Genomic DNA, 115,343 nt, shown 5'->3' with positions numbered 1-115,343 from the left:
CTATACTAATAATCCATGCTCCATAAACATCAACTCCTTCAACTCTAAAAATATCAAAGGAAAGTTCATCATTTTTTAATTGTCCTTCTGTAATTTCAAGTTTTGGCTTTACAGATTTGTTGTGTAAGGTTCCCCAAAGTCCCCCGTGAAATACTTGATTGGTATATAAGGTTAATCCTAAAATTAAAAATGAGCCTATGATTACCACTTTAGAAAAGACATGGTCTTTAATAGGGATTAAACCAGATCCTAGCAAAGCAAACCATTTCTTTTGGGTAAAAGCGAAGTTTTTCTTCATTAAATAATTATCTAAGGATAATCGACCACTTCCTGTTAAGAACAAAAGAAATCCTGTTGCAATACCAAGTACTCCAATTTGCCATTCGTCTAGGCAGGTGGTACCAATCCAACCAGAACCTAAAAGGATTCCCATGGCTAGACTAAAAACCCCAATACTCATAAGTCGGGTAAATAGTCCGAAAATAATAAATAAGCCAACAATACCTTCAATAATAGTGAAAGCGACCATGTTATACCATAGTATATCTGGATTTTCAACCAAATATTGAATAATAGGTTTTATACCTAAAGCGTTGGGGAGGAAGTGATTAAATTTTACTCCAATATATCCTGCAAGTTCAGGATCTAATTTATCGGCTAAAATAGTGCGTCTAAAAAAAGCAGAAAAATAAGTCCAACCAATGACCATTCTGACTGCAAGGGCTAAGAAACCCGAATCGTTTTTAATATGTAAATTCATTTTTTTTGTATCTATAATTGTATTAATAATTTTCTACTAGCTGAGATTGCTAGATTTAAGTCTGAAGAAAATTAATTATAGATAAGCTTTGTTATTTTGAAAGAGAATATAGTAAGGGGCTAAAGGCGGAATTTCAGCTCTAGCATTATAATACTTTGCTATTGGTCTGTCTGAAAGCGCAATAGTTGTTGTGTTAAATTGAGAGGTGTTAATCCCTAAATCTTGCGAAAGTTGTAAGCTGTAATTTGCTTTTGAAATTACAGAATTAACGTCTGAATACACATTACAAGTCCCATTTTTTAAAGCAGACCTGCTTTTGTTTGAAACCTCTGTTTTGGTAACATCAAAAACCTCTTGAATAGAATTGCGAACTTTGCAAGGTGAAAAAACTAATAGCACAACTAAGCCTGTTACGGATAGGAGAGCGGTAAGTTGTTTTATTTGACTTTGAAATTTCATCTTACAAATATGATGTATAGAAATTTAAAATTTTTAAAAGATCTGTTAATTTTTGTTATGCTGTTATAGAAGGTTAATTGCGCAGCGTTAAAATAATGATGCCTCAATTAATTTTGGGGTAAATAAGCTTCAGGTATAGGGTTTTCTTCAGATTCTTGTTTCCAGTATAAGTTTATAATCCACCAACGTTTACCATCATTAAACAATTGAATACTGTTAATGCCGCGCATTAATGGTTTTTCGTCTTCTTTGCTCTTGTAAGATTCGTATGTGCTAAAAATATGAGCAAAGTCTCCAAAAACTTGAGTTTCACGTTTTATTTCTAGGTCATAAAAACCGTTATTTACAAGCCATTTTCCAGAGGTTTTAATATAATCTTCAGGAGACATGTAACGTACAGTCGTTTTTTTGTCCTTTTTGCCTATAGGAATGAGCTTAGCGTCTTTTCTAAATAAGTGTTTAAATAGCTCCCAATTACGTGCTTCACCTTTGTCACCAGAAATTACGGAATATAAAGTGGTAATTGTACTGTCTATAGTAGTGACTTTACTTGAGTAGTCTTTCTTCTCTTGGGCTGAAAGATTTAAAGTTAACAGAACTATAATAGCTATAACTTGTTTTTTCATCACTGTTGATTTTGGTTTTCTGTAAATTATTTATTCTATTCGTTTATAAAAATAAGAATAATTACCACTAACAGATGTTACTATACGGCCTTCTTTTTCATTTCCAATATAACTTGCAGATATATACGTTTTTGTGGTATCAATGGTATAATTCCAAGCGCGTTTGTCTTTATAAACTAAAGTTGTAAGTCCCGAAAAGGAATCTATAAAGTCGCTAAATTTTAAGGTTTCTTTTGAAACGATATGTTTTTCAGAAATAGCATCTTTATAGAAAATGATGTGTTTTTTGGTGATTTCAATATATTTTTTTGTTTGTTCTTCTGCTTTAGATATGATACAGTCTTGACAAACTACTTTTACAAATTCCCATTTACCTTCAAGCTGTGATAGGAGCTCAATCTGCTTGTCTATTTTTATTGAATCGAGTTTCTGTTTTATTTTAAACGTTTTAGAATTGAGATAATCAAATTCAGAAAGTAAGGCTGATGTTAGTGAGTCTTTTGTATGCGTAAATTCTAGATCATCAATATTCTGACTAAAAATTGTAAAACAAACAATAAAAGCTATACCAGCTAGAACCTTTTTTCTCATCTTACTATCATTAAAAGAATTTTAAGCCAAATACAATAGCATCACTCTGGAATCCACTTTGATAGGAACGTAAATAATCTACGCGTAACAACCTCCATTTTCCCCAACCAATATTATCTATACCAACAGAATACTCTTGATAAGGTTTAAAATCAGGTATTGCTAATACATGTGCTCCTACAACTAAATTAAAATTAAGCTTATTAAGTAAAGGTACTTTTCCTAGTAAAAAGCCATTAAAATCGTGTTCTATATGGCCTTCAAAATAAGCGTCGTTTGTGCTTGCAGAATAATAGTCTAAGTTGTTAAAAACGTTGGTATAATTACCGTCTAAGTTTACGTGTGTTTGGTTACCATTAAAGTGTTGGTAATCTATAAACGCAATATCGTCGGCATTAAAAAACGTTCCTGCTTTTAAGTTATACATTAGTCTGCCTTTATCTTTTATAGAGAAGGACTGCGTAAGACTTGCTTTAATTTGATCAAAATTGTAATCACTATTTGTTGCACCAAAGCCTTTTTCGTAGCCTAAATATAAGGTAGGATAATCGTCATTACTGACATTGTATTTGGCATCAGGATAGCTTAAATATTCTTGACCAAAATTAATGCGTGCCGTAATGCTTCCTTTTATAATATGGTGCGTTTCAAAAGGAGCAACACCAAAAGCAGTTTCGTCTAACGGATTGTTGCTGGTATACGCATCATTTTTGTCGTTGAAAAACGTTTGATCTGTGGTGTTAAAAAGTGCTTTTCGTCTTTCGTAGCTTAAGCCTGAATACAATCTAAAGCCATTAAATAGTTCTTCGGAATAATTAAGAGAGAGATGACTCTTGTCGTACAATTTCATGTAATTATCTTCAAAGAACAATGTGCTTACCGAATTAATTAATGGAGAAATAGGGTTTGAAGGATTAAATTGTTTTACTGTAACTCCTCCAGATACTGTTAAAAACGCATTACTAATGCTGTTGAACTTATACGTTAATGCGCCTGTGGCACGTAGACGCTCGTCTGAAAATCCGTATTGAATATTTCCACTAGCTCTAAAAAAGCGGTTATAATCGTCGTAATTTTTAGTGTAAAACACATTGGCATTAGCCGTGTAACCTTGAACAGTATTAAACTGTACACTACCTAAAATAGGAACATTATAACCTAAGCGGTAATCTTTATGCGAATTTTGATATGTGTAGCCTAAAATATTGCTCAATTTAAATTTGTTGTTGGCACGATCTAAAGAATCTAAATACGGTTTAGACTCATGAAGCGTTTGTATGCTGTCTTTTTTAATGTAATCTGTACGTTCTTCGAGTGTTAGTGGTACAGGTCTAATGGTATTCCAAAAGATAGAGTCTTTTTTGTTGGCTTCTTTTTCAAAAGCGACAATTTCTCTGCTAAAATCTTTTCTAGTTAGTCCTGTATTAAATTCGTAATTACTATAGACAGCTGTAAAGCGTCCATCCCCTTTAATACCAAACATACCAAATCTAAAATCGATACTTTGTGAAATAATGGCCCAAATATCTTCTTTTTCAGAATAAGAAAAACTCTGTTTTAATGTTATTAAATCTGCCACAGGAATTCGTGCTTGCACACCTGTAACACTCAATTCAGTAGCATAAATAGACCATTGGTCTTCAACAATATAAATTGCTCCAGAAAATACGGGATCGTTTTTACGTTTTGGAATTACGTTGATTTTATTGATAAGCTGACCTCTATCATCGTAAAACACGCCTTCTAATTTATAACGGTAATAACTAAAAGCATTATTTGCAATAGGTGAAATAATTTTGTTACCCAATTCAATGGTGTTATTATAGAAATTAAAATCGACATCTAAAGCGCTATTAAAACTAAACCCATTATCATCTCCACTAACTTTTGATGCCGTGATTTTTTCTTTCAATTTATCAGGATTTAAAAACTGAATTTTAGAAATAGTTTCAGATAAGTAGATTATACCACTACGTGTAGAGTCTAATGCGCCACCTAAATCTCCAACATCTTGGCCTAATATTTTTTCGGGAGCGTCTTTAATTTTAATTAAACCACGAGAGTAAAAATCTGCTTTAAATGAGTTTATTTTTTTTAAGTTTTCCTCTCGCTTTGCAATCGCTTGTCGCATGATTTCATTTGCAGGGTTGTCTTCTGCGCTAATTACAACTTCGGTAAGCGAAACGGACTCTTCTTCTAGAGTAACATCTATTTTATACGGGAATTGGTCTATAGTAACGTCTTTTTTTACGGTTTTATACCCCAAATAGCTATAGACTATAGTATACTTTTTTGGTGTTGAGATATTGAGCTCGTAATAGCCATCGTCATTACTTGTAGTGCCTTTATAGGTGTTTTCAATAAGAATGTTTACAAATGGAAGAGGCGCGTTGTTTTGATCTGTAATATGTCCTGTGATTTGAGCAGAAATAAAAGTACTAAAAGCAATAAGGAAAATACTGAGTAGTTTTTTTATCATAGTGTTTTAATTGATGACGTTTGGTTAAGACACGAGTTTTTATTACAAAATGTATGCCTTTATATTCTTGTAGACGTAATTTTATAATAAAAGGTTGCCTAAGTGGTTTCAAACTTAGAATAAAAAGGCTAATAAAAGTTATAGGAATCTTAAAAAATTATCGGAAATCTTTTTTAATTCGATCTAAATTGCGCTTGTTATCACGATCTTTAATCGTTTCGCGTTTGTCGTAGAGTTTTTTACCTTTTGCAATAGCAATGACTAATTTTGCTAATCCTTTTTCGTTAGTAAATAGACGTAATGGAATAATAGCAATGCCTTTAACATCCATTTCTTTTTTTAGCTTTTTTAACTCTTTTTTGTTGAGTAGCAGTTTACGTTCTGCTTTAGGCCTGTGGTTGTAGTGGTTACCGTAAGCATATTCTTCAACAGTCATGTTTATTACAAATAGCTCGCCTCTATCATTAAACTCACAGAAACTTTCAGCAATAGATGCCTTGCCAGACCTAATAGATTTAATCTCGGTTCCAGTAAGTACAATTCCAGCGGTATATTTATCTAATATTTCGTACTGAAATTTTGCTTTCTTATTTAATATGTTAACTGTTTTTTGCATGGTTGACAAAGATAGTTTTTTAGTTATTAGTTGGAAAGTTTCAAAGCGGTAAAAGTTTTGTGAAAATATAAGAAGTTTAATTGTAATCTTATCTTTGGTTTTGCGACTCTATATATTTAAAAACGATGCTCTAATGAAAAATTATCTCATAGTCCTATTTGTGTTTATGCTTTTTAGCTGTAAAAACGAAACTTCAAATGATATTAAACCTCAAATTGAAACGGTTAAAACGGTATTAACAGCTGATGATATTATTGATAAATCGATTGAAATTTCTGGAGGTGAAAATTTTGAAAAGTCGAGTCTTAAATTTGAGTTTCGTGATATTTATTATCAAGCCTTACGTAAAAATCATGAATTTCTTCTAGTCCGAATTACAGTAAAAGATAACGATTCTATTTTTGACATGTTAAGCAATGTTGGTTTTGAGCGTTATAATAATAAAGCCTTTGTAAAGCTTGAAGATTCAATAGCTCAAAACTATGAGGCTTCAGTTAATTCTGTACATTATTTTTCGGTTTTACCTTATGGTTTAAATGCTAAAGCAGTGAATAAAACACTCTTAAAAAATGAACAGATTAAAGGTAAAGACTATTATAAAATTAAAGTAACATTTAATAAAGAAGGTGGTGGTGAAGATTATGAGGATGTTTTTGTTTATTGGATTGGGGTAGAGGATTTTAAGGTAGATTACCTAGCGTATTCATATAATGAAGATAAAGGCATTGGAATGCGTTTTAGAGAAGCTTATAATGAGCGTTATGTCAATAGTTTACGATTTGTAGATTATAACAATTACAAACCTGAAGACACCTCTATTCCTTTAGAGAATTTAGGAAACGCTTTTGAGAATAATCAACTAAAATTATTGTCTAAAATTGAACTTAAAAATGTGGAGGTTAAGTTAATTAACGACTGATAATTCGGAAGTTTTTTCTTCTTTTTTTATTGTTACTTTGTATAAATTGGCATTGTTGTCATCAGCAATATCTGCGTATTTTTGTTTACTTAATAAGCTGTTTGCAAGCTTTGGGATGGTGTTACTGTGACCAACAATAAGTACCGTTTTTCCTTTAGTCTTATCTAAGAATTCTTCAGTCATAAGATTAGAGGGATTATAAAATTGAATATCAATATTATTCAATTTTGCAGTTGGTATAGCGGTTTGTGTAGTTCTATTATACTCTGTAGAATAAACAGCATCAAACTTCACATTTTTGAGATGTTTTGCCCAATTTTCTGCTCGTTGTAAGCCTTTTTTTGTTAAATCTGGGTTTTTATTGGTTTTATCTGAGCGATCTTTTTCTGCATGTCTAATTAAATAATAAGTTGTAACAATGTCTTCGTTTGTCTCTACTTTTTCTTTACAAGAAGAAAATACAACTAAAGAAACTAGTAATATTGTAATTAGTTTTTTCATGATAAGTGGAATGTTTATAGATTTTAATTAGCTACAAGTTACTAGAAAATAATTTAGGCCAATTCTAAAGCAACTTCAATCATACTTTTAAAAGTTGTTTCGCGATCTTTGCTCGTTGTTTGTTCTCCTGTAACTAGTGAATCTGAAATGGTTAAGATAGCCAATGCGTTAGCGTTATGTTTTGCAGCAACGGTATATAATCCTGCGGCTTCCATTTCTACACAAAGCACTCCAAATTTAGACCATTTTTTAAAGGCTTCTTTGTCGTCTTCGTAAAATTCATCTGAAGATAAAACATTACCAGCTTTAATTGGAATATTTTTAGCACGAGCAGCTTCTACAGCTTTCATAAATAATCCAAAATCTGCTGTGGGAGCATAATCTGCACCACCAAATCGTAGTTCGTTAACTCCAGAAGTAGATGAAGCAGCCATGGCTAAAACGACATCTCTAATTTTTACATTTTCTTGGTAAGAACCTGCGCTACCAACTCTAATAAGATTTTTTACGCCGTATTCTGTGATAAGTTCATTGGCATAAATAGAAATACTTGGAACTCCCATACCTGTTCCCATTGTAGATATACGCTTACCTTTGTAGGTTCCTGTATAACCCAACATACCTCTAACTTTGTTAAAGCATGTTGGGTTTTCAAAAAATGTTTCGGCTATCCATTTTGCTCTTAAGGGATCACCCGGAAGTAGTATAGTTTCTGCTATCTCTCCTTTTTTTGCTTCGATATGTACACTCATATCGCAAAGTTAAGAAAAGTGTTTCAATTAATATGAAGCATTTGAGGGTATATTATTCATCATGGCTACACCTGAAGAAGTGCCAATTCTATCGACACCAACTTCAATATATTTAAGGGCTGTTTCTGTGTCTCTAATACCACCTGAAGCTTTAATTTTAAGCTTATCTTTAACCGTTTTTCTCATTATTTTAACGGCAGTAAGTGTAGCTCCACTTTTAGAAAATCCGGTTGAAGTTTTTACGAAATCGGCTTTAGCATCTACGCATATTTCACAAGCTTTTACAATCTCATTTTTAGAAAGTTCACTTATTTCAAGAATAACTTTTAAAGGAGTTAAGCCTATAGCGCGTTTTAAATTGGCAATATCTTTTAAAACGGCAACATAGTTTTTACTTCTAAGACGGCCAATATTCATTACCATATCTATTTCAGTAGCACCTTGCTCTATAGCATTCTTGGCTTCAAATATTTTGGCTTCAGTAGACATGGCTCCAAGAGGAAAGCCTACAACAGTACACACTTTTACTTCAGATCTGCCAAGTGCTTGTTTGGCAATAGCTACATAACAGCTATTTACGCAAACAGAATAAAAGTTATATTTTAAAGCTTCTTCGCAAAGTCTAAGGATGTCTGATTCTGTTGCAGAAGCACTTAATAAGGTGTGGTCTATGTATCGATTTAATTCCATTGTATAAGGTTAGGGGTTTAGGCAATAATTAACTATAGTAATTCTCTAACAATTAGAGAGTTTACTAACAAGATTAATAATGTCTTAAGTCGTGTTGGAATTTAATAGCTCGACAAAACTAATGATTTATCCGTTAAAATGACTATTGAAAAATGAAATTTTATTATGCATTTCATCGAATAATTGTTAATAACTATAAAAGTTATTCATTTTTAGAATGATATAAGTTTCATTTTTGTGAAGAATAACTGTATTTTTTACTAAAAAATAAAATTTATCTAGTTTTTAGAATAGATTTATGCCTTAAAAAAGGAAGAACAACACTCCTTCCAAGCGCTTGGAATTTGTGTTGTTCTTAACCAACCAATCAATATATAGACTATTTCTGTCCAAAAATGTTACGGTTAATTTCAAAATTTATTTGAATTGTATTTTACAATTCTTCCGTAACTAAGTCTCCCTGATTTCTAAAGACGAGTTGTCCATCGAATTCATCAAGTAAAATGATACTATCTGTAGTTACTTTTCCTGCTAATATTTCTTTACTTAGCTGGTTTAAAACATCTTTTTGTATCACTCGTTTTACAGGTCTTGCTCCGTATTCTGGATTATACCCTTTTTCAGCTAAATAGTTTACTGCTTCAGGTGTTGCATCAAACGTAATACCTTGTTTGGCTATCATTTTAGTGATACCTTTAAGCTGTAAGCCTACAATGTCAACAATGTTTTCTTTAGATAAAGGAGTAAACATTATGGTGTCATCAATTCGGTTTAAAAACTCAGGTCTTACCGTTTGTTTTAATAAGGCTAAAACATCAATTTTAGCAGCTTCCATAGCCGAAGGGATATCTTTAGTTGCTTCAAAACGTTCTTGTATAATATGACTTCCCATATTAGAGGTCATAATTATTATCGTGTTTTTAAAATCTGCAACACGTCCTTTGTTATCCGTTAAACGACCTTCATCTAAGACTTGTAATAAGATATTAAACGTATCAGGATGTGCTTTTTCAATTTCATCTAGCAATACTACAGAATAGGGTTTTCTTCGTACAGCTTCTGTTAACTGACCACCTTCATCGTATCCAACGTATCCTGGAGGTGCACCTACCAAACGACTAACAGCATGGCGTTCTTGATATTCACTCATATCTATACGTGTCATTGCATTTTCGTCATCAAAGAGATACTCTGCTAAAGCTTTAGCTAATTCCGTCTTACCAACACCTGTTGTTCCTAAAAACAAGAAGGTTCCTATTGGTTTTTGAGGATTTTGAAGTCCAGCTCTAGAACGACGTACTGCATCACTAACCGCTTCAATTGCTTCTTCTTGTCCGATAACACGTTTGTGTAATTCGTTTTCAAGTTTAAGTAATTTTTCACGATCACTTTGAAGCATTTTAGTTACAGGTATGCCTGTCCATTTTGCAACGACATCTGCAATATCTTCATAGGTTACTTCTTCTTTAATTAAAGATGTTTCGTTCTGTTCAGCCAATTCTTTTTGGAATTTTTCTAACTGTTCAGTAGCATCTTTAATTTTTCCGTATCTAATTTCGGCTACTTTACCATAATCGCCATCACGTTCGGCACGTTCGGCTTCTAGTTTAAAGTTTTCAATCTCTTCCTTTATATTCTGAACGTTTTCTACCACTTCTTTTTCAGATATCCATTTGGCATTCAGCTCATTTCGTTCCTCTTTGAGATTAGCTAAATCAGCTTTTAGACTTTTTAATTTAGTTTCATCTTTTTCACGTTTAATGGCTTCATGTTCAATTTCAAGCTGCATGATTTTACGGTCTAAAACATCTAATTCTTCTGGTTTAGAATTAATCTCCATTCGTAATTTTGAAGCAGCTTCATCCATTAAGTCAATCGCTTTGTCCGGAAGGAAACGATTAGTAATATAACGTTGTGACAATTCTACAGCACCAATAATGGCTTCATCTTTAATTCTTACTTTGTGATGTGTTTCGTATTTTTCTTTAATTCCACGAAGAATAGAGATTGCACTTTCTGTATCTGGCTCATCTACCTTTACCATTTGAAAACGACGCTCTAAAGCTTTGTCTTGTTCAAAGTATTTTTGATACTCATCTAAAGTCGTTGCTCCAATAGCTCTCAATTCGCCACGTGCTAAAGCAGGTTTTAAAATGTTAGCGGCATCCATAGCACCTTGTCCACCACCAGCACCTACAAGTGTATGAATCTCGTCAATAAATAATACGATATCACCATCGCTTTCGGTTACTTCTTTTATTACGGCTTTAAGTCGCTCTTCAAATTCACCTTTAAATTTTGCACCTGCAATTAAAGACCCCATATCTAAAGCAAAAATTTGCTTGTCTTTTAAGTTCTCAGGAATATCACCATCTATAATTCTATGAGCTAAACCTTCGGCAATAGCGGTTTTACCTGTTCCTGGTTCACCAACTAAAATGGGGTTGTTTTTTGTTCTACGCGATAAAATTTGTAGAATTCTTCTAATTTCTTCATCACGACCAATTACAGGGTCTAATTTACCATCTCGTGCTAATTGATTTAAGTTTTTAGCGTATTTACTAAGTGAATTATACGTTTCTTCTTGACTTTGAGATGTTACTCTGTCTCCTTTTCTTAGTTCTTCAATAGCTGCATTTAAGCCTTTTTCAGTAACGCCTTGGTCTTTTAAAATTTGGGCAATTTTACTTTTAGATTTAAAAATAGCTAAAACTAAATGTTCAATAGACACATAATCATCATTCATCTTTTTAGCAATGATAGATGCTTCGTTTAAAGCTTTGCTTGCTTCACGAGAGAGCATAATATCTCCTCCTGAAACTTTCGGGAAACTTTCGAGGTCTTTGTCTAGTATTTGTTGAAGCATTGGAATATTAACATTTAACTTTTTAAGTAAAAATGGTAATACGTTTTCATCAACATTAAAGAGCGCTTTAAAAATGTGCTCATTTTCTATTTGCTGATGACCAAAACCTTGGGCAAGTTGCTGCGCTTGTTGAATGGCTTCTTGCGATTTAATGGTATAGTTATTAAAATTCATCTTTTATTGTTTTATAGTTAATTTGAAATCTTTACAGTTTTCAAATCCACCTTGTTTTATTGTTGTGTTATTGTGTTTGACTATCTTTAGACAATTATCTTACCATTTTAGAAATGTAAGAAATAAACGACAAAATGTCTGTTTTTGTGTTTTTTAATGGTGACGTTTTGTCGCTATGTAAGATTACGAATTAGTTTCGACTTAAGTAATGACTTTGGTCAGTTTAGGGTTTTATTTCAACTTTATCCAAATCACTAAAACTGTTGGTAGACAATTTAAAAAAATAATATGTTTAAAAAATTATTCGGTTCCTCAGAGCCAAAAGAAAAGAAGGTGTTGCCATGGCAACCGCTAAGCGATGTGTCTCAATTAAGTACTATTGCTAGTAAATCCAATACTAAAACGCAGTTTATATTTAAACACTCTACACGTTGTGGCATTAGCAGTATGGTAATGAAACAGTTTGTGTCTGCTTATGATTTAGAGATGAATGCCGATTTGTATTATTTGGATTTGTTGAGTTATAGAGATGTGTCTAATGAAGTGGGATATAAGTTTCAAGTTATGCATCAATCTCCTCAGCTTTTAGTTATTAAGAATGGAGTAGCGGTGGCACATGCTAGTCATGGTGGTATTAACGAGCTAGATTTGGAAAGGTTTCTGTAAATCTAGGCAGTTCTATGTGTTGAATTTCTACTTATCATCACTTAAAAGCGGAGTCTTACTATTGTTCTTGTCTTTAAATGAGAATAACAGAATGCGAAAATGTTTGAAGTGTAGGTTTGTTTTTAGAACGTTACCATAATTATTAACGAATAAATTTAATATAAAAAAACCTCTCAATAGGAGAGGTTTTTTTATATGTAAGAGTACCTATTATTCTTTTAGAATCTTCACGATTTTTTCTCCATTATCACTCATTATTTTTAAAAAATAAACACCATTAGAAAATTCACTTAAATCAATTTTAGTAGCTAAGGCGTCCACAGATTTTGATAAGATTTGTTTGCCTAAGATTGAACTAATTTCAATAGTAGTAATCATAGAGGTATTACTAATTTGAAGTATATCTTTTACTGGGTTAGGATAAACCGTTAAATTGTTATACTCAGATTCTTCAACTCCTAAAGACTCAACGAATTCTGTTTCCCAAGTGTTGGTTATTATAGCAGGATTAAAATCGAAATAAATTTCTGCTGTATTTGGTATTATATCACCAATGGCATAATCTGGAAACGGTTTTATTTTAAACGTTATAAAACCATGACCAATTGGTGAATCTTCAACATCTTCAGAAGGAGGTAAGTCTATAGCAAAGAAATTCCATTCTAAATTTTTACCAACACGCTCTAAGGAGTAGGTATGGCTAGCATCTACCATTTTCAATGTAGATTCGTCTAATTTTTCATCTAAAATGTCTTCAACTCTTATGTTAATAGCATTTGCCGTTCCTGTATTTTCAAAACGAATGGTATAGGTTAAATAGTCATCTGTTGTAAATGTAGAATGTACAATGTCTTCACCATGTTTTTCTGTAACATCATTAGGATCGTAAGAACCTACAATAGTTTGTGTTAAGCTAGAGGTGTTGTTTAGAGGTAGAACATCTCCAGCGAGTAATTCAATATCTACTGTATTTATTACTAATTGTCCTAGGCTTACTGTTGGTAATGTTGGTACTTGCATTTTTACCCATAAGTGTTTGGTTTGGTAAGGTTCTAAGTTGTTAAAAACGTAAGTGAAGCCTGTAGCTGTAGTTGCAAATGAAGCGATATTATTTCCTGCGTTCCAATATTGTGGTGCTTCGTATACATTAAGTAAATTTAAGGTATCATCCATAGTAAAGTCTATAGTACCAGAAGTTACAGTTTCGTTAGAATTGTTGGTGTAACTGATGTAATTCCAATATGTAAAACCAGGCATTGGTGGTCTCCAAGACGCTGAAACATTAGCAGACAAATCATCATAGGTTGTTACTGAAATTGGGAAATCGTAAGTTGTGATACCTGAACCTACAGGAACTGTGACGTTAGAGTAAGTTGTTGCTGTTGTATTATTAGTAGCGTAATTAGGATCTACTGTATATGAGAGTTCATAAGTTGTTGTTGGGTTAGATTCATATAAATAATGAGGAGATACATATAGGTTGTTGATGACTCCATCATTATTTATTTCATAATTAAACTGACCTAAAGGAAAGTTAACTTCTCCTGTTTCTTGAGTGCCGTTACCGTTAGTATCTACAAAGGCATTTAGTTTTATGCCATCGGATTGTTGTAAACTAAACATTTGGTTTTGGTCATACAAATATGTTTGATGTTCAATTCCGTAGTAAGTACCATAAAAATAAGCTCCTTCTAAATCACCTGCGTAATATCCAAAATTAATATCATTTTGTGTTATAATATATAAGGCTGTAAAGGTTGTACTATCTGTTAATCCTGCATCTAAGGAGGCTAATGGTCCACCTACGATGTCTAAATCTTGAAATTGCACTTCGGCATCAATATCTGTAATTGGAGCATTTCCATTATTGGTTACAGTAAATTCATATTCAACCGTGTCACCGACACTTATAAAACCATCACCATTAAAATCAACATACTGAGCTATGTATGTTACTTCTAAAGGAGATTCTACTCTAACGATGATGTTTGCAGTATCACAATTGCTTGGATTTACAGAGTCGCATATTTCATAATCCATAGAGTAATATCCCATTGGTACATTAGCAGGAATTGTTAAAACACCTGAGGCACTAAGTGTAATGCCTAATGAATTCGTATCGAGTAAAGAGACATTTAAGTTTTCTGGAACAACAGGTAAACCTTCAAATGTATCGTTATCTAAGACTTGAAAAGTTGTGCCAACTTCGAGTATAGAAGTTATTTCGTCGTGTTGAGCATTTAGATGGTAATTGTCTAAGATAAAACCTTCTAAAGTATAATTAGAATTATAGGTGTTTCCTGAAGTGACAAGGGCGTTGATAAAAATATTTTCATCGTCTTCATCCAGTTGATCTAAAATGGTTGGGTAACTGTAGGTTTCGTTATAATTATAATATTGACCAGCAGGAATAGTAACGAGTATAGTAGCGGTTGTATAATCAGAACTATCGGCAGTTCCATTGGTTGTTGTGATTTCAATCTCTGTATCAACAGCGCTAGGATAAGTTAATCGAGGTGTAAATTTAAGATCAAAACCTTCTTCGGCTACTAAGTTATCTCCTGATTGATTGCCTGGTTCATTATCATTATATACAGCTTGTAGGCTAAAATCGGGTAAGCCATCGTTATCTATAATATTAAAAGTTCCTGTTTCGGAAGTATTTGTTGTGTTGCCAGAAATTACTGTTGCAGTATAATTTACAGATTCTACAGGTTCGTCTAGTGTGTCGTCAGTTGTATAAACAAGGAAGCTTGTACCGTAATTTCCAGCTTCAATAGTTTTGGTTTGTGATAAGTTTGTATAATCAGAATTATCAGCAGTTCCATTAGACGTTGTAACTTGTATTTCTATATCTGAGTTAAAAGCTCTATCTAAATTAGCATATATATACGCTGTATTACCTTCATTGGTGTTATATGAACTTAGGTTTAATGTAGGCTCAGTGTCGTCGTCTATTATTGTAACCAACATGTCAATACTACTATTTGTAGTGTTTCCAGAAGTGATTGTTGCTGTAATATTGTAGGTTTCATCTGGTTCTGCAATGGCATCTTGTTGTGTGCTAATTACAAAGGAGCTAAAGCGTTGGCCTACATCAATAGTAACTGTTCCTGTTGTAGGATTGTAGTCTGAAGCATCTGCTGTTCCGGCTATAGTAGCAAAATCTATGGTTACGCTTGAATGAAAATAATTACTCAGACTAATATTATAATTTGCTGTTTGACCTTCAATTTTTCTTGGAGTTGTATGTGCAATTACAGTTGGGATTATATCATTATCCCAAATGCGTATGGTTCTGGATACATTAGAATTAGCTGTATTTCCTGAGGTGACTGAAGCTTGAAGAGTAAAATATTCATCACCTTCAATATCAAAATCATTTGTTGTTGGAATAATTAATGTGTTGCTGCTTAATTGTCCTGCAGGTATAGTTACTGTTGTAGACAGAGCAACAAAATCAGTACCATCAGCAGAGTTGTTGATGGTGCTAACATCTACAATGACATCAGTAGTAGCGGCACTATACATGCTTACTGTAAATGTGTATACATTACCTTCAATTACAGAATAATTAAATTGACCATTATTGGTAACGTACACTGTTGGGTCTTGTGAAAAACAAAACATAGAATAAAAAGTGAGCAAAATAAGAAGTGTAATTTTTTTCATAGTAGATAGGTTTTGTTTTTACAAGATGTAGATTTTTACAACGGTTGCGTTACGTTAAGATCTTTATCTCAATTTATTGGTAAAATTGATTCTATTACTAAAACAGTTATAAAGAAAAAACTCCTACCTAAGTAAGAGTTTTTATAATTATAAATGCTATGGCTTTAACTTCTTCTAATGTGATATGAGCCTATTATCTCTTTTAGTTTAAGTTTTAAATCTTCACCCGAATCAAAAACCATTTGTTCATCACTTGGAAAATGAAGTTGTCTTTGGTTTAAAAGATTTAGGTCGTCTTTAACTAAAGCTCTTTTGTCTCCTTTATATATTCCAAAAATATTTTCAAATATAAATCCGCTATCTATAGAAAAGGTATCAATTGTTTGATTTTGTTTTAAATCTGTATAAACAACATCGGCAATTACTTGTGTAGATTTAGTTTGTAAAACTTCAGTAAACCTAGCTTTTACAGTTATGATTTTATCAATCTTAATGTCATTACCAAGACTATCTTTTTTTACATTTCCGTTTCTGTCTAATTGGTATTCCCAACCATCAACGATTTGTTTTTGTCTTAATATTTGACGCTCACTAATACGCTCTGGTGAAACATTAATTTGCTTTAATTGTAATTGCATCGCAAAATCATAATCTATAGAATTATTAGCATTTGCGTGATAAGTTGTCCAAAATTGATTCAGTCCATATGTGTTAAAATCAAGTAATTCGGCTTCTAATTGTTGTGGAATTATTTGATGTGTTTGATTTTGGATAGACACATGTACATAATCCATTCCTTTTAAGTGTGCTTCATTAATTAGATTTCTTGTGTCTTCAAAATTTGGATTTATTTCTTCTATATAACTAAATATACTATATGCTTTTCTCGCATTAAACTTATCGCCAGAATCCAGTAACGTAATTCCTTGACTTAATAAATAATCCGAAGTTTTATATCTGTAATCTACAATTTCAGAACTGTAGTCGTTAAAATCTAAGTCTAATGTTTTGCCGTTTATTTTTAAAGGTAATACACGTTTAATCGCATTTTGTCTTTCCTCTAAATCTAAATAGATATTGTAGATGATTTTAAATTGTTCTGGATTACCGTCTTTCTTTAAGTGAGCCAAGTCATTTAAATCTTCATCTAAAACTTTATAGTAGGCCTCTTCAAGCATTACAATATAGTCTTGCTTACGGTTTTTATCTTTGTTGTTTTCAAGTTTTCTTAAAGCTTCAGAGATTGCTTCGTCGTAATTTCCGTTGCTAATTGCGCTTTCAATTTGTTTTTTGGCACTACAAGATGCTAGTACCGAAACAAGGACTGTTAAAAGTAAAAATCGTTTCATAATCTTGTATTTTATTGGTTATAAAATCCAATTATGATGCCAAACTTTTTTTTTGTATGTTGACTACTTATATTTTCGTTTCTTTGTAAATTAATTGAAAGTCTTATGTTTTATACGGAAAACGGTTGTTTTCATCCTCTAAAATCATATTCGGAAATATTGCCAAAACAGTTTACTTTTCCGTTTTATTATACACCACATGTTCTTTCTATTAAAGCTGCAGATGAGGTAAAAACGTATTTGTCTTCTCAGTCAGATTTTGAACATAACTTTGGATTAGATGAGACGAAAAAAGGTCTAAAAATTGGAAAAATGTTTGGTGTAATGATTGTTGAAACTAAAGACGGACAATTAGGTTACATCACGGCATTTTCAGGAAAATTAGCAGAAAGCAATTATTTGAAAGGATTTGTACCTCCAATTTATGATACATTAAATAAAGACGGATTTTATAAACAAAATGAAGCTTATTTGAATCTTTTAACGGCTAAGATTGAAGCATTACAACAAAATCCGGAATTAGAAAAAGCCGAAAAAAACTTAAAACAAACTAAGCTAAAAAATATCCAAAAGCTTGAAGACTTTAAAAGGAATGCTAAAGCTGAAAAACAAAAACGCAAACAGCTTAGAGTAGAAGCAGAGCAAACTCTTAATGACTTAGAGAAAAGTGTATTTTTAGAACGCTTAAAGCAGCAAAGTATTCAAAGTAATATTGATTTAAAATATATAAAGTTAAATCTTGAAGCTGAACTTAAAAAAGCTGAAGATTTATTGGCAGAATTAATTCAACCTATTGAACGTTTAAAACTTGAAAGAAAAACATTATCAGCAAGTTTGCAAAAGCAAATCCATGAGCACTATCAATTTTTAAATGCCAATGGAGAAACCCAAAACTTAATTGATATTTTTAAAAAAACAGATTTAGGAAAACCGCCAGCTGCAGCAGGAGAATGTGCAGCTCCTAAATTATTTCAGTATGCTTATCAGAATGATTTGAAACCAATAGCTATGGCCGAATTTTATTGGGGAATATCTCCAACAGCAGAGGTTCGGAAACATGGTCAGTTTTATCCCTCTTGTCGTGGGAGGTGTGAGCCTATTTTAGGTCATATGATGCAAGGTTTAGATGTAGAACCCAATCCTATAGCTTTAGCTGGTGTTTTTAAAGGGGAATTAGAAATTATTTATGAGGATGATTTTCTTTTAGTCCTTAACAAACCTCACGAGTTTTTATCAGTGCCAGGAAAAACGATTAAAGATTCTGTTTTAACTAGAATGCAAACATATTTACCAAAAGCAACAGGACCATTATTATTACATCGTTTAGATATGTCAACGTCCGGATTGTTATTGGTGGCAAAAAATGAAAGAACTCACAAAAAACTTCAAAAGCAATTTATTGAGCGTAAAGTAAAAAAACGTTATGTTGCTTTATTAGATGGAGTTCTAGAAGCAACTAAAGGTACTATTAATATACCTCTTCGTGTAGATTTGAATAATAGACCAAGGCAATTGGTTTGCTATGAACATGGAAAAAAAGCAATTACAAATTATGAGGTTATTGCTATTGAGGGAAATAAAACTAGAATTCACTTTTATCCAATCTCAGGAAGAACGCATCAATTAAGAGTACATGCAGCACATCATAAAGGCTTAAATACGCCAATTGTTGGCGATGATTTATATGGCACTATTTCAGACCGTCTACACCTTCATGCAGAAACGTTAAGTTTTGAGCATCCTGTAAAGAAAGCGTGGGTTAGTTTTACTTGTAAAGCTCCTTTTTAGTCTTGAGAAGAGGTTTAATTGTGTTGTTTTAGTCTTTAACTTTAAAACAAAAAAAAGACCAAAGTAATTAACTTTAGTCTTCTTTTTCTATTTATGAGCGTTTCGTTTATTTCTTTTTCTTAGGATTAAATACAGGTAATAATTGTGTTTTTACTTGTCCAAAACCAATACGGATGTCATCATTTTCACAATAACCTCTCATTATAACAGTATCGTTATCATTAATAAATTTACGTTCAGTGCCATCTTTCATTTTTAATGGTTTTTCACCTCTCCAAGTAAGCTCTAACATAGAACCGTAAGAATCTGGTGTTGGACCAGAAATGGTTCCACTTCCCATCATATCGCCAGAATTTACAGGACAGCCATTAACAGTATGATGTGCTAATTGTTGTACCATATTCCAATACATATATTTAAAATTAGATTTACAAACTGTAGTTTCCTTAGAGCCTTTAGGCTGAATTGACATTTCTAAATTAATATCGTAACTCTTTTTACCTTTATATTGTAAATAAGGTAATTGTGGTTTTACAGGTTTTGGGCTTTCTACTCTAAAAGGTTCCAAAGCATCCAATGTTACAATCCAAGGTGAAATAGAGGAAGCAAAGTTTTTAGCTAAAAATGGGCCTAAAGGTACATATTCCCATTTTTGAATATCACGAGCAGACCAATCATTCAATAAAACCAATCCAAAAATATATTCTTCAGCTTCATCAATAGGAATAGGTTCTCCTAAATCGTTTGCATCTGTAGTAATAAAGGCCATTTCTAATTCAAAATCTACCAATTTACTCGGTCCAAAAACAGGAGTGTCAGAGCCAGCAGGTAGTGTTTGTCCTTGCGGACGGTGAATAGGAATTCCTGATGGAATAATAGAAGAACTTCTACCGTGATAACCTACAGGTAAGTGTAGCCAATTAGGCATTAAAGCATTTTCTTCGCCTCTAAACATTGTGCCTACATTAGTAGCGTGTTCTTTACTAGCATAAAAATCTGTAAAATCACCTACTTGTATAGGTAGTTGCATTTCAATTTCATCTAAACGAAATAAAATAGTTTCTTTATGAGGTACGTTGTTTTTTAAAGTATCATTTTCAGCATCAAAAATCTCAGCGATTCTATTTCTAACCAAACGCCAAGTTTTTCTACCATCTGCTATAAAGTCATTTAATGTATCTTGAAGAAAAATATCATCGGTTAATGGAATGCCTTCAAAATAACCTAGTTGATGTAAAGCGCCAAGATCAATAGCTGTATCTCCAATACGTGTTCCTATAGTTATAATGTCGTCTCTAGTTAAGAAAACACCAAAAGGAATATTCTGAATTGGAAAATCTGAGTTTTTACCGACATGTAACCATGAGGTGCGATCTGGATTATTGGCTGATAATGGCATAGTATAATTGTTGATTAAATGTTCATTAATTTCATTCAAACCTACATAATTTTTGATATTTAAACTAATGTATTCACTATTTTTGTATCGATTTAACAAACTCATTATATATGCAACGCGACGAACAAATTTTTGAACTCATTAAAGCCGAAAAAGAACGCCAACTCGATGGTATTGAATTAATAGCATCAGAGAATTTTGTCAGTGACCAAGTAATGGAAGCTGCTGGTTCTGTGTTAACTAATAAATATGCTGAAGGTTATCCTGGTAAACGCTATTATGGTGGTTGCGAGGTGGTTGATGAGGTTGAAACTATAGCAATAGACAGAGCAAAAACATTGTTTGGTGCTGCTTATGCTAATGTACAGCCGCATTCTGGAAGTCAGGCAAACACAGCTGTTTTTCATGCTTGTTTAAAACCAGGTGATACAATTTTAGGTTTTGATTTATCTCATGGAGGCCATTTAACACATGGTTCGCCTGTGAACTTTTCAGGAAAATTATACCGCCCTACATTTTATGGTGTAAAGAAAGATACAGGTCGTATAGATTATGATATGTTGGCAGACCAGGCCCAAAAAGAACAGCCAAAATTAATCATAGCTGGTGCTTCTGCGTATTCTCGTGATATTGACTTTGCGAAGTTTAGAGAAGTTGCCGATAGTGTTGGTGCTGTTTTATTAGCCGATATTTCACATCCTGCAGGTTTGATTGCTAAAGGTATTCTTAACGACCCAATGCCGCATTGTCACGTGGTAACAACTACAACACATAAAACACTGAGAGGCCCAAGAGGGGGAATGATTATGATGGGTGAAAATATTGATAACCCATTTGGTATTACCTTAAAGAGTGGTAAACTTCGTAAAATGTCAGGCTTATTAGATTCTGGTGTGTTTCCAGGAAACCAAGGTGGACCATTAGAGCACATTATAGCAGCTAAAGCAATTGCTTTTGGTGAAGCATTAACTGATGAGTTTATGCATTATATGTTACAAGTTAAACATAATGCCGATGCTATGGCTAAAGCATTTGTTGCTAAAGATTACAATTTAATTTCAGGAGGAACAGATAACCACATGATGTTAATAGATCTTAGAAATAAAAATATTACGGGTAAAGATGCTGAAAATGCTTTAGTAAAAGCAGATATTACAGTGAATAAAAACATGGTGCCTTTTGATACAGAATCTCCTTTTGTTACCTCTGGTATTAGAGTAGGAACACCAGCAATTACAACACGAGGATTAAAAGAAACGGATATGGCTTATGTTGTTGATTTAATTGATGAAGTGTTAACTAATCACGATAATGAAACGGTTTTAGCAGGTGTTGCTGAAAAAGTAAATGCATTAATGGGCGGACGTGCGTTATTTAATGCTTAAAAATTAAAAACCGTTCAGGTTGAAATTTATATTTAAAAAGCCTTTCAATTTAGTTTGAAAGGCTTTTTTGTTAAATTGAGTAAAATGTAAAACTTATAGCATTGCAAATAAATCATCTAATGCTTTAAAATCTCGTCGCTTATAATTTGTTCCATCTCTATCGTTCAGATAATTTATTAAATCCTTTTTTGGGCCTGAAGTCCAGAAGTTCCAAGTATCAGTTATACTGTTATTTTCTTTAACATAAACTTTTCCAACTAAAGAATTCTCTTGCGGATTATCAGAAGAGTCATAGACACTGATGTTAGAATCTTTTTGATGAACTAATCTATATAGTCTATTGTCTTCACTTATATTTTGAAATTTTGTTTCTTTAGTTATTTGATTTTCATCGTGACGTAAATTTACGTCTTTAATTATTTCGTTGTCAATTGGTTCATACTGATCATTATTATTGAAAATCGTAATTAATCTATTTTGATAATATTGATTAACGCTTATTTTTCCTACCAAAACAGTACTATCCTTTAAGGTGATTTTACCTTCAAAGAAAGGGTGATTAATATCTAGGGTATGTATGCAGTCACAGTTACAATTGCTATTAACACTATTCAATAACTGAAGACTTGTATTGATAAGTTCTAAATTTTGAGCTTTTAAATTAGGTGAACTAATTACTAAAAGGAAAAGAATTAAAAGGGAGTGTAATTTTTTTGAAATCATGACTTTTGAGATTTAATATTTTACGTATTAAATGCATCAAAAATGATTCCAAAGCTAACTTTTTTAAACTAAAAACTAATTGTTTTTAAAGTAACAGAAATAAGTTAAAAACGATAATACAGTTTACAATAAAAATTGTACGCACCATTATTGTTTATAGCCCCAAAGTCCCCTCAAGGAGGTTTTAAGGTTTCAATAATTTATTAGACTTCAATAAAATCAATAGTGATTTAATCTTCAAAAGTTGAAAAATTATAAGCACCAGCATCTATTGCTCCAGATCTTGGTGATCCAAGAATATCATTTGATACAGAAAAATCAGAACTACCAATTCCTTTAGCTTTTGAATCTGAACCAATTTGCATCCTGTTTTCAAAAGGATCTTTAAAATCAGGATCTTGGTTAAAGACATTGTCTACATAAAATAAAGTGTTATTAAAGTTGTAATTTCCTGTGCCTTCAAGATTATCGTTGTCAAACCTTAGTAAACAGTTTGTGAATTTGTAATTAAATACGCTGCCCTCATTTTCTAATAAAAATTCAGGATTATCATTTCCGTAGATAATACAGTTGTTAAAGTTAGCTTCTGTTAAATCGTTAGTAAATAAGGTATTGTTTTCATCTACAATAAAATCATTTAAAAGTAGCGCTGGAAATTCTCTGTAACTGGTATCCCAATAATTAGCAATAGTGCAATGTGTAAAGTTATATTTTCCGCCATAGGTACCAGCAAAAGCGGATTGTCCGCTATTATTAATCACTAGGTTTTCTGCAGTTATAGACGTTGCTGTTCCTCTAATTCCAAAACTGCTAACATTATATATTTGTGAATTAGTAATGGTTAATTTATCGTTTGGTGCGTCTTGGTTACCATCGGCTATAATCCCAATAGTTGCGTTTTTAATGGTTGCGTAGTTAATGGTATTATTTTTACTGCCGTTGTACAACCAAATAGTTCCCCATTGTCCGGGAATATCTTCGTAAAGTGGTTCTAAACGATCACCTTCTAAAATTACTTCGTTTTCTAAAAGATCTTGATCTGTGCTAAGTGCTCCATTTATATTTAAAGTGCCTTCGTTGGTGATAATAATTCCAGAATCGGCATGAAAGTGAACGCGTGCACCAGCTTCCATAGTTAAGGTTTTACCAGCGCCAACACCTGCATAGCCATAAACAACGTAAGGTTTTTCATTAGTAAAGGTGAGCTCGCTATCTTCTAAAAAGCGACCTTGTAGTGTGGTTTCGTCTGGTGTGCCATCTCCATCGACATCAAAGGTTAGGGTTTCAATAATATAATTGTCATCATCATCAATTGGTGTTCTATTAGGATAAATAAAAACGGCATCTTTAACTAAAGTAACAACATCTATATCTTGTTGATTACTACCAGAATCAAATAGAATACGGTCTGTGTATAAAAATTGGTTTTCTAAAGCTCCCAGGTCTGGATTTGCAATATCTATAGTTGTTTCAATAAAAATATATAAACTATCGTTGGCTAATAATTCAACATTTTCAAAGAATTTACCAATTTGTGTATCATTTTGTAAGCCCGTAGAACCATCGACATTCATTCTGTATAATGAATTTTCGCCATTCTCAAGTTGTATCGTTGGAATTACGATATCTTCATCACTACGATTATATACTTTTAAATTATAAGTGCTAGAACCTATATTTGTAAAAACAGTATCTAAATAAATGGTGTCTTTTGCAAACTCTAGTTGTCCTTTGCTTGGAGTAAATTCAAAATCGTTACGACAAGAACTCCAAAAAATTAAAATTCCGAAACAGAGAAAAAATGATAGCAATCGCTTCATAAGTAATAAATATAATTAAGGCTTAAAAATATAACTTTTGAAGTTAGGATTTATTATGAAATTGTAGAATTATAATTGTTTCATTTAATCTTTAGTTAGATTCTCTTGTCCATACTGTTCTAATAATATTAAAAAAAGCTGACTATTTAAAACCAATTCTTCTAATAATTGCATCTTATTTTCTTCTTTTAGTAATTCGGAACTGATATATTTTGCTTCACAAAAATCATAAAATAGATAAACTTTGTCTTCAGGAATTTTTAAATTTTCTGTTATTAAATGCTTATTGAAGAATGAACTTTTTTCAAATAAAGAGTCCATTTGCGTATATGTAATAGGTTGGTAAGTAGGATCTTTTCCTTTGCTTTTTTTGAAGAGTTTTGCTACTGTTTTAATGAGATAAACAAAATCTACACCATAATTTGCTCCTGAAGGGGCGTAAAGATGAGGATTGTTTTTAATGTCTTCTTTAATGATGTTTTGAAGGTCTGTATTGTAGGTTTCTTCTTTAAAAACGGGTTGCTCAGGTTCTGCTTTAATCTCTACTTCGTCCAGTTCAGTTAGTATTTCTTTGAGCTCAAAAACAGCAATGTCTTCAAAGTGAATGTCTTTAAGTATAACAACTTTTGGATGGTAGAATAGAGATTCAAACAAAATGGTATCATTTACTTTGGCGTTAATAGTAAAATCTCCATTTTTATCTGTTGCTGTTAAACGGTTTTGGGTGTCGTTAAAGACTTTAATGTTTTCAATTGTGTTTTTACTGTTATAGACTTTTCCTCTTAAAACTTGAGCTTTTAGAGCTAATGGTAAGCATAGCAATAGGATTAAAATACTAAGATGACGCATGGTTGAGTTGATTGATGCGTTAAAGAAAAGTGATTAAGTTGAAAGAAATCTGTGTTTTAAAAAAACTTTAACCTAAATATTAATCAAAAAGCTCGGCAATTTCTTGTGTTAAACGTGTAGGACGTTGTGTTTTAGAATCCATTAAACACCATTTTGCTTTGGATTTTACAATGAGTTTTTTGGTGTTAATATTGATAATTTCTACATGTCTTATGGTGCTAACACCTGCGACTTCTGAAACATATGTTTTTAGTAAAAGTTGATCTCCTAATAGTGCCGGACTTTTATACTCTATATAATGATTAACTAAAAACCAAGAATACGCTTCTAGTATATCTTTTGTAGCATAGGCAAGCCAATGTTCTTTAGCAATATCTTGAACCCATTGTACATAACGCACGTTATTTACGTGGTTAAGATCGTCGATATCTTCTTCTGAAACGGTTATGGTTTTTTCAAATATTTGCATCTTCAATTTTTGATGCTTAAAGATATTATTTCTTAATAAATAACCTTTTAATTCCGTAAAATAATTTACCTACAGCAGTTCTTTTTTGTTCACCATTTTTTATGGCTTCTTGCTTAGCTAGACGTTTTAGTTTTCTCTTTTGTCTTTTACACTTAGTATTGCTTTTATAATTATAAGAGACATAACCAGCTATTACATAATTTTTATTACACTCATCGTCTTTCAATGCTATTGTAATGTTATTTTTAGTACTTAAAATAAGGTTTTGAGTAAACATACCAAAATACTTAAATTCAAGTGTGTCGCCTGGCTTTGCCTTCAATGAAAAAATGCCGTCAAAATTGGTATAAACTTGATGTTTCGTTCTTTTTAGAATTACAGTGGCACCAGGAAGCGGCAAACCGTCTATAGCTGTTGTAACCGAACCCGTATATATATGCTCATTTAAAATAGAAGTTGCTACTTTTCCTTTTACGATGGGTTTTAGTATGCTATCTGTTTGAATGGTTTTTGAAGCAATTTGAGTGTAAATCTCTTGAGTTCCAAATGCAAAAAAAGCAAATAGGCCAGAGGCAAACCAAGATCTATAATTGTTTTTGTCTTTTCGAGCTATAACAAGGTCTCTATTGATTTGTTGAGTTTTAAAGCGACCACAAAGATGGCCATGAGATTCTAAAGTTTTAATAATTTGTTCGTCGGTTTGTTTTGTGAAATCTATAACTGTTTTTTGGCAAGCAGAGCAATGACGCCCTTGGTGTGTTGGAGTCATTTTATTCCAATCTTTATGGCAAGGTTTTGGAATGTTGATGGTTATAACTTTTCTCATGGTTAGTTTGATTGTTATATCAAAGAACCAAAAGTTATAGGTTTAATAAAAAGATGAATGAGTGACTTACACTTTTCAGTGAGTAAAGTTTATTGTTTTTTTATTTTAACCTCAAAAAGTTTGTCCCAATTTTTCCCTGTTACAAAAATGGTTTCACGTTCTGGGTGGTAAGCAATACCGTTTAGAACGTCTAATTCAGGATGTTGAGTTACGAGTTTTCTTAAAGGTTTAAAATCTATAACTCCTTCAACACCTCCTGTGTTAGGATTGATAATTACCACACCATTACGTTGGTAAATATTTGCATATATTTTGCCATTAATCCATTCAAGTTCGTTTAAACTTGGAATTTTTCCTTTTTCGGTATAAACTTCAAGATGACCTTCCTCAGTTAAGTTATCAGGATTTAAAAAGTAAATTTTCTCTGTACCATCAGATTTAAATAATGTTTTTCCATCGTTACAAATTCCCCAACCTTCTTTACTCGTTCCGTAATTAAAAGTTTTTAATTTTTCAAAGGTATTTACATCGTAAACAAAGCCTCTTTTGGCTTGCCAAGTAAGCTGATAGATTTTATCGTTAAGAATGGTTAAACCTTCTCCAAAATATTGATCTTCTAAATTGATGTTTTTTAGAACTTCACCAGTTTCAAAATTTACTTTTCTAAGTTTAGATTTTCTTTTCTGACCTGTGCTTTCATACAATTCGCCATTGTAAAACTCTAAACCTTGAGTATAAGATGTTATATCGTGAGGGTAGGTGTTTACAATTTCATAAGTATAAATAGTTGGAATAATATTATTAAAGACTTTAATAGATTTTTTAAGAGTTTCAGTCTTTTCACCAACAGTTATTGTTGCAGTTATAATTTTTTCGCCGAGCGTAATTTTATTTAAAACCGAATTATTATCAACAGCCTTTCCGTTAATTTTATAGCTAATATTGCTGATTTCTAATTGTTTTGGATTATTTATGGATAATTTTAACGTATCGCCAAGCATTAAAGATTTTACGGTCGTATTAATAGATAAGCTAGATTGTTTTGCTGTGTTTGTGTTACCACAATTAGTTACTATTAGACTTAAATATAAGAGAATGAAATATTTATAAAGTTGCATAAGGTCTGTTTAATTTTTTAGCAAGTTATTAAATAAAATTCAGTTTAAAAATCATTGCGAAAGTAATTAAAGATTGTATCTTTGCACCTGGCAAGTCCTACACAACCAGCTCCTGTTGAACCCTCCAGGGCGGGAACGCAGCAAAGGTAAATGGTCGTAGCGGTGTGATGTAGGTAGCTTGCCTTTTTTTGTACCCTAAACTCAAATCTTGAACGCCTTGGCGAATCGAGATTTTTTCAGTTTATAGAGGTTCTAATCGAGGTTAGTGTCTTATTAAAAGCGCTACTAATTTCATAATTTGTATTTTCGATATTATAATATATAAAACAGTATGTCTAAAGTTGTATTAATAACAGGTGGTTCTTCTGGAATAGGAAAATCTGTTGGTGAATTTCTTCAAGCCAAAGGGTTTAAAGTTTATGGTACAAGTAGGAATCCTAATAGGTATCCTAATAGTAAATTTCCAATTGTAGCTTTAGATGTTACTAAAGCCGAAACAATTTCTAAATGTATTACTGAGGTTTTAAAGCAAGAATCTAAAATAGATGTGCTTTTAAATAATGCAGGAGCGGGAATTACAGGACCTATTGAAGAAATTCCTGATGCAGAAATTAAGCGCAATTTTGAAACCAATTTATTTGGTCCAATTAATGTCATTAAAGCGGTTTTACCTACCATGCGCCAGCATAATTCTGGTTTAATAATTAATGTAACATCTATTGCTGGTTATATGGGTTTACCATATAGAGGTGTATATAGTGCAAGCAAAGGGGCTCTCGAATTAATTACTGAAGCTTTTAGAATGGAATTAAAAGGTTTTAATATTAATATGACTAATGTGGCGCCTGGAGATTTTGCAACTAATATAGCTGCAGGTCGTTATCATGCTCCTGTTTTAGAAAATTCACCTTATAAAGCCACGTATGGAGATACGTTGCGTATGATGGATGACCATGTAGATAGTGGAAGTGACCCTAAGCAAATGGCAGAAGCTATTTATAAAATCATTGAAACTAAACATCCAAAAATCCATTATAAGGTTGGTGCTTTTATGCAGAAATTTTCTATTGTTTTAAAACGAATACTTCCAGATAAAGTTTATGAAAAGTTATTGATGAATCATTATAAATTGTAGACCGTAGTTGGTAATGGCTATTGTTAATATATTCTATAAAATCATTTCTTTAAATGAGGCTTAAAGTCGTAAATTCGCGACAATCAAAAACACAACAATTCAAAACAAGTTTTTATGAAATTTTTTATTGATACAGCAAACTTAGAGCAGATTAAAGAAGCTCAAGATATGGGAATTTTAGATGGTGTTACCACAAACCCATCACTAATGGCTAAAGAAGGCATTACAGGGACAAACAATATTTTAAAACATTATGTTGACATCTGTAATATTGTAGATGGAGATGTTTCTGCAGAAGTTATTTCTACAGATTTTGATGGTATGGTTAGAGAAGGTGAAGCTTTAGCAGAATTACACGATCAGATTGTTATTAAGTTACCAATGATTAAAGATGGTATTAAGGCTTGTAAATATTTTTCTGATAGAGGAATTAAAACTAATGTTACTTTGGTATTTTCACCAGGTCAGGCATTATTGGCAGCAAAAGCAGGAGCAACTTATGTGTCTCCGTTTATTGGCCGTTTAGATGATATTTCTACAGATGGTTTAAATCTTATTGCTGAAATTCGTCATATCTACGATAACTACAGTTTTGAAACGCAAATATTAGCTGCTTCTGTACGTCATACAATGCATGTGATAGATTGTGCTAAATTAGGTGCAGATGTTATGACAGGACCTTTAAGTTCTATTACTGGATTATTAAAACACCCTTTAACAGACATCGGTTTAGAAAAGTTCTTAGCAGATTATAAGAAAGGAAATTAAAATTAATTTTACCCCATATTAAAGAGCATCTTGTTTAACAATAAGATGCTTTTTTTGTAATAATTCTTCAAGTGTTTCTTTAAAATCAGAGCTAAAAATATTGGCATTTGGATGTAAAATCATGGCGTTCTCATCTACAATGATAGCCTTATTTAAGTAGTTTACAGCTAGAGTTTTACGTGCTAGTTTAGAATTTTTAAACTTAAACTCATTTATTGTAGGGAAGCTATAGTTATTAATGATTTTTTTCCAGAATTTATCGTCATTATCATTGACATTAATAGAAATAAAATCCATTTGTGGAAAATTAGATTTTAACTTATCTACCATAAAATGACTATTTCTATATTGTGATTTAGAGTTAGAAGTCCAAAAATAAATAATGGTTGGTTTGTTTATTATAGAAGTAATTAAATGTTCTGTATCGTTATAATTAACAAGTGCTATATTTGGTAGAGGATTACCTTGACGTAAGCGCTTTAATGATGATACCAAGTCTTTCATGTAACGTTGATCTTCATCATTAGTACTTTTTGTTAAATAATAATCTAAAAATTTATTCGCTTCAATTTCAGTATGATTATGACTGATATAATCTATAGCTTTATACTTTAAAAGATTGTTCTTAATCGTTTCATTAGTAATAATACTATCAATTAAATCGAGTTTAGACATATTATAGTCCATAGTATGCCTATTAAATTTGCTGTGAAAAGCATTGTGTTTGTAATAGGTATGTGTAGCTAAATTTTCTATATGTGAAGATAAAAAACGGTTATAGGCAAAGAAACGGCTTAAGTGGCTAGCGTTATAATCGATATGGTTTCTGTGTTCAAAAAAGTCTTTAGGTAAGTCTTTAATATGAATTAACTTATTATTACCAAAGTATGCAAAAGGGTAAATCTCTTTATCTGCATAAGCATTATAATTAATATTAGCTTCAATAATGGACTTAAAGAACTCAGATTCTTCGTTTTGCATTAAGAATTGATGAAATTCATCCAGTTGAGAGTTACGTCTTTTTTCAACAAAATCATTAAAAGCTTCGGGTTCCATTTTAGAGTACTTAACTAACTGTTTAGCTTCTTTTTCGTTAGATAAGTAAGTTTTAATAAGATAGTTGTTCTTTTTAGCTCCTTTTCCTGTAAATACTAAAGATTCATCAAAATCATATGTATTTAGTCGAAACATAATACTATCATTAGACTCTAACAATAACATTTGATATTCTCCACCATGTGTAATAGAATACAATCCTGGTTCTAGATTATCTACCTTGTAAATAAATCTATTATTGGTGTCTAAAGTGATAGAGTCTAATATTTTACCCTCTGTATTATATAAGGTGACACTATTGTTCTTTGGATTAATAATTTCTCCACCTAGGTATGCATAATCGCTCGTGTTATTTCCTTTGAAATGACATCCAAAAACAGTAGATAACAAAGTAATAGCAATAACTATACGTCGGATTAGCATAAGATTTTTTTATAAAAGATTAGTATAACAAAAGTATGTGATGCATTACTGAACTCTTGTTAAGACCTCGTTAAATATTGTTAAGTGTGTATTTATTTCGTTTACAGGTGATAAAATAATGCTTTTATTAATAATTATTGTTCCTTCTATAGAGTTATAAGTCATATTAGGTTTTTATTTTTTTGTTTTGGATAGGAAAAAAGATTTGGAAGTGTTTAAAAATATAAAATTTTATGATTTTTTAAAATTGATAATATAGTTATATGGTTGAGTTTGGCTTAAATTTTCTACTTTTGCACTCTCAAAATTTGGTCTTAGTTAAGCTTAAGGCAAATACAATAAAGTTTTAAAATATGTTATCAGTTTCTAATCTATCAGTTCAATTCGGAAAACGCGTACTTTTTGATGAAGTAAGCACCACATTTAATAATGGTAATTGCTATGGTATTATTGGTGCCAATGGTGCCGGAAAATCTACTTTTTTAAAGATTATAGCAGGAAAAATGGATCCGACTTCAGGAAGTGTTCATTTAGAGCCAGGTAAGCGTATGTCTGTTTTAGAGCAGAATCACAATAAGCATGATGAAGACACGGTTTTAGAAACCATCTTAAAGGGAAACAAACCTTTATATGAATTGAAATCTCAGCTAGATGCTCTTTATGCTGATTATACGGATGAAAATGCTGAAAAAATAGGTGAGCTTCAAGTGCAGTTTGAAGAAATGAATGGTTGGAATGCAGACAGTGATGCTGCAGCTATGTTGTCTAACTTAGGAATTAAGGAAGAATACCATTATACCTTAATGAAAGATTTAGATGGAAAGCAAAAAGTACGTGTATTATTAGCACAAGCTTTATTTGGTAATCCAGATTTGTTAATTATGGATGAGCCTACCAACGATTTGGATTATGAAACAATTTCGTGGTTAGAGAATTTCTTGGCTAATTATGATAACTGTGTGATTGTGGTTTCTCACGATAGACACTTTTTAGATTCTGTTTGTACACATATTTCGGATATCGATTTTGGGAAGATTAACCATTTCTCTGGTAACTATACGTTTTGGTACGAGTCGTCTCAATTAGCAGCAAGACAACATGCACAGCAAAATAAAAAGGCTGAAGAAAAGAAGAAAGAATTAGAAGATTTTATTCGTCGTTTCTCTGCTAACGTAGCTAAATCTAAGCAAGCAACGAGTAGAAAGAAAATGATTGATAAATTAAATATATCAGAAATTAAACGTTCTAGTCGTCGTTATCCTGCTATCATTTTTGAACGCGATCGTGAAGCTGGAGATCAGATTTTGAATGTTCAAGGCTTATCTGCTAGTATAGAAAATGAGGTTTTATTTAATAATATTGATATCAACTTAAATAAAGGAGATAAAGTTGTTGTGTATTCTAAAGATTCTAGAGCAACAACAGCTTTTTATCAAATACTTAATGGTAATGAACAAGCGGATTCTGGAAAATTTGATTGGGGAGTTACTACCACACAATCGTATTTGCCATTAGATAATAGCGAATTTTTTAATAATAAATTGACTTTGGTCGATTGGTTACGTCAGTGGGCACAAACAGAAGAGGAGCGAGAGGAAGTGAATATTAGAGGATTCCTTGGGAAAATGATTTTTAGTGGTGAAGAAGCTCTAAAAACATCAGATGTTTTATCTGGAGGTGAAAAAGTACGTTGTATGCTTAGCCGTATGATGATGATGAGAGCTAATGTATTAATGTTAGACGAGCCAACCAACCACTTAGATTTAGAGAGTATTACAGCGTTTAACAATTCGTTAAAAAACTTTAAAGGCACCATTTTATTAACAACACATGATCACGAGTTTGCGCAAACCGTTGGTAATAGAATTATAGAATTAACACCAAGTGGAGTTATTGATCGTTATATGACGTTTGATGAGTACATGAGTGATAATAAGATAAAAGAACAACGCGAAAAGATGTATAATGTAACGGCTTAATAGCATCTTATTTCTTTAAAATAAAAATGCTGATATTTTTTAATATCAGCATTTTTTTTGTTTTAACTCGAAGTATCTATTCATACTAAGTCAAGGTTTTAAAAACCAGACTAAGTATTTTAGGTTGTACATTCTATTCATGGGAGAGCGTTTCTTATCATTATGAAGCAGCTTCCATTTCTGCTTTTACTCTATTAATAATCGCCATAGCTTTATCTAATTCATCATTATGGACAAAAACTTCTTGAAAGCCTTGATTCATTGATGCATAACCTGCTAAACGTTGCGATTCTCCTTCATCTTTTATGATTGGTATTATGCCAGAGGCTTCCAATTCGTCTTTAACTCGTGTAACTAAAATAAAATTACCGTAGTAAACTTTTGTATATTCTGTAGTGCTCATAATTATAGGTATTAATTCATATAGAAAAGTTACGATTTTTTTTTTGAGATTATTTACTAAATAAATCATAATTTTATTTGTGTTGGCTATAATATTTTGTTTTTGAATAGTTTTTAGCTATTGAAAAATTAATTAAAAAAATGCGTAACTTAAGCCTAAAGCGCATTAATGCATAACTTTATAAAAAATTAAACACATAAAAATTGTAATACATGGAAAAGAATCCTCACGAAAACGATGCTCCTCAAGGGAAGAATTTTGATATTAATGAAAGCGCTGCTAAATGTCCTTATTTAAGCGGTACAGTAAAACACACAGCTGGAGGTGGAGTTAAAAACCGAGACTGGTGGCCAAACGAATTAAAACTTAATATTTTACGTCAACATGCAACGAAGTCTAATCCTATGGGAGAGGATTTTGATTATGCTGAAGCGTTTAATAGTTTAGATTTTGACGCGCTTAAAAAAGATGTTACTGATTTAATGACCGATTCACAAGATTGGTGGCCTGCAGATTATGGTCATTATGGAGGCTTAATGATACGTATGGCTTGGCATAGTGCAGGAACCTACAGAGTAGGTGATGGTCGTGGAGGTGCAGGATCTGGAAACCAACGTTTTGCTCCTATAAATAGTTGGCCAGATAATGGAAACTTAGATAAGGCCCGTTTGTTATTATGGCCTATTAAACAAAAATATGGGAATAAGATTTCTTGGGCAGATTTAATGATTCTTGCAGGAAACTGTGCTTTAGAATCTATGGGGTTCCCAACCTTTGGTTATGCAGGTGGGCGAGAAGATGTCTGGGAACCAGAACAGGATATTTATTGGGGAAGTGAAACCGAATGGGGAGCAAACGAGGATAGATATAAAGAAGGCGATTTAGAAGATCCGTTAGCAGCGGTAATGATGGGATGGATTTATGTAAACCCAGAAGGGCCTAATGGACATCCGGATCCTATGGGCTCTGCACGTGATGTAAGAGAAACTTTTGGTAGAATGGCTATGAATGATGAGGAAACTGTAGCGCTTGTTGCTGGTGGACATACCTTTGGAAAAGCACATGGTGCAGCAGATCCTAATACATACGTTGGAAAAGAACCACATGGTGCACCAATTGAAGAGATGAGTACAGGGTGGAAAAATTCATTTGGTACAGGTGTTTTAGATGATACCATTACAAGTGGTATAGAAGGAGCATGGACACCAAATCCGACGCGTTGGGATAATGAGTATTTTGATGTCTTATTAAATTATGATTGGGAATTAACTCAGAGTCCGGCAGGCGCTCACCAATGGAAACCAACAGCAGCGTCTAATGCGCGAATGGCACCAAAAGCAGGTGATGCCAATGGTAGACAAAGTTTAATGATGACTACAGCAGATATTGCACTAAAAGTCGACCCTATTTATTTAGAGATTTCTAAACGTTTTCATACCGATCATAAAGCCTTTGAAGATGCCTTTGCCCGTGCTTGGTACAAATTAACACACCGTGATTTAGGACCAACATCACGTTATTTGGGGCCTGAAGTGCCCAAAGAAGAACTATTATGGCAAGACCCCATTCCTACAGTAAACTATACGCTAAGTGATACCGATATTGAAACACTAAAAGGTATGGTTTCAGATTCAGGATTAACTATTGCTCAACTTGTTACTACTGCTTGGGCTTCTGCCTCAACTTTTAGAGGTTCAGACAATAGAGGTGGTGCTAATGGTTCTCGTATTCGATTAGAACCACAACGCAGTTGGGAAGTAAATAATCCAGCAGAATTACATAAAGTATTAGCCGTTTTAGAAGGTATTCAGAATGCATTTAGCGGAGACGTTTCTATGGCAGACCTTATTGTTTTAGCTGGAAATGTTGGTGTAGAAAAAGGATTGAAAAATGCAGGTTATAATCATACTGTTGCTTTTACACAAGGTAGAGGAGATGCCACACAAGAGCAAACAGATGTAGAACAGTTTGGCTATTTAGAGCCATTAGCAGATGGCTTTAGAAATTACATAAAAGGCGACTTAAAAATTGCAGCAGAAGATTTATTAGTAGATAAAGCAAATTTATTAACACTTTCTGTACCCGAATTAACCGTTTTAGTTGGTGGTTTACGTGTGTTAGGAGCTAATTATGATGGTTCTCATTACGGTGTGTTTACAGATACTGTTGGCAGTTTAACTAACGACTTCTTTAAAAACATACTTGATTTTACCTACACATGGAAAGCTACTTCAGAAGACGATCGCTATTTTGAAGGCCGTAACCGTAAAACAGGAGACGTGACCTTTAAAGGGACGCGAGCCGATTTAATTTTTGGGTCTAATACCGAATTAAGAGCAATTGCAGAAGTGTACGGAGCTAACGATGGTCAAGAACGCTTTGTTAAAGATTTTGTTGCGGCTTGGACTAAAGTGATGAATTTAGACCGTTTTGACTTAAAATAATTAAAGGAATTCATATAATATATAAAGAGGAGTGAGCTTAAAAACTTATTCCTTTTTATTTTAAAAAAGAAAGATCATGAGAGATATCGATGTGTTTTTTGAGGCGATTAGATCTGGAGATAAAGATAGATTAGAAGCCTTAATACATATAAACCCTAAATTAATTAACGAAAAAGATGCTCGTGGATTTACTCCACTTATTTTAGCGACCTACTTTGATAATGACGTGGCCACGCAGATACTTATTAATCATAAGGCGGATCTTAATGCTAAAGATGCTTCAGGAAATACGGCATTGATTGGTGTTAGTTTTAAAGGGAATGTTGCCTTGGCAACCACCTTATTAGAACATGGAGCCGATATTAATGCGGTGAATACTAATGGTATCACAGCTTTGATATTTGCTACGCAATATAACAAGGTTGCTATTGTAAAATTGCTTATAGACTATAAAGCAGATACTAGCATTAAAGACAAGGATGGTAAAACGGCTTTAGACTATGCGAGAGATAAACAATTTCATGAGATTGTGGAGCTTTTAAGTTAGTATATATTATTGCTTTAATTAAAAACTGAGTTTAAAATTAGCTTGTTAAAGCTTTTTAAACTCAGTTTTTTTGTTTTAGATGCATACTATTATAATGTTTTTTGGTATTATTATACTTGTATAGCGCTATTGGAAGTTAGAAATAACCAAATTTCCAATTTGTAATTAATCCATCACAAACTTAAATCCTGCTGTAATAATACTTGAAGAAAAAGAGGTGTCTCTATCATATTGATAGAACTTTAAATCAATACTCTTTAGTCCAAATTTCCCAATATGAGCCTTTGTGAAAATATCTGTGTACGAGACACCAAAACCAAATTGGTTCGCTGAATATTCAGAAAGATCATAATCAGAGGTATAATACTCGTCCGTAGATAAAGCCGTCTCATAAGGTTCAAAATAATCGGCTGCGGTTTGATTATAGAACCTGTAGGATGGATATAGGGTGAATTTATCAGTAATTTTTATTGGGACTTCAATACTAGCTGTATGTGAATTAATGCCCCAATCATCAAAATAATAACGATAGAATGTTCTGACGGTAACCGTTTCATTTAAATACCAGTTTAAGCGACCACCAGCAGCCACTTTAAATCTTGAATCTGGTAAACTTTCATTCGCATCAGCCAATTGAAAATCATCAATAAATGAATCTGCTACATCACTAAAATATACGCGTTGAAAAGGTGTAGATAATAAACCTTCTTGCTGTACAAAATCTAAAGCTAACGATCCTTGTACGTTTTTATGAAGAATTTGAGAGAATCCAAATCCTAAGGCATAAGAATTACGTCCTTCATCTTGAAACTCGTTAAATATGGGGTTATAATTTGGGTTACCTGTTATGGTGTTTTGCGTAAACAAACGATTATTTATCCCATTGCCATTGTCACCAAAAGGTCTTAATTCAATTGGATAAATAGCATCCCAGGTGTCGATGTATACATTAGCGTTAACACTTACTTCGGTATTCTTCTCGTTGAATAGTTTTGTATAGCTTCCTCCAACTCCAGCTGAAAAATAATCGTACTCAGAGGATACAGATATTTTTGCCGACCAAATATCATTTCTATCGTCCGAGCTGTGCGTATAACTTCCTGTTAAATTTGCCCAAAGATCACTACTTGATGCCCCAGAGGATGCTTGAAAAGGATCTGCTGTACCATCATCAAAAGGATCAATATTACTTGATGAGGCTGACGTATACGCTGAAACACCTGCATCAATAGTTAAGACGTCATCATCATTTAAAGGGATGGACACCACAAAGGTTCCTGTAACATCCGTTAACTCTTCTGTTCCAATGCCGCCACTTACTGCAGCATTATCTCCATCTTGAGCATAATAACTGGTTAAAAAATCTACTTCTGTAGTTTCTAACACACGTTTTTTATACACTTTAGTTGAGTCTTGCGCATAAGATTTAGCAAAAGCAAATACGCAAACTATTAAAATTATCTTTTTCAATTTTATTGATTTATTAGTTACAGCCGCAGCCACCTCCAGTTTTCCCACCATTTGCTCCTACAGCTGCCTCACGGTAAGAATGCATCGTAGAGGTATTACGATCAGCTTTCTTATCTGATAGTGCCATATCAGGGTCGTTAATATTTACTTTTTCATATTCCTTCACCACAACACAACTACTAAGAGAAGTTGTTATTAAGGCAGCATATATAAATTTTTTAATCATAATTTATTGATTTCTATGTTCTTTGATTTTGAAATATTTCCGTTATCATCTATGATAATACATTCTATTTTGGGTAATTGATTAATACGGTCTAAACCCGCTTCTTTTCCCATCACAAAAACCGAAGTTGCAAGGGCGTCTGCCAATTCAGCTTTTGGTGCAAATACAGTCACACTTATAATTCCGGTAGAAGGATAACCTGTTCTTGGATCTATAATATGCGTGTAGCGTTTGCCGTTAAAGTTGACATACTTTTCATAATTTCCAGATGTTACTACAGATCCATTTGTAATAGGAAGCAATGCAAAGACTTTATTTTTATCCATTGGGTTGGTGATGGCGACTTTCCAATCTTCACCATTGGTTTGTTTGCCCCAGGTATTCATGTCACCAGACGCATTAATTATCCCAGATGTGACCCCTTTAGACATCAGTAATATTTTTGCTTTATCAGCCGCATAGCCTTTTCCTATTGCGCCAAAGCCAATTTTCATTCCCTTTAGTTTAAGGTAGATGGTGCTCTTGTTTTTATCTAGAACGATGTTTTGATAACCTACTTTTTCAACAGATGCTGTAATTTCTTTTTCCGAAGGCATAGTGGTCATGCTACCATCAAACTTCCAAATTTTATCCATTGACGCATAGCTAATATCAAATGCTCCATCGGTTAATTTTGAAATACCAATGGCTCTTTCAATTAGATTAAAGAGTTCTGCATCAACCTTAACAGGTTTAATTCCTGCGTTACGATTAATTTCTGAGGTTTGAGAATTCTCATCCCAAGAGGAGATTAACTTTTCAATTCTTGAAATTTCTGCGACTGCTGTATCTATATATTTGTTGGCTTGTGTAGAATCGTTTGCCACAACTGTTATGTCAAACCGACTCCCCATAAGTTTAAGCGTGCGCTTATAGGGCTCTTGCGCTGTACTAACCATCATTGAGATTAGCAATACTATGGCGAATGTATGTTTCAAATTACTTTATAAAAGCGTTTAATTCTTTAATATAATTCTCGGGTGTCGTTTTTTTATAACTATTTTCACCTAGCACTTTACCATTAGAATCTAAGACTACTACGAAAGGGAAGAACCCTTGTTTATTGTATATTTCGGCAAGTTGTGCGTTTGCTTTTGTTTGCGCTTCGGATAATGCATTTTTCTTTCGTTTCGGAAAATCTGCTTTTAGCATTACATAATTTTCATTGGCATAGGCTTTAAATGTATCTGTACTCCAAATTTCTCGGTCAAGCTTAATACATGGTCCACACCAATCTGAACCTTGAAAGACTAATATGATAGGCTTACTTTCTTTAGTGGCAATTTCTTTTGCAACTGCAAAATCGGTTTGCCATTCTTGAGCGCTTGCGGTATTAACACCAACAATCATTAGAACTACTACTGCAATTATTCTTTTCATTGGACTGTATATTTAATTCTGATTATTCCTTAGTCAAGTATTTGACCAATACCTATCAACGCATGTAATATTTTTTTGTTGCAGGCTGGGTCTATATTTTATGTAATTAAAAATAGAGTGTAAAAATTGCTCATTAGGGCTTTTTTTGAGCTCCTTTGTTTTTTTACTTAAGTATGGCGTGTGCTTTATTAGTGTTTACAGGGAGTTTACCTTTGTTTGAGCTGAATCTATCATGCTGTAAGGTTATCATAACTATAGTATAAGCATGCTATAACCACGCTATAACCTATATTTTGTATTTGCGTTTTTTTGAGTGAAAATGGATCTCATTTATGATAAACCTATCTTGATTGGTTGCTTTAGTTCATTACTCTTTTAGTTTCATTACCTCTTCCAACAATGGTGCGAGTCCGTTTTCTGTTATTGTGTCATTATTCCAAAAGCTCAGAACACAACTCATATAATTTCCTCTAACTTCAGTTGCGACATAGAAAATGGTCAACGTTTTGCCACCAGACATGCTTGCTAAAACAGAAGTCAATCCGGTAAAATCATAAATCACTTTTTTGGCTTTAGTTTCTGTTCCTTCAAATTCTATATCAACTATGGCTTCCGAAATTACTTTTCCATTTTTTCTTGATTTAGTTATCGCAAACTGCTGTTCAACTGTGTTTTTTGCATCCTCTAAATCTTTATGTACAGACCAATTCATTTCACCGTAATATGGACATTGCACGGTATTTACATTGGTCCAATTACAACCCGTTCCTAATTTTATTTTTCTACCAGCAAAATTGATACTATCAATTTTCATTGCGGCATAATTTTCTTTTGGTACTTTATCTTCAATTATAAGTTTTATAAGTGTTCGTTCGAATTCCTTGTCTCTTTTATTAATTGAACTGAATTGAATAATTGTAATCCGTTTTTCATGATTTTCAATAAAATAATAGGAGTTGTTTTGAACTAAACTCTCGGTAATTTTATCTGCTTTCTCAACGTAGTAATTATTATAAGGCAACAGTTCGTCTTTCGTTTTCTCTTCGTTCTTTTTTATGTCATATTTTCTGTAGACTTTTTTAAGCCCTTTTTCGGTAAATGGATAATTTAAAGTTTGACTTGTAATTGTATAACCGTCAATATTAAAAAACGATGTTCCATTATTATAAATAGCTTGTAACCTACTGAAAATACTATCATTTTGAGCGAATGAAACTGTAAATGCAAGAAGTAAAATAATTGTAAATCGTTTTTTCATAGGTGCAGAATTAAAGCTAGATTAGGTTTGAATTATAAAACCAAAATCTTATGCTGTTAAAAGTACTAAATTTTAGTTTTTCTTCCTCTTGAATATATGTTTCTAAAACTGAATTTGAAAACAAGACTCCTCTTTTGTCTTCTAACCCTTGTAATTTATGGCTGCCATTTAGTAAGTGCGGTAACCATTGTTTTTGTGGTGAATGTTTCGTGTCTTCAATGGCATAATGCTGATGTGATGGTGTCATGTAGAATTGTGTTGGGGAGAATTGTAAGTCGTATGGATTCTTACGGTTTTTTATGTGTTGTCGTTAGGTGTTTTGATATCTAATTTAGCAAATATAAATCTAATAGCGTATCTGATCGCATTTTAGTGAACAGGTTAGAATTACGAAATTATGTATATAGCTTTTAAGGTTATTAGCATTAATTACTATTCTGTGTATTGGTATTATTTGTCACTCTATGTAATTTATGATACTATAAGCTTGTTTTAAGCACATTATAAGCACGCTATAACCACGCTATAACCTGTATTGTAAAATTTTGTATATTGCTGTTTTATAGGTGTTTAACTTAAAATTTGATATTATGGCACAACAGACCGGAATTATCCCTTTAGTAGGCACGTTAAATGGTATTAATTTTTATTATTTGAATGGCAAGCCGATTGCACGAAAAGCAGGTGGTGGATTTACTAAAAAAGCAATAAAAAGCAAGTCTAGTATGCAGCGTGTGCGTGAAAATGCCAATGAATTTGGCCATTGTTCTGCGGTGAATAAAGCGTTTAGATTTGCATTGTCCCCGTTTTATAAGGGGCACAAATTCACACATTTTCATAGTCGTTTGATGGGCTTGTTTACGCGTATAAAGGCCTTAGATACGACGCATAAACGTGGTGAACGCTGTGTTTTTGAGGGGATAGGGCAGGTGCAAGGTCTTCAACTATTGCAACAGTTTAGTTATACGCCAGCTTGTGATGTGAGGCGAATTTTGCCTTTTGAGTTTCATGTTTCTGATACTGATTTTAGGTTAACCATTAGTGATTTTGATATTACGCAGGTGGGCTTTGCAGATGGTGCTACCCATATGGCGCTGACTTATGGTGTTTTGGATTTTGATTTTGAGCATTTGAATTATGCTCTGCATTTGGCTCCTTCGTTAGTTTTAGATCGTGCTAATGCTAGTTCTACTTTAGTTTTAGAACCCGATACTTTACCCAATGGTCTTGGTACTGCGCTATGTGTACTTGGTGTGCGGTTTTACCAAGAGGTTGATGGGGCTTTGTATGTTTTAAATGCTAAAGATAGTGTAGGTATTACGGTTTTGAAATGTGTATAAGACGTTGGAGGTTACGATTAGGTATGCTCTAAAGCGTCTGTCTGTGCACGTTACTCAGTAAGCATATAAATATTTAATAACTCTTATTTTGATAATTTATCTTTGTCCTTAAATTCTTTAATACATTTTTGTTCTATAGTGCTTTGCATATGATATCTTTTCTATGTCTACGATATTTGATTATTATAAGTAAATTCTAGCAATGAATTATATAGGTTGTTGGCTGTAGTTCCTTTAATTGGTATATTTTTTTATTAATTCTTTTTCTTTCTCAATCAGTTTGGTTCTTGTATGTCCAACAGGTTCATTTTCCAACTTTTGTCTCAATTCAATAAATTTATTCGCAAAGTCATAAAACGTTTCGCTTGTGGTAAAACGCTCTAGCCATTCGCCGAAATCAATTAAGTCGTCTTGATTTTTGGTATAATCAAAATATTCAATTAGTTCTTCTAGCTGCCAATTTGAAGCTTCAGATTTATTGAATTGAAGTGAGTCTTTTTCAAGAAATTTGTCAAAAATATAAGTATTAGACATAAAAGTTTGAATGGCTTTTTTTTCGGCTTGTTCAGTTCTTTTGGTTTTAAAAAGCGTAATGGTCCATTCAAAAAGGAAGATGGGATAGCCAATGTCTTCAGGGAAATTTTTTGTAAACCAATTGAAGTATCGTAAGGCCCCAGTGAAATCTCCTAATTTTAAGTATAATTCCGGTGGTAAATAGCGTAAGCCGCCTCCATCGTGATAAAATCCGCCCCAATGCTTTTTGTCTGCTTGAAGGTCTTGTTTAATTTTCTTGATTTTATTTTTTAGTCTTTCTTCCTGTTTAGGTGTCATTATTTTCTTTAATTATAGTCAGCGGTTTTGTTTGTGATTTGCTTTGCCAGTTCGCTGCGCTCGGGTGTTACGTGTTTAAGTATCTAATTTACTAAATAAAAACGGAATGGATACTCTGTGAGGCTTTTTGGAAGTAGGCTAGCACTTACGATAAATTACAATATTGCATGTTGTAGCTTTGTCATTCTAAATTTATCGTGTTTTTGCATTTTGGATAATTTGTACAACCTAAAAAGTTCCCATATTTACCAATTCTCTTTGTCATAAAGCCACTTTTACAACTTGGACACAATAAGGTGTCCTCTAAAATTTCTATATTATTAAATGTCTGGTTGCAACTTGGATAATGTGAACACCCTAAAAATTGATTGTTTCTATATGTATTTTTTCTAATTACAAGATGTCCTGTTTGGCAATACGGACAATTTGTTTTGCTGAGCATTTCGTTGTTTGCAATACATAAAGCATCATTATCGGTTTTTAGTTCCTCTGCAAATAGCGAAACATCCTTCGGAATAAGTAGCACCACTTCATTTTTTGTTCTTGTTAAGGCCACATAAAACAATCTTCGCTCTTCTGCAAAGCGAAATGCTTCATCATCACTTAGTAATAACGACAGCATTGGGTCGTCAGTCATTTTGTTAGGAAAACCAAGTAAGTGATTTTTAAGGTTTATAACAATGACGTTGTCTGCTTCTAGCCCTTTTGATTTGTGTACCGTTATGTATTTAATGTCAATAGCTTCAAAACCTTTTATTTCTAGTTTATTACTGCGTTCGTAGTACTTTATTTTACTATGCGGTGTGAGTTTAATAAATTCATTGATGTCAAAGCTATGACGCCCTAAAACCAAAATAGGTTTGTTGCCGTTTTTGTCTATAATGGATTGCACTTCATTTATGAACATAGCTTCGGCATTATCTTGTGAATAATAAACAAGCTTAATCGGGTTTTCTAAAGGATCTTTTATCGATTTGGGATTCTTTTGAATTTGTTTTTTATTCTTTAGAATGTATTTAGAAGTGATATCAACGAGTGCTTGTGAGTTGCGGTAGGTTTGTTCAATGAATAACTGTTCATATTTGCCCACATATTTTTGAAAATTACTAAACAACGAAATGTCGCTACCCGCAAAACGATAAATGGATTGCCAATCATCGCCAACACAAATGAGTCTTGCGCCAGATAATTCCCTAATTTCTTTAATGAGATTGAAACGCGCATATGAAATGTCTTGATACTCGTCAATGATAATATGTTGATACGTGTATTCTGGTTTATTGGCTTTAATGAGGTCAGTGGCCTGATTTATCATATCATTGAAATCAATTTCACTTTTCTCTTTTAGTGTATCGTCATATTTTTTTAGAATAGGCATGGCAAATCTTAAGAAGGTTTGTTGTCTTTCGCGCATAAACGTGTTTGTCGCTCTACGTTTATCTGAAAATAAGGCTACTATGGCACTGTAATCTAGTTGTCTCGATTTACAGAGGTTGATAAAAGTACTTAATAGATTCGTTATTTCTTTACCAAAGTTTTTGTCATTGGCACTGACCTTTGAGTAGATGTTTTGAGGATCACGTGGCTTGAAAACTACATTTTCGGTTTTCAATAGGTTTTCTAGTTTTTCAAGTAAAACACGGTCTCGGTTGTAATAGGAATAGGTTTCTAGAAGTTTAGTGTTATATAATTTATGGTTGTCTCTTTTTAACTCCATTTCTTCGACGTATGTCTGCTCATTAAGTGGAGTTAGCCATTTCGCTCTATTGTTTTCGTCCACACCAAAATGTTCTAAATAAATGTCGTAATCAGATAGGTAAAAGTCTGGTTGATACAAGATATCTCCATATGGATACGGTTTTTCATATTCGTATGCAACACCATTTAAGTACAAAAAGTTGGCGATAGTTAACTCTTCAACGCTTTTGACTTTTTCACCTTGAATGGTGTCTAACGACGCTTTGGCCACTTTATTTAGTGGTTCAGGTTCGCACTTATCTTTTAAAGTTTGAAAATCAATACCTTTTTCCATGTCTAATTTTTCACCAAGTGAATCAAAGCTATCATGGCCTTCAGGAATATTCATGTAACAAGCCACATAGACAATGTAGGCCTCTAATGCCTTTGCATCGTTAAAGATGTCTTTTTCTAAATAGGCTTTGATAACATTATACAGTGTGTTTTCATTTGTTATAGCAGGAATAGTTGTTCGGTGTTTTTTTATAGTATCATATCCAAGTTTATGGAAGGTTGTAGCTCTTGCACCAAGTCCTATGTTTTTTAGTCTTGCATTTAATTCTTCGACCGTTTTTCTGGTAAAGGATAAGAGTAAAATGTTCTCAGGTTTTACATTTTTCTTTTCTAAGAGGTATTTAACCTTACCGATAATGGTTAGTGTTTTCCCAGAACCAGCACCTGCAATAATGAGGTTTGAATATTCGTCTGTTATGACTGCTGTGCGTTGTTGGTCGTCTAATTGTTTCCCTTCTATATCATCAAAAAAGTGGCGAAGCTTTTCTTTCTGCGTTTGAACGTAGTTTTTATTGTAGTTGCTAATATAATTATCAAATTCTTGAAAAACAGCATTAAACCGTTCTACACGCTCCTCTTTTTTGTAGTAGCGCGATTTGCCTTTAAAGTATTTCCCTGCCGCAGAAAACTTGGTTTTTATTTGGTCTCGCTGTACCCAAGTTACATAGTCGTCAAAGTTTTCTATAGTATCAAAAAACAAGGTGATTTCTTGTAGATGAGATACGTAAGTTGGTTTTTGGTATTTTTTGTTTTCTATTATTTTTAGATAAACAATTATAGCACTGGCTAGTATTATAAATAGGATAATCAGGAGCCAAGTCATGTTTTTATGTTATGTTTTTTAGATTGAGTATGTATGTGTGTGTATCAAAGATAAGAAGTCTTTACTTTTGATTTTTAAGTAATTAGGTCACTAATTTAGTGAATAAAAATGGAATAGGAATATGTACGGATATTAGTAAGTAGCTTGAACTAGCGTTAAATGATATAAGGTGTTAGCTGCAATTTTTTCATTTAAAAAGTAACTAATGGAGGGTTAAGACCTTCTTAACTTAATGGAGAAAGGGGAATTGTATTCTTAGTTTCATTCCCCGATCTTTTATTTGTCGGATTTTTCCAACCCATTAAGATGACTATTTATAAAAATAGTTTAGCTAAAATGATGGCTAAAGTAGACAAAGCATAAATTAGCTTTGTTAGCGTTCTCACGAACCGCGAGGATACTTTTATCTCAACCTTAAAATTCATAATTGTTTAGGTTTAGTTAAGTAATCCTCCAAATAGTTACATAATTTAAATAGTTTTTATTATATCATCTAATTTTTCATTATCAATCATACATAAATTTATGGTAGTTAGCTTTATAAGTACAAACTAAACTGAAAATCTGAGAGGATTTTTAGAAATTGGCAAGAACAAACAATTACTTAAAACCATTATAGTTTGCCGTTTTTATATTAATCCGCCACCTTCACTTTTTATCCAATCTCTAATTATATATTCCTTAAAATCATCTTCCTTAGCGTGTTCTAATACTATAATTTGAGGTTTAACTTTTGTGTTTTTATATATTAATTGAATTTCCTCATTTAAAACAGTAAATATGTTGATTACTTGTTTAATGTTTTCATCATATTCTTCTATGTCTTCAGAGTCTAATTCACTTTTTTTAGCTGTTCTAGGAAAATATACTTGGCTTGGTTGATCGATCATTAAAAATGACGGAATTATAGATTCAGAATTGCTACAAGATAAATGCAAGAAAGATAAAAACAAAGAAAGATGACAGGCTAACCAATTTGCTCCACTTCCCATTTCATATAATCTTATTTTGTCTGATTTGTGTTTATGATAAAAACTAAAATCATCAATATTAAAGTGAAAATCAATAGGTTTAAGTTCTTTCTCAAAATCTAGTTTGCTTGCAATCCTATCCATTTGATCTTTTATAAATCGTTCCGTTTCTGCTTTGAATTGCTTGATGTTCTTATATTTTGAAATTCTCTTATTGTACTCTTTTAATTGTTCTTTTAAAGCATTTAAATCACTATTGAACTTAGATAAATCGTTAGATTCCAAAAGATGTTTAATTGTCGTTTCTAACACACCTTTTTTGTGTATTATTGATTCTCGTTTTCCTTTTATTTTTTCTATATTAACATTTTCTTTTGTAAGTATTTCAATGTTGTTGGATATTGATTTTATTTTAGTTGTTATAACTTTTCTATCTTTTCTAAATTTCTCAATTATCTGAGTACTGTCTTTTGAAAATGTATTTACTTTAGTAAGTTCTTCAATAAGTTTATTTTTCGATTCATTTAACTTATTGATATTTTCACTGATATGCGAAACTGAATTATCACAAAGAGGGCAAGCTAATTCATCAATTGAAGTGTTATACTTTTGCTTAGCATTGGTTTGTTTTAGATGTTTTGCATAACCTAAACTATCTTCTGAATTTGATAGAAGACTGGAAATAGCATTTTCAATTTCATTTTTCTCAACATAGAGCACTTCTCTTTCATTTTCTAATTGAGTTAGTTTAGTAAATGATTTTGTTTGGTCTGTGAGTATTTTTGGTGGAATGGGCAGATTAAGACCTATCTTTTTTAATTCATGTAATGAAAGTCCTTCTTCCAGAGTAAGGTCTAACATTGTATAGTAAATTTGTATTTGGTCTCTAATATTATCTATTTGGTTTGATTTTTTTTCTTGAATACGAGCTAAAAATTTATCTTCAGCTGTTATTTTTCTTTCAGTTTCTTTAATTAGTTTTACTAATTGATAATATTCACTATCTACTATACCTAATAATACAGGTAAGGCTTGAATAACTCTTTTACGTTTGGCAATTTCATCAAATCTATAGAATAGTGAATGTTTATTTGCAATTAAGTTTTGATGCTGGAAAAGAAAAGAAACAGTATCTCTAATCGATAATTTACCGAAATTCTCGTAATCTGATTCCAAATTTTTTAATGACAAACCAAGTATTTCTTCAAATTCAGTTTGAACATCATTTTTAATTGGTTTTAATGATATGTCATTAAAATAATCATACGTAATATCTTCAATTGTTTTATAATCAGTTTCAATATTTAGATAAGCACTTCTCATATTCCCTGTGTTTGGTGCAGGACGACCAATAACAATGTAGAACTCATTTACTTTATAAATAACTACAAATAACTTTGCAAAATCAGTTATCTTACCAACAGGAACACTTGACCTTGATGAAAATAAACAATAGTCAATTATTTCGATAAGTGCACTTTTACCAGTCTTAGAATCTCCAGTTATAATATTTAAACCATCTTCAAATGGAATGTGACGCTTATCACCAGTATTGTTAAAAATAGCTATTTGTTTTATAGTTGTACTCATATTTCTGTAATTCTAAGTTTTTTAAATACTGATAAATATTGTTCCTTTCCTAATATAACACCTAAATTATACGCTGATTTATAAATAGGTTTTAAGTAAATATCTTTTTCTTCTCTATAATGAATTTCAATATTTGGAATTAAAAACTCATTTATATCTAAATCAATTTCATTTGCTAGAATAATAATAGCCGTATTTGTTGTTTTACGATAATCATTTATTCTTTGATTTAGCGAACTAATGAAAATATCAAAATCTGTGTTGACAATAAAAGCATTGAATTTAGAATTTGTTTTTAAATTTTTTAGTTTACTTTGAATTTGATTATTATAAATAAAGGGTAATAAAAGATATACTAATTCAGTCTTTATACATTTTGAATTAACAGATTTGGCACCACTTAAAAAGTGATGTAAAATTTTACTAGTATGGAAAGGTGAAAATACTAACCTTTCAATATCACTCGCTCTCATCTTCTGGTTTTAGGTTAATATCAATAGCTTTTATCTCTACATTATGTAATAAACGACCTTTCGGGTAGTATGAACGTGTATTTGTAACTCCTTCTATTTTTGTTTTAGAAGATACTTGTATAATACTATCGTCAAAAAAACGTTTCGATTTTTCATTAGTATCACACTGTTCAGTTATTTGATCTATATGGCTATCTTTAAGCTCTAAAGTAAAATCTTTAATATCATCATCAAAGCTGTCAAGATTTTCACATAAACTTGTTCTTGTTTCAATCATTTTGATTCGACTTTCGTTAGCTCTTAAATAATTATCCATTGACCTTCCAATTTTCCTATCGTAACCAATATCCTCTAAAGCTTTTACAAAATGAAAATTATTTTTAGAAACACTATCTTTTGTAGCATTAGATATTGGAAAACTTAAATCTTCTATTTGATATTTTTTCGCACAAGAGCGAAAATTTTCTTTGAATGAATCTATGTCAATCGTCCAAGTATAGTCATTACCAGTTATTAGATGAAATGATAAATATCCGAAAATTGAACAAATAAACTCTTCTCTATCCTTTGGTAATATAGGATTTGTAACAACTGGGTGCTCTAATAAAATACCTTTATAATATTCTTTGGCTGATAATTGCTTATCTTTTATTTCAAATTTATCAAGAAGGTTTTCTAACTCTTTTTTATCGAATGCTTTTACATTATTATAATACGCTTTAATCGTGTCATTTGATGTTACAGCTAATATTTTCTTTTTTTTATCGGTTTTATTTAACTCTTTCCACTTTTCAAATATTGAGCCTGTTTTTATTTCTGCAGTAGTATGAAGTATAAATTTGTCATAAAAACGGAAAGTATCATATTCTGTAATTATATTAGAAAGAGTTTTCCAAAAGTCAGTATGTGTATCAATTAATTTTTTGTCATCTTTAATCGAATGTTTAACTTCTGTTGATGTTTTTCCATCTGAAACATCGCCCAAACATTCTAAATAAATTTTTGTACCATCTTTTGCTTCAAGGCATTCTTTTAAAGCAACCATTTCTTGGTATTTAAATCCTAATATTTTAGTAGAAGCATCAGATTTTGAATTCATAGTTGATTTTTTTTTAATGACATATAATGCGATTATGTATAGTTATTTACATGGATAAGCACCTAATTTAGCAAATTAATTAGAGATAGAATATTCCTTAGAAATATTTACAAATGGTTCGAGTCTGAAATTAATTTTTAAAAAATGTTATTCACAATTATTTATTCCATTCTGCCAAAGTTCTACTTTCTCGTCTCTAGGCATCATGTAACCATTCGAAGGTGTTACTAAACATGAATGATGAATTCCAATTTGATTACATAAGTTTTCAATTTCTAACCAACGTTGATTAAATATTCCATTTTCATTTAATGTATGACAATAACGAGTTAGATATACACCGCATAATGTCGCTGAGTTTTCTTTAATTATATTAATAATGTCTGTTAGTTGGATATCATTGAAATTTTCAAGCTGGTCATCTAAAAAGTTAATGATTTGATTTTGATGCTCTTGTTCATTTGCATCCAGGATAGTTTCAATCATATCAGTTAAGCCAATACTATTTTCATAACAGTATTGTTTCCATGGTTCTGGATTTAATCTGTTTTCGGGATTATTTAAGGAGGGATGATCAAAAGCCCTTGGCATGATATTCCAAAAGCTATTAGTTCGTCTGCCGTAAAACCAGTTTGCATTGTTTCCGTTTGGATTGTCCCACTCTGGATTGAATGTTCCAACAAAAAGATATTTTAATTTGTGTTCAGGATATAAGTTTGCTTGAAATCTATGGTTGCATGGCATGTTATTAATTGTTTTAATTAGGCTTAGACTTTCGTATAATAACTTTTACGACATTTAATTTGAAAATAGGACAACTTAAATGATATGAAGCGATCAACAACAAATCTAATTATATTATCTTAAAAATCTATACGTAACTTTACGTATAAACCTCACAATCAATAGCCAAGTTAAAACCTTCTACTCAAAATAACTTACGGTAAACCGTAACAACCAATTTTTAACTACCAAAACCCTATAAAGCGCAAAAACCACCAAGCTTTCGCAAGGTGGTTTTATACTTATTAATTTTTCTTTTTCTATTTATCAATAGACCCTAAGACACGTTTCATAAAATTGTTAACGGCATCTTTTTTAGTAGCTCCTTCTTTGATCATTTTGTTGACTTCTATGGCACCATACATATTAGAGATTAATTCTCCGATAACGTCGAGCTCTTCATCTTTAAGCGATGGTACTTCGGTTAAGGCTTCTAAGCTTTCAATGGTTTCAATGATATAATCTTTATCATTGTCTTCAATGAATTGTGTTAGGTGTTTAATTACAGGTAGTTACTATTAAATGTTTGTCAACGGTTTTTTTATGATGAGTAGCGTGGTTAAGCAGCGAATTAGCAATTAAAATCCGAACAGAAAATCTGCAAAGATTTTCGTAAGCAAGCTAAAACTAGCCATTAATTGTAAATAGTGTTACCCTACTAGCATTATTTTAGAGCTAAAAATTCTTTAGCAGTCAAAATAGGAATTTTTGAGTTTTTAAAGTCTTTTTTATTTCTTGTAATTATTATTTCAATTTGATTTTCTATAGCCGAGTAATACTGAAGTCCATCTTCAAAGTCAGGAAAATTATCGTCACTTAAAGCTAATTCAGTTATTTTATCATCTAAACTTAATACTTCTACAAGCACTTTGAATTTCCTTAATATTTCTCTCGCTTCTTTTGCTGATTTTAATTTAGTTAAGATATAGTTTGTGTTGGCGAATGTTAATGATGAAATCGCTAAAGTTAATTCTTTTTTATCCGCACGAGAAAACAAATCGGCAGCCTCGTCATAGAACTTTTCTCTTTTTGAAAGAAGGTCAATAACAATATTTGTGTCAATTAATAATCTACTCATTTGTATTTTTCAATTAAATAATCAGTGTAGGCATCTTTGACGTCAAAATCTTTGTCAAGTGAAATTACACCACTTAAACTTTCAACAAGAGGTGTTATTTCGGCATCATTTTTTTTGCGATTTGTCAGCGTCGTTAAATATGATTCGATAAGTTTCGACAAGCTAATATTATTTGATTTAGCATAGTTTTTTGCACTTTCGATAATTGTTTTGTCTAAACTTAATGTGAGTTTTTTATCCATAACATTTTTGTTTACGTACAAATTTAATAAATTATTACGTGGGTTTAATCAGTTCCCGATGTTTTTTTTGCTTATGGCTAACGTGCTATATAATGACTTTTATTACTCATATCTCGTAAATAAAAAAGGTTATTATATCTTTTACAGTCACGAGCCACGAATTTAATTCTATTTCTGTTAATATCTATACGTAACCTTACGTACAGGTCTTGTAAACAACAACCAAGTTAAACCCTTCTATTAAAAATTACTTACGGCAAACCGTAATGCAAAACTCATCAAACCCCAAACTCTATAAAACGCAAAAACCACCAAGCTTTCACGAGGTGGTTTTTAAAAGTATTAATTTTTCTTCTTCTATTTACTTATCAATAGACCCTAAGACACGTTTCATAAATCCGTTAACGGCTTCTTTTTTAGGCGTGCCTTCCTTTATCATTTTATTCACTTCAATGGCACCATACATGTTAGAGATTAATTCTCCAATAACGTCGAGCTCTTCATCTTTAAGCGATGGTACTTCGGTTAAGGCCTCAAGTGTTTCTATAGTTTCAATGATATAATCTTCGTCATTGTCTTCTATAAACTGCGTTAAGTGTTTTATTACAGGTAGTTTCATATGCATTTCCTGCGAAAGCAGGAATCTATTAAAAGGTTAAACAAATTAAGCTACTTCGTCAACCAGTTCTTTTAAAACATCGAACTTATTGGTTTGTACTTGGCTTTTAAATTCGCCATTCTTAAATGTTGCAAAGGTTGGTAAATTGTCTACCGTTGCTAATTTTCTACTTTCAGGAAATTTTTCAGCATCAGCAATAACGAAAGTTGCTCCTTCGTGTTCTGTTGCTAATTTCTTAAACTTAGGTTTCATTATTCTACAATTTCCACACCAGGTCGCTGAATATTGTACGATCACTGTATCGTTACCATTGATAATCTCTTGCAGATTATCTTGTTCTAATTCTTGTATCATAGTTTTTGTTTTATACGTCATTGCGAGCACTATGAAGCCTTCTGCATATTATAATGAGATTGCCGCGCTTTGCTCGCAATGACATAAATTTTAAACTTTTAGATTAGTGAGATGCTAAATACTCAGCAGTCCCTTTAGCATTGGCTTGCATTGCTTCTTTACCTTCTTCCCAGTTTGCTGGGCAAACTTCACCTTTTTCTTGTACGTGTGTTAAGGCATCGATAATTCTCAAGTATTCGTTAACGTTTCTACCTAAAGGCATGTTGTTAATACTTTCGTGTTGGATGGTTCCTTCTTCGTCAATGATGTATGTTGCTCTGTAGGTTACGTTATCACCTTCAACTGTTACTAAACCAGTTTCTTCATCAAATTGCTCATTGAAGATATCTAAGATTCCTAATGCTGAAGCTAGGTTACGGTTAGAATCGGCTAAGATTGGGTATGTTACCCCTTCAATTCCACCATTATCTTTAGGTGTGCTTAACCAAGCAAAGTGTACTTCGGCAGTATCACAAGATGCACCAATTACAATAGTGTTTCTTTTTTCAAATTCGCCTAAAGCCGCTTGGAAAGCGTGTAATTCTGTAGGACATACAAAAGTAAAATCTTTTGGGTACCAGAATAATACGACTTTCTTGTTATTGTTTTTTGCTTCTTCTAGAACGTTCACTTTAAAAGTGTCGCCCATATCGTTCATTGCGTTTACGTCTAAATTTGGAAATTGTCTTCCTACTAATGCCATGTTTTTATAGTTTTAAATTGATTATTAATTTTCTACTACAAAGATACTTTTCATTAGGGAATTAATACGTTAAGCAAATTTTAATTTTTTATAAAGCAATAGATTTTAGCTATACTGTATTTTATTTTTAATAAATAAAAACTATTTAGCTTTTAGCATCTTAATTTTAAGATTTAAGGCTGCAAATATTAAGGTGGTAAAAGGACTTAACCAGTTAAAGATGGCATACATAAAGTATTCGCCCACACCAACACCTAGGACGCCACTTTGGTAAGCTCCACAAGTGTTCCATGGGATTAGTACAGAGGTAACGGTTCCGGAATCCTCTAGGGTACGACTTAAATTTTCTGGTGCTAAGCCTTTATCGATATAAGCTTGCTTAAACATCTTTCCAGGAATGACAATGGCCAAGTATTGATCTGAGGCAATGATATTTAAGCCTAAACAGCTTACCACAGTACTGGCAAATAATCCAAAAATAGAGGTGGCTATAGAAAGCAGTGCTTTTGTGATTCGGGATAGTGCTCCAATGGCGTCCATAATGCCTCCAAAAACCATGGCACATACAATTAAATAGATGGTCCAGAGCATGCCCTGCATACCTTTAGCAGAGAAGAGGTCATTTAAATTTTCATTATCTGTAGCGATAGAGGTCTCTGTGAAAATAGAGTTAATAACGGCCGAGAATTTAGATTCGGATAAGTTTTCTAGTACTGGAGCTTGAAAAATGAATGCAAATACGATGGCTAGAACAATTCCGGATGCTAAAGCTATTAGTGGTTTTGTTTTGAGTAGTATCAAAGCCACTACTGTAACAGGTACCATAAATAACCAAGGTGATATGTGAAAGGTGTTTTTAATTGAAGCTAATAAATTGCTAACATCTGCAGTTCCTGTAGGGTCTATATTGGCACTAATTATGGCAAATACAATTAATGTTATAATAATGGTAGGCACGGTGGTGATGGCCATATATCTAATATGTGTAAACAAATCCGTCCCAGCCATAGCGGGAGCTAGGTTTGTGGTGTCGCTTAATGGTGACATTTTATCACCGAAGTAAGCTCCAGAAATTACAGCACCAGCAATCATCCCAGGATTAATGCCCAAAGCAGTACCAATGCCTACTAAAGCAATACCCACGGTTGCCGAGGTGGTCCAAGAACTCCCTGTGGCAATAGATATTACAGCGGCAATAACGACGGATGCTGGTAAGAATATTTCGGGACTTAAAACTTGTAAGCCGTAATAAACCATGGCGGGAATGACTCCACTGACTAACCAAGTTCCTGCTAAAGCACCTACTAAGAATAAAATCATTATAGGCACAAATACACTTCTTAGGTTTTCCCAAACCTCTTTGAGCATGATTTTGATATTCACTTTATTAAAAAAGCCAACAATAGCAGCAATGCCACCACCTAATAATAAAATAATTTGATTGGTGTAGCCTCCAAACCATTCTTGATCTTCAACAAAAAAGATGTTATAGGCTAGCATGGCCATGAGCATAACAACAGGTATAAGTGCTTCAAAAAAACTAAGTGCTTTATTGTCTATAATTACTTGATCTTCTGTTTTAATCTCACTTAGGTTGTCGTTTTCTTGCATTTTTAGTCCGTTTAGTTCTGTAATGTTACGATTTTGTTAAGCCATTTGCAAATGGAATGCAAATCCTAGAATTTGAAGCAAAAAAAAGGGTTAGACCCTTAGTGTTACCTAAGCATCTAACCATTAATTATATAGCTGTGATTTTAGCTTAAAGAATGTCTAATTCTTTCATGCAAGTTTTCATCATATCGTAGGTGCGTTCTATATCGGCATCAAGACCAATAGAAAAACGAATTAAGCCATCACTTAAGCCCATTTCTTTTTGTTCATCTTCAGGTATTTCTGAAGAAGTTGAGCTTCCTGGTGCGCTAAATAGGGTTTTATAGAATCCTAAACTCACGGCTAAATAGCCTAAGTTACGCTCTTGCATTAATTCCATTAAGGCATTGGCTTTGTCTAAAGATCCTACATCGACAGTCATCATACCTCCAAAACCGTATTTTTCATTCATCATAGATTTGAATAATTCATGCGATGGGTGAGAGGCTAGGCCAGGGTAAACGGTTTTTAAACCGTCATTTTCAAATTTTTCAGCTAAATAGGTGGCATTATAACTGTGTTGCATCATTCTAATGTGCAAGGTTCTCAAGTTTTTTAATACTGAAGCCGAACGCATACTATCCATAGTAGAACCTAATAACATGGCTGCACCACTGTTTACGTTTCGTAGGTCGTCAATTAATTCTTGTGTACCACATACTACACCACCAACAGTATCTGAAGAGCCATTGATAAATTTAGTTAAACTGTGAACTACGACATCTGCTCCTAATTTTATAGGTGAGATAGATAATGGAGAAAAGGTATTATCTACTACCAATGTAATGTTGTGCTTTTTTGCTAATTTGGCTAAGCTTGCGATGTCTGCCACTTCTAATAAGGGGTTACTTACCGTTTCGCAAAACAACACTTTTGTTTTTGGAGTAATGGCAGCTTCTACAGCCTCTAATTTAGTGATATCAACAAACGAGGTGTTAATACCTAAACGCGGTGTAAAGTTTTTTAAGAAGGCATAAGTACCACCGTAAATGGTTCTGCTGCTTACAATATGTTCGCCAGCACCACACAGTTGTAATAACACCGGAGTAATAGCACCCATACCTGAAGCAGTAACGGTTGCCGTTTCTGTACCTTCCATAGCTGCTAAAGCTTCTCCTAAATATAAGTTTGAAGGAGACGAATGACGTGAGTATAAATAACAACCATCTGCGTTACCTTCAAAGGTATCGAACATGGTTTTTGCTGATAAAAACGTATAGGTTGATGAGTCTGAAATAGAAGGGTTTACGCCTCCGAATTCGCCAAAGTATTGTAAATCTTGAATATTGTTTGCGGGTTTAAAAGCCATAATAATTTGATTTTGATTAATTCTTTCAAATCTCGTTAAATTTAGATTAATAATCAACCAACAAGACAGTCTTTAGATTATTTATCTAAAATAGGTGCTATTTTTAGTTTTTATAATTATAGATTTGGTTTTTGTATTATTTTAACCGAAAAAAGATAAGCATGATTTTTGACGACATTGATAGAAAGCTGCTTCATTTGCTTCAAAATGACAGTAAACAAACCAATAAAGCCTTAGCATACCAGTTAAATTTATCGGTAACTGCCGTTTACGAGCGTATTAAAAAACTCGAAAAAAATGGTATTGTAAAAAAGTATGTCGCTTTAATAGATAAGAATAAAGTACAAAAGGATTTTGTGGCGTTTTGTCATATAAAGTTAGTGCAGCACACGCAAGATTATGTTGTAAGTTTTGAACGTGAAGTTAAGCAGTTTAATGAGGTTTTAGAATGTTACCATTTAAGTGGAGATTACGATTATTTGCTTAAAGTCTTAGTAAAAGATATGGAGGCGTTTAGGGAATTTATGGTAGAAAAATTAACTAAAATTGACCATATTGGTAGTACGCACAGTATGTTTATGATAAATGAAGTGAAGCATACCACTGTAATTTCACTGAAATGATTATTTTTTAGATTAAATTTCTAATTTTACATTATGAAACAATCTCAAATAAAAGATTTATACCGATTCATATTTAAATCCTATGATAAACCATTTCTAAAAGAACACATAAAGAAGTTTATGGAGCTCGATGAATATTTACCATATAGCTCTACGTTTTTTTGTGTTACAAATACTCAAGACTTAACATTTGAATACATTAGTAAAAATTATACTGCTTGTCTTGGGCTTGATGCTAAAGTGCTAAAGACTCATGGTATGCGTTATTTTTGGAATAGGATTCATCCAGATGATATTGATGCTTGGTTAAGCGCACTTAATAAGTTAATGGAATTTACACTTGGTGAAATATCAAAACCAAAACGAAAAGACACAAATTATACATGGAATTTTAGAATTAAGAATGGTGATGGTGTTTATGTAAATATTATTCAGAATACTACACCATTGGTTTTTGATTCAGACGGTAAGCCTATAATAGGTTTAGCACATTACACAGTTTTAGATCCTAATATAAAAATGGATATAACGGCATCTGCAAAGCTGTTAAACTCTAAAAATGAATATGAAACGCTTTATTTTAACAACTTTTCTCAAAAGCTATTAAATGAAGGTGTTAGCAATAGAGAGCGTGATGTTATACGATTACTCGTTTTAAATTACACGAGTAAAGAGATTTCTAATAAATTAAATATCAGTTCTCATACGGTAGATACACATAGAAGAAATATATTGAAAAAGTTTAACCTCTCGTCAACAGGAGAGTTGGTTGGCATGATAAAAATGAATCAACATTGGTTGTAAATCGTATAAATACTCAAATTGAGTATTGCCCGCTTATTCTTTAATACGGAACTTTGACAAGCTATTAGCAACTTTAGGGTAGAATACGTCCATTCTCTTTAGATTATTTTTATAGTCTAAAGGTTTGGACTATTTTTTTTAATGCAAAAAACGATAGCATTTCTTTTTTTAATTGCATTATAAAGCAACCATTCTTAATATTTTTACGTCTATATATAATATAGCATATCATTTTGTTAAAATCCATATTTAGAACCCCTGAAAATAAAGTTAATATGAGTTATAAATTGTCGTTTACCTTATGTTTAATCCTATTGCTAACATCTTGCTCTAGTGTAGAAAAGTACAATCAACAGATTTCAAAATTACATTCGGTTGAAGATATACATGAAGATATCGATAAGGTATATGAGCAATTACAGCGAAATCATCCCCATTTATATCAATTTACCTCAAAAGCCGTTTTAGATTTTAAATTTGATAGTTTAAAGAAGGCTATTGACAAGCCTATGGATAGTCGTACATTTTATAAGCAATTGTCTGCCGTTACTAAATATGTTGGTCAAGGTCATTTGTCAATGTCTCCACCCAGTCAAAGGTTTGACAGAAAAGCACGAAAAGCATTAAGAGGATCAAAGTTTGATATCACTAATTTAGATTTTGAATATTTAGACAATAAACTTTTTGTTACCAATGCAAGAGGGAAGGACTCTGTTTTAATTAATGCAGAAGTTTTAAAAGTAGAAGATGAAAGCCCACAAGATTTAATTAAAAAATATAAACGCCTTATAGCCTCAGATGGTTATAATACCACTTTGCATCAGAGGGTCGTTGGTACTCGTTTTATGAGCTATTATGTAAATGACAAAGGCCGTTTTGATAGTATTAGTCTCACTTTTAGAAATTCAGATTCTACGTTTGTAAAACAATACAAGCGGATATTAAAAAAGGATCTAGCGCATTTGAAGCAAGATTCTTTAGCGAAAGATTCCGTTAAACTTAAGGACGTCAAAAAAATAAAACTTACAAAAGCAGAGCGAAAGGCTAAAAAGAAGGAGCGCAAGGCAGAGCGAAAACACAATGAAAAATATGGTTTTATTCCCGACAGAAACGAGTACACTAGAAATCTAAATTTTATAGGAAAAGACAGTGCTGTGGCGTTGTTAAAAATTAGAGGATTCTCTAGATATGATTACGAGGACTTTTATGATGAAAGTTTTAAGCTAATAGATTCTCTTAAAGCAGAAGCATTGGTTATAGATTTGCGTAATAATTTTGGCGGACGCTTAAAGGAAATTACCTATTTGTATTCGTATCTTACTGATGAAAATTTCAGAATGATTAATCCGAGTGAAGTAAATACACGCTTTCCTCTTTTAAAGAGCCTTATGGCTAATTCAAGTCCCACTTTAGTTAAAGCCATTGCAGGTATAGCGTCACCAGTGCTAATTACCATAGACCTTTTTAAAACTAAAAAAGAGGATAACAAATTATATTATAAGTTTAAGTCATCTAAAGAACAAGAGCCAAAACCTTTAAATTTTAAAGGCAAGGTTTATGTGTTAATTAACGGTAACTCATTTTCGGCATCGTCTATATTATCTACGCAATTACAAGGTAGTAAACGCGCTACTTTTGTTGGAGAAGAAACCGGAGGAGCTTATAATGGTACCGTGGCTGGATATTATAAAATGTACGAGATGCCTCATACCAAAGTACGTGCAAGAATTGGATTGGCATTTATTGATGCGCCTTACAAAGTAACACCAGATGGTTATGGTGTAAAGCCAGATGTAGAGCTATTACCAAGTTATAAGGATCGCTTACAATCTATTGACCCAGAATTGGAATGGATTTTAGAAGATTTAGGACAAAAGAACTAAATAATTTTCTTCCTTAATATAGGGTTTTAAAATTCGTAAATCATTAATCAAAATTGTACTTTTGTAATCGTTTTTTTAATCAGACAAAAAAGTATTCTTATGAAATCATACGATGTAGCAATAATAGGTTCAGGACCTGGTGGATATGTAGCAGCAATTCGTTGCGCACAGTTAGGGATGAAAACAGCTATTATTGAAAAGTATTCTACACTAGGAGGAACCTGTTTAAATGTTGGTTGTATTCCAAGTAAAGCCTTATTAAGTTCTTCGCATCACTACGAAGAAGCAACAAAACATTTTGAAGATCATGGTATTGAAATCCCTGGTGAGATCAAAGTGAATTTAGAAAAAATGATTGGTCGTAAACAAGCTGTTGTCGATCAAACTACAGGAGGTATTGATTTCTTAATGAAGAAAAACAATATTGATGTTTTTGAAGGTTTAGGGTCTTTTGTAGATGCTACTCATATTAAAATTGAAGGTAAAGACGCTCAAGAGATTGAAGCTAAAAAAATCATTATCGCCACAGGAAGTAAGCCAAGTAACTTACCGTTTATTACTTTAGATAAAGAGCGTATTATTACTTCTACAGAAGCTTTAAAACTTAAAGAAGTTCCTAAACACATGATTATTATTGGTGGTGGAGTTATTGGTTTAGAGCTTGGACAAGTGTACCGTCGTTTAGGTGCAGAAGTTACTGTTATAGAATTTATGGACAGAATCTTACCAACTATGGATGCTGGCTTATCTAAAGAACTAAATAAGGTCTTTAAGAAAGCCAAATGTAAAATGATGTTGTCTCATAAAGTACAGTCTGTAGAGCGTCATGGTGATGAGGTCATTGTTAAAGCAGAAAATAAGAAAGGTGAAGTTGTAGAATTTAAAGGAGATTACTGTTTAGTTTCTGTAGGTCGTCGTCCTTATACAGACGGCTTAAATCTTGACGCTGCAGGTGTGAAAATGACAGATAGAGGACAGGTTGAAGTTAACGAACACTTACAAACTAATGTGTCTAACATCTACGCTATAGGAGATGTTATAAAAGGAGCGATGTTAGCGCATAAAGCGGAAGAAGAAGGTGTTTTTGTAGCCGAAACTATAGCGGGACAAAAACCACATATCGATTATAACTTAATTCCAGGTGTGGTTTACACATGGCCAGAAGTAGCTGCTGTTGGTAAAACAGAAGAAGAATTAAAAGCAGACAAGGTAGAGTATAAAGTTGGTCAGTTTCCATTTAGAGCTTTAGGTCGTGCTAGAGCAAGTGGAGATATTGATGGTTTTGTAAAAATCTTAGCCGATAAGACCACTGATGAGGTTTTGGGAGTTCATATGATTGGTGCCCGTTGTGCCGATTTAATTGCAGAAGCTGTAACCGCTATGGAATTTAGAGCATCAGCCGAGGATATTTCACGTATGTCTCATGCCCACCCAACATTTGCAGAAGCTGTAAAAGAAGCTGCTTTAGCAGCCACAGACGATAGAGCTTTACACGTATAGAACATAAAATATGATAATAGAACCAAAAACTAGAGGATTTATATGTTTAACATCACATCCAACAGGCTGTGAAAAAAACGTATTAAATCAGATAGATTATATAAAATCAAGACCAACAACTAACGGTCCTAAAAACGTTTTAGTTATAGGGGCTTCAACAGGATTTGGCTTGGCATCAAGGATAACAAGTGCTTACGGCTCTAATGCTTCAACTATTGGTGTGTTTTTTGAAAAACCACCAACAGAAGGGCGTCCGGCTTCACCAGGATGGTACAATAGTGCCGCTTTTGAAACCCAAGCTCATAAAGATGGTTTGTACGCTAAGAGTATTAATGGTGATGCCTTTTCTAATGAAATTAAAGCACAAACTTTAAAATTGATTCAAGACGACTTAGGTAAGATTGATATGGTTATTTACAGTTTGGCTTCACCGGTAAGAACGCATCCAGATACTGGAGAACGTTTTAAATCGGTATTAAAGCCTATTGGCGATACGTTTACCAATAATACGGTTGATTTTCATACAGGAGTCGTAAAAGAAATATCAATAGCACCATGTTCTGGTGATGATATTGATAATACCATTGCTGTAATGGGTGGTGAAGATTGGAAAATGTGGATTGACCTATTAAAATCTGCAGATGTTTTATCGGAAGATTTTAAAACGGTTGCCTATTCTTATATTGGCCCTTCATTAACTGAAGCGGTTTATAGAAAAGGGACTATTGGTCGCGCTAAAGATCATTTAGAAGCCACTGCTTTTGAAATTACCGATTCACTAAAGGCTATTAATGGAAAAGGTTATGTTTCTGTAAACAAAGCTTTAGTAACACAAGCGAGTTCTGCAATTCCTGTAATTCCGTTGTACATTTCGTTATTGTATAAAGTGATGAAAGAAGAGGGGATTCATGAAGGTTGTATTGAGCAAATAGAGCGTTTATTTAACGAACGTTTATATGCTGAAGATTTACAATTGGATGAGCAAGGACGAATTCGTGTTGACGATTGGGAAATGCGTGATGATATCCAAGCTAAAGTGTTAGAACTTTGGAAAGAAGCTACAACTGAAACGTTACCAAACATTGGTGATTTAGAAGGTTATAAAACGGATTTCTTTAACTTGTTTGGCTTTAATGTTGAAGGAGTTGATTACGATAAAGATGTTAACGAAATGGTTGCTATTCCTGGATTACAGGAGTAACTAACGGTTTGTAAATAAATAATAGGATAAAGCGAAAATCTATTTAGGTTTTCGCTTTATTTTTATAGTTCATTAATTAAATCTTCGATTCGCATTCGTTTGCTATAATCGTATTCATTGACATCCTTTACAAAGCAATACGCACTAATCTCACCAGATTTTACTTTTTCAGCTAATGTTTCTACTGTAAAAGGCCCGTATTCTTTTGATTGTTCGATGTAATAAAATTCGTGATCGTAAATTATGGTGCTGACTTTCTTTTTGTATTTTTCTTTTAAAAAGGTGTTGATGTCTTCAATAGAATTTAACTCAACATCATATTTGGAAGTATTTATGTAAAGTGCAAATTCGTCTTTGTTTTGATTGTTAAGGACTAATATATCATCGTCCTTAAAATAGGCTTTAACGGTAATTAAGCCATCTTCAGTTTCAATAGAAAATATATTTTGGATGTTAATATTCCATGAGGTTTGAATCACATTGTCTTTTTGTGATATTTCAAGAATATTGTCTTCTTTAAACGTATAAATTGATTTCTTCTTAGAAATGCCATTCACCAAAACCCATCGCTGATTTATAAAATGCGAATCGTGATGACGCTCATAGCTAAAAGGTTTTAAATTTGGAATAGTTTTGTGTAGATAATCACTCATTTAGCAGGTTTTCAAAAGCATAGCATTTGCTATACAACGTTAAGATTTGGGTGTTTATTTTCTTAAACCTGAGTTTGATATAATATTTGTTTCAGTTTGAATGAATTTTTATTCAATTCGCAGATATATTTTTGAAGGACTAACTTGTTAATTTAAAAAAATCATATCAAGAATTGGGGAAAATTCATCAAATCCTGCGGAAAACCTAAAAAAATGCAATCTATTCGTATAAAATTATTGAAATATCTCGATATTACTTTAAATTTTATACTTCAAATCTCACCTTTTTTTAGGGTTCTGGAAATTAACTCTTATATCGAACTCAGGTTTAAAGTTAAAAATTTTCTAGACGTTTCAAAACTTCTTTCTTATAACTTCGACTAATGGAAAGCGCTTTTCGATTAACTGTAATATGTTCGTTAGTAAACGATTGAATTTTGGCAATACAGACGATATAAGACCTATGAATTCTTAAAAATTGCGTTTTAGGTAATTTTGCTTCAATAGACGTAATGGTTTCTCTAGTGGTTATGGTTTCATCTTGAAGATGGATTTTTATATAATCGCTATAGCTTTCAACATATATAATGGCATTAAAATCTACTTTTAGCATGCGTCGGTCTGAGCGTACAAATATAAAGTCGTTAGATTCTGTGGCGGTTAAAGTCGTATCAATAGTAGTGGAGGCGACTTCAAAATAACGATTTACAGCTTGCAGTAAACGTTCAAAAGCAATGGGTTTTAAAAGGTAATCTACGGCTTGTAAATCAAAGCCTTCTACAGCATAATCTCTGTAGGCTGTGGTAAAAATAATCTTGATGTCTTTGTTTATGGCTTTGGCAAATGATATTCCTGAAATCTCAGGCATATTAATGTCTAAAAAGATTAAGTCTACTTTGTTATTGCTAATAAAATTAAAGGCTTCAATGGCATTTTTGCATTGCGCTATAGCTTTAATAGTTTCAATTTGTGCCACATGAGATGCAATAATTTCTCTAGCGATAGCTTCATCGTCAACTATAATGCATGTTATGGATTTAGACATCTGTTAATTTAGATTTTAGATTTAACGATAGTAAAACTTCAAAATCATTGGTGCTGTTATTAATTTCTAGTTGATGCTGGTTGGGGTACAAAAAATCTAACCGTTTTTTTATGTTTTCTAAACCAATACCTTCTTTAATACTTAAGTCTTTAGCATAACTATTTCTAATTTTGAATGTAATGTTTTCAGCATTTGCCTTTATATAAATAGAAATGTCTAAACTGCCGTTTCTAATTTTTCCGTGTTTAAAACTGTTTTCAACAAATGGAATTAATAACATTGGTGCCATCTCAATATTATCTAAACTTATGTTTTTGGAGAATTCTACATTTAAAGTATCGCTAAAACGCATTTGCTCTAGACTGATATAGTCTTCAATATGATTTATTTCATCCTTTAAATTCACAAAAGGTTTGTCGGCTTGATACAGTAGATAATCTAATAAATTAGACAGTTTTAATATCATTTTTGGAGTTTCATCTGCTTTCTTTAAAGCAAAACCGTACATGGTATTTAGTGTGTTAAATAAAAAGTGTGGATGAATCTGCATTTTTAAATACTTCAGCTCTTGTTCTTTTAATTTAAGTTGTGTTTCAAGAATTTTGGTTTCGAGGGTTTTAGTCTTTTGGGATGCTTTTATGTTTAACTTCATAAGTTTAAAAGCACTCACAATAAAGGTAACAAGATAGATGCCTGTCATTACAAATAGGATGTTTCTTGTTAGTGGATTCATGTCATTATATTCGAAATTAGAAATATAAATCAAACTAAAAAAGATAGAAACCATCACCAAATAGGCCGAAATAATCAGTGTATAACTACTGTAAAGAACAAATAGGAAATAGCGCTTTGTTACAAGGTAACCTGGGATTAATTTGTAAATAGATACATATGTTGTTGCTATAGTAATTGGCATTAAAAACAATGAGAATACAAGCGTGTCGTTAAAATTATTGCTGCCCACACCAAAAAAATAGGTGTAGAATAGGAGTACAGCACACCAAAAAAGCGCATGGAGTAGTCCTTGTCCTATTTTTTTTAATATGAATTCCTTTTTAAGCATATACAATAATCTTAATACAATAATACTGCATTTTTGTAGTGTATAAGGAGTTTATAGACGAATGACGGATTTAGTGATGGATTTAGCAATAGGTTTAATCGCAAGTTAAAACGGTTATTCGTCGCAATTATAATTATTGAGTGTGTATATCATTTAAGTTTGGCCTATGTTTAATTTAAAATCATCAATCATGAACGAACAGTTAGTTTTAAATCACTTGATAGTATCAAATCCATTTGTAGATCGGTTTAATGAAGGCGGACCATTTTTTATGTCCTTAATCTTAATCTGTCTTTTATTATCTGTGTTTTTTTTGGTAAAAGGTTTTATCGCCTTAAAAAAGAATAGAGAACAATCTGAAAAAATGCTGAAACTAACTGTAGATTCTAGTTTATTAGGTTTAGTATTAGGATTTTTAGGTTCTGTTATTGGCTTAATAACAGCTTTTGACTCTGTTGAGGCTATGGGAGATCCTGATCCCTCAATTTTTGCAGGTGGACTAAAAGTGTCGCTATTAACAGCAACCTTTGGTTTGTTTTCATTTGTTATTGCAAGATTAGGTATTTTACTATTGCGATGGAGTTTAAAAGACGAAGGAAAGGAGTAATGTTCCATTACTAATTTTTTGTAAAAAGCGAACTTAATAAAGTTCGCTTTTTTTATTTGTAATGTTTTTATTCTTTAATTTTGTAAAATGGATTTAAGGAAGAATTAAGGCTAAGAATACCAGCACTTTTATTCTTTAATTTCGTTAATAATGCTTGCTTATGCCAAGCGATTTTTAGTGTATGCTGCTTTAGTTAGGAGTTGAAGTAAAAAAATATATATTTGAGTATCAGGAAGCTTTTACTTTTAGGCAAATCAATACCCTGAAATAGAGCGTAAAGTTGATGAAATATAAGTAAATCGTAGGGCATAGCTGTTTGAGCATTTGGATTTGGGCTTATTATGTCTTTACTATTTTTAATAGGGGAAATTCAAATATCAGCAAAAGTATTACAGTATCATTTAAATGGTATTAAAGATCATTTAAAAAAGTAAGAATTTTATTTAGAATAAATGTGACCTCTTAATTAAAGGAGTGTCTTAATACCAATAACCAACTAATTAATAGACTAAAAAAGTACCTTGACTAAAGACGCTATTCATAACCTAACCGATGAAGCGCTCGTAGAAGCAATCGTAAAAACTAATGACACTATGTTGTTCGAGGTGCTGTACGATAGATATGCGAATATGGTCTATAATAAGTGTTATGGATTTGCTAATGGAGTTGATGAGGCTAAGGATTTAACACAAGATGTTTTTTTAAGAGTCTTTGTAAAATTAGCGAGTTTTAAAGGTAAGTCTAAATTTTCAACATGGTTATATGCATTTACTTATAACCATTGTGTAAATTATGTCACTAGAAATACAGCGAAGAAATTTGAAAAGAAGTCTGTAAGTTCAGAACTTGTTGATATTGAGAATATTGGTGAAGATGTAAGTTCTACTGTTGAGTTTGAAAACATGAGAGTAGAGCAATTAAAGAAAGTGATGGAGTTGATTTCACCAGAAGAAAAAATGATTTTATTATTAAAATACCAAGATAATTTATCAATAAAAGAATTAGCTGACGCTTTAGAAATAGGAGAAAGTGCAGTGAAAATGCGATTAAAAAGAGCAAAGGAAAAACTAGTACGTAAGTACGCAAATTATACGAAAGATGGAAAATCCATTTAAGAACATCGATAAGCCTTTACAGGAAGTTCCGCAAGAACTGAAAAGCAAAGTTATGCATGATATTGCTCTTGCCAAGCTTCTTATGGAAATAGCTGAGTTGTTTTCGTATAATATTGCTCATATCATTGAGAGTGTAACAAATAATAGAGAAAAATAGTAGATAAATCCTAGCGTAATATTATTAGTATGGAAAAAATGACAGAATTTAAAGATATTGCAACGCAGTCCTTAACCACTATGTGGTTAGAGATAACTAAAATATTTCCGAATATTATAGGTGCGCTTATTGTTTTAATTATTGGATGGATTGTAACTAAATTAATTGTTAAGCTAATAAAGAAAGTTTTAAAATTAGCGAAAGTCAATAAATTAGATGATAAACTTAATGAAATTGAAATTTTAGAAGGTAAAAAACTCAATTTTGATACTGTAAAGATTGTTTCAAGTTTTGTGAAATGGTTAATGTATATCGTGTTGCTAATTACAGCATCTGATATCATGGGCTTAGAGATTATATCTAATCAAGTTAGCGCTTTACTCGCTTACTTACCTCAATTGTTTGCTGCATTAGTGATATTTATATTAGGGCTTTTGTTTGCAAATTTTGTAAAGAACGGATTAAAGTCTCTTTTTGAGTCAATGGACTTGTCTGGTGGTAAAATGATTAGTAACGTTGTTTTCTTTTTACTGCTTACTTTTATTTCTATAACAGCTTTAAACCAAGCCGGAATTGACACCTATATAATTACCAATAATATAAACATGATTATTGCAGCTTTCCTAATAGCCTTTGCTATTGCTGTAGGTTTAGGTGCAAGAGATGTCGTAGGTAAATTATTAAATACGTTTTATGCGCGAAAAACATTTGAAGTTGGACAAAAAATAATTTTTAACGAAAAAGTATACACTATAGATGCCGTGCAAAGCATCTCTGTAATCTTAAAGAATTCTGAAGGAAGACTTATTGTTCCTATTAAGGATTTAATAGAAAATCAAGTACAAATGCAGGATTAACTGTGAGGTTAGGGTCATAGATTTATGTTTCCATAAATACAATCCTGCATGTACTTGACATATTTAAAACCCTTTTCATTAATTTGATTAGGGTTTTTTTATGGTAATATTTAAGATAGGTAATTGTTTTGGTTGTATCCTAAAGTTGGTTTACAGCAAATAAATATACGAGAATAATTATTAGTGTTATTTTACACTAGTACTTTATACTAAGTGACAAAGTGATAGTGTGTACTATTTCTTATTTCTACGGTTGTAATTTTTATCTCCTCGTGTTTTAGGCTTTTTATATTTTGCTGCAATCTTAAACTTATAAGAGCCACCCAAATTTTCTTTAGAGTTTTTTTCAGATTTTTCATGAAAAGCAGGTCCTGGCGCATCTTCATCGCGTCGTTTTATTGGATTGTTTCGTTCTCTAATCTGTGGACGTTCTTCTTCTATTAATTCGGTTGAAATAGCTACACGCTCAGGAATTGATAATGTTTCAATTTTCATTTGCATTAATTCCTCAATGCGCTTTAAGCTTTCTTGTTCTTTTTCTGTAGACAATAAGATGGTGTGTCCTTGTTGTTCTGCACGACCAGTTCTACCAATTCTGTGCATATAATTTTCAGGATAGTCTGGGGTGTCAAAATTAATAACATGCGATACTCCTTCAATATCTAAACCTCTAGCCATTACATCTGTAGCAACTAATAATCTGTTTTCACCTTCTCTAAATTGCTCAATACTACGCAATCTGTAGTTTTGAGTTTTGTTAGAGTGAATAACACAAGATTGACCTGGAAATAATTCTTCAAGTTTATCAAAAAGGCGGTCAGCCATTTTCTTATAAGCCACAAAAATTAAGACTCTTGAAAAGGTTTCTTTATCGTGAAGTAAATGTTCTAATAAATTTACTTTGGTGTAAAAATTAGGAACATCGTAGCGTTCTTGTTTTATGTTTTCTAAAGGTGTACCAGAAACAGCAATTGATATTTTTGCAGGACTCGTAAAGAAATCCGTAATTAAATCGTCTACATCTTTTGTCATCGTTGCAGAGAACATAATGTTTTGACGACGTTGTGGTAGGATATCAAAAATATTCATTAACTGATGTCTAAAGCCTAAATCTAGCATTACATCGACTTCGTCAATCACTAATTTCTGAATGGATTTTAACTGTAAAACTCTACTCACAGCCAAATCATACAAACGACCAGGTGTGGCTACAATGATATCTTGTCCTTGAGCAACAGCTTGTTTTTGTGTATTTATGTTGGTGCCACCATAAACACCTAACACACGATTATTAATGTATTTAGAGAATTTTTCAATTTCACTAACAACTTGTACAACCAATTCTCTAGTTGGTACCAATACTAAGACTCTTGGGTTGTCTTGTTTTGAGAACTTAAGATTACGTAGAATAGGAAGCATATAGGCCAGTGTTTTTCCTGTACCAGTTTGTGCAATACCCACCACATCTTTACCAGAAGCTACCACACTAAATGATTCTTCTTGGATTGGAGTAGGAGTTGTAAATCCTAAATCGTCTAAGGCGTTATATAAAGGTGTGTTTAAATTAAGATCTTTAAAAGTCACGTTGCAAAGTTTTGCTGCAAAGCTACTATTTTATTACTCAACTTACACTAAATGGCTTTGTTCTATTTCAATACTGTAAGAAGCGTTAAAAACAGCACCTGATTTGAGGCTTAAAATGCCTTCTTTGGTTTCTATGTTTTGGTCCGTTGCTTCATTGTCTGCAATACCTAGCCAAGGTTCAATACATACATAAGGTGCATTTGGTTTTGCCCAAATGCCTAGTTGTTTAAAGTCTTTAAAGCTTACAGTTAATACTTTTCCTTTGGTTTTATGGGTTAAATTTACTCTTCGTGACTTTAAATCTTTGAAGATTAAAGCATCTTTATTAAATAAATCTGGGCGTAAATGTATTTTGTTTCCCTCTTTAAATACAGGTATTGACTCTGTCGTTAATAATCCGTTATTGGTGTTTAATATATACGATTGGCTGTTTTCTGCTTGTTCAAATTCTAGATAATAATCTGTGTAATTGTCATCTTTAGAAAGCGGACAATTAAACGCAGGATGACCACCTAAAGAAAAGAAAAGTGTTTTTGCGTCTGAATTTGTAATTGTATGGTTAATTGTTAAGGTGTTACCCGAAAGTGTATAAGTGATTTCGAATTCAAATAAAAAAGGATAATGTTTATACAGTTCGTCATTAGATACTAATAAAAACGAGAGACTCGTATCGGTTTGGTTTTTGACAACAAAATTATCGTTATGCCTTACAAAACCATGTTTGGGCATGTGGTATGTTTTGTTGTTGTAGATATAGCTGTTGTCTTTCATACAGCCAATAATAGGGAACAAATTTGGCGCATGGCTTCCCCAAAATTTTGGATCTGCTTGCCAGATAAATTCAGTATTGTTTTCTGCAGAAGTGATGTTGCATAATTCTGCACCTTTAGATTTTATATTGATTTGTAAGAGGTCGTTACTTAAACTATACATGGCGTTTTAATTTTTTTTGAAATATACAATTCTAATCATTTATCCTGCAAGGTTTTTATATTACCTATGTTAGGTAAAGTATTTAAAAGGAATTAAAATTTAATTTTGAAAACACCCCTTAAGTCCCCCAAGGGGACAGTCTCACTGTTGCGTTTTAAGAAATATGAAATATGTTTTTAAGAATTGTCCCCTTGAGGGGACTTTAGGGGGTGAATTCTGATGAAATAAATTTCTTTCCATACCTCAAACACAAAAAAGTCAATTAAAAAAATCATATTATTTCAGTAAATTGCAGCAATTATTTTTCTATTGAGAACAACACAAAATCATCAACCAAAAAATATTGAGGCCTTTAAGCAAAACCTATTGCTTTGGAGTCAGCAGTTTGATGATGTTGTGTGGTTAGATTCTAACAATCATAACGATGAATATAGCAGTTATGATGCGGTTTTGGCAGTAGATGCGTTTACGGCCATACGTACCGATTATTTTGATGCTTTTGAGCGTTTAAAAGATTATCAGTTGTCTGTTAACGATTGGATTTTTGGCTACTTGGCTTACGATTTAAAAAACACTACAGAACGTCTAAAGTCTGAAAATCTTGATGGTTTAGATTTTCCTGATTTGTATTTCTTTCAGCCTAAAAAACTTTTTTTGTTTAAAGGCAATCAGGTTGAAATTCAGTATTTAAAAATGGTAGATGATGAGATAGCAGATGATCTATTGTCTGTTAATTCTTGTGTCTCTTTGAGCGCAGTTGAGACGTCTCAGAATCCTATCAAAATAAAACTAAGAATACATAAAGACGACTACTTCGATAAAGTCACTAAAATGCTAACTCACATTCATAGAGGAGATATTTATGAGGCTAATTTTTGTCAGGAGTTTTATGCGGAAAACAGTGAAATAAATCCGTTGGAGACATTCAAAAAATTGAATGCTATATCACGGCCACCTTTTGCGAGCTTTTTTAAGTTTGAAGATAAGTACATGATGTCTGCATCACCAGAACGCTATATTAAAAAGACAGGAACTAAAGTCATCTCGCAACCTATAAAGGGAACTGCAAAGCGTTCAGAAGATAAAGCAGAAGATTTAAGGCTGGCAGAAGAGTTATCTAAAGATCCTAAAGAGCGCAGCGAAAATATAATGATTGTAGATTTGGTTAGAAATGACCTATCACATACAGCTTGTAAAGGAAGTGTAGAGGTAAAGGAGCTGTGTAAAGTATATTCGTTTTTGCAAGTGCATCAAATGATTTCTACCATACAATCTAAAGTACAACCAGAGACCTACCCTGTAGATATTATAAAAACAACATTTCCAATGGGAAGCATGACAGGTGCTCCTAAAATATCAGCCATGAAAATCATTGAAAACCTCGAAGAAACAAAACGAGGATTGTACTCTGGTTCTGTTGGTTATTTTGCGCCCAATGGTGATTTTGATTTTAATGTGATTATTAGAAGTATCCTTTACAACGAAACTAAAAAATACATTTCATATTCTGTAGGTGGAGCCATCACGGCAAAAAGTGATCCGCTCAAAGAGTACGAGGAATGTTTGATTAAAGCAAAGGCTATGCGTGAAGCACTTGAAGATTAAGCTTCAGCTTCAATTTCTAATTGTTTAGAGGCTCTGTGTGCTTTTATTCAATATGTCTTCTAAATGTACGCTTAACCTTGTCAAAAATAGCTTCAACACGTTTTTGCTCAATCTTCTTAATCTTAGCAATAGATTCAAAATCTAGTTTTCCTATAATATATAAATCTACTATATTAGAAACGTTAAAAGGTAGCCAACTATAAAGTTGTCCAAAGGCCTTATGCGATTTTGAAGCAGGTAAGTCTTTGATGTCAAACGCCTTTAAAATTGATGTTTCTTTATTGGCATACAATTGCAATGGCTCACTCTGATCTTGATGATAAGAAATATCATTAAGCTCGGTATTTAAAATAAAATCAAAATCGGCATCAACGGTATAATCTTCGCTAAGTTTAGATAATTCCTTTTTAAGAAGCTCGTCTGTGCTTATTGTGCTTTTATGAAATGTTTCATTTTTAAACAGCACATTCATATAGTTGTCTACAATTTTAAACAATTCAAGTTTTATAGCCATAGGCTCTGCATCTACATTAAAGCCTTTATCGTAAAGTATAATAATGCTTTCGTCAATAATACCATTAGAAGAAAACATGTTCTTTGGTAAAATACCTGAGGTTTCAGCAATATAAATTCTGTGTTTTACATAAGGATGAAGGTGTGGTAATGCCGAAAGGACCTTTTTGTCAAAGGCGGTTCGTGCAGATTCTGTTGTTGATTTTTCTGTTACACTCATGACCTAATAATTTTAAATTCTTTTAAAGTTAAATAAAAAGAAAACAGGTTGATATGATAAATGTCATTTTAACATCCGTATTTATAGTTAAGAAATTGAAAAACTTTGATTCTTTGTGCCTCTTAGGAAATGAATAATTTCAATACCTTTGAGATGTGCAAAAAGACTTCAAAATCCATATTAACAATAATCTTTCGGTTTTAAACGAAAGCAAGTTGCTTATTGCTGTTTCTGGCGGAATTGATAGTGTGGTGTTAACACATTTATGCCACGCATTAGGTCTGAATTTTTCTTTGGCACATTGTAATTTTAACTTAAGAGCAGAAGAAAGTCATAAGGATGAAGCTTTTGTGTTGGAATTGGCTGAAGCGTTAGATGTTGAAGTTTTTATTCAAAATTTTGATACAGAAGCATATGCTAAAGCGCATAAACGTTCTATACAAATGGCAGCGCGTGAGTTACGCTACGATTGGTTTAAGGAATTAGCAGAGCAATTACAGTTTGATTATATCTTAACAGCACATCATGCAGACGATAATTTGGAAACGTTTCTTATTAATTTTACAAGGGGAACTGGGTTAAATGGGTTAACCGGAATTCCGATGATTAAAAATAATATTGTTAGACCGTTGTTGTCCTTTTCCAGAGCGCAAATCGAAACTTTTGCAAAAAAAGAAAATATCCTTTGGCGGGAAGATGCGAGTAATGCTTCTAGGAAATACTTGAGAAATAAATTACGACATGAGGTTGTTCCAATCTTAAAAGAAATTAATCCGCAGTTGTTAGATAGTTTTCAAAACACACTAGTGAATCTTAATGATACAGCTGATATTGTTGAGGAAAGTTTGGATGCTTTTTCAAAACGAGCAATTCAAAGTATTGATAAATTTGGGATAACTTATAAAATTTCTGAATTTAAAAAAGTCCATAATCCTAAAGCTTATTTATATGAAATTTTTAAGGGTTACGGATTTACAGAGTGGAATGACATTGTAAACTTATTAGAGGCACAATCGGGTAAATTGGTGAGGTCTCATTCACATCGTTTAATAAAGCATCGTGATTTTTTAATTTTAACCGATTTGGGGAATTCAGCGCAAAGCAAAGAGGCGCTATTCATTAATGAACTAGCTAACGACATAGAAACTCCAATAGGAGAGCTTTCTTTTGAGAATGTTGAAGGCCTTTTTGATGTGTCTAAAAGCACCATTTTTGTCGATAAAGATGTATTGAGATTTCCATTGGAATTTAGATTATGGAAAGAAGGAGATGTTTTTCAGCCTATTGGAATGACAGGTAAAAAGAAAATTAGTAAATATCTTAAAGACGAAAAAGTGTCGTTAGTGGAAAAAGAAAATACTTGGATTTTAGCCTCAGATAATAAGGTGGTTTGGTTGGTGGGTAAACGAGCAGATGACCGTTTTAAAGTCACTAAAAACACCAAAAATATAATTAAAGTTACTATTTAATAAGTTGTATGCAGTTGTTTTGAAATAAGATAGTTGTATGTGTTTGTTAGGTGGTTTTGTAACATAAATAAATTTAGTAGTTTGATATTAAAAGGAAACATCGTAGATATTTGTAATCGAAACATCTACAAAGGAGAAGTAATCATTGAAAATGGTAAAATAAAAGCCATTGTAAAAAAGGATTGTGAAGAAAATCATTTCATTTTACCTGGTTTTATAGATGCGCATATTCATATTGAAAGTTCTATGTTGGTGCCTTCTGAGTTTGCGAAGATTGCTGTAAACCACGGCACAGTTGCTACAGTTTCTGATCCGCATGAAATTGCCAATGTGCTTGGTGTAAAAGGTGTGGAGTTTATGATTGAAAACGGAAAGAAAACGCCTTTTAAATTTAATTTCGGAGCACCTTCTTGTGTGCCAGCGACGAGTTTTGAGTCGGCAGGAGCAGTGATTGATTCTGATGCGATTAAAACTTTAATGGCGAATCCTGATATTAAGTATTTGGCTGAAATGATGAATTATCCTGGAGTTATCTATGATGATGCTGAAGTGCTGAGGAAAATAGAATGGGCCAAACATTATAATAAACCTGTTGATGGTCATGCGCCTGGTTTGCGAGGCGATGACTTAACAAAGTATATTTCGGCTGGCATCTCTACAGATCATGAGTGTTTTACTTATGATGAAGGTTTAGAGAAGCTTCAAAAAGGGATGAAGGTTATTATCAGAGAAGGTAGTGCTGCTAAAAACTTTGATGCGCTTATAGATTTGTTAAATGAGCATTACAGAAATATGATGTTTTGTAGTGATGATAAGCATCCTGATGATTTGCTTTTAGGTCATATTAATCAATTATGTGCTAGAGCTGTTGCAAAAGGTGTAGATGTATTTAAAGTGCTTCAGTCGGCTTGTGTAAATCCTGTAAGGCACTATAGTTTAGATGTTGGTTTGCTAAATGTTGGTGATAATGCGGATTGTATTGTTGTAGAAGATTTAAAAGATTTTAAAACGCTTCAAACATACATTAATGGCGAGTTGGTTTATGGTGATGGAGTGTCTAAAATAAAACATGTTGAATTTGAAAACCTCAATAATTTCAATACCAGTAAAAAAGAAGTTTCAGATTTTAGATTAGAATCACAAGTGCATAAAATTCGAGTAATTGAATGTGTTGATGGGGAGCTGGTAACCAATGAGCTTGTAGAGGATGCGACTATTGAAGCCGGTAATTTGGTGTCAAATACTAAAACAGATGTTTTAAAAATGACGGTTGTTAATCGTTACCAAAACGATACGCCAGCAATTGCTTTTATTAAAAACTTTGGGCTAAAAGAAGGTGCGATTGCGAGTTCTGTTGGTCATGATTCGCATAATATTATTGCTGTTGGTGTTTCTGATGAAGCGATTTGTAAAGCGGTAAATTTATTGGTGGAAAATGAAGGAGGTATTTGTGCTGTATCTAATTTTGAAGAAAAAGTGGTGGCACTTCCTGTGGCGGGAATTATGAGTGATAAAAGTGCAACTATCATTGGAAAGCAGTATTCTGACTTAGATAAAATGGCAAAACAATTAGGAAGCGCGCTTCATGCACCATATATGAGTTTATCTTTTATGGCATTGCTGGTAATTCCAGCTTTAAAATTGAGTGATAAAGGACTTTTTAATGGAGGGACATTTGAGTTTACTTCGGTAGAGGTTCTTGATTAATTTTGAAACACGTGTGTTTTTTGTTGAAAGCTGTTTTTTGAAAGCTGATACTGATAAGTAACTATAAAAGTTAAACCAAATGCCAATAATAGAATCTACTTATAAACCGCCTTTTTGGGCTAAAAAAAGCTTTGTGTCTACTGTGTTTTCGGGGTTAGCCCGAAAAGTTGATGGAGTTAAGCAAACGAGAGAGCGTATTACGTTGTTAGATTCAGATTTTTTAGATTTAGATTGGAGTTATGCGCAAAATAAATCTAATAAGGTTATTATCTTGCTGCATGGACTCGAAGGTAATGCGCAACGACCGTATATAACCGGTGCAGCAAAATACTTTAATGATAATGGTATTGATGCTGTTGGAGTTAATTTTAGAGGGTGTAGTGGTGTACCTAATTTGTTGTTTAGGAGTTATCATTCTGGTGCTACGGAAGATTTAGATGCTGTTGTAAAGCATGTCTTGTCTAAAGATATTTACGATGAAATTTATATAAAAGGTATTAGTCTTGGTGCTAATATGACTTTAAACTATGTTGGAGAAGGGCGTGATTTGCCAAACGAAATTAAAGCTGTTATTGCTATTTCTACACCTTGCGATTTAAGAGGTTCTTGTGGTGAATTGATGAGTTTAAAAAACAAGCATTATGCTATTCGGTTTTTGGCGCATTTAAAAGATAAATTAAAACCTAAGCTAGAACAATTTCCTGATAATATATCGATTGAAGACTTTAATTCAATAAATACTTTAATTGATTTTGACAACGTTTATACTTCAAGAGCGCATGGTTTTAAGGATGCTTTTGATTATTATGCGAGGGCTAGTTGCTTGCAGTTTTTGCCAAACATTCAGGTGCCTTCGTTAGTTGTTAATGCACTTAATGATTCCTTTTTGTCGGCAGAATGTTATCCTGTAAAAGAAGCTAAGCATAATCCTAATTTGTTTTTAGAAATGCCAAAGTATGGTGGGCATGTTGGGTTTATTGGTAAGGGGAACGTGTATTATAATGAGCGTCGTGCTTTAGAGTTTGTGACAGCTAAGAAATAGTATCTCAACTGGTTTTTTAGGTCTTTTGGGGTGGTTGTTTTTGAGTTTAAGTTTTAAAATATCAAATCTTTTCATAACTTCAAGAATCCTTTTAAGTTCTAATTAGTTGTTAGGGGTTTTTGGGAATTGTTATCTCGTAAGGTGAATTAGTATTGTGAGAGGTCGTGCTTTTGTGTGATGCTAGGGCGCTTGAAGTGTGGTAAAGTAATAATCTAAATAAAAAACATATGAAACCAAGTCTTTCGTTTCAGTACTTACAGGTAAAAAGAGCAATGTTATTCAGGTTGTCTTTTTTGCTGCCGTTGTTAGTTTTATTTTTTGTGTCGTGTAAAGGTCTTAAAACAGCTGTTTTTGATCAGTATTCGTATCAGCAAGCTATTTCTATTAAAGTAGAAGGCTTGAGTCTTATGGGTGATGCTACTGAAGCTTATGTTGAAAACGAGGAAGATGTAAGGGTGTTTTTGTTAGAGCTTGATAAAATTGTGGAATACGAAAAGAATAAACCAGACAATGCTGTTAGTTATGCAATGTGGCAAGCTGTGGCTAATGAAGATCGAAATCTTTTGGCAGGGTTTTTTAAACGTTGGAGAGATAAAGGGCAGTTGTCTAATGTTTTTATAGATGAAGCTAAGCTTCAGATAAGTGAGTCTTTAGATTTGATTATTAGATATGAGGCAAATAAAAATAAGACAAACGAAACTAATATTCTTAACTTTTTAAGCGCTAATTAATTATGGATATCGAAGAATTATTAAAGTTGTTAAAAGATGAATTGCTTTTGGTTTTAGGTGAGAGTTATGGTGATTATAAAAAAGAAACTAAAGCGGATATTGAAGCGTTTTTGACTCTGTCAAAAGTAAAATTAGAGCGTTGGACAAGCTTATTGCAGGCTGGGGAATTAACTGTTGAGGATTATGAGTGGCTTTTAGTAAGTCAGAAAGATTTATTAATTCTAAATGCATTGTATCAGGCGGGAATTTCTAAATTGCGACTAGGGCATTTAAAGAATAAGATTATAAAAACCATTGTAAATACAGTTGTGACGGTTGTTATTTGATTGGTATTTAGGTAAAACCTTGATTTCTATTTTTTTATAAAAGATTTATTTCTATTTTTAAGAAAATAACAATTCATGCTTAAAAAAGTTTTCGCAAGTGCTGTTTTTGGTGTTGAAGCATCGACTATTACTGTTGAAGTCAATGTGGATAAAGGTGTTGGTTATCATTTAGTCGGGCTTCCGGATAATGCTATTAAGGAAAGTAATTATCGTATTGCTGCGGCACTTCAAAATAACGGCTATAGAATTCCGGGAAAAAAGATTACAATAAACATGGCTCCTGCCGATTTACGAAAAGAAGGTTCGGCATACGATTTGACCTTGGCTATTGGTATTTTGGCTGCGTCAGATCAAATTAAAGCTGAAAACCTAGAGGATTATCTTATTATGGGAGAATTGTCCTTAGATGGGAGCTTACAACCTTTTAAAGGGGCTTTGCCTATTGCTGTAAAAGCTAGAGAGGAAGGTTTTAAGGGGTTTGTATTGCCTGTTCAAAATGCAAAAGAAGCTGCTATTGTAGATGATTTAGAGGTTTTTGGTGTGGAAAATATTAGGCAAGTTATTGATCATTTTGATAAAGGCGAGCCTTTAGAGCAGACTGTTATAAATACGAGAGAGGAATTTTATAAAAAGTTGGATTTTCCAGAATTCGATTTTGCAGATGTTAAGGGGCAGGAGTCTATTAAGCGCTGTATGGAAATTGCAGCAGCGGGAGGTCATAATATTATTCTTATTGGTCCGCCAGGTTCAGGAAAAACGATGTTAGCAAAACGTTTGCCTAGTATTTTGCCTCCAATGACATTGCATGAGGCTTTAGAAACCACTAAAATACATTCGGTAGTGGGAAGGGTGAAAGCACATACGGGGCTTATGGCGCAACGACCATTTAGAAGTCCGCATCACACGATATCAAATGTTGCACTTGTAGGTGGTGGGAGTTATCCACAGCCAGGTGAAATCTCTTTATCGCATAATGGTGTTTTGTTTTTAGATGAGTTACCTGAATTTAAACGTGAAGTTTTAGAGGTTATGCGTCAGCCTTTAGAAGATAGAGAGGTGACGATTTCTAGAGCAAAATTTACGGTAACTTATCCGTCGTCTTTTATGTTGGTGGCTAGTATGAATCCGAGTCCGGGCGGTTATTTCAATGATCCAGGCTCGCCAATCACATCATCTCCAGCAGAAATGCAGCGTTATATGGGGAAAATTTCAGGGCCGTTATTGGATCGAATAGATATTCATATAGAGGTTACGCCTGTTCCTTTTGAAAAATTAGCGGATGAGAGGAGTGGTGAATCTTCTGTAGATATCAGGAAGCGGGTTATTAAGGCTAGAGAGCGGCAGACTGTGCGTTTTAAAGCATTAGAGCATATTCATTACAATGCGCAGATGAATACGAAACAAATACGTGAGTATTGTAAGTTAGATGAAGATTCATTGCAACTGTTGAAGTCGGCAATGGAGCGTTTAAATCTTTCTGCTAGAGCTTATGATAGAATTTTAAAAGTAGCGAGAACGATAGCGGATTTAGAGGGTTCGGAATCTGTTTTAGGGGCTCATATCAGTGAGGCGATTCAGTATCGTAGTTTAGATCGTGAAGGTTGGTTGGGTTAGAGTTTTGGTTTGGAATGGTTTGCTGTTTTAGGTGTGAGTTAAATGTGTTAAGAAAATATATCATTATATGGGAAAAATATACGCTTTGTTGTTGGTGTTGTTGGTGTTGAGCTGTGGTAATGTAGAGGAAAAAGAGGTGTTGCCTGTGTCTACTTTGAAAAAAGTAGAATTAGTGGAGCGGCCAGTGTTGAATTTGAATCAGGCAAATCGTTTGTCGCAATTGCCTTTGCATTGTATGGATACAGAATATCCAAACAAACTGGGGCAAACTATTGGAGGTGCGTCAGATTTAAAAACACCAAAAGAATTGCATCCGGCGTTTTATGGGTGTTTCGATTGGCATTCTGCGGTTCATGGGCATTGGAGTTTGGTGTCGCTTTTAAAACAGTTTCCGAATTTGGAGCGTAAAGATGAAATTCAGCAAAAATTACTTCAAAACATCTCTAAGGAGAATATAGCGCAAGAGTTGCTTTATTTTGAAGGGCAGTATAATGCGTCTTTTGAACGCGCTTATGGTTGGGCTTGGTTGCTTAAATTGGCTGAAGAGTTGCATACGTGGAATGGTTCAGTGGTAGCAGAGGAGTTGGAAGTGAATTTGCAGCCATTAACAGATTTGATTGTTCGTAAATATTTGGAATTTCTGCCTAAATTAAATTACCCGATAAGGGTAGGTGAGCACTCGAATACGGCTTTTGGGTTGAGTTTTGCTTATGATTATGCTGTTGCTGTAGGGCATGATGAGTTAAGGGTGTTGATAGAAAATAGAGCTAAAGATTTTTATAATGACGATCAGGATTGTCCGATAGAATGGGAGCCTAGTGGATTTGATTTTTTGTCTCCTTGTTTAGAGGAGGCTGCTTTGATGAAGCGTGTGTTGTCTGTTGAGGATTTTAAAGTGTGGATTGGTGGTTTTTTGCCAGAGCTTAGTGATGAAAGTTTTGACTGGTCGGTTGGCGAAGTTTCTGATAGAACAGACGGGAAGTTGGTGCATCTTGATGGTGTGAATTTTTCGAGGGCATGGAGTTTGAATTATGTGGCAAAGGGCTTGTCTGAGTATCAGCATCTTCAGAATTTGGCGAATAAACATATTAATTATTCTTTGCCGAGTATTGTTGGTGATAGTTATGAGGGAGGGCATTGGCTTGGTAGTTTTGCAATCTATGCTTTGAATTCTGTAAAAGAATGATGTGTAATATTTGTTTCTGATTTCTGGATGGGATCGTGTGGTGATTTTGCGTGATAAAGAGGTTGGTTTTGGTTCTGTTTTAAGTGTGGTGAAATATTAAAAAAAGAGAAGTCTTTAAGAGGTGTAAAGGTAGAGGTGGAAGCATTGGTAATTTGTGTGCGTGATGGTGCTGAAAATGCGGTTGACTTTTTGAAATATTTAAGTTTTAATTTTAATAAAAAGAACGTCTGGATTTAATTAGTGATATGTGTTGTGAGTTTCAGTTTTTGTGGTGTAATGAGGTTTTTGTTTTGGTGAAATAGCTAGTTGTTATTGGTGAACATGTGCTTCGGGATGTGTTATGTTTTAAAATAAAACCTAAGATAATGCTATTAAACTAATTGTTGATGTAAAATAGGTATATAGTTCAATATTAATTTTTTACGTATTTACTATTGATAATGTCAATACTGGGTTTTTAAGATTGTGAGAACTGTATAAGGTTGAAAATGGCACTAGGATATTGAAATCAAAAATAGTTAAAATTTCGGTATGTTATGATGATGGATTTGCTGTTGGTTTAGAGCCTTATTCAGAAGACGTAAAACTGTTGAAGCTTGAAAGAATTAAGTTGCATTCTCAAACTATTTACACGGTTTTTTTAATCGGTTTTTTGTATTTAGGAGGGAGTAATTTCACTTTGTTTTTAGATTGAAAAAACAACTCCGAATTTCTATGTAAAAAGGGGGCGGTTGCTATAGGATGAGAATAAACATAACTTTATTTGTAAGACAGCTCTCGAAGTTGGTATGTGATTGGGAATTCTCTATTGGAATTATTTAATCCTAAAGCGCATTCATCTATAAAAATAATTTAGAGCCAATTTTAATAGCTCTAGTTTTATCAAGAATAGTTCAACTTACTTCTTTAGGCTAACTTATTGTTGGGGTTGTTAAATTATAGAATGCTGTCCTGTAATTCTTCAATTAACAGAAAAGGCCATTAATATATGAAGTCAGAAATAGCGTCTAATTGCTTGACAATGAGAAGGCGTGATTATTAATGTAAGAATAGGTTTAATAAAAATTTTATATGTAAAATAAAATTAATAATTTACAAAGGCTATTTAATTAAATTCAACCAAAATATTATGAAAAATTTCAGTCTACTAATACTTGGAATTATCCTAGGCGTAGTTGCCGCGTCTTTTTACTATAACTCTAATGATGTAGGTGCGCCAACAGAACAGTTGCCGCCAAAACCTTATGGGTACATTACTTCCGAAACGGCAAAAAAACTAGACGAAGCTTATAATGAAAGGTATAATATAATTAATGATTCTTTGTTTAAAGATCCTAAAGAAGAAGATAACAGGTCGTCTTGGTATAAGTTGCAGGCAATAGAAGAATATTTGGCTTATACAAAATATGAAGCTAAACAAGGGGGGTATACGTTAGATGGTTTACGTTTGTATTTAGGGGCTTATCCAGATTCTAAAGAAGGGAGAGGTTTAACAACTATGTTTTTTGTTCCCACCGGTTATAAGACTGTTTCAGATGGTAGTATCTTTTCGTTGCAAGGTGGTGGTAAAGATTTACCAGGTTTTGGTGGTTTAAATTTAGGAAGTCAAGGTACGCCTCCAGGTGCTAATTATCCTCAGTAAATAGATTTATGCTTCATGCTATAGTTACTAGTTTATTAGAGCTAATCGCTGCATTTTCAGGGTTCTACTTTTTAAGTAAAAACAGAGACTCTAAACTGAGGCCTTTTGTGTATTTTTTAGTAATTACTGTTTTTACTGATGCTATGGGGAGTTATACTAGCTTCATAGATAGAATTGAATTTTTACATGGTTTAAAAACAACTCCTTTTGTAACCAATTCTTGGTTATTCAACATATATATAGTAGGGTCATTGTTCTTTTATATTTATTTTTATAAAACACAATTGATGTATCCTAAGCATAAAAAGATATTGAATCTATTGTGTGCTATTTCCGTCCTGGTTGTTATTATTAATATTTATTTTGGATGGTCTATTTTATTTGGGATGCTATTAAAATATAATATTCTATGGACTACGTTGTCTGTTTTTATATGCGTATCCTTATATTTTTATGAAGTTTTGATGAGTGATAAAATATTAATTTTCTATAAGTCAACTTTATTTTATATAAGTATTGGTTTGTTGCTTTGGTGGCTCATAGTGCCTCCTTTGGTATTTTATATGCCTTACTATAAGAAGATTTATCCAAACTTAGTAAGTATGAGAAATGGGATGTTAATTATGGCAAATATTTATTTGTATGGTTGTTTTACAATAGGGTTTATATGGGGCAAGGAGTAGTAGAAAAAGAGATTTTAGATTTAACAATATTGATTTACTCGGTGGTTGTATTAGCGATTCTTGCAACGACTATAATCGTGTTTTTTATTATTTTTCAAAAACGAAAAAATCAACTTCTTTTAGATAAAATTAATCAGCAACAAAAGTTTGATGAAGAGCTCATTAAAACCCAGCAAGAAATTCAAGAGGAAACCTTAAAACATATTGGACGAGAGTTGCATGATAATGTTGGACAAATGCTTGTATTGGCAACGATGCAAATGAAAACTGTTGCATCTACCGTTACAGATGACATAAAGGTTAAAGTAGATAATACGGCAAGTGTATTAAAAGCATCATTAGAAGAAGTTAGGGCTTTATCTAAATCGTTGAATAGTGATGTTATTTTTAATCTTGGTTTTAATGCTACAGTTGAAAATGAAGTCTTACGCCTAAATAAATCAGGACTTATTGCTTCTAGTTTATCTATTAACGGTACTAAGGTTAGTTTTGAAAATAAAAAAGATGAAATAATTCTTTTTAGAATTCTGCAAGAGTTCTTTTCAAATACCTTAAAGTACGCTGAGGCAGAACACCTTAACGTGGTCTTAAATTACGAAGATGAATTTTTAAATATTAGAGTTGAAGATGATGGTAATGGTTTTGAGCTTGAAGGTGTACAAAAAGGTTCAGGGCTTATTAATATGGAAAAACGAGCCGAATTATTGAATGCTAAATATGAATTAGTGTCTCAACTAAACAAAGGCACATCGCTTAACTTAGTATATCCTTTTAGAGCAAATTAAACCTTACAAGCATTCCAAAGTGAATCATTGGGCAATGGTGCTGTAATTATCACTTCTTCTTTTTTAACAGGATGTATAAAGCGTAAGGTTCTAGCGTGTAAGCTAATACTTGCATCTTTATTACTGCGGTCAAATCCGTATTTTAAATCGCCTTTTATTGGGCAACCTATAGAAGATAATTGCGCTCTAATTTGGTGGTGTCTTCCGGTTTCTAAATCAACTTCCAAGAGATAAAAATTATCTAAAGTTTGTTTCAGTTGGTAATGAAGAATAGCTTTTTTACTGCCTTCAACTTCTTTAGTATAAGATGTAGACTTGTTATTTTTAGGATTCTTTTTTAACCAGTGGATTAACGTGTCTTTAGTTTTTGGTGGTTGGTTTTTTACTAAAGCCCAATAGGTTTTTTTAGCTGTTTTTTCGGCAAATAATTTGTTTAGCCTAGGTAGCGCCTTACTTGTTTTTGCAAACATCACAATGCCCGTTGTAGGTCTGTCTAAACGATGAACAACTCCTAAATAGACATTACCTTCCTTATTGTATTTATCCTTTAAATACGACTTTACAACGTCGCTTAAAGGTTTGTCTCCGGTTTTGTCTCCTTGAACAATATCTCCCGCACGTTTATTAACCACGATGATGTGGTTGTCTTCATGAAGTACCTGAAGGTTGTTTTTATTAGATAGGATTTTATTAGACATTTTAGATCTTTAGATTTATAGAAAATATTAGATTAATGTAGATTTGAATTTTGAAATCATTTTGATAATTTCACCTAATTCAGAAAGGCATGATTGGAGTTCTTTATCTAAAATAAAATTTAAATCAGCGGAAATAAGAAGCTGAGTTTCTATTTCGTAAGCAGAACCTATTGATATTTGTAAAAACCGAGCAAAATCTTTATTAGAATTTCTAGAAGATCCTTCAGCTATATTTGAAGGAATTGAAACCGATGCTCTTCTCAATTGATTGGTTAGACCAAATTTTTCTGAATCAGGAAACTTTGAAGTAATAGCATAAATTTCAGAGCAGAATAACCTACTTCTTTTCCAAATCAGCAATTCTTTAAATTTATGAGCCATATTCTAGGTTCAGTTATCTAACAATCTAATAATGTCTAGTTGTCTAACAATCTAATAATGTCTAGTTGTCTAACAATCTAATAATGTCTAGTTGTCTAAACAATCTAATAATGTCTAGTTGTCTAAACAATCTAATAATGTCTAGTTGTCTAACAATCTAATAATGTCTAGGTATCTAACAATCTAAATTAATATTGTTCCTCATTATTAGGGAAATCTTGAGTCTTTACATCGTCTACATATTGTGAAATTGCAGAAGTCATTTCTTCATAAAGGTTCATATAGCGACGTAAAAAACGAGGGTTAAACTCGTGAGTCATCCCTAACATATCGTGTAAAACAAGTACTTGTCCGTCAACACCGTCTCCAGCACCAATACCAATTACTGGTATAGAAACACTGTCGGCAACTTCTTTAGCTAAAGCCGCAGGGATTTTTTCTAAAACAATAGCAAAACAACCTGCTTTTTCTAGCATTAAAGCATCTTCTTTTAATTGATCGGCTTCTTGTTCTTCTTTTGCTCTTACTGTATATGTTCCAAATTTATAAATAGATTGTGGAGTTAGGCCTAAATGACCCATAACAGGAATTCCTGCATTAAGAATACGCTTTACGGATTCTTTAATTTCTTTACCACCTTCCATTTTAACGGCATGTCCACCGCTTTCTTTCATAATTCTAATTGCAGAACGTAAGGCTTCTTTAGGGTCGCTTTGGTAGGTTCCAAAGGGTAAATCAACAACAACTAAACAACGATCAATAGCTCTAACCACAGAAGACGCATGATATATCATTTGGTCTAATGTTATTGGCAAGGTGGTTTCGTGACCAGCCATAACATTACTAGCAGAGTCGCCAACCAAAATAACATCGATACCTGCACCATCAACGATTTTAGCCATGGTATAATCATAGGCTGTTAACATCGATATTTTTTCACCTCTAGATTTCATATCTACAAGGCTCTTTACGGTAATTCTTTTGTATTCTTTTTTTGCTACTGACATTGTGTATTTTTTAATGGATTGTAAAAATACTGAGAATTGTTAAATTACTAGCCAATCTTAACTATAAATGCTATGAAATCTGTAATTAAATAGCGATTAAAAAGTCTAATGGTTTTTTAGTTTTAGCAATCCGTCAGGTTAACACCAACAGCTAAACCACCTTCAGAAGTTTCTTTGTATTTAGAACTCATGTCTTTTGCGGTTTCCCACATCGTCTGAACCACTTTGTCTAAAGGCACTTTTACATTATTAGGATCTGTTTCTAGAGCTAATTCAGCGGCATTGATGGCTTTTATAGCTCCCATAGAATTACGCTCTATACAAGGAATTTGTACTAAACCACCAATTGGATCACAGGTTAAACCTAAATGATGTTCCATAGCGATTTCAGCAGCGACTAAAACTTGCTCAGGAGTTCCTCCTAATAGTTCACATAAGGCACCAGCAGCCATGGCAGATGAGACTCCAATTTCTGCTTGACAACCTCCCATTGCAGCACTAATAGTGGCATTTTTCTTGAAAATACTACCAATTTCACTAGCTACAAAAAGGAATTTTTTGATGTGTTCAAAATCAGCGTCATGATTTTCAATTACTAAATAATACATTAATACAGACGGAATAACTCCTGCGCTACCATTAGTAGGTGCGGTAACAACACGGCCTAAGGATGCATTCACTTCATTTACCGCTAAAGCAAAACAGCTCACCCATTTTAAAATCTGACGGAATTTAACTTCCGTTTTTCTAATGGTTTCAAGCCACTCTTGTGGATTGTCGTAGGTGTTATCTCCAATAATATTTTTATGCATATCATAAGCACGACGTCTAACATTGAGGCCACCTGGTAAATTGCCTTCGGTATGACAACCAACATACATGCATTCTAGCATGGTATCCCAAATACGTTTTAATTCAAAATCTATAGAGGCTTCATCGCGTATCGATTTTTCATTTTCTAATACAACACCAGAAATAGGGAGTTGTAATTGATCACAAAACTTAAGAAGTTCTTCTCCGTAAGCTACAGGGTAAGGAAATGTGCAATAAAAGATGATTTTGTTTGCTTTAGAAACTTTTCGCTCTTCTTGTACCACAAATCCGCCACCAATAGAGTAGTAGGTAGATTTGTAGTTCCTACCATTGATAAGGGCACTAAATACCATACCGTTAGAATGAAATGGTAGCGATTTTCGATTAAAAACGATATTGGTTTTAAAGTCAAAAGGAATGGCTCTTTCGTTATTAAAGTTTAAAACATGATTTGTCTTAACACCCGAAATAATGGTGTCTATATCCTCAATAGGCATACGTTCAGGATCTGCTCCAGTTAAGCCTAAAATTACAGCAAAGTCTGTAGCATGACCTTTACCTGTTAGTGATAAAGACCCATAAAGATCTACCGTTATTTTTTCAACTTTATCAAAACGCTTTTTAGCTTTTAATTCTTTTATCCAACGTTCGGCAGCTCGCCATGGCCCTAAAGTGTGAGAACTCGATGGTCCTACGCCAATTTTAAGCATATCAAATACAGAAATACACTCCATTTATGAAATCATTTTTGTTAAATACAAATATACATCTTGTTGTTTCATACTTAGCAAATATTCACAAAAATGAAGACATAAAAAAAAGCCCAAACATAAGTTTAGACTTTTTATAAATTTTAAATAGTTAGTGCTTATTCTACAAACTCCATAACAGATTCGTAATCATTAATATCTATATCTGAACTGTTTACAAATTCTATAGGTAGTATAACAATTCTAAAGGTTTGATTAATTCTTTCGTCGTCCAATAATAAATTAAAATCAAATGTGGGATGAGATTCAATAAAAATAGTAACGAAATCAAAGTTGTGTTCGTAGTTATACTGAAATTCCTCTTCAGAGTTTACATAAACAGTTTCTGGAAGCGATTTCCATACATCAAAACCATCTACCTGACCTTTAAGATGGTAAACTAATACCATGTCGGAATCATCTAAATAAAGATCAAGAGGGATTTCTATTGTTTCTTGATAATTGTTGGTAGATGTAAAATCTATAGTTCTTTCAAAGGATTGGCCTTCAAAGATAGCTCCATCTTGTCCGTCAAAACCTGGAGGGCCTTGCTCGCCTTCGCAAGCAGTTATTAAAAATGTAAGTGTAAATAATAAATAGGCTATTTTTTTCATGAGGATATAAATTTTAATTAATTACTAATGTATTGTTATTTTGTATCAAACAACATGCCTTTTTTATAAAAGTATAGGGATTTCCATGTTAAAGTTGATTTTAGTAATGTATTCTTAAAAAGAAAGTCATCTAAAAATTACTTTTTAGACGACTTTCAAATGAAAAAAATTAGCAGAATTATTTAATTAAAAGTTTTATGCTTTCACCACTTTTTGTTTTTAATATATAAGTGCCAGCAGTTAAACTTGGGAGTTCAAAACTCATTGTATGCTCCTTTGATAAGATTTTACGACCTTGAACATCAAATAAAGCAACAGAAACTGATTTATTAAAATATACCGTTTGGTTTGATTTGGATGGGTTAGGGTACATTTTTAAAGTATTTGACGCTAATGTAGGTTCTTCAATACTTAAAGAGTTATTGTTAAGCGCATAGAAACTCAACGTAGAACTTACTTCGTTAGCCATAATTACTAAACCTTTGTTGTTAGGGCTGTCTTCTGGCTTTACATAAATAATGCCTTCAGGACCTAAATCTCCACCTTCATCGTCACCTAAATCTCTATTGTTAATGTATTTTTCAAAAACAGCATTATTTGGGTCGGTAATATTGTAGGTCATAAAACCACCAACACGCTCTAAAGTTATAAAGGCATAAAATTCATCATTAATTTCAGCCACTGTTACACCTTCTGGCTCAGGCCCTTTATTATCACTTCTGTTTTTAAAGTTGTTGTTACTATTACTAACATTAAACAAATCGCCATAAGTTGGGTCATTTGCAGTAATGCGTTCAAAATCGTCACCACTATCAAATACTAAAGCACCTGTCGCTGTATTCCAAATACTAAATGAACGTGAACCAAATACGTGAATTTCATCGAAATCACCATCATTGTCTAAATCACCATTAGCATTGGTAACCGTTAAGCGGCCTAAGTTGCTTTCTAATTGTAAGAATTCGGCATTAGGAAACACAGTTGGGTCTAAGTTGAGATCACTAATACGTTCTTCTTCCTCAAATGTATCATATTCTCTAGCATCACCTTCGTTAGCTGTTACTAAATAAGTAATGCCATTAACGTTGTAAGAAGCCATAGCATCTGGCATATACATACCTTTTATAGGCCAATTAGATAAGAATACGAAATCTGTTTTATCTGACGTATCAATTGTGTTTCCTGCTAAAGCATGGTCTTTTAAACCTAAAGGTAAGATGTCTGTGATAGTGTTTGTGGTTAAATCAATAACTCCAATAGCATTGTTTTCTTGAAGTGTCACATAAGCAGTTTGAGAGTCACTAGAAAACGTAATGTATTCTGGTTCCAAGTCTTGAGAAACTGTGGCATTGGGACCAACTACTCTAACACCTTCTGCTTGTAATGATGCTAATTGGCTATCAAAACTATTAAAGTTTATTGGCGTAACGTTAGTTTGAGAAATATTACCCAATCCACCTGTAACATCAATCACAGAAATACTACCTTCAGGATCTACAGAATAATCATCATTAGGTTGACCTTCATTGGCAACTAAAAGCTTTGTGCCGTCTGGTGTAAATCCTACCATATCTGGAAGATTTCCTGCAGTAACAGTAGAAGAGATAGTACCATTGACATCACAAAATACAACTACACCATCTTCTAATGGGCCTTTTGAAATACCAAGAGCGACTATATTATTCATATAAGCAACACTGGTTGGGTCGCCATACATAGATAAATCGATAGTATTAATTGTTGTAATGGCATTAATGTCAGAGAAATCTATGATCTCTAATTTTTGACCTGTTGAATTCAATACAAATAAACGTTCAGACATTGGATCGTGAGCAACAATTTCGGCAGAACCAGCAGCATCTACTAAATAACTAGATATGTATTCAATATCTAAGGCGTCAGTTGGTGTAGGGATAGTATTGTCATCATCTAAAATGTAAACTCCAGTTGTTTCGTATGCACCAAGAGTAGCATTAACAGGATTAGACAGTTCTAAAATAAAAAGTTCATCCATTTCAGCTAAAGCATCATTCACTACAGGAATAGAAAGCGTAATTGCATTTGTAGAATTTGCAGGGAAATTTAAGGTTTGGTTAGAAAACGTAAAATCCTCTACGGTTGTAGCTGTTAATAATTCCGTAACTAAACGCACATCTATAGAAACGGCATCACTTGGTGTGGCAGATAACTCTACAGTAATGTTTACAGTTATTTCGTCTTCATTAATAACATAGGTGCTTTCAGAAAAACTTATTTGCGGAATAACATTAGTTATAGGTGTATAGCTTCCTGGTGAGGCAAACACACCTTCGCCTATAGATTGACCAACTAAATTTGTAGCAGGAGTCCAGTTAGTACCTTCGTTAAAATCAGCATTTGGATTTAATAATTCTAAAGAAGGGCCATCTCCATCTACTGATGTTGGCCAAGGAGCATCGTCGCTATATTCAACTTGTGATATGACATCTCCGTTAGAATTTTTAATTTCAAGTAATTCTCCTCCATTACCTAAGGCGTTTGAAATAGCTTGTGGCATATCTAAGAACGTCACGCCATAAAAAGCGTCTGCTGTAGCTTTGTCAGTTGCTAATAATACCATATCACCTTCTGCAAGTGACATTTCTGGAAATGTAAAGATAAAATTACCTTCATCATTAACTGTTATACCTCCTAAATCTATAGAAGCTGTACTGTTATTATAGATTTCTAAAAACTCAAGAGCATTAGAATTATCAGAAGGAGCATTGTACATTATTTCTGTGATAATTAAACCAGAAGTTAATGCATTGTAATATAAATCTTGACTTACATAAGCTGTTGTTTGAATGTTGGCAAATAGATCTTCGAGATTATTAACGCTTACATTATATGCTATACCTTCTGTAAAACCAGAATGTGTCACGGTTGCTGTTAAAGTAGTATTGTCATATACGACAGAATTAACGGTCAACGTAGGATTGAAAACATAATTTGTTAATGTTTCTGCAGTAGTTTGTGTTATCTCTTCGGTAAAAACCACTTCTAATGTAGTTTGGTTTAGTGCATAAACGTTAGCAACGCTTGGAGGATTAGTATCTGTCGTTGCAATTACAAAAGGAGTCGTGTTAAATGGTAAACTAGCATTGTTTTCAAAATCATAGTTATTCATATTGTTTAAGGTAACATTATATCCATTAGCCGTATAACCCGTTCTTGGTCCATTATAAACAGCCAATGAAGTTCCGTTAGAATAAGTTATAGCAGTAGAGCCTTCTGTAAGTCCGGTACCTGTTAAACCTGTTCCTGTGCCATCATCGTATGCCGAAGATGAATTTGCAACAGCAGTAATAAATGTAGTAGGAGTGTCTATATCTGTACCTTGATATACAAATATAGCTTCTGATGATGCCGAAATTCCGCCAGGCGAACCAACAATAGTTCCATGTGATACGTTTGGTGTGGCACCGATGTCGTAAAATGTAATAATTGATCCCGCAGTAATAATATCTGTTCCAGTTTGCCATTCGTAATTAGCTTCTCCCGAATTGAATGCAGTGCCTGTCCATTCTTTGTCAGAAAAATAGATAATGCTATTTGCAGGTATGTCAACAAATGTCACCATAGCAAAATCGTCATCGTCATTGGCATGAAAAGCAGTAAATGCCATATCTCCACTATTGAGCTGAGCACTAGAAGCGCACGAAAAAAAGAGTAATAATAATCGTAAAATGTGTTTCATAATATTTTGGTTGTTTTAGTTGGCGTGAAATTATCAACCAAACATTTCTTAATTATATACTCTATATTATATATGGATGAAGAAAACTTTAAGAATGTTAAGTAGAAGTGTGCTTAATGTTGCGGGCTGTGATTATCTCATAACAATTAATTAAAGTGACATCATGTCATATTTTTTGCCGTGGCATAATCATTGACTATTAGTTATCGAGTTAAAAAAATAATAACACGACACTTTCCGTGAAAGCGGAAAACAAATAACAAATATAATTATGAGTAAGATTATTGGAATTGATTTAGGTACAACTAACTCTTGTGTTTCTGTAATGGAAGGTAATGAGCCAGTTGTAATCCCAAACGCTGAAGGTAAAAGAACAACACCTTCGGTTATCGCTTTCGTTGAAGGAGGTGAAATTAAAGTTGGTGATCCAGCAAAGAGACAAGCAGTGACTAACCCTACAAAAACGATTTATTCTATTAAGCGTTTTATGGGTAACAAGTATTCTGAGTCTAAAAAAGAAGCAGAGCGTGTACCATATAAAGTGGTAAAAGGCGACAACGATACTCCAAGAGTAGATATCGATGGTCGTTTGTATACACCTCAAGAATTATCGGCAATGATTCTTCAAAAAATGAAGAAAACAGCTGAGGACTATTTAGGTCAAGATGTGACAGAAGCAGTAATTACTGTACCAGCATACTTTAACGATGCACAACGTCAGGCTACAAAAGAAGCAGGTGAGATTGCAGGTTTAAAGGTGAGAAGAATTATTAACGAACCAACTGCTGCAGCATTAGCTTATGGTATGGACAAAAAAGGTACTGATCAGAAAATCGTAGTATTCGATTTTGGTGGTGGTACGCATGATGTGTCTATCTTAGAGTTAGGTGATGGTGTATTTGAAGTATTATCTACAGATGGTGATACACACTTAGGTGGTGATGATGTTGATGAAAGAATCATTGATTGGTTAGCTGAAGAATTTATTGCTGACGAGGATATGGATTTACGTAAAGACCCAATGGCTTTACAACGTTTAAAAGAAGCTGCTGAAAAAGCGAAGATTGAATTATCGTCTTCTTCTCAAACAGAAATTAACTTACCATACGTAACAGCTACAGCTAGTGGTCCTAAACACTTGGTACGTACATTAACACGTTCTAAATTTGAGCAGTTAATTGACGACTTAATTAAAAGAACGATAGAGCCATGTCAAACAGCATTAAAAGCTGCAGGTTTAACAAAATCTGATATTGACCAAGTAATTTTAGTAGGTGGTTCTACACGTATTCCTGCTGTACAAGCAGCTGTAGAATCTTTCTTTGGAAAAGCGCCAAGTAAAGGTGTAAACCCTGATGAGGTTGTGTCTTTAGGAGCAGGTATTCAAGGTGGTGTATTAACAGGTGATGTAAAAGATGTTCTTTTATTAGATGTAACACCATTATCTCTTGGTATCGAAACTATGGGTAATGTAATGACTAAGTTAATTGAGTCTAACACTACGATTCCAACAAAGAAATCGCAAGTATTCTCAACAGCAGCAGATAACCAGCCATCGGTAGAGATTCACGTATTACAAGGTGAACGTCCTATGGCAGCAGATAACAAAACAATTGGTCGTTTCCACTTAGATGGTATTCCACCAGCAAGACGAGGAACACCTCAGATTGAAGTAACGTTTGATATTGATGCTAATGGTATCATTAAAGTATCTGCTACTGATAAAGCAACAAATAAAACGCAAGATATCCGTATTGAAGCATCATCAGGATTAACAGAAGAAGAAATCCAAAAGATGAAAGCAGATGCAGAAGCGAATGCAGAAGCTGATGCTAAAGCAGCAGAAAATGCTAAGAAATTAAACGAGGCAGATTCTATGATTTTCCAAACTGAAAGTCAACTTAAAGAATTTGGTGATAAATTATCTGACGATAAGAAAAAGCCAATTGAAGATGCTCTTGAAGAATTGAAAAAAGCATACGAAACAAAAGATATCGCAGTTATAGAACCAGCTTTAGAGAAAATCAATGAAGCATGGAAAGTAGCAAGTGAAGAAATGTACAAAGCACAAGCAGAAGCTCAAGGTGGTGCAGCAGGTCCTGAAGCAGGAGCAGAGCAACCAGCGGATGAGTCTAGCGATGTAGAAGATGTAGATTTTGAAGAAGTAAAGTAAGCAGATAACCAACTTTCGCTCTTTGCGAAAGTTGTATGAATCGCTTATGACAACGAAGATTAGTATTTCACGAAGAGCACAAAGCTCGGAGTAGTGGAAGACTAAAATTATATAGAAAAAACGCAATCATTAATTTGGTTGCGTTTTTTGTGTTTTAGAAAGTTGAATTAATATATATTTAAAGTCTAACTCACCAATCGACATGAAAAAACTATACCTTTTTTGGACTTCAATTCTTATATGTTTTAATAGCTATTCTCAGAACCCAGAAGATTTTATAATTACCTATGAAGTAGATAACGATAATGGGCTGTATGTAACCTATCCATTTTATGGTGGACAATTTACTATTGATTTGGGTGATGGTAATTTTTTAACAGAAGATGATATCAATTCCGGTATTCATCATGTATATGACGCACCAGGAGTTTATACAATAGTAGTGAGTGGAGATTTCAATAGAGTAGTGTATGATAATCAAGGTTATAATATGCATTTAAAAGTAAAATCTATAGAACAATGGGGAACTGCGCAATGGATATCTATGGAAAGAGCTTTTAAAGGTTTGAGGAATTTAGTTGTAAACGCAACAGATACACCAGATTTAAGTTTAGTGACTAATATGGACGAAATGTTTAGTGGTGCAAGTTCGTTTAATTCTCCCATAAATGATTGGGATGTTTCTAATGTTACTAGTATGTACGCTTTATTTGAAGAAGCAACACTGTTTAATCAAAGTCTTAATGAATGGGATGTCTCTAACGTAACAAATATGAGTGGTATGTTTAGTAGAGCGTCTTCATTTAACCAAAATATTAATGATTGGGATGTCTCAAATGTAACCAATATGGTTGGTATGTTTGGATGCTTTACTGAGGATAACAGTAGCTTTAATCAGCCCTTAAATAACTGGGATGTGTCTAATGTTACAGATATGTATTGGATGTTTAGAAATGCAGTTTCTTTTAATCAGCCTTTAGACAATTGGGATGTGTCAAATGTTGAAGAATTTGGGAATATGTTTGTTAATGCTACGTCTTTTAATCAAGATATTAATGCTTGGGATGTCACAGGAGCTTTAAGTATGAACAGTATGTTTAAAGATGCAACGGCATTTAATCAACCTTTAAATGATTGGGATATGTCTAACGTTCACACAATAAGTGAAATGTTTAGTGGCGCATCATCTTTTAATCAACCTTTAGATAATTGGGATATATCAAATGTTGAATTAATCAATGGGTTATTTCATCACGCCACATCATTTAATCAAGATATTTCAAGTTGGAATTTTGAGTCGGTAATAGATTTGAATTCTCCTAGTTATGGTAAAACGTTCTTAAGTTATACTGCTCTAGATACTGCAAATTATGATGCATTAATTCTAGCTTTTGCACAATCGGGATTACAAAACAAAACGATTATAGCAGAAGATGTTTTTTATTGCGATGTAGCAGTGCGCTCTTATTTAATTGAAGAAGCAGGTTGGAATTTTGTGGATGATGAACTCAGTAGTGATTGTGAAAATTATTCAATTTCTGGCGCTGTTTTTTTTGATGCAGATAATAATGGTTGTGATGTAAGTGATATGGTTGCTAATGGTATTGTTGTAAGTGCAATAAATAGTGATTTTGATTATGGTACTATGGCTTTACAGGGGAGTTATGATTTAAGTTTAATAGATGGAACGTACGATTTAAATCTTATAAACACACCTTTTTATTTTGATGTATCACCTGTGACAACATCAGTGACATTAAATAATACTAATCCTACTCATATTGTAGACTTTTGCTTAACAGCCAATCAAACGGTAGAAGATTTGAATATAAAAATTCTACCTATTAGTGATGCAAGACCAGGGTTTGAAGCCAACTATAAGCTAATAATTGAAAACATAGGTACAGAAACTATTCATAATATTACAGCGCATGTAACTTTTGATGCTTCAAAACAGTCTTTTATTTCGGCAACACTCGCAGAAATTGTGACTTCTACTAATAGTCTAAGCTTTGCTATTTCTGATCTCAATCCTTTTCAAACTCAAGAAATCGATATTGTAATGCAAACCTTTACACCACCAACAGTAAATGGAGGTGATGTTTTAAGTTTTACAGCGTCGGTTATACCAAATACAAATGATTATACTCCAAATGATAATACATACCAACTAGAACAAACTGTCGTTAATGCTTACGATCCTAATGACAAACGTATACTTCAAGGTGCATTTATTACCGAAGATGACACTGCTAATTATTTAGATTACATAATTAGGTTTCAAAATACAGGAACGGCTAATGCTACTTTTGTTAGAATTGAAGATGATTTAGATACAGATTTAGATTGGAGTACTTTTAAAGTGACAAGTGCAAGTCATGATTACAATGTAAATATCACAAACGGAAATATGATAGAGTTTGTATTTGATGCTATAAATTTACCATACGAATCTGTTGATGAAGTAGGAAGTACAGGTTTTATTGCGTACAAAATTAAACCTAAAGCAACTGTTCAATTGGGAGATGTAATGAGTGGTAATGCTCGTATATATTTTGATTATAACCTACCTATAATAACAAACACGGTTTCTACGGAAGTTGTAAATAATTTAAGTGTTAATACGTATTCATTAGAATCGTTGGTAACAATTTATCCTCATCCTACAAAAGGAGGGCTTCATTTAAAGGTTAATAATGGAGTCCATATAAAGTCCGCTAAGTTGTATAATGTTCATGGAAAATTACTAATAGATGTTAAAGGAGATATCGCTTATTTAGCTACAGAAAAGCTTTCTTTTGGAGTTTATCTGTTATCTATGGAAACCAATAGAGGGCTAATACGCAAAAAAGTAATTGTAAATTAATAATTAGAAATTTATACAGAGAAAACGCGGTCATTAATTTGATTGCGTTTTTTTATTTGCATTTATTTTTAACTTTTTTTATTTCTCATCCAACCTTTTTTGTTTTAAAAGCGTTTTTATTAATAGAAGCGAAAACATAAGTGCGCTTTAAACAAAATTAATAATCATTTAAAAACAAGTATTATGAAAAAAGTAAACTACATTATTATTTTAGTCTTAATTTTCAGTGTTAATTTAGTTACTGCTCAGGATGAGAATGCAGATACATCAAAATTTACTTTCGGATTTACATTAAGTGAGCAATTGGTTGCTAAAGATTCTGGAGAAAACTTAGAAGCATATTTAGGATATGCTATTAGCAATGACATAGGTATTGGCTTATTAATATCAAATGCAACTATGAGAAGTAAAGCATTGGATACAAATTATAAATTAGATAAATACGCCATTCAAGTTACTTATGATTTTGCAAAATCAGAAAGCACTAAACTCGAATCTATATTTGGATTTTCGTATATTAATTTTGATAAAAAAATTCTTGAGGACGATAACAATGGGCTGGGTATAGATTTAGGTATTCAAACCACGTTCAATTTAAAAAGCAAATTAAATTATGGTTTAAGAATTGTTTCTACTTTCAGTAGTTTTTCGCCAGGAGGTATATTAAATGCCGGTTTAATATTTGAATATAGAATTTAAAATTGAACATAATTAAAACATTACTTTATAATTAAATCCGTTTGCCAAATTAAAAATTAGACCAGCATATACAATGTCAAAATTAGTATCTATAAATCAAAACGTGAGTGAGCTGGTTGGATTAGCACAAAAATCCAACCAAAAAGCTCAACTGGCACTTTATGATACCTTTTCGGGTAAGATGCTTGGCGTTTGTAGACAATACATAAAAGATTTACAATTTGCAGAGGATGTAATGATTACATCATTTCATAAAGCGTTTCAAAATATTAATAAATACGAACCTTATGGTAGTTTTGAAGGTTGGTTAAGACGGATTATGGTTCGCGAATGTATTTCGTATTTGCGTATTCAGAAGAATAAATTTAATGTGGTTGAAATTGGGGATTACTATTTTTCACAACCAGCTTCAATAACTGATAATTCAACTTCTGAAATTATACAAAATGCCGTAGATCAGTTACCCATTGGTTGTAAAACCATTTTTAATCTTTATGTCATTGAAGGTTATAAGCATAGAGAGATATCAGAACTATTAAATGTAAGTATAGGAACTTCAAAATCGCAGTTAGCACATGCTAAAAAGCTTTTAAAAAGTAGTCTTGCTAATTTAAATACTAAAGACAATGGAACCCAATAATATAGAAAAGTTAATTCAAGATAACTTTAAAGACAGAAGCATAGAGCCATCTTCAGAAGCTAGAGAACGCTTAATTATGGCTTTAAACACTAAGCCTAAAAAGAAGAAAAAACTTTGGCTAAATTATGCTGTAGCTGCGTCTTTAGTTTTAGGATTGTTCTTTGTTGGAGGTAAATTACTATTTAACCAAGGAGTCGTAGAACAACCTATTGAAATCGGTTTTGAAAAAGAATTACCAGAAGAAATTCAGCAACAAAAATTACCAGATTCTGTAGGTGAGACTAAAGCTATCGTATTAGAAGAGTCACAAGATTCTAATGAAGAACTTAACATAAAAAAGCAGTCTAAAGTCGTTTCAAGTCCAAAAGGAATAGGGGCTAAAAATAAGATTGTAAAACAAGACATTCAAACGGATGAGGACGTTAAATTACCAACAGAAAATTCTACAATTATTATAGAAAAAGACCTTGTAAAACCAAAAGAAACCGAAGATTTAGCAGTTGTAAAGTCGCCTAAACAATTTCAATACATAACAGCAGAGCAACTTTTAGAGTCAACAGAAGACAATAGTGGTATAGATTTGATTCAGAATACAACACAGTTGTCAGATTCTTATTTGGATTCTCATCAGCTTTTACTTGAAATGGAAAAGGAATTATTTGACGAAAAAAACAAAAGTATTTTCAAAAGAGCAGGCAAAGAATTTAAAAGAATAAAGGAAGCCGTTGCTAATAGAAATTACGAGCATAACATTAATCACTAAAAAAACGATCTTATTATGAAGCATACAATTTTAATATTTGCCATGTTGTGTTGTACGTCATATGTAATGGCACAATCTAAAAATTTTGAAGAAAAAGCAGCAATTATCGCTTCTAGAATTGATTCTATTACAACCGCAGAAAAGAGCACTTTAAAAAAAGAACTCAAGAAGCTAGATAAAAAGGTTGAAAAAAACGAGATGACTTCAGAAGCTGCTGAGGTCGAAAAAAAGAGACTAGCAAGTTACCATGCTAAACGTATAAATAAAGCTGTTTTTATTGAAGAACAAAAATTACAGGCTTTAATTAAAGATAAGGTTAGTGGTCAACAAGAAGTAGAGAAGGAAGACATTCCGATTTTTACCTCACTTTCTAAAGAAAATTATTATCAAGATTCAATAAGTGGAATTAAAATTGAAAAACGATTTACAACACAATTTGTAATTGCATTTGGAATGCATACCGCTTTGAATGACGATGGAGGGTATTATGGAGACGGATTTAAAGTGAACCCGTTAGGTTTTGGAGAAGTTGGTTTTACTTTTAAATATAGACTAAAAGAAACTACTAATCTATGGAATCTTAAATTTGGATTATCTATATATTCGGATGAAATAAAACCAGAACATGATAACGCTATATTAGTTATTAATAATGACGAAACAACTTTACAAGATGCTGGTTTTAAAATTGATAAATCACGATTTACAAATATGTATGTAAGTTTGCCTGTACATTTAGAATTAGACTTTTCAAAACCACAATATCATGGTAAAACAGAGCAGTCTTATTTACGCTCGCAACGTGGTTTTAGAATGGGTTTAGGTGGTTATTTAGGAGTAAGAATCTATACACAGCAGTTTATGAAATTTGATGATGAAAATGGTTTACGAACAACCTTAAATCAACAAGATAGGTTTAATATGAATAATATTAGTTTTGGTCCAAGTGCATACGTTGGTTATAGAGATTTAAGTCTTTATGCTAAATATAGTGTAAGTCCTATGTTTAAAAATAACCCTCAAGATATAAATACCCTTTCAATAGGCTTGAGATTGGATCTTAATTAATAAGAAACCTTAATATTGTAGCATAGAAGAACGCAACCTCTTATATTAAATAGGATGGGTTGCGTTTTTCTTTTATCATATATTTAAATTAAAAATGAATCATAATTCAAAACTCTTTCAAATTATTTCTATGTTTGATATGAGATACTCATCTGGATTTTAAATTAAAAGCACCTAAAATGAATGTATATAACTCGTTAAAACGATTATTGATTACACATGTTTTGAATTTCAAAAAACGTTTTATGGAGTTTAATTTAAAAATGAACACCAGAAAAGCTATAAAAGAGACGAATAGAAAAAACAATACAGCACAATTAAAACCAGAAGAAGTTCAGCAGGCAAAGGCTTATTTTAAATCTAAAGGCTATAACTTACAAAACACCTATTGGCACAGTTATTATAAGAGTATAAGTGGCGAATTTTACCCTAATTATATTCCCGAAGATATATTTAGTGCCATTATCTCTCCAAAGTTTAACGAAATGCGACAATGGCCAGCGCTATTAGATAAAAATTTGTCTTATGCTTTATTTAAAGAGGTTAATCAGCCTGTAAAAGTTGTACAGAATATAAATGGCTTTTACTATGTAGATAATAAGATTGTAAGTGAGGCTATTGCGGTTAAAGTTTGTAATAACCATAATAAACCCTTTGTTATTAAACCAACTATTGATTCTGGTAATGGAATTATGGTTGAATCGTTTCGTATTAAAAATAATAGGACGACATATAAGAATCTTGAAACCATAGAGTTGTTTAGATTATATAAAAAAGACTTTATTGTTCAAGAGCTTGTAGAGCAAAGTTCTGCAATGAAAGAGCTTAATCCGTCATCTCTTAATACGCTGAGGTTAATGAGTTATCTTAAGCCAGATGGTGTACATATTTTATCTTCCGTAATACGGATAGGGCAACCAGGACATCATACAGATAATTTTTCTGGAGGTGGTATTGTCTGTGGAATTGATCCTAAGGGAAATTTAAAACATAAAGGCTATTCTAAAAATGGCAATGTTTATACAGAAACCCATACTCATGTCTCTTTTAAAGGTTTTCAAATACCTAATTATTCAAAAGTTTTAGATATGGTAAAAACAATGCACCCTAAAGTGCCATATTTTAAATTTATATCTTGGGATATTGGTATTAACGATAATGAATTCCCTGTTTTTATTGAATACAATACCTATTATCAAGATGTAGATTTACATCAAATTACAAATGGTCCTTTATTTGGCGAATTTACAGATGAGATCCTGAGTTTAGGTTTAAAATAAGACTAACTCTTCTTATAATTGTTAATTACCTTACGGCGTTTTCCTGAGGCTAAAGCAGGAATTTCATCTACATAAATAATATGTATTACAGCATCTTCTCCGAAATCAGATTTAATATCAGCGATTAAGTCATCTTCAAATGGAAAAGTGTCTCCTTGAAGATTTAACTTGATATCATATGTTTTTTCTCCTTGTTGAATGAATTGATACTGTTTCAATAAGTGGTAATACTTATAAAATTTAGTATACACCACAAAAGATGACATCATGTTACCTTTAGAGTCGTATATAAGATCCATTTTCCGACCTTCAATTTGAGTAAATACTTTTATGCCGTTTTTATGCTCACCTAATTTTGCAATATCTCCAGTATCGTATCTAATTATTGGCATGGCATAATTAAATAAATCGGTAACTATAATCCGACCAAAGTCTCCACGTTCTGCAGGCAAATCATTGTCTAATTGCAATAATTCAATATGGTAACTAGCTTCATTAATTACAAAGCAATTTGGAGAATCTATAGTTTGTTGTGCTATAATACCTATTTCTTCACTTGAATATCTTGAAAGTACAGTCGTATTAAGATGTTTACCTAAGGTTGTTTTGGTGTAAGAATTTAAATATTCTGAGTTTGCTATAGCAGAAGTAAGGCCTAAATCTTTCAATACGAGATTGTTTTTCTCTAAATATTGCGCAATCATTTCATAAGCAGAGGCAAAGCCTAATAGTGTTTTTTTAGATTGTTTATCTAATTTTAATAGTTCTAAAAATGTTTTAATTCTATCTTCTGTAAGTCTAGAAACATCAAACTGAACAATATTTTGTAACCAAGATTTAAGTGCGTCTTTTTTATTGTGATTTCGCCAAACTTCGAGTTCGTATAATTTATTTCCAATTTTAAAATCGGACTGGTTGTAAAAATAAATGGCGTCCGCATGGTTTCTGTGGCGTTTATTTTTATTTTGAAATAAGAAAAAGGGAACTCCTGTTGAGCCGCTTGTAGAAACCTTAAAATTAGTTTTATCTTTAAATTTTTTTGATTGAAACGCTTTAAAATTATCTTGAATTGTTGTTTTCCTAATTACAGGGAAATCAGAAATGTCTGTTGCATCTCCAAACGGTTTATAATATGGTGTTGTTTTTACAGAATGGGCAATCAAGCGTTTTAAATGTGCATCTTTAACTTGTTTTGCTTTAATAGAGTTAGGATTCTCAATACAAAACGTTATCTCATTTAACAGTTTTTTTATAGTATTTCCTTTTATACGGTCTAATAACCAAAATAAATTATGACGTGTATAATTTAAAATCATGTGAATTTTAACCTAAATATTTAGAATCAACAGCTCTGCCTTTTACTGTATTTATAGGACTTCCAAAGGCTTGTTTTAAATTACCTATAGATTTTAAAACTAAAGAACCAGCTCCTACAACCGTATTATCTCCTATAGTTATTTGCTGTATTACCAATGCACCAAGACAAATAGCAGAACAAAATCCTATTTGTACATTACCAGCAATAGTAACACCAGATGCTAAACTAGAGAAATCTGCCATTTTAGAATCGTGACCTAATGATGAGGCTGTATTTAAAATGGTTAGTTTGCCTACTTTGGCATTTGCATTAATTACAGCATTTGCCATTATTACTGTACCTTCTTCAATAATAACGTCATTTGCAATCACTGCATTAGGATGAATTATTGAAACAAATTGTAATTGTGGCGCAATCTCTCTTATTTTATAATATGCAGATTGTCTTGTGAAATTGTCTCCAACAGCAATAACAATACCTTCAATATTTAACGCTTCTATTATGCTAGAAAGCTGCTCTAAATTACCAAGAATTTTATAACCACTAATCATTTCATTTTTGGGCTTAAAACTGTCAATAAAACCTTTAATGGTATAGTTGTTTTTCTTGTGAATAATATCTATGATCATTTTTGCATGACCAGAAGCACCATATATTAGTATGTTTTTCATTAACTTGTAATAGGGTTTGGAAACAGTTTCTAAGAATAGATTTGGTTTGTTTGTGACAAAGATAGGTATTCAAATTATAAATATATAAATAAGTAAAAACAAGCTCGTTTTTACTTGTGGAATAATGAATCTTTAGTTTTTTTAGGCTTATTTTGCCTTTTTTAAAACTTTACCTTCAATTAGCTTAAAATAGTTATGACATTTAATATGACATTCGTAAAAAAGGATACTAAAAATTTAGCCGTTAAATTAAACGCTAAAGGCGAACAATTTGTTGTTAAAGGTCATCCTTGGGTGTTTTCTAACAGTATTGTTAAGATAAATGATGATGCCAAAACAGGTGACTTAGCTATTATATTTAGTAAAAATAAAAACAAAGTTGTTGGTTTTGGCTTATACGATGCTAATTCACCTATTCGTATTAAAATCATTCATAATGCTGAAACTAAAGTTAAAATTGATGCTGCTTTTTTTCAGCATAAAATAGAATTGGCTTTTGAAAAACGTTTAGAATTATTGCAAACCAACACCAATAGTTATCGTCTATTATTTGGCGAAAATGATGGTTTTCCTGGGTTAATTGCCGATGTATATGACACCGTTTTAGTTGTAAAACTATATTCCGAAATTTGGTTACCATATTTAGAACCTATTTTAAAAAGTTTACAACAAATTTCAAAAGCTGAAACTGTGGTTATGCGTTTAAGTAGAAGCTTACAGAATAGTACAAATCATTCATTAAAAGATGGTGAAGTGATATATGGTACACTAGACAATGAAGTTGTTGAGTTTGTAGAGCATGATGTGAAATTTTCTGCAAATGTTATTAAAGGTCATAAAACAGGTTATTTTTTAGATCATAGAGACAATAGAAGACGCGTTGGAGAAATGAGCAAAGGCAAATCTGTATTAGATGTGTTTTCTTATGCCGGCGGATTCTCTGTTCATGCGTTGGCAAAGGGTGCAACGGAAGTCACAAGTTTAGATATTAGTAAACAGGCTTTAGATATGGCGCGCGAAAATGGAAAGTTAAATGCTTATACTGGTCAACATAAAACCATTTCAGGTGATGCCTTTATAGAAATGAAAGCTTTAATACAAAAAGGTAAAACCTATGATGTGGTGGTTATAGATCCTCCAAGTTTTGCAAAACAGCAATCTGAAATTGATTTAGCAAAAAAGAAATATGCGCAATTGGCAGAACTAGGAGAGAAGCTCACTGCTAAAAACGGGCTCTTAGTGTTAGCATCATGCTCATCTAGAGTATTGGCCCAAGCATTTTTTGATTTAAACTCTCAAGTCTTAAATTCTAAATCAAGACTTTTTGAAACAGAATTAAAAACCAAACACGATATAGACCATCCTATAGCATTTCCAGAAGGAGCCTATTTAAAATGTGGCTATTATCGGTTTTTGGAATAAAAGTGTTATGCGTGCATAATATTTATTACATTTGTATTATTAATAAATGTCACACTAAGCTTGTCTAAGTGTTGTTAAAATTAATTACATATGTCTACAAAACTCACAGAACTTTTAAATATAAAATACCCAATCATACAAGCACCAATGTTCTTGGTCTCTAATGTTGCTATGGTTACAGAAGCAATGAAAGCCGGAATTGCAGGTTGTATACCAGCATTAAATTACAGAACTTTAGAAGAATTAAGAACGGCCATAAAAGCCCTTAAAGCCAATAAAGTTGAAGGTGGTTCATTTGGATTTAACTTAATTGTAAACAAGTCTAATGTTAAGTATAAAGGACAATTAGAAGTGCTTTGTGAAGAAGGTTGTGACTTTATAATTACATCATTAGGTAGTCCGGAAGAAACCATTAGACAAGCACATGCTGCTGGTATTAAAGTGTTTTGTGATGTTACCGATTTAAGATTTGCCAAAAAAGTGGAGCAATTAGGTGCTGACGCAGCAATCGCTGTAAATAATGAAGCTGGTGGACACAGAGGAAATTTATCACCAGAAGAATTGACCAAGCTGTTAAGTAAAACATTAACTATTCCTGTGATTTCTGCAGGTGGAGTAGGTTGCAAAGCCGATATTGATAAAATGTTAAGTTACGGAGCAGAAGGAGTTTCTGTTGGTAGTCCGTTTATAGCTTCAAATGAAGCTGGTGTTACAGATGATTACAAACAAGCCTGTGTAGATTATGGAGCCAAAGATATTATAATGACAGAGCGTATTTCTGGTACACCATGTACAGTAATTAATACACCTTATGTTCAGAAAATAGGAACAAAAGCGACTTGGATTGAAAATCTTTTAAATAAAAACAAGAGCCTAAAAAAATGGGTAAAAATGATTCGTTTTTCAATAGGTATGAAAGCGACAGAAAAAGCAGCGAAAAAAGCGACTTATAAAACAGTTTGGGTAGCTGGTCCTAGCATTGAGCATACTAAAGAAATCCTTCCAGTAAAAACCATTGTAGAAAAATTAGTTAACTAATGGCTATATCATCAAAGACCATAAGATATGGTGTTATTACTATAGGTTTTTTAGGTATTCTTTTTTTTGCAGCCATATTTGCTTTCATTTTGTATAAATCTAAAAAAGACATTTCAAATGAAGAACCTTATGTGTCTTTTTTAAACAAACCACATCAATTAAAAACTGTTAGTACGCTTCGTTGGCATAAAGACAACTTGCGTTTTAGTCATTACAGTTTAGAGGTTAATGATGATTCTAATTATAACGATGAAGATGTGAAGTCTGTAAAACAATACCAACCAGGTGATGTAATTACATTTCATGCAGCGAAATCATATTTTAGTAATCATATTGGAGAAAGCTATTATCTTATAGGTCGCGATACTTTAGAGACAGGTGAAGTCGTAGAATTTCAATATTACTACACGCCAAATGCCTTACCTTTTGATTAATACTATTCTACTTTAGAAAAAAGTCTATATATTTATTTCAAATTTTTATGTAATAATTGTCCTCTTTTATCTTTTGGTAAACGTCATAAGGATATAACTATTAAATTTTAAAAATTATGAAAGATTTTATGATGATTTTCGTTGGTAAAGAGTATGTTGATTTAGGCATGTCTCCAGAAGAGTTACAAAGCCGAATGGAAAAATGGTTTGCTTGGGGAGCCAAAATGGAACAAGCAGGTATTTTAAAAGGAGGTGAAGCCTTAACACCACAAATTAGACGTATTACTGGTAAAGACAGAACTGTTACCGACTTAACTTCTGCGGAAGTCAAAGAAATAGTCGGTGGATTTTATTTGATAAAAGCCAAGGATTTTGATGCGGTTCAAGAGATTGCGAAGGATTTTCCTGATTATGATTTAGGAAACACAGTAGAAATTCGTGAAATTATGGTATTCGATCAATAACCGTTAATGGAACCAAAACTAATAGACCATCTTTTTCGCCATCACAGTGGAAAGATGGTCTCTGTTTTAACACGAATATTTGGACTACAACATCTCGATATTATTGAAGATGCCGTTCAAGATACCTTTATAAAAGCAAGCTTGTCTTGGAGAAAAGAACAGCCAGAATATCCTGAAGCATGGTTAACAAAGGCCGCTAAGAATAGAGTTCTAGATATTTTTAGAACCTTAAAAGCTAAAAAAAATAACAGTCTTCATATTACGCAAGGCACTGATGCTATTGCTATTAATGAGTTGTTTTTAGATGCAGAAATAGAAGATGCACAGCTTAGAATGATATTTACGGCTTGCCATCCCAAATTAGATCCTAGAGACCGCATTTCATTTGCTTTAAAAACCGTTTCCGGATTCAGTATTAAAGAAATTGCTTCCGCATTACTCACCAAAGAAGAAACGATTAAAAAACGATTATTACGCGCTCGTAAAGCGATTAAATCAGCCAATTTACAATTCAATATTCCCCAAGGCAAAGACTTACAAGAACGCTTAGATAGTGTATTAGAAGTATTATACCTTATTTTTAATGAAGGGTTTCACTCTAACAGTAAAGACCAATTAATCAGAGAAGATTTATGTGGTGAAGCCTTGCGTTTATGTAAATTATTGCTCAACCATCAACAAACCCAATTCCCAGAATGTTATGCGCTATTTGCTTTGATGTGTTTTCATTCGGCAAGATTAGAAGCCAAAACAAACGTAAATAACGAAGTACTAGATTTAAAACAACAAGATAGAAGCTTATGGCATTTGCCGTTAATACAACTTGGAAATTCCATGATGTATAAAGCCGTTGAAACCGAAGAATTCTCTTGTTACCATTATGAAGCTGCTATTGCAGCCGAACATTTAAAAGCTAAAAGATTTGAAGACACCAATTGGAACAAAATTTTACAGTGGTACCAAGCCTTGTATACTTTACAACCTATGGCTTCACATTTGTTAACTATGGCCGTTATTGCGATACAGACTAAGGATTATAATAAGGCAAATGCGTATTTAAAACAGTTAAAACCGAAAGATTTAGAGCAGCGTGCCTATTTATATTATGCTGTAAAAGCAGATTATTATGCCGAAACCGATAGTTTTGATGAAGCCTTATTGCAAATTAACTTAGCTTTAGAAACAGTAACAAATACTTTAGAAAAAGCATATTTGAACAAGAAAAAGATTTATTGGTCGCAAAAGTAAACACTTGTATTCTGTTATAATTATTGTGAATAAAAATTTATCTTCGTCATAAGTACTAATTTTAGTATCTAAGTTGCATCCTATTGATTAATAGTTATGAGTTTTTTTAAAAATCTATTTTCTTCTAAAGATAAAGAATTTCAAAAAGCAGAAGTTCTTTTGGAATTGAAATCGCCTTCTTGTCCGATTACAGCAATTGTAGAACAAGATAATAGAGTTGCTTATTTTTATTTGTGGGGAAACGAAAATTCTAATTTTGGTGTTAAATCATGTTGGATAAGAAACTTGAAAGAAGCACCTAATACATTAGAAAAACAGCTTATGGAAAAGGGAGTTCCACCTATGTTGCCAAAGCAGTTTTGTAAATTTCCTAATGGTCAAGAAAAACTAAACAAAGAGGATTTAAAAATCATTTGGACAGAAGAAGGAGATGCTGCAGCACTTTTGTTGAAAGATGATGTTATTGCTATTATTCCAATTTGGAGTGGAGACAATGGTTTTAATGGTTATGCAAAAGATTGTATTGGAGAAGGAAATTTTGCGTGGGAACTAACGGAATCGAATGTTTTTATAGAACGCATTGAAGAATGTAAAGCCTATTGGGATTCTTGGGATAATGAAATAAACCCATTTCACCTGCAACAGCCAAAAATTATAGATGCTTATGATAAAGCATTTGGAACACATGATAAATATTATGCTATAGATGGAAATAATTGGCCTCCAAAAGGACTTTATTTAAGACAAGGAGAATCTCAAGTTGTTTTTGCAACCGTTGGGCTTTCTATAATACCTATGCCAGTAATTGAGATGTATGTTGAAGATCGGTATAAAAAAAATAGAATTGAACTTGGTCTTATCTTAGATTCTGTGTTTTCTGAAAAAGAAATTCAACAATTGGCAGAATGGATTAGTGGTCAATCTACAATTCCTTGGCATAATGTTACGTTTTTAGGGGAAGGTCATACTATTGATTTTCCAACGATTAATTCAACTAAATTTAATTCAGTAATCCTAACAAATAAATTAGATCTTATGCCTCAACCAGAGCTTGATGATTATAGATTGTCTAAAGTTAATTTTCTCTGGATGGTTCCAATTTCTGAAAAAGAAAGAAATGAGATTGTTAATAATGGAAGTGACGGTGTTTTAGAGAAACTAAGAAATATAGGAGAGCACGTTTTTTCTTTAGACAGGCAAGAAGTTATATGAGTAGATTGACCTATAATGAAATTATACAATGCCTTTATGACTTAGAAGACAAGGATAAAGTAGCTTTTAAAGCGAAGAAATTCGGAATTATCTCAAATAATTCATTAGGCATTTATCATAAGGATTTAAAAGTAATAGCTAAAGAAATAGGTGTAGACAATACACTCGCTTTACAGCTTTTTGATAGTGAAATTTACGAAGCGCGCTTATTATGTAGCAAACTATTTAAACCCAAAGATATTACAGAGGAGCTCATGGAAAAATGGGTAAAGACCTTTGAGAATTGGGAAATATGTGACAGCTTTTGTATGGGGTTGTTTTCAAAAAGTAATTTTGCTCTTGCAAAAATATTAGAATGGTCACAAAGAGAACCAGAGTTTGAGAAGAGAGCAGCATTTGCTACTTTAGCATCGTATTGTATGGCAGATAAAACTTCAGATAACGCCTTATTTGAACAATTTTTATCAATTATAAAACGCGAAGCCCATGATGAGAGGCTCTACGTGAAAAAAGCCGTAAATTGGGCCTTAAGAAACATAGGAAAACGAAATGTAGACCTCAATCGTAAAGCCATAGAAGTCGCTAATGACATTCTAGAATTTGAAAGTAAATCTGCTCAATGGATAGCCAAAAATGCGTTAGCCGAATTGCAAAAGGAAGGCATTAGAATGTCCGATTATCCGAGAGCTATTTATAGGTTTTAGATTCCTAAAGTTTAATGACCACTTATTATCCTATAATATAAGATATATGACACTAAAGCCAAAATCCATAAGACCATTCATAGGTTCAAAAGCTTACAATATTTCTAGAGAATTTTATAAAGATTTAGGGTTTGAAGAATTTGTTATTTCTCATAATATGTCGGTATTTAAAACAGGAGAATTTGCCTTTTATTTACAAGACTATTACGCAAAAGATTGGATAGATAATACTATGGTTTTTCTTGAAGTTGATAATGTTCAAAACCATCTTCAACATTTGAAGCAAAGTGGATTAATAGAAAAGTATGAAAATGTCAGGTGCTCAGAGATTGTTTATAATGATTGGGGAAATGAGTTTTTTCTTCATGATCCTTCGGGAATCCTATGGCATTTTGGAGAATTCAATGCACAAGTTAAATAACCGTTTTTAATAACTTAATGTTTCCATAAATGCTTGGTAATAAATTTGTTTGTAACAAAATAGTCTGTTTTACGACGTATAAAGTAGAACATATGTTTAATAAAAAAAGAAAAAGTTATGATTCATAAAGGAGCATTAGTATTAGGAGCATTATTAGGAGCTACAGCAGGCGTTTTATTTGCGCCAGAAAAAGGAAGCGTTACAAGAAATAAACTAAAAAAAGAGGGAAAAGTAATTAAAGATCAAATTACTAACGATTTTACCGAAGTAAAAGAAGATTTATCTAAAGCAGCGGCTTCAGGTAAAGAGAAACTGAAACAAGATTTAGAAGATTTTGCTTCAAAATCAAGTTATAAAACAGAACAAGCTATTACCTTTTTAGAAAAACAATTAGCTATTTTAAAAGATAAGAATAAAACCCTTCAGAAGACAAGTTAATGTAATATTATAAATGTAATTTTCTTTTAAAAATGAGTCTTTTCAAATCTTGAAAAGACTCATTTTTTTTTGTTTTTATTGAAAAGAATTATTGAACGTGTTTTTTAATTAATTCATATTAACTTAATCTAGACATTTAAATACATTAACATTTTTTTTGTATTTTACACACTTTATCTATGTGTATTGCTCCCAAGTCATATTCATCTTTTTTTTATTTATAAGTGACTCTTAATGAATTGAATGTGTCTCATATACTATATATGGGAAATATTATAGTTAAAATATTTTTATAGCATATGTATCTCAATGTATCTGTTTCTTTTTAACAGGCGTATTTGATTATTTAAAAACTGTTAATGAATAGATTAGAACATTCAATTAAAAAAAGATATTTACTTTTTATATCTACAATTATATTAATTATTATAGCTGCATTAGTTATTCTACGAAGTAGCGTTAATAATCAAAAAAAAGTAGCTTTATTAATTAATAAAGCATCTGATCAGTGTTTGTTAAATGAGCGCATGAACAGCCTCGTATATTCTTTTGAAAGTAATAATAGTGATACAATCAGTTCAGATATAATAGATTCGTTTAAAGGTTACGTTGATAAATTTGAAAAGACACATCGTTATTTAGATTCTGTAAATAAGCAAGAAGGAAGCAGTAAAGTTTTAGATTCTTTGTTTAAGGTTACAGGGACGCAATCACAAAAAATAGTTTCTGCCAGTAAGAATATTATAAATACTTCAAATAGAAAATTAATTGCCCAAGATGTAGATATTATAGCAGACTCAGAATTACCTTATTTTTTAACAATGCAGTCTGTAATAAGTGAATATCAAAAAAGTGCAGATCAAAATCTTCATAGCCTTTTACAAACAATTTATATTCTTGCATTTATTGCAATATTAATATTAATGGGAGAGTTCCTATTTATTTTAGTTCCTGCACAAAAGCAATTATTTAAGCAAAATGATAAACTCTTAGAGGTAAATAGTGATTTAGCAAAATCTGAAACGAGGATAAAGGAGAATTTATTAGAACTAACAAGCCTTAAAACAGATTTAGAAAAAAAAGACGCTTACAATAAAGTGTTTATAGAACAAGCTCCAACAGCGATTGCCATGTTAGATAACGATATGAAATATATAGCGGTATCTCAACGATGGATTGCTGATTATAAAATGGAGAATGAAGAGATTGTGGGTAGAAGCCATTATGATTTATTTCCAGAAATAGGAGAAGAGTGGAAAGAAGCACACCAAAAATGTTTAAACGGTGCTATTGATACTTGTGATGAAGCACCCTTTGTTCGTGCAGATGGAACAGTACAATGGATTTTTTGGGATATACGTCCTTGGTATATTTCTGAAAGTAAAATTGGAGGTTTACTAATGCATACGGGTGATATTACACACCTAAAAGAAAAAGAAGATGAAAAAAATCGAATAGAAAAAATATTAGAAAAATCTAATGAAGTGTCTCGCCTTGGGACATGGGATATTGATTTAATTAAAAACAATATTTTTTGGAGTAAAGTGGTTTTTGAAATACATGAAGCGCCTGAAGGTTTTCAGCCAGATTTAGAAACAGCCATCCAATTTTTCAAGGAAGGAAATAGTAGAGATACTATTGAAAAAGCCGTAAATGAAGCTATAGAAAATGGTACACCTTATGATATCGAAGTTGAGTTAGTAACCTTAAAAGGTAATATTGTTTGGACACGTGCTATTGGTCAGGCAGAATTTGTAGATGGAAAATGTGTACGAATTTTTGGAGTGTTTCAAGATATTAACGAGAAGAAGCTTTCGCAAATAGCTTTAAATAAGGCGCATACAGAATTAAAAGCCATATTTGATTCTAACGCAATTGCTATTGTTGCTACAAATAGAGATGGTATCATTAGTAAATTTAATCCTGGAGCAGAAGTCTTAACAGGCTACTCAGCAGATGAAATGATAGGCATAGAAAGACCTATCTTATACCATTTAAGAGACGAATTGGATGCTTTTAAAGAAGATATAGCTAAACAATATGGTAAAAGTTTAACGGGTTTTAGTGCGCAAGAAGAATTAGCAAAATATAATGCTTACGATACTCGAGAATGGCATTATTTAAGAAAAGATGGGTCTGTTATACCTGTTCAATTAACCTTAACGTCTATTAAAGATGAAAAAGGAAAACTTATTGGGTATTTGGGCGTGTCTACAGATGTCTCAGAAAAAAGAATGGCTCAAGATGAACTCTTGAGAAAAAATTACTTATTGAATTTTGCAGAAGAGATTACCTTAATGGGGAATTGGCAATGGAATGTAGCTACCGGAGAGATTGAAAGTTCTAATAATCTGTATAATATTTTTAACCTTGATAAAGATGCTGATAACTTAAATTTTGATACGTATTTTAATCTGGTTCATCCTGATGATAAAGATTTTGTCAAAGAACACATAAATAAAATAATAGAAGAAAAATCGTTCCATAAGTTTACGCATCGAATTATTACAGATGATGGCGTATTAAAAACCATTCAGGTTTTAGGTGAAGTTATTACTAAAACTAATGGAGAGGTTGTTAAAATAAATGGTACGAGTCAAGACATTACTGCTGCTAAGGCTGCTGAAATGGAATTAAATAAAGCCCACATGCAGTTAAAGGCAATCTTTAATTCAGGACCTATAGCTATTGTATCTACCGACAATAATGGGATATTAAACCATTTTAATAGTGGAGCAGAACTTTTACTAGGTTATTCAGCTTCAGAAATGATAGGATTAAAAGAACCAGAAATTTATCATTTAGAAGAAGAACTAGACCAATTTCGTATAGATATAGCAGAAAAGTATGGTGTAGATCCAGAAGGATTTGATCCTTATTTAGAGTTAGCAAAGCGTAATGAATACGATACACGAGAGTGGACGTATAAACGAAAAGATGGTTCTACGTTTCCTGTAGAATTAACCTTAACAGCAATTAAAAATGAGGAAGGCGAGAAAATCGGGTTTTTAGGAGTCGCATTTGACATTACCGAAAGAAGAGTCGCTAAAAATGAACTCATAAGAAAAAATCAATTATTAAATTTTGCTGAAGAGATTACCTTATTAGGTAATTGGCAATGGGACACGGTTGCCAATAAGGTAGAGTGGTCTATTAACATGTATAATATTTTTGGACTCGATAAGGAGGTCAATGATTTAAGCTTTGATACGTATTTTAGTTTTGTTCATCCTGAAGATAAAGACATTGTAACCAATTATTTTGATCAAACTAGAGTAGAGAAAAAACTTAAACGATTTACACATCGTATTATCGCTGGTAATGGCGAAATAAAAATAGTACAGCTGTTAGGTGAAGTTATTACCGATTTATTTGGTAATATTATTGAAATGATTGGTACCTGCCAAGACATTACAGCAGCTTATGTTGCCGAGAGAGAATTGTTTGATGCTAACACACAATTAAAAGCGATATTTAATTCTGGTCCACTCGCTATCGTATCGGTTGATAATGATGGAATCATTAACCACTTTAACCATGGAGCAGAAATTTTGTTAGGTTATTCTGCTTCAGAAATGATAGGAAAAAAGAAACCAAATATTTATCATTTAGATGAAGAGCTTTTAGAATTTAAGGAAGACATTGCCAAAAAGTATAATAAAGACCTTGATGGTTTTAGTCCTTATTTAGAGTTGTCAAAACAAAATGCACACGACACAAGAGAATGGACATACAAAAGAAAAGATGGTTCAACATTTCCTGTAGAATTAACCTTAACGGCTATTAAAAATAATGAAGGCGAAAAAATAGGCTTTTTAGCAGTAGCCAATGATATTTCAGATAGAAAAATTGCACAAAACGAATTACTACGTAAAAATCAAATCCTAAATTTTGCAGAGGAAATAACCTTGATGGGGAATTGGCAGGCAGATATGGCAAATGGCACGGTTAAATGGTCAGCTAACCTGTATCGTATTTTTCAATTAGATGAAAGTAGGCATATAACTTTAGAAACCTATCTTGAATATACACACCCAGAAGATAAAGAACGTGTTGCAGAGCATATGCGTAAAACTGTTGAAGATAAGGCTTTTACAGATATAGTACACCGCATTCAATTAGCAGATGGTACCGTAAAAATTGTACAACTCTTAGCGCAAGTGGCTACAAATGAGTTTGGAGATGTTACTGAAATCATAGGAACATGTCAAGATGTGACCGCTCAGAAAATGACAGAGATAGAACTTATACGTAAAAATCACTTTCTAAGTTTTGCCGAAAGAATAACTATGATGGGTAATTGGCAATGGGATGTTGTTACAGATAGCCTAAAGTGGTCTACTAATTTGTATAAAATATTTGAACATGATGAAAGCTTAACAGATTTAAAGTATGA

General features: G+C 32.6%; 103 protein-coding genes and 1 other RNA gene (2 of these 104 cut by a window edge). 49 read left to right on the top strand and 55 right to left on the bottom strand.

The genetic code is table 11. From position 1 onward, the window contains the following. From ABD730_RS03405 to smpB, 6 genes are all read right to left on the bottom strand, one after another. Positions 1-760, bottom strand: the 5' portion of a protein-coding gene (locus ABD730_RS03405) for a TQO small subunit DoxD (protein ID WP_344712572.1). Its footprint begins 254 nt before the window's first position; the window shows 760 of its 1,014 coding nt (coding positions 1-760); the start codon lies at positions 758-760; the stop codon falls past the left edge of the window. A gap of 75 nt (positions 761-835) precedes the next feature. Next, the gene (locus ABD730_RS03400) at positions 836-1,219 is read right to left on the bottom strand and encodes a hypothetical protein (RefSeq protein WP_215924895.1); all 384 of its coding nucleotides are present in this window, start codon (positions 1,217-1,219) and stop codon (positions 836-838) included. Positions 1,220-1,326: 107 nt separating this feature from the next. Beyond that, on the bottom strand, positions 1,327-1,845 hold the full coding sequence (locus ABD730_RS03395) for a hypothetical protein (protein ID WP_344712570.1): 519 nt from the start codon (positions 1,843-1,845) through the stop codon (positions 1,327-1,329). 30 nt (positions 1,846-1,875) lie between these two features. Next, on the bottom strand, positions 1,876-2,436 hold the full coding sequence (locus ABD730_RS03390; RefSeq protein WP_344712568.1) for a hypothetical protein: 561 nt from the start codon (positions 2,434-2,436) through the stop codon (positions 1,876-1,878). A 10-nt stretch (positions 2,437-2,446) separates the two neighbouring features. Then, positions 2,447-4,915, bottom strand: coding sequence for a DUF5686 and carboxypeptidase regulatory-like domain-containing protein (locus ABD730_RS03385; RefSeq protein ID WP_344712566.1), 2,469 nt, complete (start codon positions 4,913-4,915; stop codon positions 2,447-2,449). A 157-nt stretch (positions 4,916-5,072) separates the two neighbouring features. Continuing rightward, the gene (smpB, locus tag ABD730_RS03380) at positions 5,073-5,531 is read right to left on the bottom strand and encodes an SsrA-binding protein SmpB (protein ID WP_344712564.1); all 459 of its coding nucleotides are present in this window, start codon (positions 5,529-5,531) and stop codon (positions 5,073-5,075) included. Between the two features lie 133 nt (positions 5,532-5,664). Here smpB and ABD730_RS03375 point away from each other — a divergent pair, with 133 nt between their 5' ends. Continuing rightward, on the top strand, positions 5,665-6,450 hold the full coding sequence (locus tag ABD730_RS03375; RefSeq protein WP_344712562.1) for a DUF6503 family protein: 786 nt from the start codon (positions 5,665-5,667) through the stop codon (positions 6,448-6,450). Here ABD730_RS03375 and ABD730_RS03370 read toward each other — a convergent pair. The 4 genes from ABD730_RS03370 to clpB all read right to left on the bottom strand — a co-directional run bounded on the left by ABD730_RS03370 (position 6,436) and on the right by clpB (position 11,433). Beyond that, the gene (locus tag ABD730_RS03370) at positions 6,436-6,951 is read right to left on the bottom strand and encodes a SixA phosphatase family protein (RefSeq protein ID WP_334469567.1); all 516 of its coding nucleotides are present in this window, start codon (positions 6,949-6,951) and stop codon (positions 6,436-6,438) included. The two genes, ABD730_RS03375 and ABD730_RS03370, sit on opposite strands and share 15 nt — an antisense overlap. Before the next feature lie 53 nt (positions 6,952-7,004). After that, on the bottom strand, positions 7,005-7,703 hold the full coding sequence (gene deoD / locus ABD730_RS03365; protein ID WP_215924888.1) for a purine-nucleoside phosphorylase: 699 nt from the start codon (positions 7,701-7,703) through the stop codon (positions 7,005-7,007). A 27-nt stretch (positions 7,704-7,730) separates the two neighbouring features. After that, positions 7,731-8,393 carry a deoxyribose-phosphate aldolase gene (deoC, locus tag ABD730_RS03360; protein ID WP_215924887.1) on the bottom strand — a complete coding sequence of 221 codons (663 nt, stop codon included), beginning with the start codon at positions 8,391-8,393 and terminating at the stop codon, positions 7,731-7,733. Between the two features lie 433 nt (positions 8,394-8,826). Further along, entirely contained in the window at positions 8,827-11,433 is a 2,607-nt protein-coding gene (gene clpB, locus ABD730_RS03355; protein WP_334469569.1) for an ATP-dependent chaperone ClpB, read from the bottom strand. A 288-nt stretch (positions 11,434-11,721) separates the two neighbouring features. Between clpB and ytxJ the strand changes: the two genes are divergently transcribed. Beyond that, positions 11,722-12,099 carry a bacillithiol system redox-active protein YtxJ gene (gene ytxJ / locus ABD730_RS03350; RefSeq protein WP_252723608.1) on the top strand — a complete coding sequence of 126 codons (378 nt, stop codon included), beginning with the start codon at positions 11,722-11,724 and terminating at the stop codon, positions 12,097-12,099. A gap of 210 nt (positions 12,100-12,309) precedes the next feature. On the opposite strand, the gene ABD730_RS03345 is transcribed toward ytxJ, so the two are convergent. Then, on the bottom strand, positions 12,310-15,771 hold the full coding sequence (locus ABD730_RS03345; protein ID WP_344712556.1) for a DUF7619 domain-containing protein: 3,462 nt from the start codon (positions 15,769-15,771) through the stop codon (positions 12,310-12,312). A gap of 164 nt (positions 15,772-15,935) precedes the next feature. Continuing rightward, positions 15,936-17,120, bottom strand: coding sequence for a hypothetical protein (locus ABD730_RS03340; RefSeq protein ID WP_344712554.1), 1,185 nt, complete (start codon positions 17,118-17,120; stop codon positions 15,936-15,938). Positions 17,121-17,225: 105 nt separating this feature from the next. Between ABD730_RS03340 and ABD730_RS03335 the strand changes: the two genes are divergently transcribed. After that, complete coding sequence (locus ABD730_RS03335) at positions 17,226-18,908, top strand: RluA family pseudouridine synthase (RefSeq protein ID WP_344712552.1); 1,683 nt, start codon at positions 17,226-17,228, stop codon at positions 18,906-18,908. Positions 18,909-19,014: 106 nt separating this feature from the next. Here ABD730_RS03335 and fahA read toward each other — a convergent pair whose 3' ends face one another. Beyond that, on the bottom strand, positions 19,015-20,307 hold the full coding sequence (gene fahA / locus ABD730_RS03330; protein ID WP_215924883.1) for a fumarylacetoacetase: 1,293 nt from the start codon (positions 20,305-20,307) through the stop codon (positions 19,015-19,017). 110 nt (positions 20,308-20,417) lie between these two features. Here fahA and glyA point away from each other — a divergent pair, with 110 nt between their 5' ends. Continuing rightward, a complete protein-coding gene (gene glyA, locus ABD730_RS03325; RefSeq protein WP_215924882.1) occupies positions 20,418-21,692 on the top strand; it encodes a serine hydroxymethyltransferase in 1,275 nt (424 codons plus the stop codon). A gap of 93 nt (positions 21,693-21,785) precedes the next feature. On the opposite strand, the gene ABD730_RS03320 is transcribed toward glyA, so the two are convergent. From ABD730_RS03320 to ABD730_RS03295, 6 genes are all read right to left on the bottom strand, one after another. Continuing rightward, positions 21,786-22,415 (bottom strand): hypothetical protein, encoded by a 630-nt coding sequence (locus ABD730_RS03320; RefSeq protein WP_344712550.1) that lies wholly within the window; start codon positions 22,413-22,415, stop codon positions 21,786-21,788. Positions 22,416-22,645: 230 nt separating this feature from the next. Further along, positions 22,646-24,235, bottom strand: coding sequence for a right-handed parallel beta-helix repeat-containing protein (locus ABD730_RS03315; RefSeq protein WP_344712548.1), 1,590 nt, complete (start codon positions 24,233-24,235; stop codon positions 22,646-22,648). An 84-nt stretch (positions 24,236-24,319) separates the two neighbouring features. Continuing rightward, positions 24,320-25,084, bottom strand: coding sequence for a peptidase associated/transthyretin-like domain-containing protein (locus tag ABD730_RS03310; protein WP_344712546.1), 765 nt, complete (start codon positions 25,082-25,084; stop codon positions 24,320-24,322). Between the two features lie 79 nt (positions 25,085-25,163). Beyond that, on the bottom strand, positions 25,164-25,553 hold the full coding sequence (locus tag ABD730_RS03305; RefSeq protein ID WP_344712544.1) for an acyl-CoA thioesterase: 390 nt from the start codon (positions 25,551-25,553) through the stop codon (positions 25,164-25,166). A gap of 25 nt (positions 25,554-25,578) precedes the next feature. Then, positions 25,579-26,379: a carboxypeptidase-like regulatory domain-containing protein gene (locus tag ABD730_RS03300; RefSeq protein ID WP_334469588.1), complete on the bottom strand. Its 801-nt coding sequence runs from the start codon at positions 26,377-26,379 to the stop codon at positions 25,579-25,581. An 89-nt stretch (positions 26,380-26,468) separates the two neighbouring features. Further along, a complete protein-coding gene (locus ABD730_RS03295) occupies positions 26,469-27,497 on the bottom strand; it encodes a glutaminyl-peptide cyclotransferase (protein ID WP_344712542.1) in 1,029 nt (342 codons plus the stop codon). 88 nt (positions 27,498-27,585) lie between these two features. On the opposite strand from ABD730_RS03295, the gene ffs reads away from it, so the two are divergent. The 3 genes from ffs (at position 27,586) to fsa (ending at position 29,400) form a co-directional block, all read left to right on the top strand. Beyond that, positions 27,586-27,684: signal recognition particle sRNA small type (ffs, locus tag ABD730_RS03290), an RNA gene on the top strand. Between the two features lie 144 nt (positions 27,685-27,828). Further along, positions 27,829-28,632, top strand: coding sequence for an SDR family oxidoreductase (locus tag ABD730_RS03285; protein ID WP_334469592.1), 804 nt, complete (start codon positions 27,829-27,831; stop codon positions 28,630-28,632). Between the two features lie 114 nt (positions 28,633-28,746). Then, a complete protein-coding gene (gene fsa, locus ABD730_RS03280) occupies positions 28,747-29,400 on the top strand; it encodes a fructose-6-phosphate aldolase (RefSeq protein ID WP_215924877.1) in 654 nt (217 codons plus the stop codon). Between the two features lie 18 nt (positions 29,401-29,418). Here fsa and ABD730_RS03275 read toward each other — a convergent pair whose 3' ends face one another. Next, entirely contained in the window at positions 29,419-30,879 is a 1,461-nt protein-coding gene (locus tag ABD730_RS03275) for a TlpA family protein disulfide reductase (protein WP_215924876.1), read from the bottom strand. Positions 30,880-31,232: 353 nt separating this feature from the next. On the opposite strand from ABD730_RS03275, the gene ABD730_RS03270 reads away from it, so the two are divergent. Continuing rightward, positions 31,233-32,858, top strand: a complete 1,626-nt coding sequence (locus ABD730_RS03270; RefSeq protein ID WP_344712538.1) for an ABC-F family ATP-binding cassette domain-containing protein — start codon at positions 31,233-31,235, stop codon at positions 32,856-32,858. A gap of 160 nt (positions 32,859-33,018) precedes the next feature. Here ABD730_RS03270 and ABD730_RS03265 read toward each other — a convergent pair whose 3' ends face one another. Beyond that, positions 33,019-33,261, bottom strand: coding sequence for a putative signal transducing protein (locus ABD730_RS03265; RefSeq protein WP_215924874.1), 243 nt, complete (start codon positions 33,259-33,261; stop codon positions 33,019-33,021). Between the two features lie 212 nt (positions 33,262-33,473). On the opposite strand from ABD730_RS03265, the gene katG reads away from it, so the two are divergent. Further along, positions 33,474-35,705, top strand: coding sequence for a catalase/peroxidase HPI (gene katG / locus ABD730_RS03260; RefSeq protein ID WP_344712536.1), 2,232 nt, complete (start codon positions 33,474-33,476; stop codon positions 35,703-35,705). A 76-nt stretch (positions 35,706-35,781) separates the two neighbouring features. Further along, complete coding sequence (locus tag ABD730_RS03255) at positions 35,782-36,252, top strand: ankyrin repeat domain-containing protein (RefSeq protein WP_344712534.1); 471 nt, start codon at positions 35,782-35,784, stop codon at positions 36,250-36,252. Between the two features lie 165 nt (positions 36,253-36,417). On the opposite strand, the gene ABD730_RS03250 is transcribed toward ABD730_RS03255, so the two are convergent. The 6 genes from ABD730_RS03250 to ABD730_RS03225 all read right to left on the bottom strand — a co-directional run bounded on the left by ABD730_RS03250 (position 36,418) and on the right by ABD730_RS03225 (position 40,872). After that, positions 36,418-37,773: a DUF3570 domain-containing protein gene (locus ABD730_RS03250; protein ID WP_344712532.1), complete on the bottom strand. Its 1,356-nt coding sequence runs from the start codon at positions 37,771-37,773 to the stop codon at positions 36,418-36,420. Continuing rightward, positions 37,736-37,948, bottom strand: a complete 213-nt coding sequence (locus tag ABD730_RS03245; protein WP_344712530.1) for a DUF4266 domain-containing protein — start codon at positions 37,946-37,948, stop codon at positions 37,736-37,738. Before ABD730_RS03245 ends, ABD730_RS03250 begins: the two co-directional genes overlap by 38 nt. Beyond that, entirely contained in the window at positions 37,945-38,925 is a 981-nt protein-coding gene (locus tag ABD730_RS03240) for an FAD:protein FMN transferase (RefSeq protein WP_425583499.1), read from the bottom strand. The genes ABD730_RS03245 and ABD730_RS03240 overlap by 4 nt, the downstream gene beginning before the upstream one ends. A 1-nt stretch (position 38,926) precedes the next feature. Next, entirely contained in the window at positions 38,927-39,367 is a 441-nt protein-coding gene (locus tag ABD730_RS03235) for a thioredoxin family protein (RefSeq protein ID WP_344712528.1), read from the bottom strand. Between the two features lie 367 nt (positions 39,368-39,734). Continuing rightward, positions 39,735-40,625, bottom strand: coding sequence for a hypothetical protein (locus tag ABD730_RS03230; RefSeq protein WP_344712526.1), 891 nt, complete (start codon positions 40,623-40,625; stop codon positions 39,735-39,737). A gap of 16 nt (positions 40,626-40,641) precedes the next feature. Continuing rightward, on the bottom strand, positions 40,642-40,872 hold the full coding sequence (locus ABD730_RS03225; protein ID WP_344712524.1) for a hypothetical protein: 231 nt from the start codon (positions 40,870-40,872) through the stop codon (positions 40,642-40,644). Positions 40,873-41,215: 343 nt separating this feature from the next. Here ABD730_RS03225 and ABD730_RS03220 point away from each other — a divergent pair, with 343 nt between their 5' ends. Continuing rightward, positions 41,216-41,965: a hypothetical protein gene (locus ABD730_RS03220; protein WP_344712522.1), complete on the top strand. Its 750-nt coding sequence runs from the start codon at positions 41,216-41,218 to the stop codon at positions 41,963-41,965. 234 nt (positions 41,966-42,199) lie between these two features. Here the strand turns inward: ABD730_RS03220 and ABD730_RS03215 are convergent, their stop codons facing one another. The 14 genes from ABD730_RS03215 to ABD730_RS03150 all read right to left on the bottom strand — a co-directional run bounded on the left by ABD730_RS03215 (position 42,200) and on the right by ABD730_RS03150 (position 56,560). Next, a complete protein-coding gene (locus ABD730_RS03215) occupies positions 42,200-42,796 on the bottom strand; it encodes a hypothetical protein (RefSeq protein WP_344712521.1) in 597 nt (198 codons plus the stop codon). Positions 42,797-42,977: 181 nt separating this feature from the next. Then, positions 42,978-45,650: a UvrD-helicase domain-containing protein gene (locus tag ABD730_RS03210; RefSeq protein WP_344712519.1), complete on the bottom strand. Its 2,673-nt coding sequence runs from the start codon at positions 45,648-45,650 to the stop codon at positions 42,978-42,980. A gap of 629 nt (positions 45,651-46,279) precedes the next feature. Further along, positions 46,280-48,211 carry a DUF3732 domain-containing protein gene (locus tag ABD730_RS03205; RefSeq protein ID WP_344712517.1) on the bottom strand — a complete coding sequence of 644 codons (1,932 nt, stop codon included), beginning with the start codon at positions 48,209-48,211 and terminating at the stop codon, positions 46,280-46,282. Then, entirely contained in the window at positions 48,208-48,684 is a 477-nt protein-coding gene (locus tag ABD730_RS03200) for a three component ABC system middle component (RefSeq protein ID WP_344712515.1), read from the bottom strand. Before ABD730_RS03200 ends, ABD730_RS03205 begins: the two co-directional genes overlap by 4 nt. Continuing rightward, positions 48,671-49,783, bottom strand: a complete 1,113-nt coding sequence (locus ABD730_RS03195; protein ID WP_344712513.1) for a hypothetical protein — start codon at positions 49,781-49,783, stop codon at positions 48,671-48,673. Before ABD730_RS03195 ends, ABD730_RS03200 begins: the two co-directional genes overlap by 14 nt. Before the next feature lie 147 nt (positions 49,784-49,930). After that, positions 49,931-50,527, bottom strand: coding sequence for a hypothetical protein (locus ABD730_RS03190; RefSeq protein ID WP_344712511.1), 597 nt, complete (start codon positions 50,525-50,527; stop codon positions 49,931-49,933). Between the two features lie 299 nt (positions 50,528-50,826). Beyond that, positions 50,827-51,069 carry a DUF6952 family protein gene (locus tag ABD730_RS03185; protein ID WP_344712682.1) on the bottom strand — a complete coding sequence of 81 codons (243 nt, stop codon included), beginning with the start codon at positions 51,067-51,069 and terminating at the stop codon, positions 50,827-50,829. 161 nt (positions 51,070-51,230) lie between these two features. Further along, positions 51,231-51,644 (bottom strand): type II toxin-antitoxin system VapC family toxin, encoded by a 414-nt coding sequence (locus ABD730_RS03180; RefSeq protein WP_344712509.1) that lies wholly within the window; start codon positions 51,642-51,644, stop codon positions 51,231-51,233. Next, positions 51,641-51,886 (bottom strand): DUF6364 family protein, encoded by a 246-nt coding sequence (locus tag ABD730_RS03175; protein ID WP_344712507.1) that lies wholly within the window; start codon positions 51,884-51,886, stop codon positions 51,641-51,643. The genes ABD730_RS03180 and ABD730_RS03175 overlap by 4 nt, the downstream gene beginning before the upstream one ends. Before the next feature lie 361 nt (positions 51,887-52,247). After that, complete coding sequence (locus ABD730_RS03170; RefSeq protein WP_092443256.1) at positions 52,248-52,505, bottom strand: DUF6952 family protein; 258 nt, start codon at positions 52,503-52,505, stop codon at positions 52,248-52,250. Between the two features lie 45 nt (positions 52,506-52,550). Continuing rightward, positions 52,551-52,859, bottom strand: coding sequence for a thioredoxin family protein (locus ABD730_RS03165; protein ID WP_334469674.1), 309 nt, complete (start codon positions 52,857-52,859; stop codon positions 52,551-52,553). A 103-nt stretch (positions 52,860-52,962) separates the two neighbouring features. Beyond that, the gene (locus ABD730_RS03160; RefSeq protein ID WP_334469676.1) at positions 52,963-53,601 is read right to left on the bottom strand and encodes a peroxiredoxin; all 639 of its coding nucleotides are present in this window, start codon (positions 53,599-53,601) and stop codon (positions 52,963-52,965) included. A gap of 141 nt (positions 53,602-53,742) precedes the next feature. After that, the gene (nhaC, locus tag ABD730_RS03155; RefSeq protein WP_344712499.1) at positions 53,743-55,212 is read right to left on the bottom strand and encodes a Na+/H+ antiporter NhaC; all 1,470 of its coding nucleotides are present in this window, start codon (positions 55,210-55,212) and stop codon (positions 53,743-53,745) included. A 148-nt stretch (positions 55,213-55,360) separates the two neighbouring features. Next, entirely contained in the window at positions 55,361-56,560 is a 1,200-nt protein-coding gene (locus tag ABD730_RS03150) for an aminotransferase class I/II-fold pyridoxal phosphate-dependent enzyme (protein ID WP_344712497.1), read from the bottom strand. Between the two features lie 161 nt (positions 56,561-56,721). On the opposite strand from ABD730_RS03150, the gene ABD730_RS03145 reads away from it, so the two are divergent. The 5 genes from ABD730_RS03145 (at position 56,722) to fabV (ending at position 62,571) form a co-directional block, all read left to right on the top strand. Beyond that, a complete protein-coding gene (locus ABD730_RS03145; protein ID WP_215924857.1) occupies positions 56,722-57,183 on the top strand; it encodes an Lrp/AsnC family transcriptional regulator in 462 nt (153 codons plus the stop codon). 33 nt (positions 57,184-57,216) lie between these two features. Next, positions 57,217-57,987, top strand: a complete 771-nt coding sequence (locus ABD730_RS03140; RefSeq protein ID WP_344712495.1) for a LuxR C-terminal-related transcriptional regulator — start codon at positions 57,217-57,219, stop codon at positions 57,985-57,987. Between the two features lie 275 nt (positions 57,988-58,262). Beyond that, entirely contained in the window at positions 58,263-59,870 is a 1,608-nt protein-coding gene (locus tag ABD730_RS03135; RefSeq protein ID WP_344712493.1) for a S41 family peptidase, read from the top strand. Positions 59,871-59,969: 99 nt separating this feature from the next. Next, the gene (gene lpdA, locus ABD730_RS03130; protein ID WP_334469686.1) at positions 59,970-61,370 is read left to right on the top strand and encodes a dihydrolipoyl dehydrogenase; all 1,401 of its coding nucleotides are present in this window, start codon (positions 59,970-59,972) and stop codon (positions 61,368-61,370) included. A 10-nt stretch (positions 61,371-61,380) separates the two neighbouring features. Beyond that, positions 61,381-62,571, top strand: coding sequence for an enoyl-ACP reductase FabV (gene fabV / locus ABD730_RS03125; protein WP_344712490.1), 1,191 nt, complete (start codon positions 61,381-61,383; stop codon positions 62,569-62,571). 62 nt (positions 62,572-62,633) lie between these two features. Here the strand turns inward: fabV and ABD730_RS03120 are convergent, their stop codons facing one another. From ABD730_RS03120 to ABD730_RS03110, 3 genes are all read right to left on the bottom strand, one after another. Then, a complete protein-coding gene (locus tag ABD730_RS03120; RefSeq protein ID WP_344712488.1) occupies positions 62,634-63,224 on the bottom strand; it encodes a hypothetical protein in 591 nt (196 codons plus the stop codon). Positions 63,225-63,558: 334 nt separating this feature from the next. After that, positions 63,559-64,269, bottom strand: coding sequence for a LytR/AlgR family response regulator transcription factor (locus tag ABD730_RS03115; RefSeq protein WP_344712486.1), 711 nt, complete (start codon positions 64,267-64,269; stop codon positions 63,559-63,561). Further along, positions 64,262-65,332, bottom strand: a complete 1,071-nt coding sequence (locus ABD730_RS03110; protein WP_344712485.1) for a sensor histidine kinase — start codon at positions 65,330-65,332, stop codon at positions 64,262-64,264. The genes ABD730_RS03115 and ABD730_RS03110 overlap by 8 nt, the downstream gene beginning before the upstream one ends. A gap of 190 nt (positions 65,333-65,522) precedes the next feature. On the opposite strand from ABD730_RS03110, the gene ABD730_RS03105 reads away from it, so the two are divergent. The 4 genes from ABD730_RS03105 to ABD730_RS03090 all read left to right on the top strand — a co-directional run bounded on the left by ABD730_RS03105 (position 65,523) and on the right by ABD730_RS03090 (position 68,068). After that, positions 65,523-65,939 (top strand): MotA/TolQ/ExbB proton channel family protein, encoded by a 417-nt coding sequence (locus tag ABD730_RS03105; RefSeq protein WP_344712484.1) that lies wholly within the window; start codon positions 65,523-65,525, stop codon positions 65,937-65,939. A 521-nt stretch (positions 65,940-66,460) separates the two neighbouring features. Further along, complete coding sequence (locus ABD730_RS03100; RefSeq protein ID WP_344712482.1) at positions 66,461-67,054, top strand: RNA polymerase sigma factor; 594 nt, start codon at positions 66,461-66,463, stop codon at positions 67,052-67,054. Further along, positions 67,038-67,211 carry a hypothetical protein gene (locus ABD730_RS03095; RefSeq protein ID WP_215924847.1) on the top strand — a complete coding sequence of 58 codons (174 nt, stop codon included), beginning with the start codon at positions 67,038-67,040 and terminating at the stop codon, positions 67,209-67,211. The genes ABD730_RS03100 and ABD730_RS03095 overlap by 17 nt, the downstream gene beginning before the upstream one ends. Before the next feature lie 29 nt (positions 67,212-67,240). Then, complete coding sequence (locus ABD730_RS03090; protein ID WP_215924846.1) at positions 67,241-68,068, top strand: mechanosensitive ion channel family protein; 828 nt, start codon at positions 67,241-67,243, stop codon at positions 68,066-68,068. 234 nt (positions 68,069-68,302) lie between these two features. On the opposite strand, the gene ABD730_RS03085 is transcribed toward ABD730_RS03090, so the two are convergent. Both ABD730_RS03085 and ABD730_RS03080 read right to left on the bottom strand, forming a co-directional pair. Beyond that, a complete protein-coding gene (locus tag ABD730_RS03085) occupies positions 68,303-69,652 on the bottom strand; it encodes a DEAD/DEAH box helicase (protein WP_344712479.1) in 1,350 nt (449 codons plus the stop codon). Positions 69,653-69,694: 42 nt separating this feature from the next. Next, positions 69,695-70,585: an aldose 1-epimerase family protein gene (locus ABD730_RS03080; protein ID WP_344712477.1), complete on the bottom strand. Its 891-nt coding sequence runs from the start codon at positions 70,583-70,585 to the stop codon at positions 69,695-69,697. A gap of 309 nt (positions 70,586-70,894) precedes the next feature. Here ABD730_RS03080 and ABD730_RS03075 point away from each other — a divergent pair, with 309 nt between their 5' ends. Beyond that, positions 70,895-72,190: an anthranilate synthase component I family protein gene (locus ABD730_RS03075; RefSeq protein ID WP_344712475.1), complete on the top strand. Its 1,296-nt coding sequence runs from the start codon at positions 70,895-70,897 to the stop codon at positions 72,188-72,190. Positions 72,191-72,233: 43 nt separating this feature from the next. Here the strand turns inward: ABD730_RS03075 and ABD730_RS03070 are convergent, their stop codons facing one another. After that, entirely contained in the window at positions 72,234-72,923 is a 690-nt protein-coding gene (locus tag ABD730_RS03070) for a hypothetical protein (RefSeq protein ID WP_334469710.1), read from the bottom strand. A 155-nt stretch (positions 72,924-73,078) separates the two neighbouring features. Here ABD730_RS03070 and tilS point away from each other — a divergent pair, with 155 nt between their 5' ends. From tilS to ABD730_RS03015, 11 genes are all read left to right on the top strand, one after another. After that, complete coding sequence (tilS, locus tag ABD730_RS03065) at positions 73,079-74,392, top strand: tRNA lysidine(34) synthetase TilS (RefSeq protein WP_344712473.1); 1,314 nt, start codon at positions 73,079-73,081, stop codon at positions 74,390-74,392. A gap of 81 nt (positions 74,393-74,473) precedes the next feature. Continuing rightward, on the top strand, positions 74,474-76,099 hold the full coding sequence (gene ade / locus ABD730_RS03060) for an adenine deaminase (protein WP_344712471.1): 1,626 nt from the start codon (positions 74,474-74,476) through the stop codon (positions 76,097-76,099). Positions 76,100-76,178: 79 nt separating this feature from the next. Next, a complete protein-coding gene (locus tag ABD730_RS03055) occupies positions 76,179-77,141 on the top strand; it encodes a YheT family hydrolase (protein WP_344712469.1) in 963 nt (320 codons plus the stop codon). Between the two features lie 227 nt (positions 77,142-77,368). After that, positions 77,369-77,872 (top strand): hypothetical protein, encoded by a 504-nt coding sequence (locus ABD730_RS03050; protein ID WP_344712467.1) that lies wholly within the window; start codon positions 77,369-77,371, stop codon positions 77,870-77,872. 2 nt (positions 77,873-77,874) lie between these two features. After that, on the top strand, positions 77,875-78,198 hold the full coding sequence (locus ABD730_RS03045) for a hypothetical protein (protein WP_334469720.1): 324 nt from the start codon (positions 77,875-77,877) through the stop codon (positions 78,196-78,198). A 75-nt stretch (positions 78,199-78,273) separates the two neighbouring features. Further along, the gene (locus ABD730_RS03040; protein WP_344712464.1) at positions 78,274-79,812 is read left to right on the top strand and encodes a YifB family Mg chelatase-like AAA ATPase; all 1,539 of its coding nucleotides are present in this window, start codon (positions 78,274-78,276) and stop codon (positions 79,810-79,812) included. A 67-nt stretch (positions 79,813-79,879) separates the two neighbouring features. Then, on the top strand, positions 79,880-80,998 hold the full coding sequence (locus ABD730_RS03035) for a DUF2891 domain-containing protein (RefSeq protein ID WP_344712462.1): 1,119 nt from the start codon (positions 79,880-79,882) through the stop codon (positions 80,996-80,998). Positions 80,999-81,500: 502 nt separating this feature from the next. Then, entirely contained in the window at positions 81,501-81,692 is a 192-nt protein-coding gene (locus ABD730_RS03030; protein WP_344712460.1) for a carboxyltransferase domain-containing protein, read from the top strand. Between the two features lie 435 nt (positions 81,693-82,127). Next, a complete protein-coding gene (locus ABD730_RS03025; protein ID WP_334469726.1) occupies positions 82,128-82,640 on the top strand; it encodes a hypothetical protein in 513 nt (170 codons plus the stop codon). 8 nt (positions 82,641-82,648) lie between these two features. Beyond that, positions 82,649-83,323, top strand: coding sequence for a hypothetical protein (locus ABD730_RS03020; protein ID WP_344712458.1), 675 nt, complete (start codon positions 82,649-82,651; stop codon positions 83,321-83,323). Further along, positions 83,308-84,108, top strand: coding sequence for a sensor histidine kinase (locus ABD730_RS03015; RefSeq protein WP_344712456.1), 801 nt, complete (start codon positions 83,308-83,310; stop codon positions 84,106-84,108). Before ABD730_RS03020 ends, ABD730_RS03015 begins: the two co-directional genes overlap by 16 nt. Here the strand turns inward: ABD730_RS03015 and ABD730_RS03010 are convergent. The 6 genes from ABD730_RS03010 to ABD730_RS02985 all read right to left on the bottom strand — a co-directional run bounded on the left by ABD730_RS03010 (position 84,105) and on the right by ABD730_RS02985 (position 92,088). Beyond that, positions 84,105-84,806, bottom strand: coding sequence for an RluA family pseudouridine synthase (locus ABD730_RS03010; protein WP_215924829.1), 702 nt, complete (start codon positions 84,804-84,806; stop codon positions 84,105-84,107). The genes ABD730_RS03015 and ABD730_RS03010 overlap by 4 nt on opposite strands. A gap of 27 nt (positions 84,807-84,833) precedes the next feature. Then, a complete protein-coding gene (locus ABD730_RS03005; protein ID WP_334469734.1) occupies positions 84,834-85,187 on the bottom strand; it encodes a four helix bundle protein in 354 nt (117 codons plus the stop codon). Positions 85,188-85,375: 188 nt separating this feature from the next. After that, on the bottom strand, positions 85,376-86,194 hold the full coding sequence (gene panB, locus ABD730_RS03000; RefSeq protein ID WP_334469736.1) for a 3-methyl-2-oxobutanoate hydroxymethyltransferase: 819 nt from the start codon (positions 86,192-86,194) through the stop codon (positions 85,376-85,378). A 122-nt stretch (positions 86,195-86,316) separates the two neighbouring features. Further along, positions 86,317-87,741, bottom strand: a complete 1,425-nt coding sequence (locus tag ABD730_RS02995) for an L-serine ammonia-lyase (RefSeq protein ID WP_344712452.1) — start codon at positions 87,739-87,741, stop codon at positions 86,317-86,319. A 134-nt stretch (positions 87,742-87,875) separates the two neighbouring features. Beyond that, entirely contained in the window at positions 87,876-88,370 is a 495-nt protein-coding gene (locus ABD730_RS02990) for a dihydrolipoamide dehydrogenase (RefSeq protein ID WP_344712450.1), read from the bottom strand. 178 nt (positions 88,371-88,548) lie between these two features. Beyond that, positions 88,549-92,088: a choice-of-anchor I family protein gene (locus ABD730_RS02985; RefSeq protein ID WP_344712448.1), complete on the bottom strand. Its 3,540-nt coding sequence runs from the start codon at positions 92,086-92,088 to the stop codon at positions 88,549-88,551. 271 nt (positions 92,089-92,359) lie between these two features. Here ABD730_RS02985 and dnaK point away from each other — a divergent pair, with 271 nt between their 5' ends. The 7 genes from dnaK (at position 92,360) to ABD730_RS02950 (ending at position 101,577) form a co-directional block, all read left to right on the top strand. Further along, complete coding sequence (dnaK, locus tag ABD730_RS02980; RefSeq protein WP_334469750.1) at positions 92,360-94,261, top strand: molecular chaperone DnaK; 1,902 nt, start codon at positions 92,360-92,362, stop codon at positions 94,259-94,261. Between the two features lie 202 nt (positions 94,262-94,463). After that, complete coding sequence (locus ABD730_RS02975; protein WP_344712445.1) at positions 94,464-97,127, top strand: BspA family leucine-rich repeat surface protein; 2,664 nt, start codon at positions 94,464-94,466, stop codon at positions 97,125-97,127. 183 nt (positions 97,128-97,310) lie between these two features. Then, a complete protein-coding gene (locus ABD730_RS02970) occupies positions 97,311-97,826 on the top strand; it encodes an outer membrane beta-barrel protein (protein WP_344712443.1) in 516 nt (171 codons plus the stop codon). Positions 97,827-97,899: 73 nt separating this feature from the next. Next, positions 97,900-98,466: an RNA polymerase sigma factor gene (locus tag ABD730_RS02965; protein WP_334469754.1), complete on the top strand. Its 567-nt coding sequence runs from the start codon at positions 97,900-97,902 to the stop codon at positions 98,464-98,466. Then, entirely contained in the window at positions 98,453-99,229 is a 777-nt protein-coding gene (locus ABD730_RS02960; RefSeq protein WP_344712441.1) for a hypothetical protein, read from the top strand. Before ABD730_RS02965 ends, ABD730_RS02960 begins: the two co-directional genes overlap by 14 nt. A gap of 15 nt (positions 99,230-99,244) precedes the next feature. Beyond that, positions 99,245-100,297: a hypothetical protein gene (locus ABD730_RS02955; protein ID WP_344712439.1), complete on the top strand. Its 1,053-nt coding sequence runs from the start codon at positions 99,245-99,247 to the stop codon at positions 100,295-100,297. A gap of 179 nt (positions 100,298-100,476) precedes the next feature. Beyond that, on the top strand, positions 100,477-101,577 hold the full coding sequence (locus ABD730_RS02950; RefSeq protein ID WP_344712437.1) for a sugar-transfer associated ATP-grasp domain-containing protein: 1,101 nt from the start codon (positions 100,477-100,479) through the stop codon (positions 101,575-101,577). A gap of 2 nt (positions 101,578-101,579) precedes the next feature. On the opposite strand, the gene ABD730_RS02945 is transcribed toward ABD730_RS02950, so the two are convergent. Beyond that, on the bottom strand, positions 101,580-102,893 hold the full coding sequence (locus tag ABD730_RS02945; RefSeq protein ID WP_344712435.1) for a CoF synthetase: 1,314 nt from the start codon (positions 102,891-102,893) through the stop codon (positions 101,580-101,582). Positions 102,894-102,900: 7 nt separating this feature from the next. Then, positions 102,901-103,566: a NeuD/PglB/VioB family sugar acetyltransferase gene (locus tag ABD730_RS02940; protein ID WP_334469764.1), complete on the bottom strand. Its 666-nt coding sequence runs from the start codon at positions 103,564-103,566 to the stop codon at positions 102,901-102,903. A gap of 207 nt (positions 103,567-103,773) precedes the next feature. Between ABD730_RS02940 and ABD730_RS02935 the strand changes: the two genes are divergently transcribed. The 10 genes from ABD730_RS02935 to ABD730_RS02890 form a co-directional block, all read left to right on the top strand. After that, positions 103,774-104,988: a class I SAM-dependent rRNA methyltransferase gene (locus ABD730_RS02935; RefSeq protein ID WP_344712432.1), complete on the top strand. Its 1,215-nt coding sequence runs from the start codon at positions 103,774-103,776 to the stop codon at positions 104,986-104,988. 90 nt (positions 104,989-105,078) lie between these two features. Beyond that, positions 105,079-106,026: an NAD(P)H-dependent flavin oxidoreductase gene (locus ABD730_RS02930; RefSeq protein WP_344712430.1), complete on the top strand. Its 948-nt coding sequence runs from the start codon at positions 105,079-105,081 to the stop codon at positions 106,024-106,026. Continuing rightward, entirely contained in the window at positions 106,026-106,460 is a 435-nt protein-coding gene (locus ABD730_RS02925; protein WP_344712428.1) for a hypothetical protein, read from the top strand. The genes ABD730_RS02930 and ABD730_RS02925 overlap by 1 nt, the downstream gene beginning before the upstream one ends. 116 nt (positions 106,461-106,576) lie before the next feature. Further along, positions 106,577-106,924, top strand: a complete 348-nt coding sequence (locus ABD730_RS02920; protein WP_115816784.1) for a YciI family protein — start codon at positions 106,577-106,579, stop codon at positions 106,922-106,924. Positions 106,925-106,930: 6 nt separating this feature from the next. Next, positions 106,931-108,172, top strand: a complete 1,242-nt coding sequence (locus ABD730_RS02915) for an RNA polymerase sigma factor (RefSeq protein WP_344712422.1) — start codon at positions 106,931-106,933, stop codon at positions 108,170-108,172. 96 nt (positions 108,173-108,268) lie between these two features. Continuing rightward, positions 108,269-109,384, top strand: a complete 1,116-nt coding sequence (locus ABD730_RS02910; RefSeq protein ID WP_334469779.1) for a suppressor of fused domain protein — start codon at positions 108,269-108,271, stop codon at positions 109,382-109,384. Then, positions 109,381-110,088: a DNA alkylation repair protein gene (locus tag ABD730_RS02905; RefSeq protein WP_344712420.1), complete on the top strand. Its 708-nt coding sequence runs from the start codon at positions 109,381-109,383 to the stop codon at positions 110,086-110,088. Before ABD730_RS02910 ends, ABD730_RS02905 begins: the two co-directional genes overlap by 4 nt. A gap of 46 nt (positions 110,089-110,134) precedes the next feature. After that, complete coding sequence (locus ABD730_RS02900; protein WP_334469783.1) at positions 110,135-110,509, top strand: VOC family protein; 375 nt, start codon at positions 110,135-110,137, stop codon at positions 110,507-110,509. A 117-nt stretch (positions 110,510-110,626) separates the two neighbouring features. Then, the gene (locus ABD730_RS02895) at positions 110,627-110,947 is read left to right on the top strand and encodes a YtxH domain-containing protein (RefSeq protein WP_334469785.1); all 321 of its coding nucleotides are present in this window, start codon (positions 110,627-110,629) and stop codon (positions 110,945-110,947) included. Between the two features lie 359 nt (positions 110,948-111,306). Beyond that, on the top strand, positions 111,307-115,343 hold the 5' portion of the coding sequence (locus ABD730_RS02890) for a PAS domain-containing sensor histidine kinase (protein ID WP_344712417.1). It continues 2,065 nt past the right edge of the window; only the first 4,037 of its 6,102 coding nucleotides appear in the window; it begins with the start codon at positions 111,307-111,309; its stop codon lies beyond the right edge, outside the window.

The sequence above is a fragment of the Winogradskyella damuponensis genome (genome assembly GCF_039538385.1).
GTDB lineage: Bacteria > Bacteroidota > Bacteroidia > Flavobacteriales > Flavobacteriaceae > Winogradskyella > Winogradskyella damuponensis.
The sequence above is the reverse complement of the archived record's forward strand: the minus strand, read 5'-3'. Positions and strand labels throughout refer to the sequence as shown.

Excerpts from the sequence above, each read along its gene's own strand:
- ABD730_RS03035 (WP_344712462.1), top strand. The coding sequence starts at position 79,880 with ATGGGAAAAATATACGCTTTGTTGTTGGTGTTGTTGGTGTTGAGCTGT.
- ABD730_RS03250 (WP_344712532.1), bottom strand. The coding sequence starts at position 37,773 with ATGGTGGGAAAACTGGAGGTGGCTGCGGCTGTAACTAATAAATCAATA.
- ABD730_RS02910 (WP_334469779.1), top strand. The coding sequence starts at position 108,269 with ATGAGTTTTTTTAAAAATCTATTTTCTTCTAAAGATAAAGAATTTCAA.
- ABD730_RS03205 (WP_344712517.1), bottom strand. The coding sequence starts at position 48,211 with ATGAGTACAACTATAAAACAAATAGCTATTTTTAACAATACTGGTGAT.
- ABD730_RS03265 (WP_215924874.1), bottom strand. The coding sequence starts at position 33,261 with ATGAGCACTACAGAATATACAAAAGTTTACTACGGTAATTTTATTTTA.
- ABD730_RS02990 (WP_344712450.1), bottom strand. The coding sequence starts at position 88,370 with ATGAAAAAAATAGCCTATTTATTATTTACACTTACATTTTTAATAACT.
- ABD730_RS02915 (WP_344712422.1), top strand. The coding sequence starts at position 106,931 with ATGGAACCAAAACTAATAGACCATCTTTTTCGCCATCACAGTGGAAAG.
- ABD730_RS02935 (WP_344712432.1), top strand. The coding sequence starts at position 103,774 with ATGACATTCGTAAAAAAGGATACTAAAAATTTAGCCGTTAAATTAAAC.
- ABD730_RS03255 (WP_344712534.1), top strand. The coding sequence starts at position 35,782 with ATGAGAGATATCGATGTGTTTTTTGAGGCGATTAGATCTGGAGATAAA.
- ABD730_RS03340 (WP_344712554.1), bottom strand. The coding sequence starts at position 17,120 with ATGAAACGATTTTTACTTTTAACAGTCCTTGTTTCGGTACTAGCATCT.
- lpdA (WP_334469686.1), top strand. The coding sequence starts at position 59,970 with ATGAAATCATACGATGTAGCAATAATAGGTTCAGGACCTGGTGGATAT.
- ABD730_RS03370 (WP_334469567.1), bottom strand. The coding sequence starts at position 6,951 with ATGAAAAAACTAATTACAATATTACTAGTTTCTTTAGTTGTATTTTCT.
- ABD730_RS02950 (WP_344712437.1), top strand. The coding sequence starts at position 100,477 with ATGAATGTATATAACTCGTTAAAACGATTATTGATTACACATGTTTTG.
- ABD730_RS03150 (WP_344712497.1), bottom strand. The coding sequence starts at position 56,560 with ATGGCTTTTAAACCCGCAAACAATATTCAAGATTTACAATACTTTGGC.
- ABD730_RS03110 (WP_344712485.1), bottom strand. The coding sequence starts at position 65,332 with ATGCTTAAAAAGGAATTCATATTAAAAAAAATAGGACAAGGACTACTC.
- fabV (WP_344712490.1), top strand. The coding sequence starts at position 61,381 with ATGATAATAGAACCAAAAACTAGAGGATTTATATGTTTAACATCACAT.
- ABD730_RS03090 (WP_215924846.1), top strand. The coding sequence starts at position 67,241 with ATGGAAAAAATGACAGAATTTAAAGATATTGCAACGCAGTCCTTAACC.
- deoD (WP_215924888.1), bottom strand. The coding sequence starts at position 7,703 with ATGAGTGTACATATCGAAGCAAAAAAAGGAGAGATAGCAGAAACTATA.
- ABD730_RS03050 (WP_344712467.1), top strand. The coding sequence starts at position 77,369 with ATGAAACCAAGTCTTTCGTTTCAGTACTTACAGGTAAAAAGAGCAATG.
- ABD730_RS03215 (WP_344712521.1), bottom strand. The coding sequence starts at position 42,796 with ATGACACCTAAACAGGAAGAAAGACTAAAAAATAAAATCAAGAAAATT.
- ABD730_RS03395 (WP_344712570.1), bottom strand. The coding sequence starts at position 1,845 with ATGAAAAAACAAGTTATAGCTATTATAGTTCTGTTAACTTTAAATCTT.
- ABD730_RS03220 (WP_344712522.1), top strand. The coding sequence starts at position 41,216 with ATGGCACAACAGACCGGAATTATCCCTTTAGTAGGCACGTTAAATGGT.
- smpB (WP_344712564.1), bottom strand. The coding sequence starts at position 5,531 with ATGCAAAAAACAGTTAACATATTAAATAAGAAAGCAAAATTTCAGTAC.
- katG (WP_344712536.1), top strand. The coding sequence starts at position 33,474 with ATGGAAAAGAATCCTCACGAAAACGATGCTCCTCAAGGGAAGAATTTT.
- ABD730_RS03095 (WP_215924847.1), top strand. The coding sequence starts at position 67,038 with ATGGAAAATCCATTTAAGAACATCGATAAGCCTTTACAGGAAGTTCCG.
- ABD730_RS03295 (WP_344712542.1), bottom strand. The coding sequence starts at position 27,497 with ATGCAACTTTATAAATATTTCATTCTCTTATATTTAAGTCTAATAGTA.
- ABD730_RS03170 (WP_092443256.1), bottom strand. The coding sequence starts at position 52,505 with ATGAAACTACCTGTAATAAAACACTTAACGCAGTTTATAGAAGACAAT.
- ABD730_RS03160 (WP_334469676.1), bottom strand. The coding sequence starts at position 53,601 with ATGGCATTAGTAGGAAGACAATTTCCAAATTTAGACGTAAACGCAATG.
- ABD730_RS03200 (WP_344712515.1), bottom strand. The coding sequence starts at position 48,684 with ATGAGAGCGAGTGATATTGAAAGGTTAGTATTTTCACCTTTCCATACT.
- ABD730_RS03040 (WP_344712464.1), top strand. The coding sequence starts at position 78,274 with ATGCTTAAAAAAGTTTTCGCAAGTGCTGTTTTTGGTGTTGAAGCATCG.
- ABD730_RS03385 (WP_344712566.1), bottom strand. The coding sequence starts at position 4,915 with ATGATAAAAAAACTACTCAGTATTTTCCTTATTGCTTTTAGTACTTTT.
- ABD730_RS02900 (WP_334469783.1), top strand. The coding sequence starts at position 110,135 with ATGACACTAAAGCCAAAATCCATAAGACCATTCATAGGTTCAAAAGCT.
- ABD730_RS03135 (WP_344712493.1), top strand. The coding sequence starts at position 58,263 with ATGAGTTATAAATTGTCGTTTACCTTATGTTTAATCCTATTGCTAACA.
- ABD730_RS03310 (WP_344712546.1), bottom strand. The coding sequence starts at position 25,084 with ATGCGTCATCTTAGTATTTTAATCCTATTGCTATGCTTACCATTAGCT.
- ABD730_RS02905 (WP_344712420.1), top strand. The coding sequence starts at position 109,381 with ATGAGTAGATTGACCTATAATGAAATTATACAATGCCTTTATGACTTA.
- ABD730_RS02930 (WP_344712430.1), top strand. The coding sequence starts at position 105,079 with ATGTCTACAAAACTCACAGAACTTTTAAATATAAAATACCCAATCATA.
- ABD730_RS03190 (WP_344712511.1), bottom strand. The coding sequence starts at position 50,527 with ATGCCATGCAACCATAGATTTCAAGCAAACTTATATCCTGAACACAAA.
- ABD730_RS03315 (WP_344712548.1), bottom strand. The coding sequence starts at position 24,235 with ATGAAGCGATTGCTATCATTTTTTCTCTGTTTCGGAATTTTAATTTTT.
- ABD730_RS03055 (WP_344712469.1), top strand. The coding sequence starts at position 76,179 with ATGCCAATAATAGAATCTACTTATAAACCGCCTTTTTGGGCTAAAAAA.
- ABD730_RS03300 (WP_334469588.1), bottom strand. The coding sequence starts at position 26,379 with ATGAGAAAAGTTATAACCATCAACATTCCAAAACCTTGCCATAAAGAT.
- ABD730_RS03005 (WP_334469734.1), bottom strand. The coding sequence starts at position 85,187 with ATGGCTCATAAATTTAAAGAATTGCTGATTTGGAAAAGAAGTAGGTTA.
- ABD730_RS03375 (WP_344712562.1), top strand. The coding sequence starts at position 5,665 with ATGAAAAATTATCTCATAGTCCTATTTGTGTTTATGCTTTTTAGCTGT.
- ABD730_RS03010 (WP_215924829.1), bottom strand. The coding sequence starts at position 84,806 with ATGTCTAATAAAATCCTATCTAATAAAAACAACCTTCAGGTACTTCAT.
- ABD730_RS03285 (WP_334469592.1), top strand. The coding sequence starts at position 27,829 with ATGTCTAAAGTTGTATTAATAACAGGTGGTTCTTCTGGAATAGGAAAA.
- ABD730_RS03320 (WP_344712550.1), bottom strand. The coding sequence starts at position 22,415 with ATGATTTCAAAAAAATTACACTCCCTTTTAATTCTTTTCCTTTTAGTA.
- ABD730_RS03275 (WP_215924876.1), bottom strand. The coding sequence starts at position 30,879 with ATGCTAATCCGACGTATAGTTATTGCTATTACTTTGTTATCTACTGTT.
- ABD730_RS03270 (WP_344712538.1), top strand. The coding sequence starts at position 31,233 with ATGTTATCAGTTTCTAATCTATCAGTTCAATTCGGAAAACGCGTACTT.
- ABD730_RS03015 (WP_344712456.1), top strand. The coding sequence starts at position 83,308 with ATGGGGCAAGGAGTAGTAGAAAAAGAGATTTTAGATTTAACAATATTG.
- fahA (WP_215924883.1), bottom strand. The coding sequence starts at position 20,307 with ATGCCATTATCAGCCAATAATCCAGATCGCACCTCATGGTTACATGTC.
- ABD730_RS03230 (WP_344712526.1), bottom strand. The coding sequence starts at position 40,625 with ATGAAAAAACGATTTACAATTATTTTACTTCTTGCATTTACAGTTTCA.
- ABD730_RS03175 (WP_344712507.1), bottom strand. The coding sequence starts at position 51,886 with ATGGATAAAAAACTCACATTAAGTTTAGACAAAACAATTATCGAAAGT.
- ABD730_RS03335 (WP_344712552.1), top strand. The coding sequence starts at position 17,226 with ATGTTTTATACGGAAAACGGTTGTTTTCATCCTCTAAAATCATATTCG.
- deoC (WP_215924887.1), bottom strand. The coding sequence starts at position 8,393 with ATGGAATTAAATCGATACATAGACCACACCTTATTAAGTGCTTCTGCA.
- ABD730_RS03180 (WP_344712509.1), bottom strand. The coding sequence starts at position 51,644 with ATGAGTAGATTATTAATTGACACAAATATTGTTATTGACCTTCTTTCA.
- ABD730_RS03070 (WP_334469710.1), bottom strand. The coding sequence starts at position 72,923 with ATGAGTGTAACAGAAAAATCAACAACAGAATCTGCACGAACCGCCTTT.
- ABD730_RS02960 (WP_344712441.1), top strand. The coding sequence starts at position 98,453 with ATGGAACCCAATAATATAGAAAAGTTAATTCAAGATAACTTTAAAGAC.
- ABD730_RS03165 (WP_334469674.1), bottom strand. The coding sequence starts at position 52,859 with ATGATACAAGAATTAGAACAAGATAATCTGCAAGAGATTATCAATGGT.
- ABD730_RS02965 (WP_334469754.1), top strand. The coding sequence starts at position 97,900 with ATGTCAAAATTAGTATCTATAAATCAAAACGTGAGTGAGCTGGTTGGA.
- ABD730_RS03245 (WP_344712530.1), bottom strand. The coding sequence starts at position 37,948 with ATGATTAAAAAATTTATATATGCTGCCTTAATAACAACTTCTCTTAGT.
- ABD730_RS03045 (WP_334469720.1), top strand. The coding sequence starts at position 77,875 with ATGGATATCGAAGAATTATTAAAGTTGTTAAAAGATGAATTGCTTTTG.
- ABD730_RS03145 (WP_215924857.1), top strand. The coding sequence starts at position 56,722 with ATGATTTTTGACGACATTGATAGAAAGCTGCTTCATTTGCTTCAAAAT.
- ABD730_RS03210 (WP_344712519.1), bottom strand. The coding sequence starts at position 45,650 with ATGACTTGGCTCCTGATTATCCTATTTATAATACTAGCCAGTGCTATA.
- ABD730_RS02895 (WP_334469785.1), top strand. The coding sequence starts at position 110,627 with ATGATTCATAAAGGAGCATTAGTATTAGGAGCATTATTAGGAGCTACA.
- ABD730_RS02975 (WP_344712445.1), top strand. The coding sequence starts at position 94,464 with ATGAAAAAACTATACCTTTTTTGGACTTCAATTCTTATATGTTTTAAT.
- ABD730_RS03345 (WP_344712556.1), bottom strand. The coding sequence starts at position 15,771 with ATGAAAAAAATTACACTTCTTATTTTGCTCACTTTTTATTCTATGTTT.
- ABD730_RS03025 (WP_334469726.1), top strand. The coding sequence starts at position 82,128 with ATGAAAAATTTCAGTCTACTAATACTTGGAATTATCCTAGGCGTAGTT.
- ABD730_RS02925 (WP_344712428.1), top strand. The coding sequence starts at position 106,026 with ATGGCTATATCATCAAAGACCATAAGATATGGTGTTATTACTATAGGT.
- ABD730_RS02945 (WP_344712435.1), bottom strand. The coding sequence starts at position 102,893 with ATGATTTTAAATTATACACGTCATAATTTATTTTGGTTATTAGACCGT.
- clpB (WP_334469569.1), bottom strand. The coding sequence starts at position 11,433 with ATGAATTTTAATAACTATACCATTAAATCGCAAGAAGCCATTCAACAA.
- ytxJ (WP_252723608.1), top strand. The coding sequence starts at position 11,722 with ATGTTTAAAAAATTATTCGGTTCCTCAGAGCCAAAAGAAAAGAAGGTG.
- fsa (WP_215924877.1), top strand. The coding sequence starts at position 28,747 with ATGAAATTTTTTATTGATACAGCAAACTTAGAGCAGATTAAAGAAGCT.
- ABD730_RS03305 (WP_344712544.1), bottom strand. The coding sequence starts at position 25,553 with ATGCAAATATTTGAAAAAACCATAACCGTTTCAGAAGAAGATATCGAC.
- ABD730_RS02920 (WP_115816784.1), top strand. The coding sequence starts at position 106,577 with ATGAAAGATTTTATGATGATTTTCGTTGGTAAAGAGTATGTTGATTTA.
- ABD730_RS02940 (WP_334469764.1), bottom strand. The coding sequence starts at position 103,566 with ATGAAAAACATACTAATATATGGTGCTTCTGGTCATGCAAAAATGATC.
- ABD730_RS03115 (WP_344712486.1), bottom strand. The coding sequence starts at position 64,269 with ATGTCTAAATCCATAACATGCATTATAGTTGACGATGAAGCTATCGCT.
- glyA (WP_215924882.1), top strand. The coding sequence starts at position 20,418 with ATGCAACGCGACGAACAAATTTTTGAACTCATTAAAGCCGAAAAAGAA.
- dnaK (WP_334469750.1), top strand. The coding sequence starts at position 92,360 with ATGAGTAAGATTATTGGAATTGATTTAGGTACAACTAACTCTTGTGTT.
- ABD730_RS02985 (WP_344712448.1), bottom strand. The coding sequence starts at position 92,088 with ATGAAACACATTTTACGATTATTATTACTCTTTTTTTCGTGCGCTTCT.
- ABD730_RS03140 (WP_344712495.1), top strand. The coding sequence starts at position 57,217 with ATGAAACAATCTCAAATAAAAGATTTATACCGATTCATATTTAAATCC.
- ABD730_RS03390 (WP_344712568.1), bottom strand. The coding sequence starts at position 2,436 with ATGAGAAAAAAGGTTCTAGCTGGTATAGCTTTTATTGTTTGTTTTACA.
- ABD730_RS02995 (WP_344712452.1), bottom strand. The coding sequence starts at position 87,741 with ATGGAGTGTATTTCTGTATTTGATATGCTTAAAATTGGCGTAGGACCA.
- ABD730_RS03235 (WP_344712528.1), bottom strand. The coding sequence starts at position 39,367 with ATGAAAAGAATAATTGCAGTAGTAGTTCTAATGATTGTTGGTGTTAAT.
- ABD730_RS03225 (WP_344712524.1), bottom strand. The coding sequence starts at position 40,872 with ATGACACCATCACATCAGCATTATGCCATTGAAGACACGAAACATTCA.
- ABD730_RS03400 (WP_215924895.1), bottom strand. The coding sequence starts at position 1,219 with ATGAAATTTCAAAGTCAAATAAAACAACTTACCGCTCTCCTATCCGTA.
- ABD730_RS03080 (WP_344712477.1), bottom strand. The coding sequence starts at position 70,585 with ATGTATAGTTTAAGTAACGACCTCTTACAAATCAATATAAAATCTAAA.
- ABD730_RS03120 (WP_344712488.1), bottom strand. The coding sequence starts at position 63,224 with ATGAGTGATTATCTACACAAAACTATTCCAAATTTAAAACCTTTTAGC.
- nhaC (WP_344712499.1), bottom strand. The coding sequence starts at position 55,212 with ATGCAAGAAAACGACAACCTAAGTGAGATTAAAACAGAAGATCAAGTA.
- ABD730_RS03195 (WP_344712513.1), bottom strand. The coding sequence starts at position 49,783 with ATGAATTCAAAATCTGATGCTTCTACTAAAATATTAGGATTTAAATAC.
- ABD730_RS02970 (WP_344712443.1), top strand. The coding sequence starts at position 97,311 with ATGAAAAAAGTAAACTACATTATTATTTTAGTCTTAATTTTCAGTGTT.
- ABD730_RS03020 (WP_344712458.1), top strand. The coding sequence starts at position 82,649 with ATGCTTCATGCTATAGTTACTAGTTTATTAGAGCTAATCGCTGCATTT.
- ABD730_RS02955 (WP_344712439.1), top strand. The coding sequence starts at position 99,245 with ATGAAGCATACAATTTTAATATTTGCCATGTTGTGTTGTACGTCATAT.
- ABD730_RS03105 (WP_344712484.1), top strand. The coding sequence starts at position 65,523 with ATGAACGAACAGTTAGTTTTAAATCACTTGATAGTATCAAATCCATTT.
- panB (WP_334469736.1), bottom strand. The coding sequence starts at position 86,194 with ATGTCAGTAGCAAAAAAAGAATACAAAAGAATTACCGTAAAGAGCCTT.